Source organism: Frankia sp. R43, from assembly GCF_001306465.1.
In the GTDB taxonomy this organism is placed as follows: domain Bacteria; phylum Actinomycetota; class Actinomycetes; order Frankiales; family Frankiaceae; genus Parafrankia; species Parafrankia irregularis.
In genome coordinates, this window is sequence record NZ_LFCW01000011.1 from 173,015 (window position 1) to 287,410 (window position 114,396).

General features: G+C 70.1%; 105 protein-coding genes and 1 pseudogene (1 of these 106 running past the window's edge). 57 read left to right on the plus strand and 49 right to left on the minus strand.

Going from position 1 to position 114,396, the window contains the following annotated elements; translation table 11 throughout:
• Nucleotides 1–134: 134 nt before the first annotated feature.
• The 3 genes and pseudogenes from ACG83_RS36535 to ACG83_RS45620 all read left to right on the plus strand — a co-directional run bounded on the left by ACG83_RS36535 (nt 135) and on the right by ACG83_RS45620 (nt 3,517).
• Nucleotides 135–716, plus strand: coding sequence for an NADPH-dependent FMN reductase (locus ACG83_RS36535; RefSeq protein ID WP_054570814.1), 582 nt, complete (start codon nt 135–137; stop codon nt 714–716).
• A 13-nt stretch (nt 717–729) separates the two neighbouring features.
• A pseudogene (locus ACG83_RS48210) lies at nt 730–942 on the plus strand (hypothetical protein); the annotation flags it as partial.
• 127 nt (nt 943–1,069) lie between these two features.
• Nucleotides 1,070–3,517: a protein kinase gene (locus tag ACG83_RS45620; RefSeq protein ID WP_161934836.1), complete on the plus strand. Its 2,448-nt coding sequence runs from the start codon at nt 1,070–1,072 to the stop codon at nt 3,515–3,517.
• 107 nt (nt 3,518–3,624) lie between these two features.
• Here ACG83_RS45620 and ACG83_RS36550 read toward each other — a convergent pair whose 3' ends face one another.
• Nucleotides 3,625–5,076 carry an alkaline phosphatase PhoX gene (locus ACG83_RS36550; protein WP_054570817.1) on the minus strand — a complete coding sequence of 484 codons (1,452 nt, stop codon included), beginning with the start codon at nt 5,074–5,076 and terminating at the stop codon, nt 3,625–3,627.
• 266 nt (nt 5,077–5,342) lie between these two features.
• Entirely contained in the window at nt 5,343–5,924 is a 582-nt protein-coding gene (locus ACG83_RS36555; RefSeq protein WP_054570818.1) for a TetR/AcrR family transcriptional regulator, read from the minus strand.
• Between the two features lie 115 nt (nt 5,925–6,039).
• Between ACG83_RS36555 and ACG83_RS36560 the strand changes: the two genes are divergently transcribed.
• Entirely contained in the window at nt 6,040–7,536 is a 1,497-nt protein-coding gene (locus tag ACG83_RS36560) for an MDR family MFS transporter (protein WP_054570819.1), read from the plus strand.
• Nucleotides 7,537–7,623: 87 nt separating this feature from the next.
• Here ACG83_RS36560 and ACG83_RS36565 read toward each other — a convergent pair whose 3' ends face one another.
• The 10 genes from ACG83_RS36565 to mftA all read right to left on the minus strand — a co-directional run bounded on the left by ACG83_RS36565 (nt 7,624) and on the right by mftA (nt 15,842).
• Nucleotides 7,624–8,457: an SAM-dependent methyltransferase gene (locus ACG83_RS36565; RefSeq protein ID WP_054570820.1), complete on the minus strand. Its 834-nt coding sequence runs from the start codon at nt 8,455–8,457 to the stop codon at nt 7,624–7,626.
• Between the two features lie 105 nt (nt 8,458–8,562).
• Nucleotides 8,563–9,153, minus strand: a complete 591-nt coding sequence (gene mftR / locus ACG83_RS36570) for a mycofactocin system transcriptional regulator (RefSeq protein WP_198955492.1) — start codon at nt 9,151–9,153, stop codon at nt 8,563–8,565.
• A 136-nt stretch (nt 9,154–9,289) separates the two neighbouring features.
• Nucleotides 9,290–9,412, minus strand: a complete 123-nt coding sequence (locus tag ACG83_RS47680) for a hypothetical protein (RefSeq protein WP_255354819.1) — start codon at nt 9,410–9,412, stop codon at nt 9,290–9,292.
• A 188-nt stretch (nt 9,413–9,600) separates the two neighbouring features.
• Nucleotides 9,601–11,079, minus strand: a complete 1,479-nt coding sequence (mftF, locus tag ACG83_RS36575; protein WP_083473872.1) for a mycofactocin biosynthesis glycosyltransferase MftF — start codon at nt 11,077–11,079, stop codon at nt 9,601–9,603.
• Nucleotides 11,076–11,924, minus strand: a complete 849-nt coding sequence (locus ACG83_RS36580) for a mycofactocin-coupled SDR family oxidoreductase (RefSeq protein WP_054570821.1) — start codon at nt 11,922–11,924, stop codon at nt 11,076–11,078. The genes mftF and ACG83_RS36580 overlap by 4 nt, the downstream gene beginning before the upstream one ends.
• The gene (mftE, locus tag ACG83_RS36585) at nt 11,921–12,787 is read right to left on the minus strand and encodes a mycofactocin biosynthesis peptidyl-dipeptidase MftE (RefSeq protein ID WP_235498413.1); all 867 of its coding nucleotides are present in this window, start codon (nt 12,785–12,787) and stop codon (nt 11,921–11,923) included. Before mftE ends, ACG83_RS36580 begins: the two co-directional genes overlap by 4 nt.
• Complete coding sequence (gene mftD, locus ACG83_RS36590; RefSeq protein WP_054570822.1) at nt 12,784–14,049, minus strand: pre-mycofactocin synthase MftD; 1,266 nt, start codon at nt 14,047–14,049, stop codon at nt 12,784–12,786. Before mftD ends, mftE begins: the two co-directional genes overlap by 4 nt.
• Before the next feature lie 38 nt (nt 14,050–14,087).
• Nucleotides 14,088–15,347 carry a mycofactocin radical SAM maturase gene (gene mftC / locus ACG83_RS36595; RefSeq protein WP_369812943.1) on the minus strand — a complete coding sequence of 420 codons (1,260 nt, stop codon included), beginning with the start codon at nt 15,345–15,347 and terminating at the stop codon, nt 14,088–14,090.
• On the minus strand, nt 15,344–15,688 hold the full coding sequence (mftB, locus tag ACG83_RS36600; protein ID WP_235498414.1) for a mycofactocin biosynthesis chaperone MftB: 345 nt from the start codon (nt 15,686–15,688) through the stop codon (nt 15,344–15,346). The genes mftC and mftB overlap by 4 nt, the downstream gene beginning before the upstream one ends.
• Nucleotides 15,678–15,842, minus strand: coding sequence for a mycofactocin precursor MftA (gene mftA / locus ACG83_RS46290; protein ID WP_063793256.1), 165 nt, complete (start codon nt 15,840–15,842; stop codon nt 15,678–15,680). The genes mftB and mftA overlap by 11 nt, the downstream gene beginning before the upstream one ends.
• Before the next feature lie 215 nt (nt 15,843–16,057).
• Between mftA and ACG83_RS36605 the strand changes: the two genes are divergently transcribed.
• From ACG83_RS36605 to ACG83_RS36620, 4 genes are read left to right on the plus strand one after another with little or no spacing between them, the layout of a single operon-like run.
• Nucleotides 16,058–18,436 (plus strand): xanthine dehydrogenase family protein molybdopterin-binding subunit, encoded by a 2,379-nt coding sequence (locus ACG83_RS36605; protein ID WP_054570823.1) that lies wholly within the window; start codon nt 16,058–16,060, stop codon nt 18,434–18,436.
• A complete protein-coding gene (locus ACG83_RS47260) occupies nt 18,433–19,305 on the plus strand; it encodes a xanthine dehydrogenase family protein subunit M (RefSeq protein ID WP_054570824.1) in 873 nt (290 codons plus the stop codon). The genes ACG83_RS36605 and ACG83_RS47260 overlap by 4 nt, the downstream gene beginning before the upstream one ends.
• Nucleotides 19,298–19,801, plus strand: coding sequence for a (2Fe-2S)-binding protein (locus ACG83_RS36615; protein WP_054570825.1), 504 nt, complete (start codon nt 19,298–19,300; stop codon nt 19,799–19,801). Before ACG83_RS47260 ends, ACG83_RS36615 begins: the two co-directional genes overlap by 8 nt.
• Nucleotides 19,798–20,622, plus strand: coding sequence for an SRPBCC family protein (locus ACG83_RS36620; RefSeq protein ID WP_054570826.1), 825 nt, complete (start codon nt 19,798–19,800; stop codon nt 20,620–20,622). The genes ACG83_RS36615 and ACG83_RS36620 overlap by 4 nt, the downstream gene beginning before the upstream one ends.
• A gap of 120 nt (nt 20,623–20,742) precedes the next feature.
• On the opposite strand, the gene ACG83_RS36625 is transcribed toward ACG83_RS36620, so the two are convergent.
• Nucleotides 20,743–21,189 (minus strand): nuclear transport factor 2 family protein, encoded by a 447-nt coding sequence (locus ACG83_RS36625; RefSeq protein ID WP_054570827.1) that lies wholly within the window; start codon nt 21,187–21,189, stop codon nt 20,743–20,745.
• 194 nt (nt 21,190–21,383) lie between these two features.
• The gene (locus ACG83_RS36630) at nt 21,384–21,731 is read right to left on the minus strand and encodes a VOC family protein (protein WP_054570828.1); all 348 of its coding nucleotides are present in this window, start codon (nt 21,729–21,731) and stop codon (nt 21,384–21,386) included.
• Between the two features lie 203 nt (nt 21,732–21,934).
• On the opposite strand from ACG83_RS36630, the gene ACG83_RS36635 reads away from it, so the two are divergent.
• The 5 genes from ACG83_RS36635 to mdoC all read left to right on the plus strand — a co-directional run bounded on the left by ACG83_RS36635 (nt 21,935) and on the right by mdoC (nt 27,025).
• Entirely contained in the window at nt 21,935–22,732 is a 798-nt protein-coding gene (locus tag ACG83_RS36635) for an enoyl-CoA hydratase/isomerase family protein (protein ID WP_054570829.1), read from the plus strand.
• 64 nt (nt 22,733–22,796) lie between these two features.
• Nucleotides 22,797–23,612: an SDR family NAD(P)-dependent oxidoreductase gene (locus ACG83_RS36640; RefSeq protein WP_054570830.1), complete on the plus strand. Its 816-nt coding sequence runs from the start codon at nt 22,797–22,799 to the stop codon at nt 23,610–23,612.
• 25 nt (nt 23,613–23,637) lie between these two features.
• Nucleotides 23,638–24,711: an alpha/beta fold hydrolase gene (locus ACG83_RS36645; protein ID WP_054570831.1), complete on the plus strand. Its 1,074-nt coding sequence runs from the start codon at nt 23,638–23,640 to the stop codon at nt 24,709–24,711.
• Nucleotides 24,712–24,760: 49 nt separating this feature from the next.
• Entirely contained in the window at nt 24,761–25,387 is a 627-nt protein-coding gene (locus ACG83_RS36650; RefSeq protein ID WP_054570832.1) for a DUF4231 domain-containing protein, read from the plus strand.
• 399 nt (nt 25,388–25,786) lie between these two features.
• Nucleotides 25,787–27,025, plus strand: coding sequence for a glucans biosynthesis protein MdoC (gene mdoC, locus ACG83_RS36655; RefSeq protein WP_054570833.1), 1,239 nt, complete (start codon nt 25,787–25,789; stop codon nt 27,023–27,025).
• A gap of 12 nt (nt 27,026–27,037) precedes the next feature.
• Here mdoC and ACG83_RS36660 read toward each other — a convergent pair whose 3' ends face one another.
• The 16 genes from ACG83_RS36660 to mpaB form a co-directional block, all read right to left on the minus strand.
• Complete coding sequence (locus ACG83_RS36660) at nt 27,038–27,709, minus strand: GPP34 family phosphoprotein (protein ID WP_076825812.1); 672 nt, start codon at nt 27,707–27,709, stop codon at nt 27,038–27,040.
• Nucleotides 27,710–27,800: 91 nt separating this feature from the next.
• On the minus strand, nt 27,801–29,021 hold the full coding sequence (locus ACG83_RS36665; RefSeq protein WP_063793319.1) for a glycosyltransferase family 2 protein: 1,221 nt from the start codon (nt 29,019–29,021) through the stop codon (nt 27,801–27,803).
• Between the two features lie 16 nt (nt 29,022–29,037).
• The gene (gene mpaP / locus ACG83_RS36670) at nt 29,038–30,903 is read right to left on the minus strand and encodes a daptide biosynthesis intramembrane metalloprotease (protein WP_054570836.1); all 1,866 of its coding nucleotides are present in this window, start codon (nt 30,901–30,903) and stop codon (nt 29,038–29,040) included.
• A gap of 51 nt (nt 30,904–30,954) precedes the next feature.
• Nucleotides 30,955–31,698 (minus strand): ABC transporter permease, encoded by a 744-nt coding sequence (locus ACG83_RS36675; protein ID WP_054570837.1) that lies wholly within the window; start codon nt 31,696–31,698, stop codon nt 30,955–30,957.
• Nucleotides 31,676–32,437: an ABC transporter ATP-binding protein gene (locus ACG83_RS36680; protein WP_054570838.1), complete on the minus strand. Its 762-nt coding sequence runs from the start codon at nt 32,435–32,437 to the stop codon at nt 31,676–31,678. Before ACG83_RS36680 ends, ACG83_RS36675 begins: the two co-directional genes overlap by 23 nt.
• Nucleotides 32,434–32,664, minus strand: coding sequence for a hypothetical protein (locus ACG83_RS36685; RefSeq protein ID WP_054570839.1), 231 nt, complete (start codon nt 32,662–32,664; stop codon nt 32,434–32,436). The genes ACG83_RS36680 and ACG83_RS36685 overlap by 4 nt, the downstream gene beginning before the upstream one ends.
• A 134-nt stretch (nt 32,665–32,798) precedes the next feature.
• Nucleotides 32,799–32,954, minus strand: coding sequence for a daptide-type RiPP (locus ACG83_RS45625; protein WP_158230738.1), 156 nt, complete (start codon nt 32,952–32,954; stop codon nt 32,799–32,801).
• A 124-nt stretch (nt 32,955–33,078) separates the two neighbouring features.
• Nucleotides 33,079–33,261 carry a hypothetical protein gene (locus ACG83_RS36690; RefSeq protein ID WP_054570840.1) on the minus strand — a complete coding sequence of 61 codons (183 nt, stop codon included), beginning with the start codon at nt 33,259–33,261 and terminating at the stop codon, nt 33,079–33,081.
• Between the two features lie 46 nt (nt 33,262–33,307).
• Nucleotides 33,308–33,487 carry a daptide-type RiPP gene (locus tag ACG83_RS36695; protein WP_054570841.1) on the minus strand — a complete coding sequence of 60 codons (180 nt, stop codon included), beginning with the start codon at nt 33,485–33,487 and terminating at the stop codon, nt 33,308–33,310.
• A 53-nt stretch (nt 33,488–33,540) separates the two neighbouring features.
• Nucleotides 33,541–33,696 carry a daptide-type RiPP gene (locus ACG83_RS46295; protein WP_165615525.1) on the minus strand — a complete coding sequence of 52 codons (156 nt, stop codon included), beginning with the start codon at nt 33,694–33,696 and terminating at the stop codon, nt 33,541–33,543.
• Between the two features lie 178 nt (nt 33,697–33,874).
• Nucleotides 33,875–35,050: a transposase gene (locus ACG83_RS36700; protein WP_054570842.1), complete on the minus strand. Its 1,176-nt coding sequence runs from the start codon at nt 35,048–35,050 to the stop codon at nt 33,875–33,877.
• An 84-nt stretch (nt 35,051–35,134) separates the two neighbouring features.
• The gene (locus tag ACG83_RS36705; RefSeq protein ID WP_054570843.1) at nt 35,135–36,457 is read right to left on the minus strand and encodes a YcaO-like family protein; all 1,323 of its coding nucleotides are present in this window, start codon (nt 36,455–36,457) and stop codon (nt 35,135–35,137) included.
• Complete coding sequence (locus ACG83_RS36710; RefSeq protein ID WP_054570844.1) at nt 36,454–37,842, minus strand: iron-containing alcohol dehydrogenase; 1,389 nt, start codon at nt 37,840–37,842, stop codon at nt 36,454–36,456. Before ACG83_RS36710 ends, ACG83_RS36705 begins: the two co-directional genes overlap by 4 nt.
• Nucleotides 37,839–39,206 (minus strand): daptide-type RiPP biosynthesis aminotransferase, encoded by a 1,368-nt coding sequence (gene mpaD / locus ACG83_RS36715; RefSeq protein WP_083473875.1) that lies wholly within the window; start codon nt 39,204–39,206, stop codon nt 37,839–37,841. Before mpaD ends, ACG83_RS36710 begins: the two co-directional genes overlap by 4 nt.
• A complete protein-coding gene (gene mpaM, locus ACG83_RS36720) occupies nt 39,203–40,165 on the minus strand; it encodes a daptide-type RiPP biosynthesis methyltransferase (protein ID WP_054570845.1) in 963 nt (320 codons plus the stop codon). Before mpaM ends, mpaD begins: the two co-directional genes overlap by 4 nt.
• On the minus strand, nt 40,162–42,408 hold the full coding sequence (gene mpaB / locus ACG83_RS45630; RefSeq protein WP_161934837.1) for a daptide biosynthesis RiPP recognition protein: 2,247 nt from the start codon (nt 42,406–42,408) through the stop codon (nt 40,162–40,164). The genes mpaM and mpaB overlap by 4 nt, the downstream gene beginning before the upstream one ends.
• A gap of 364 nt (nt 42,409–42,772) precedes the next feature.
• Here mpaB and ACG83_RS36730 point away from each other — a divergent pair, with 364 nt between their 5' ends.
• The 3 genes from ACG83_RS36730 (at nt 42,773) to ACG83_RS36740 (ending at nt 46,005) form a co-directional block, all read left to right on the plus strand.
• Nucleotides 42,773–43,420 carry a response regulator transcription factor gene (locus ACG83_RS36730; protein ID WP_152991620.1) on the plus strand — a complete coding sequence of 216 codons (648 nt, stop codon included), beginning with the start codon at nt 42,773–42,775 and terminating at the stop codon, nt 43,418–43,420.
• A gap of 186 nt (nt 43,421–43,606) precedes the next feature.
• The gene (gene nhaA, locus ACG83_RS36735) at nt 43,607–44,980 is read left to right on the plus strand and encodes a Na+/H+ antiporter NhaA (RefSeq protein ID WP_083473876.1); all 1,374 of its coding nucleotides are present in this window, start codon (nt 43,607–43,609) and stop codon (nt 44,978–44,980) included.
• A 254-nt stretch (nt 44,981–45,234) separates the two neighbouring features.
• On the plus strand, nt 45,235–46,005 hold the full coding sequence (locus tag ACG83_RS36740; RefSeq protein WP_054570996.1) for an SDR family NAD(P)-dependent oxidoreductase: 771 nt from the start codon (nt 45,235–45,237) through the stop codon (nt 46,003–46,005).
• Nucleotides 46,006–46,032: 27 nt separating this feature from the next.
• Here ACG83_RS36740 and ACG83_RS36745 read toward each other — a convergent pair whose 3' ends face one another.
• The 3 genes from ACG83_RS36745 to ACG83_RS36755 form a co-directional block, all read right to left on the minus strand.
• On the minus strand, nt 46,033–46,695 hold the full coding sequence (locus ACG83_RS36745) for a ComF family protein (RefSeq protein ID WP_054570849.1): 663 nt from the start codon (nt 46,693–46,695) through the stop codon (nt 46,033–46,035).
• 159 nt (nt 46,696–46,854) lie between these two features.
• Nucleotides 46,855–47,835 carry a DNA-processing protein DprA gene (locus tag ACG83_RS36750; RefSeq protein WP_198955486.1) on the minus strand — a complete coding sequence of 327 codons (981 nt, stop codon included), beginning with the start codon at nt 47,833–47,835 and terminating at the stop codon, nt 46,855–46,857.
• A 289-nt stretch (nt 47,836–48,124) separates the two neighbouring features.
• Complete coding sequence (locus tag ACG83_RS36755) at nt 48,125–48,901, minus strand: enoyl-CoA hydratase/isomerase family protein (protein ID WP_054570850.1); 777 nt, start codon at nt 48,899–48,901, stop codon at nt 48,125–48,127.
• Between the two features lie 394 nt (nt 48,902–49,295).
• Between ACG83_RS36755 and ACG83_RS36760 the strand changes: the two genes are divergently transcribed.
• Both ACG83_RS36760 and ACG83_RS36765 read left to right on the plus strand, forming a co-directional pair.
• Nucleotides 49,296–51,095, plus strand: a complete 1,800-nt coding sequence (locus tag ACG83_RS36760) for a protein kinase (RefSeq protein WP_054570851.1) — start codon at nt 49,296–49,298, stop codon at nt 51,093–51,095.
• A gap of 387 nt (nt 51,096–51,482) precedes the next feature.
• On the plus strand, nt 51,483–52,688 hold the full coding sequence (locus tag ACG83_RS36765; RefSeq protein ID WP_369812944.1) for an amidohydrolase family protein: 1,206 nt from the start codon (nt 51,483–51,485) through the stop codon (nt 52,686–52,688).
• A gap of 146 nt (nt 52,689–52,834) precedes the next feature.
• Here ACG83_RS36765 and ACG83_RS36770 read toward each other — a convergent pair whose 3' ends face one another.
• From ACG83_RS36770 to ACG83_RS36790, 5 genes are all read right to left on the minus strand, one after another.
• Nucleotides 52,835–53,587, minus strand: coding sequence for an SDR family NAD(P)-dependent oxidoreductase (locus tag ACG83_RS36770; RefSeq protein ID WP_054570853.1), 753 nt, complete (start codon nt 53,585–53,587; stop codon nt 52,835–52,837).
• A gap of 112 nt (nt 53,588–53,699) precedes the next feature.
• Nucleotides 53,700–54,533: a TauD/TfdA family dioxygenase gene (locus tag ACG83_RS36775; protein WP_054570854.1), complete on the minus strand. Its 834-nt coding sequence runs from the start codon at nt 54,531–54,533 to the stop codon at nt 53,700–53,702.
• A gap of 14 nt (nt 54,534–54,547) precedes the next feature.
• On the minus strand, nt 54,548–54,928 hold the full coding sequence (locus ACG83_RS36780) for a hypothetical protein (RefSeq protein WP_054570855.1): 381 nt from the start codon (nt 54,926–54,928) through the stop codon (nt 54,548–54,550).
• A gap of 14 nt (nt 54,929–54,942) precedes the next feature.
• Nucleotides 54,943–56,238 (minus strand): aromatic ring-hydroxylating dioxygenase subunit alpha, encoded by a 1,296-nt coding sequence (locus ACG83_RS36785; RefSeq protein ID WP_054570998.1) that lies wholly within the window; start codon nt 56,236–56,238, stop codon nt 54,943–54,945.
• 46 nt (nt 56,239–56,284) lie between these two features.
• Entirely contained in the window at nt 56,285–57,475 is a 1,191-nt protein-coding gene (locus ACG83_RS36790; protein ID WP_054570856.1) for a CaiB/BaiF CoA-transferase family protein, read from the minus strand.
• Between the two features lie 228 nt (nt 57,476–57,703).
• Between ACG83_RS36790 and ACG83_RS36795 the strand changes: the two genes are divergently transcribed.
• Nucleotides 57,704–58,681 (plus strand): TIGR03621 family F420-dependent LLM class oxidoreductase, encoded by a 978-nt coding sequence (locus tag ACG83_RS36795; RefSeq protein WP_054570857.1) that lies wholly within the window; start codon nt 57,704–57,706, stop codon nt 58,679–58,681.
• A gap of 71 nt (nt 58,682–58,752) precedes the next feature.
• Here ACG83_RS36795 and ACG83_RS36800 read toward each other — a convergent pair whose 3' ends face one another.
• Nucleotides 58,753–59,523: an SDR family NAD(P)-dependent oxidoreductase gene (locus tag ACG83_RS36800; RefSeq protein ID WP_198955487.1), complete on the minus strand. Its 771-nt coding sequence runs from the start codon at nt 59,521–59,523 to the stop codon at nt 58,753–58,755.
• Nucleotides 59,524–59,735: 212 nt separating this feature from the next.
• Nucleotides 59,736–60,614 carry a CoA ester lyase gene (locus tag ACG83_RS36805; RefSeq protein ID WP_076825969.1) on the minus strand — a complete coding sequence of 293 codons (879 nt, stop codon included), beginning with the start codon at nt 60,612–60,614 and terminating at the stop codon, nt 59,736–59,738.
• Between the two features lie 713 nt (nt 60,615–61,327).
• Between ACG83_RS36805 and ACG83_RS36810 the strand changes: the two genes are divergently transcribed.
• Nucleotides 61,328–62,785 (plus strand): aldehyde dehydrogenase, encoded by a 1,458-nt coding sequence (locus ACG83_RS36810; protein WP_054570859.1) that lies wholly within the window; start codon nt 61,328–61,330, stop codon nt 62,783–62,785.
• Nucleotides 62,786–63,026: 241 nt separating this feature from the next.
• Here ACG83_RS36810 and ACG83_RS43255 read toward each other — a convergent pair whose 3' ends face one another.
• From ACG83_RS43255 to ACG83_RS36830, 4 genes are all read right to left on the minus strand, one after another.
• Nucleotides 63,027–63,389 carry a hypothetical protein gene (locus ACG83_RS43255; protein WP_006541685.1) on the minus strand — a complete coding sequence of 121 codons (363 nt, stop codon included), beginning with the start codon at nt 63,387–63,389 and terminating at the stop codon, nt 63,027–63,029.
• A gap of 578 nt (nt 63,390–63,967) precedes the next feature.
• On the minus strand, nt 63,968–65,359 hold the full coding sequence (locus ACG83_RS36820; RefSeq protein ID WP_054570861.1) for a glutamate decarboxylase: 1,392 nt from the start codon (nt 65,357–65,359) through the stop codon (nt 63,968–63,970).
• 107 nt (nt 65,360–65,466) lie between these two features.
• A complete protein-coding gene (locus ACG83_RS36825) occupies nt 65,467–66,639 on the minus strand; it encodes a PP2C family protein-serine/threonine phosphatase (RefSeq protein WP_054570862.1) in 1,173 nt (390 codons plus the stop codon).
• A 108-nt stretch (nt 66,640–66,747) separates the two neighbouring features.
• Entirely contained in the window at nt 66,748–68,202 is a 1,455-nt protein-coding gene (locus ACG83_RS36830; RefSeq protein ID WP_054570863.1) for an amidase, read from the minus strand.
• A gap of 547 nt (nt 68,203–68,749) precedes the next feature.
• Between ACG83_RS36830 and ACG83_RS36835 the strand changes: the two genes are divergently transcribed.
• From ACG83_RS36835 to ACG83_RS36850, 4 genes are all read left to right on the plus strand, one after another.
• Nucleotides 68,750–69,160 (plus strand): hypothetical protein, encoded by a 411-nt coding sequence (locus tag ACG83_RS36835; RefSeq protein WP_198955488.1) that lies wholly within the window; start codon nt 68,750–68,752, stop codon nt 69,158–69,160.
• Nucleotides 69,161–69,324: 164 nt separating this feature from the next.
• A complete protein-coding gene (locus tag ACG83_RS36840) occupies nt 69,325–69,630 on the plus strand; it encodes a GlsB/YeaQ/YmgE family stress response membrane protein (protein ID WP_054570865.1) in 306 nt (101 codons plus the stop codon).
• Between the two features lie 549 nt (nt 69,631–70,179).
• Complete coding sequence (locus ACG83_RS36845; protein WP_235498416.1) at nt 70,180–70,740, plus strand: GNAT family N-acetyltransferase; 561 nt, start codon at nt 70,180–70,182, stop codon at nt 70,738–70,740.
• A 232-nt stretch (nt 70,741–70,972) separates the two neighbouring features.
• Nucleotides 70,973–71,758, plus strand: coding sequence for an SCO2525 family SAM-dependent methyltransferase (locus tag ACG83_RS36850; RefSeq protein WP_054570867.1), 786 nt, complete (start codon nt 70,973–70,975; stop codon nt 71,756–71,758).
• A 31-nt stretch (nt 71,759–71,789) separates the two neighbouring features.
• On the opposite strand, the gene ACG83_RS36855 is transcribed toward ACG83_RS36850, so the two are convergent.
• Complete coding sequence (locus ACG83_RS36855) at nt 71,790–72,722, minus strand: DUF6879 family protein (protein WP_054570868.1); 933 nt, start codon at nt 72,720–72,722, stop codon at nt 71,790–71,792.
• Between the two features lie 1,036 nt (nt 72,723–73,758).
• Here ACG83_RS36855 and ACG83_RS36860 point away from each other — a divergent pair.
• From ACG83_RS36860 to ACG83_RS36880, 5 genes are read left to right on the plus strand one after another with little or no spacing between them, the layout of a single operon-like run.
• Nucleotides 73,759–75,597 carry an SCO2524 family protein gene (locus tag ACG83_RS36860; RefSeq protein ID WP_054570869.1) on the plus strand — a complete coding sequence of 613 codons (1,839 nt, stop codon included), beginning with the start codon at nt 73,759–73,761 and terminating at the stop codon, nt 75,595–75,597.
• Between the two features lie 13 nt (nt 75,598–75,610).
• Nucleotides 75,611–76,531, plus strand: coding sequence for an SCO2523 family variant P-loop protein (locus ACG83_RS36865; RefSeq protein WP_054571000.1), 921 nt, complete (start codon nt 75,611–75,613; stop codon nt 76,529–76,531).
• 4 nt (nt 76,532–76,535) lie between these two features.
• Entirely contained in the window at nt 76,536–77,537 is a 1,002-nt protein-coding gene (locus tag ACG83_RS36870) for an SCO2522 family protein (protein WP_083473879.1), read from the plus strand.
• Nucleotides 77,537–78,619: an SCO2521 family protein gene (locus ACG83_RS36875; RefSeq protein ID WP_083473880.1), complete on the plus strand. Its 1,083-nt coding sequence runs from the start codon at nt 77,537–77,539 to the stop codon at nt 78,617–78,619. Before ACG83_RS36870 ends, ACG83_RS36875 begins: the two co-directional genes overlap by 1 nt.
• A 20-nt stretch (nt 78,620–78,639) precedes the next feature.
• Nucleotides 78,640–79,719 carry a hypothetical protein gene (locus ACG83_RS36880; protein ID WP_235498417.1) on the plus strand — a complete coding sequence of 360 codons (1,080 nt, stop codon included), beginning with the start codon at nt 78,640–78,642 and terminating at the stop codon, nt 79,717–79,719.
• A 135-nt stretch (nt 79,720–79,854) separates the two neighbouring features.
• On the opposite strand, the gene ACG83_RS36885 is transcribed toward ACG83_RS36880, so the two are convergent.
• Both ACG83_RS36885 and ACG83_RS36890 read right to left on the minus strand, forming a co-directional pair.
• Entirely contained in the window at nt 79,855–80,439 is a 585-nt protein-coding gene (locus tag ACG83_RS36885; RefSeq protein ID WP_054570872.1) for a GNAT family N-acetyltransferase, read from the minus strand.
• 269 nt (nt 80,440–80,708) lie between these two features.
• Entirely contained in the window at nt 80,709–81,056 is a 348-nt protein-coding gene (locus ACG83_RS36890) for a metallopeptidase family protein (protein ID WP_054570873.1), read from the minus strand.
• 194 nt (nt 81,057–81,250) lie between these two features.
• On the opposite strand from ACG83_RS36890, the gene ACG83_RS36895 reads away from it, so the two are divergent.
• The 4 genes from ACG83_RS36895 (at nt 81,251) to ACG83_RS36910 (ending at nt 86,458) form a co-directional block, all read left to right on the plus strand.
• On the plus strand, nt 81,251–82,297 hold the full coding sequence (locus ACG83_RS36895) for an NUDIX domain-containing protein (protein WP_054570874.1): 1,047 nt from the start codon (nt 81,251–81,253) through the stop codon (nt 82,295–82,297).
• Nucleotides 82,294–83,706 (plus strand): hypothetical protein, encoded by a 1,413-nt coding sequence (locus ACG83_RS36900; protein ID WP_054570875.1) that lies wholly within the window; start codon nt 82,294–82,296, stop codon nt 83,704–83,706. Before ACG83_RS36895 ends, ACG83_RS36900 begins: the two co-directional genes overlap by 4 nt.
• A gap of 143 nt (nt 83,707–83,849) precedes the next feature.
• Nucleotides 83,850–84,869 carry a hypothetical protein gene (locus tag ACG83_RS36905; RefSeq protein ID WP_054570876.1) on the plus strand — a complete coding sequence of 340 codons (1,020 nt, stop codon included), beginning with the start codon at nt 83,850–83,852 and terminating at the stop codon, nt 84,867–84,869.
• Nucleotides 84,870–84,886: 17 nt separating this feature from the next.
• Complete coding sequence (locus ACG83_RS36910) at nt 84,887–86,458, plus strand: adenylosuccinate synthetase (protein WP_235498418.1); 1,572 nt, start codon at nt 84,887–84,889, stop codon at nt 86,456–86,458.
• Here the strand turns inward: ACG83_RS36910 and ACG83_RS36915 are convergent.
• Nucleotides 86,418–86,855 (minus strand): hypothetical protein, encoded by a 438-nt coding sequence (locus tag ACG83_RS36915; RefSeq protein WP_054570877.1) that lies wholly within the window; start codon nt 86,853–86,855, stop codon nt 86,418–86,420. The genes ACG83_RS36910 and ACG83_RS36915 overlap by 41 nt on opposite strands.
• A 916-nt stretch (nt 86,856–87,771) precedes the next feature.
• Here ACG83_RS36915 and nifH point away from each other — a divergent pair.
• From nifH to ACG83_RS37035, 24 genes are all read left to right on the plus strand, one after another.
• Nucleotides 87,772–88,641, plus strand: a complete 870-nt coding sequence (gene nifH / locus ACG83_RS36920) for a nitrogenase iron protein (protein WP_054570878.1) — start codon at nt 87,772–87,774, stop codon at nt 88,639–88,641.
• Nucleotides 88,642–88,693: 52 nt separating this feature from the next.
• The gene (gene nifD, locus ACG83_RS36925) at nt 88,694–90,154 is read left to right on the plus strand and encodes a nitrogenase molybdenum-iron protein alpha chain (protein ID WP_054570879.1); all 1,461 of its coding nucleotides are present in this window, start codon (nt 88,694–88,696) and stop codon (nt 90,152–90,154) included.
• A 166-nt stretch (nt 90,155–90,320) separates the two neighbouring features.
• Nucleotides 90,321–91,880, plus strand: coding sequence for a nitrogenase molybdenum-iron protein subunit beta (nifK, locus tag ACG83_RS36930; protein ID WP_054570880.1), 1,560 nt, complete (start codon nt 90,321–90,323; stop codon nt 91,878–91,880).
• 342 nt (nt 91,881–92,222) lie between these two features.
• The gene (gene nifE, locus ACG83_RS36935; RefSeq protein ID WP_054570881.1) at nt 92,223–93,608 is read left to right on the plus strand and encodes a nitrogenase iron-molybdenum cofactor biosynthesis protein NifE; all 1,386 of its coding nucleotides are present in this window, start codon (nt 92,223–92,225) and stop codon (nt 93,606–93,608) included.
• On the plus strand, nt 93,608–95,182 hold the full coding sequence (gene nifN, locus ACG83_RS36940; protein WP_054570882.1) for a nitrogenase iron-molybdenum cofactor biosynthesis protein NifN: 1,575 nt from the start codon (nt 93,608–93,610) through the stop codon (nt 95,180–95,182). The genes nifE and nifN overlap by 1 nt, the downstream gene beginning before the upstream one ends.
• A complete protein-coding gene (gene nifX / locus ACG83_RS36945; RefSeq protein WP_054570883.1) occupies nt 95,176–95,637 on the plus strand; it encodes a nitrogen fixation protein NifX in 462 nt (153 codons plus the stop codon). The genes nifN and nifX overlap by 7 nt, the downstream gene beginning before the upstream one ends.
• On the plus strand, nt 95,634–96,101 hold the full coding sequence (locus tag ACG83_RS36950) for a NifX-associated nitrogen fixation protein (protein WP_006540883.1): 468 nt from the start codon (nt 95,634–95,636) through the stop codon (nt 96,099–96,101). The genes nifX and ACG83_RS36950 overlap by 4 nt, the downstream gene beginning before the upstream one ends.
• Nucleotides 96,091–96,318, plus strand: coding sequence for a CCE_0567 family metalloprotein (locus ACG83_RS36955; RefSeq protein ID WP_006540882.1), 228 nt, complete (start codon nt 96,091–96,093; stop codon nt 96,316–96,318). The genes ACG83_RS36950 and ACG83_RS36955 overlap by 11 nt, the downstream gene beginning before the upstream one ends.
• Nucleotides 96,315–96,701: a nitrogenase-stabilizing/protective protein NifW gene (gene nifW, locus ACG83_RS36960; RefSeq protein WP_054570884.1), complete on the plus strand. Its 387-nt coding sequence runs from the start codon at nt 96,315–96,317 to the stop codon at nt 96,699–96,701. The genes ACG83_RS36955 and nifW overlap by 4 nt, the downstream gene beginning before the upstream one ends.
• The gene (locus ACG83_RS36965; protein ID WP_054570885.1) at nt 96,701–97,069 is read left to right on the plus strand and encodes a nitrogen fixation protein NifZ; all 369 of its coding nucleotides are present in this window, start codon (nt 96,701–96,703) and stop codon (nt 97,067–97,069) included. Before nifW ends, ACG83_RS36965 begins: the two co-directional genes overlap by 1 nt.
• On the plus strand, nt 97,066–99,045 hold the full coding sequence (nifB, locus tag ACG83_RS36970; RefSeq protein WP_054570886.1) for a nitrogenase cofactor biosynthesis protein NifB: 1,980 nt from the start codon (nt 97,066–97,068) through the stop codon (nt 99,043–99,045). The genes ACG83_RS36965 and nifB overlap by 4 nt, the downstream gene beginning before the upstream one ends.
• Nucleotides 99,042–99,662 (plus strand): iron-sulfur cluster assembly accessory protein, encoded by a 621-nt coding sequence (locus ACG83_RS36975; protein WP_054570887.1) that lies wholly within the window; start codon nt 99,042–99,044, stop codon nt 99,660–99,662. The genes nifB and ACG83_RS36975 overlap by 4 nt, the downstream gene beginning before the upstream one ends.
• Before the next feature lie 64 nt (nt 99,663–99,726).
• Entirely contained in the window at nt 99,727–100,668 is a 942-nt protein-coding gene (locus tag ACG83_RS36980; protein WP_235498419.1) for a HesA/MoeB/ThiF family protein, read from the plus strand.
• Nucleotides 100,665–101,918 carry a cysteine desulfurase family protein gene (locus ACG83_RS36985; protein ID WP_054570888.1) on the plus strand — a complete coding sequence of 418 codons (1,254 nt, stop codon included), beginning with the start codon at nt 100,665–100,667 and terminating at the stop codon, nt 101,916–101,918. Before ACG83_RS36980 ends, ACG83_RS36985 begins: the two co-directional genes overlap by 4 nt.
• Nucleotides 101,872–103,860, plus strand: a complete 1,989-nt coding sequence (locus tag ACG83_RS36990; RefSeq protein WP_054570889.1) for a 2-oxoacid:acceptor oxidoreductase subunit alpha — start codon at nt 101,872–101,874, stop codon at nt 103,858–103,860. Before ACG83_RS36985 ends, ACG83_RS36990 begins: the two co-directional genes overlap by 47 nt.
• Nucleotides 103,857–104,888 carry a 2-oxoacid:ferredoxin oxidoreductase subunit beta gene (locus ACG83_RS36995; protein WP_054570890.1) on the plus strand — a complete coding sequence of 344 codons (1,032 nt, stop codon included), beginning with the start codon at nt 103,857–103,859 and terminating at the stop codon, nt 104,886–104,888. The genes ACG83_RS36990 and ACG83_RS36995 overlap by 4 nt, the downstream gene beginning before the upstream one ends.
• A gap of 198 nt (nt 104,889–105,086) precedes the next feature.
• Nucleotides 105,087–105,428, plus strand: coding sequence for a ferredoxin (gene fdxA / locus ACG83_RS37000; protein WP_054570891.1), 342 nt, complete (start codon nt 105,087–105,089; stop codon nt 105,426–105,428).
• A 799-nt stretch (nt 105,429–106,227) separates the two neighbouring features.
• Entirely contained in the window at nt 106,228–107,160 is a 933-nt protein-coding gene (locus ACG83_RS37005; RefSeq protein WP_054570892.1) for a phosphopantetheine-binding protein, read from the plus strand.
• Nucleotides 107,161–107,232: 72 nt separating this feature from the next.
• The gene (locus ACG83_RS37010) at nt 107,233–108,966 is read left to right on the plus strand and encodes a long-chain-fatty-acid--CoA ligase (RefSeq protein WP_063793320.1); all 1,734 of its coding nucleotides are present in this window, start codon (nt 107,233–107,235) and stop codon (nt 108,964–108,966) included.
• A complete protein-coding gene (locus ACG83_RS37015; protein ID WP_054570893.1) occupies nt 108,963–109,469 on the plus strand; it encodes a nuclear transport factor 2 family protein in 507 nt (168 codons plus the stop codon). The genes ACG83_RS37010 and ACG83_RS37015 overlap by 4 nt, the downstream gene beginning before the upstream one ends.
• Nucleotides 109,470–109,621: 152 nt before the next feature.
• Nucleotides 109,622–110,098: a hypothetical protein gene (locus ACG83_RS37020; protein WP_054570894.1), complete on the plus strand. Its 477-nt coding sequence runs from the start codon at nt 109,622–109,624 to the stop codon at nt 110,096–110,098.
• A gap of 266 nt (nt 110,099–110,364) precedes the next feature.
• The gene (locus ACG83_RS37025) at nt 110,365–111,045 is read left to right on the plus strand and encodes an ABC transporter ATP-binding protein (RefSeq protein ID WP_198955489.1); all 681 of its coding nucleotides are present in this window, start codon (nt 110,365–110,367) and stop codon (nt 111,043–111,045) included.
• A 43-nt stretch (nt 111,046–111,088) separates the two neighbouring features.
• Nucleotides 111,089–112,342 (plus strand): hypothetical protein, encoded by a 1,254-nt coding sequence (locus tag ACG83_RS37030; protein ID WP_161934838.1) that lies wholly within the window; start codon nt 111,089–111,091, stop codon nt 112,340–112,342.
• Nucleotides 112,335–113,003 (plus strand): hypothetical protein, encoded by a 669-nt coding sequence (locus ACG83_RS37035; RefSeq protein WP_054570897.1) that lies wholly within the window; start codon nt 112,335–112,337, stop codon nt 113,001–113,003. The genes ACG83_RS37030 and ACG83_RS37035 overlap by 8 nt, the downstream gene beginning before the upstream one ends.
• A 10-nt stretch (nt 113,004–113,013) precedes the next feature.
• Here ACG83_RS37035 and ACG83_RS37040 read toward each other — a convergent pair whose 3' ends face one another.
• Nucleotides 113,014–114,396, minus strand: the 3' portion of a protein-coding gene (locus tag ACG83_RS37040; protein WP_369812945.1) for a glycoside hydrolase family 26 protein. The gene runs 108 nt beyond the window's last position; 1,383 of the gene's 1,491 nt are visible here — the last part of the coding sequence; its start codon lies beyond the right edge, outside the window — the gene reads right to left on this strand; it ends in the stop codon at nt 113,014–113,016.

Genomic DNA, 114,396 nt, shown 5'->3' on the forward strand with positions numbered 1-114,396 from the left:
CACTTGACATCCTGTAAAGTTCCGCGTGAGTGTGGGGTTCGCCTCGCGAGGTGAGGGCTGTCGGCGGGAATGGGCGGCCTTCCCGGTTCGGTTGAGCCTTCAACAGAACAGCCTCGTCCAGAGCGGAGACCCCCATGTCCAAGCCCCTCCTGCAGATCATCATCGCGAGCACCCGCCCGACCCGAGCCGGTGCGGCGGTGGGGGCGTGGATCGCCGACGCCGCACGGGCGCAGGGTGGCTTCGACGTCGAGGTCGTCGACCTTGTCGACGTCGATCTGCCGATCTTCAACGAGCCGAACCACCCGATGACCGGGAACTACGTACACGAACACACGAAGCGGTGGAGCGCCACGATCTCCCGCGCACAGGCGTTCGTGATCGTGACCCCGGAGTACAACCACAGCTTCCCCGGCTCGCTGAAGAACGCGCTGGACTACCTCAGCCGCGAATGGCGCTACAAGGCCGTCGGCCTGGTCTCCTACGGTGGGGTTTCGGCGGGCCTGCGCGCGGTCACGCAGCTCAAGCCGGTCCTCGCCGCGCTGCGCATGGTGCCGGTGACCGACGCCGTCTCGGTGCCGTTCCTCGGCCAGCGCCTGGACGAGTCCGGCGCCTTCCGCAGCGACGAGCTGATCGACGCGTCCGCCAAGAAGATGCTCGACGAACTGGTGACAGTGGGCACCGCGCTCATCCCGTTGCAGACGCCCGCGGGCGACTGACCGCCCGCCCTGCGACGTGAACGGGTCGGGAATCTCCCTCGGCCACCCGCTCGCCGCCACCCGCTCGCCGCCACCCGCTCGCCGCCACCGGCTCGCCGCCACCGGCGGGCGGATCCCCGCCGCCCTGCCGCGTGAAATGCACCGCCGGGACGCCCGCTACGCCCTGGAGACCTTGTGCATCCGCGGCGGACCGGGGATGGCGGCGGTTTCCGAACTGGTCCGCTGATCGATCGAATGATCGTCGAATAGTCGTCAGAAAGGTGACCGGCCTGTAGCGATTTGTGGCCAGCTGTATAGGCTGATCCAACTATGGCGGGGCGGCAGGAAGCACTGCACGGCATCGGATGCCCACGGTGATCTTCGATCGCGAGTGGGTGGAACGAGCACTGCCCGCCTATCGGGTGGGCGAGCAGCTGGGCTCGGGGTCGTTCGGTGTGGTGCTGGCCGGTGGGCACCGCTGGCTGGATCGCCGGGTCGCGATCAAGGTGATGGCCGGCGACGGGGCGGCGCGCGCCGCGAGCGGGTTCGCCGAGGAGGCGAAGGCCCTCGAGAAGCTGAAACACCCGCATGTGCTTCATGTGCACGACTATGTCGAGGCCGAGGGCCTCTGCCTGGTGGTGATGGAGCTGATGGCCGGCGGCACGCTGGCTGATCGGCTGCTCGGTATGACCCCGGAACAGGCGTGCGGGGTCGGGCTGGCTGTCGCGGCGGCGCTGGAGCATGCGCACACCCACAAGATGCTGCACCGCGACATCAAGCCCGAGAACATTCTTTTCGGCGCCGACGGCACGCCCGTCGTCGGCGATTTCGGCCTGGTGAAGATGTTCGAGGGCTCCGCGGCGACCGCGAGCGGATCGGGCACTCCGCTGTACATGGCGCCGGAGCAGATCCAGGGCGGCCGGCTCGGGCCGGGTGTCGACCTGTACGCGCTCGGCGTGGTGCTCTACCAGCTGCTGGTCGGGGCGCCGCCGTTCGGTCGCGACCGGCAGTCGGTGCCGGCGGTGATGTTCCAGCACCTGACGCAGCCGCCGCCGCCGATGACCGGTGTGGCGGCCCCGTTGGCCGACGTCGTGTTGCGTGCCCTGGCGAAGTCACCCGCCGACCGGCACCGGGATGCGGCGGCCTTCGCCCTCGACCTCGCGCGGGCCGCGACCAGGGTGTTCGGGCCAGGCTGGGCCGCCCGGACAGGGTTGTCGTTACATCTGCAGGACGCCGTCCGGCGATTCGCCCTCCATCCCCTCGATCTCTTCGATTCCGTGGGTACCAGGCCCGGCACGGTCACCGACGCGGGTACCGACGACCGGACCGGGGCGGAGCGGCCCAGCTGGGACTTCTTCGTCTCGTACGCCAGGGCCGATCGTGCCTGGGCGGAATGGACAGCCGGGCAGCTGGTCGCCGCCGGCCATCGGGTGCTGCTGCAGGCCTGGGACGAAACGCCGGTCCCGTACTGGAGCACCGGCATATTCGAGGGCACCGTGTACGCCGCCCACACGTTGGCGCTCCTCTCCCCGGCCTATCTGGAAACGGTGCTCGGGCAGCCTGAATGGAACGCCGCCTCGGGTTCCGACGGGGCTCGGTTCGCCCGCACTCTGATACTGGTACGCATCGCGGACTGCCCCTGGCCCGACCTGCCTGCCGGCGGTCGCCACGTCGATCTCACCGGGACGTCCGCCGACGAGACCCGGCGCATCCTGCTCGACCAGCTCGACACGGCTCGGAGCGGGTCCGCGAGCGTCGTGGCCAGCGCGGAGATCGACACTGCTCCCATGCCCGTCGGCGCAGCGGCGATCAACTCGTTGATACCGCCCCAGCGGCATCCCGCGGACGCCGTCCCGAGCGCTCCGCCGGTGACAGTGTCCAGGCCGGTCGCCGAGCCCGAGCTCCAACCCGAGCCCCAGGCCCAGCCCGAGCCCCAGGCCCAGCCCGAGCCCCAGGCCCAGCCCGAGCCCCAGGCCCAGCCCGAGCCCCAGGTCCAGCCCGAGCCCGAGGCCGAGCCCCAATCCAAACCCGAGCCCGCACCTGCGGCCGACCTGGACACACCCGGGCCGGTGTCCCGGCGCGAGCGGCAGCGTGCGCGCAGGCGCAGGTCGCGGCGCCGAACCGCACGGCTGGCCACGGTCTGTGGTGTCATCCTGGCCGTCCTGGCGGTGTCGGTCGGGGCCGTCATGTCCGGAAACCTCTTCGGCGGCACGCACGGGGACTCGGGCGATATGACGGGCTCCCAGGGACGGGACGACCTGGTGAAGGTGACCCCGGTGCCTTCGTCGCCCACCACCTCCGTCACGCCCACCGGGAGCCCCACGCCGACCGCGGTGATCTCGGCGGCCGGCTCGACGGCTCCGGTCGCTCCGACGACCTCGCCCGCCAGCCGGCCGACGGACCCGGTCACCACCACCAGGCCTCCTGCCGTGGCGAGGACGACAGCTCCTCCCGGCAACTCGGCCCAGGCCGCCCCGGCGGGCCCAGGCAGCGGCGACAAGTACCAGGAAGGCTCGCAGGTGAGTGTCTCCGGCTGCACGGGCTGGCTGAACTTCGAGGGCGTGCTCTATGGAAAGCTCTCCGCCGGCGCGGGGTCATGTGTCGCCGACGTCATCGTGAACGGTGAGACGAACACCAGTTCCTCTACCAAGAGGCTCGAAGCGTCGAACTACGCCACCGCGAACTCCAAGCCGGGCAGTTTTCTCGTCTTCGGCTACTACCAGTACTCGGAGCGGATCTGCGTCTGGAACGCGGTGGATCCGGGTGGCAAACGGTGCTCGCTCACGTTCGTGGACACCCAGGGAAAGGTCTCGCGGAGGTGACCATCGGGCCTCGCACCATGACATACGCAAACGGGCCGGCCTGAGGGAGCTCAGGCCGGCCCGTCGCCAGCAGTGCTGTCAGTGCTCAGCGAGCGCCGATCGGATGGTCAGCGGTGGTCGCCGCGGGGGTCGTGGTAGTCGCGGTCGTCGCAGCCGTCCCAGGGCCCGGTGATGGCGAGCACGTAGCCGGGGGTCTGGATGTTGGCGAAGAGGATCTTCTTGTCCTCGCTGAAGTTCGGGCCGGTGAACTCGCTCTCGTTGAGCTCGTTGCGCGCCAGCGCGTAGGCCGTGCCCTTCTTGGTGACACCGATCAGGTGGCTGACGCCCTCGCCGTCCTCGGCCAGGATGAGGCCGCCGTAAGGCGACACAGTGATGTTGTCCGGGCCGTCGAAGTCGACGTCCTGGGTCGGGTCCAGGTTCAGACCGAAGATCACCTTGAGGGTGATGGTCTCGTTGTTCGGGTTGTAGAACCAGACCTGGCCGTCGTGCTCCTTGGGGCTGCCGTCGCTCACCCGGGCGTAGCTGCAGACGAAGTACACGCCGCCGTCACCCCACCAGGTGCCCTCCAGCTTGCGGCTGTTGGTGACCTGGTCGGTGGTGAACTGCTTGCGGATGGAGACCGTGGCCGCGCTGCGGTCGGGGACGTCCACCCAGCTGACCTTGTACCTGGTGCCGACCGTGGTCGCCTCGGAGAGGTCGACGATGTGCTGCGACCCGTTGCTGGCGCTCAGCGCCTGCAGGGAGCCGGCGGTGTCGCCGCCCGCGCTCAGCGCGAGCGCACGCAGCGCGCCCTTGCCGGCGCGGAACCTCTTCGGCGGCGTCCAGCGGTAGAACAGGCCGTGCGGGCTGCTGGCGTCCTCGGTGAGGAAGATCTCGGCGGTCTTCGGGTCGACGGAGACGGCCTCGTGGGCGAAGCGGCCGAGGAACTTCAGCGGCACCGGGTTCTTGTTCGCGGCCTGGTCCACCGGGTCGACCTCGAAGACGTGCCCGTGGTCGTACTTGTAGGTGGCGTTGGCCTTCTGCTCGGTCTCCTCACAGGTCAGCCAGGTGCCCCACGGGGTGTAGCCGCCGGCGCAGTTGGTGAGGGTACCGGCCAGGCTGACGTACTCGCGGACCCGGTTGCCCTTCCGGTCGACCACGATGTTGGTGGTCCCGCCGGGGGCGCCCGGGTCGTAGGTGTAGTCCGCGATGTGCGGCACCGGGTTGGCCGCCGCGCCGCTGAGCTCGTGGTTGTTGACCAGCACCGAGCCGCCGTTGCGGGTGGGGAAGGAGGCGGTGCCGTCCGGGGCGCCCGGGGTCGGCTCGCCCGACTCGAGCGTCGTCACACCGGTCTGGGCGATGATCTTGTAGGAGAAGCCCTTGGGTAGCGCGAGCAGGCCCGCCGGGTCGGCGATGACGGCGCCGTAGCCGGTCGCGGAGCGGGATGTGGCCTGCGCGGCGGTGCCGGCGAGGACGTCCATGCTGCCGGCGGCAACCAGGCCGAGGCCGCCCACCGCGCCGGTGCGCATCAGGTTACGGCGGGAAATGGAAGAAGTCACCGGCGTGCCTCCATGGATCATTATTAACTGGGACGCCATGACATTGTCGGGTCGACCTGACACCTCGTTTGTCGGTATATGGCCGCCCGGCCAACAGCTGGGAAACGGTTGCTACGTGCGTGCAGGTTGGGCCCCCGGTCACCGGCCGGGACGCGTCTGTTGGGTGCGGGCATTCCCGGGCCGGAAAAAGCCGTGCACGTCGAGTCCCCGCAATGAATACCGAGCGTTGCCGATTCGGGTGTCGAATCCACAGAAAAGACTTCTGCTTGTGTTTGGTAAGCCTAAGTTTAGTTTGAGGCCTGTCGGACGAGCGGCAGGAAGATCGTATCGACGATCTCGGTGAGGGCGTCCTCGGGCACCGGCGCGAGAGTCATCAGGGCCTCGTGGCGCAGGAGGTCGAACGGAAGCGATTTCACCCGGTCGGGCAGCGGGCTGGGGCCGATCTCGCCCCGCTGGGCGGCGCGGGCGAACAGGGCGTCGAACCCGTCCTTGCGGTCCCCTTTCAGGACGCGGCGCAGGTCCGCGGGGCTGGTGCCGGTCTCCCGGTAGTAGTCGGCCAGGTGGACGCTCACCAGGGTGATGAGCTGGATCCGGGTGGCGTTGACCTGCCGCATGAGCGTGAGGATGTCGTCGCGCAGGCTGCCGGTGTCGGGGACGGTGATCTCGTCCCGTTCGAGGGCGCGGATGATCGTGGCGCGGACGAGCTCGTGCCGGTCGGGCCAGCGGCGGTAGAGGACGGGTCGGCTGGTTCCGGCGCGCTGGACGACGGCATCCATCGTGAAGCTGGCATAGCCGTGCTCGGTCAGCTCCGCCCAGGCCGCGTCGAGCAGTGCTGCCTCCAGTGCGGCCCCGCGGCGACGCTCCGTCATCTTCCCTTCGGCCCCTGTTCTACCCGTTCCGCCTTAGACACGCTTGCGTATCTTAGCGAGGGCGCCTACGATCGCCTCTGGTAAGAAACGTCGATGTATCTTAGGTGGTCGTTCATTGAGTACCTCCGACGGGACCGCAACCGCTGCGCAGCAGGGCCACGTCGACCCCGACCGTATCGACCCGGCGGTGTGGCGCATGGCGATCACCGTCATCGTGGGTGCGCTCGCCGTCATCTTCGACACGACGATCGTCAGTGTCGCCATCAATGATCTCACTCGCGAGCTGGACACCTCGCTCTCCACCATCCAGTGGGTGAGCACCGGCTATCTGCTGGCCATGTTCGTCACGATCCCGGTCGCCGGGTGGGCGCAGTCCGTACTCGGCGGCAAGCGGCTGTGGATCGCCGCCCTCGGAATCTTCCTGCTCGGTTCGGTCCTGTGCGCGGCCGCGTGGGATGTGCACAGCCTCATCGTGTTCCGCGTCGTCCAGGGCATCGGTGGCGGGATCATGATGCCGCTCATGATCACATTGATCATGCAGGCGGCGCGGGGAAGCAGCATAGGCAAGGTCATGGCGACGATCTCGCTGCCGGCCGCCCTCGGGCCCATCCTCGGTCCGGTCCTGGGCGGCGTCATCCTGCATGTCGGCGACTGGCGCTGGATGTTCCTGGTCAACATCCCCTTCTGTGTCGTCGGTGCCTGGCTCGCGGCCCGGAACCTGCCCGACGACCGGCCGCGGGGCGCCGCCCGGGCCCGCCTCGACGTCGTCGGCCTGCTGCTGGTCTCGCCGGGCGTCGCCGCCGTCATCTTCGGTCTCTCCCGGGTCGAGGGAGACGCGGGTTTCGCCAGCGTGGAGGTCCTGCTGCCGCTGATCGTCGGCCTCGCCCTCACAGCGGTGTTCGTGGGCTGGGCGCTGGCGCGCTCCACGGCCGCGCTGGTCGACCTGCGCCTGTTCCGTCACCGCCCGCTGGCGTCATCCGCCGCCGTCGGCTTCGTCCTCGGCGGGGCCCTCTACGGCTCCATGCTGCTGCTCCCGCTGTTCTGGCAGCAGGCCCGCGGTGAGGATGCCCTCGGGGCGGGGCTGCTGCTGATCCCGCAGGGAGTCGGCACGCTGTTCTCCCGGAACCTCGCGGGCAGGTACACCGACCGGTACGGGCCCCGCTGGGTCGCGCTGACCGGGTTCACCCTCGCCTGCGTGGCCACCCTGCCGTTCGCGTTCGTCACGGCCGGCACGGGCGACGTGCCGCTGCTGGCCGCGCTCTTCGTCCGTGGCCTCGGCCTCGGCGCCGCCACCATTCCCCTGGCCGGTGCCGCCTTCATCGGCCTCGCCCATGCGGAGATCCCGCACGCCAGTGTCATCACCCGAGTCGGCCAGCAGATCGGCGGCTCCCTGGGTACCGCGGTCCTTGCCGTGGTCCTCCAGCACACGGCCGGGGGAGCTCACACCCCCGAGGCCGTCGCCGACGCCTTCGGCGAGGCCTTCTGGTGGTCGATCGCCTTCACCGCCGTCGCCGTCCCGCTCTGCCTGCTGCTGCCCGGCCGCCCCGCCGCACCGTTCGTTCCCGAGACGGCCGACGTCGACGCTGACGCGGAAGTCGCCGCGCCGGCGTAGGGGAAGCCGCTGTGTCGGCGTAGGGGAAGTCCCTGCGCCGGCACAGAGCGGGAAGCCGTTGCGCCGGCACAGGGCAGACGAGCGCTTTCAGGGTTTGCGGGCCACACCTGCGAACAGCCAGTCGGTGCGCGGGCTGTCGTCGTCCCCAGGGTTCCACTGCCACGGCCGGACAATTCCGGGTTCGACCAGGTCGAGGCCGGAGAAGAAACCCTCAATGGCGGCTCGCGGCCGGAAGATTATTGGCGACGTCGCGTTCTCGTAGGCTGCCTCCGTCCGGGCCACGCCCTCGGCCGGCGGCCCGTCCGTCGTCAGGTGCGAAAGTGTCAGGAAGGATCCGGCGGGAACCGCGCTCATGAACTCGGCGAGCAGCTCACGGGGCCGCTCGCCGTCCTGGATGAAGTGGAACAGGGCCACCGAGAGAACGGCGACGGGCCGGGAGAAATCGATGAGGGCGCCCGCGTCCGGATGGTCGAGGATCGACCGGGGCTCGCGTGCGTCCGCGGTGATAATTGTTGTCGTCTTGTTCGTCGCGAGCAGCGCGCGACCGTGCGCCAGGACGATCGGGTCGTTGTCCACATAGACCACCCGGGCATCCGGGTTCACCTGCTGGGCGATCTCATGCACGTTCCCCTGCGTCGGCAGGCCGGTCCCGATGTCGAGGAACTGGTCTATACCGGCGTTCGCGAGCCAGCGGGTCGCCCGCTGCAGGAAACGGCGGTTCTCCCAGACGATGTCGAACGTCATCGTCTTGCCCAGGGCGCTGTCGACGGCGGCGGCGGCCGTCCGGTCGACCTCGAAGTTGTCCTTGCCCCCGAGGAAGAAGTCGTACATGCGGGCCGGGGTCGGCCGGTCCGTCCGAAGATCGGCGCCGGGGTCACCGCCGTCGCTCTCGGACACCGCTGATTTGAAGTTCCAGCCCATCAGCCCGCCTCGCCAGCTGTCTCGTCGAATCCGGCGACCTCGACGACGCCGGCGAATGTGCATTCCGGAGCGTATCGCCCTGGATGTCGCCTCGACCCACCCGGACTACCCGAGGTAGGTCCGCAGCGCGCCCAGTGCCTCGTCGAGGATCTCCTCAATCGTGCGCTGCTCGTCGTCCAGCCACTGCTCATAGGCGGAGACCGCGATTGCCAGGGCCACATGGCCGACCGTGCGCGGCAACAGGTCCTCAGCCGTCAGCCCGTGGCGTTCGGCGGCATAGGAGGCGATGACCCGGCGCCACTGCCGGTACTTCAGCGCCGAATGGGCCATCAGCGTCGGAGTTCTCAGCAGCAGGGTCATCCGTTGCCGGTGCTGGGCCACGGCCGCCGCGTCGACATGGTTGAACGCGAGCACCGCCCGGTGCACCGCCTCGTGGACGGGAATGTCCGTCGGCATGGCGGCGAGGGTCTTCTGCAGCCCGACCAGGCTCTCGTCGAACTGCCCCCAGGGGATGTCGTTCTTGGACGGGTAGTACCGCAGCAGCGTCCGGCGCCCGACCCCGGCCGCCGCGGCGATCGCGTCCAGGGTGGTGGCATCGAAGCCGTGCTCGGTGAACACCGCGAAGGCGGCCCGCTCGATCGAGGCGTGATCAGTGACGGGCGGGCGCCCTTTCGGCCGGCGGGCCGGGGCGTCCAGCGCGCCTGGGCTGTCCAGCGTGCCTGGGCTGTCCGGGGTTTCTGGGGTGTCCGGGGTTTCTGGGGTGTCCGGGGTGCTCACCGAAGCGCGCCACTCGAGGAGTTGAGGATTTTGGTCGTTCCCGCGGCCAAAATCGTCAGATCTTGCCAAGCAGCAACTCCAGCCGCGCCGGCGGCTCGAAGCCGAGACTCGAGGAGCTGAGGATCTCGGTTGTTCCCGCGACCACAATCCGCAGGTCTTGCTCGGTGGCAGCGGTCACGCTCGCGAGGATCGAGCGCGGCGATGGCGCTGCCGCCAGCGCGGCGCGCCCGTGGGGTGCCAGCGGGCGTGGCGGAGCCCTGCCGAGTGCCCAGGAACAGGGCGAGGTCCGCGCGCATGACCCGATTCTTCCCTACCGGAGAACCGCGATCGTGCGCGCGACCCGGGCGGATGGGTGGGGCCAGGCCTTCAGCGCGTGGCAGGCTGGCCGGGCTTCGCTGGTCGGCCTGGCTGGCCTGGTCGGGCTGGGAGCAGCGGTCGAAGGGTCCGGCCGCGCAGCGCGCCGGCCCAAAGCCCGGTGCCGTAGGCGAGGTCGTCGAGGCGGCGGGCGAGCAGGAACCTGGCCGGATCAAGCCGTGGGGCGCACCGGCGGTAGTCGACCATCCCGTCCACGACCGCGGCGGCCAGCACGGCGCGGCGCAGGCGGCGGGAGACCAGGCAGCCGGCCAGGCTCAACGGCCACCAGTGGCGCAGCAGCAGGCCGCTGGTCTGGCTCGCGTTCGCGGCCAGTCCGTGGCGGGCGACACCAGGCGAGATCCCCGCGCGGGCGAGGCGCACGGACTGCGCGGTGAGGATGCCCGCCGCGGCGGGCAGCGACCATCGTCGCTGGGCGAGCAGAGCGACGGCGACGCCCGCGCTCCACGGCGCGAAGACCGCCGGTGCCACCGCGTCGTCGTGCCGGCTGGCGAGGACGGTCGCCCCGGTGCCGTAGAACGCCTTGCGGCCCAGCCAGGCGGTGAGACCGGCACGATGATCGTGCCGGGCGGTGACGGCGGGCTCGTGCCGCACCTGCCAGCCGGCGGCGGCCAGCCGCCAGACCAGGTCGACGTCCTCGGCGACCCGCTGGCCGTCGGCGAAGGTGAAACCGGCGCCGAGCGCGGCGACCCGGGCCATCAGGCACGCCGCGGGCACCCAGCCGACCGCGGAGCGAGGATGCACCAGGGCGGCCACGGGGCCCATGTCGAGTGAGGAGCGGGCATCCTCGTAGCGCCCGATCCAGTTCGTGCCGCCCGGCTCGGCCAGCCCGAGGATGCGCGGTGCCACGGCGGCGACCCGGGGCTGGTGGAAGTGGCGGGCCAGCAGGGCGAGCGCCGCCGGCTCGACGACGACATCCGAGTCGATGAAGACGACCAGCGGTGTGGTCACCTGCGCGAGCCCGGCGTTGCGGGCCGTTGCCGGGCCGCGGTTGGCTGGCAGGGCGACGAGCTTCGCGCCATGCCGGTCGGCGACCCGGGCAATGGCCGACGGGTCAGCTGAGCAGTCGTCGACGACGATCATCCGAAGCCGGCCGGCGAGGCCGGACAGCAGCAGGTCGAGTGGCCCGGGCCGGTCGCGGACCGGGACGACCACCGTGACCGCGGACAGCTCGGCCGGTGGCAGCTCGTCGAGCACCGGGTTCGCCACGCCGCTGGCGAGCAGCCGGTCGGCGAGCTGCGCGGACGTCGCGTCGACCACCCGCAGCCGGCGTCCGTCCAGGTAGCGCGCCGCGCGTTCGTTGAGCCGAAGCAGCCGCATCGGCGCACCGCCGACGAGCACCCGCCCGCCCTCGGAGACCCGGACGCACTCACCGATCTCGACGACGAGCCCCAGCCCGACACCGGGATCCAGGCCGACGCCGCTGCCGACGCCGCTGCCGGTGCCGGTGCCGATGCCGATGCCGGTGCTCATCCGCGGAAACCGCCTTCGGCGCTGACGACGGAGCCGGTCAGCACCCCGCCGGCGACCGAGCAGCAGAAGGCGATGGTCTCGGCGATCTCGCCGGGGTCGATCAGCCGGCCGGTGAGCTGCCCGGAGGCGAAGGACTCGACGTCGTCCAGGTCGTACAGCGCCGCGGTGGCGGCCAGCATCGCGGTGCGGGTCGAACCGGGTGAGACCGCCACCGCCGTGACGCCCGTACCGACGAGGTCGGCGGCGAGGCCGCGGACGAGGCCGATGACGGCGTGCTTGGCCATGCTGTAACCGGCCAGGTGGAACAGCCCGCGGGTGCCGGCGGCGGAGGCGACGGCGGTGAAACGGCAACCGCCCGGGTCCGGCCCGGCCAGCATGTGCGGCACGCAGGCGGCGGCGGTGTTCCACACCCCCAGGACGTCGACATCCCACAGGGTCTGCACGTGCGCGGCCGGGGTCTCCCACAGCGGCTGGCCGCCGACCATCACGGCGGCGGCGGCGACCGCCGCGTCGAGGCGGCCGAAACGCTCGACGGCCGTGGCCGCCGCCGCGTCGAGGGCGGCGCGGTCACGCACGTCGGCGAGCACGGTGTGGATCTGGTCGGGGTGCTCGGCGCGTACCGCCGCCAGCTGCTCGCGGCTCGCCAGCGGGTAGTCGACCCCGGGCAGGTCCGTGGCGGTGTCGCCGGCGCCGCTGTCGACCGCGACGAGCCGGTAGCCGCGCCGGCACAGGGCCCGGACGGTCGCGGCGCCGATTCCGCGGCCGGCGCCGGTGACCAGCGCGACCCGCCCGGCGTCGGGTGGTCCGGAGTCGACCCGCCCGGTGTCGGGCCGGTCGCCGCTCACGGCTGACGCTCCGCGGTCAGCCGAGGACGCAGCCGGCCGTGCTGGTCCGGTTCGCCGTGGTCGATGAGGGCGGACACGTTCTCGATGATTGCCCGCAGCAGTTCCTCGCCGGCCCGGGCGCTGGCCGCGGTCGGGTCCCCGAGCACGCCGGACGGCGCGACGGCCGCCACCCCGCCGGCGACGATGGCGGGCATCAGCTCGGCGAGCGGGGCGGTGTTGCCGGCCTGGGCCAGGCACATCCGCACCTGTTCCGGCGCCAGGTGCAGCATGAGGGACGTCTCGGTGAACCCGGCATGTGAATCGGTCGCCGCGTCACGGCCGACGTCGTCGTGCCCGGCGCTGTCGTGCCCAGGTCTGTCGTGCCCGGCGTTACCGCGGCTGGCGCTGTCGCGACCGGCACCGCTGGCGAGCCAGGCCACGTCGTGGCCCTCGTGGCGCAGCTGGGTGACGGCCTCGGTGAGTCCGCGCAGGTTGCCGCCGTGCGCGTTGACGAACACGATCCGTCCGCTCCAGTCCCGCATGGAGCGGACCAGCTCGACCAGCAGCAGCCGCAGCGCCTGTGTGCCGATGGACATCGTGCCCGGAAACCCCTGGTGCTCCCCGCTGGCCGTGTAGATGACGGGCGGGGCGACCAGCACCGGCACGGCGGCGTCGTGCCGGCCAAGGCGCTGGTGCTGGCGCTGGCGCAGGTGCTCGGCCGCACCCTCGGCCACCGCCACCGCGATCGTGGTGTCGGTGGTCAACGGCAGGTGCGGCCCGTGCTGTTCGCAGGAGCCCACCGGGATCAGCACCAGCGGCGCCGGCGGCACGGCGGGCCATGCCCGCGCCGCCAGCGCCACCGACGCTCCCGACGGCACCGTCACTGCGCCGGCACCGACACCGGCTCCGGCTCTGGCGCGGGCACCGACTCCGCCGCGGGCGCCGACTCCGGCGACGGCGTCGGCGCGGGTACGACGACGCCGAGCGTGCGGGAGAAGCCGCTGGGGATCAGGACGTCGTCCGGGGTCAGGTCGTGGATGGACGTGTGGCCGAGCGCGAGCAGCGCCGAGTCGATCCCGTTGCGCAGCACGTCCAGGACGTTCTCCACGCCGGCCTGCCCGTTCGCGGCCAGGGCCCACAGGTAGGCGCGGCCGATCATGACGGCCCGTGCGCCGAGCGCCAGGGCCTTCACGACGTCCCCGCCGCGGCGGATGCCGCTGTCCATCACCACTTCGATGTCGCCGCCGACGGCCTCGACGACCGCGCGCAGGGCACGGATCGGGGCCGGGGTGCTGTCGAGGTTGTTGCCGCCGTGGTTGGAGACGGAGATCGCGCTGACGCCGGCGTCGCGGGCACGCAGGGCGTCGTCCACCCGGCTGACGCCCTTGAGCATGAACGGCCCGTCCCACTGTTGGCGCAGCCAGGCGATGTCGTCCCAGCTCGGCGGGGGTGTCTGCATCCATTCGCCGTAGGCGCCGAAGAAGGTGGGCACCGGCTGGCCGGGTTCGGCCAGGTTCGGCACGGACAGGTCGGGGAGCTTGCCGGTGCGCAGGTAGCTCGCCAGCCAGGCCGGCCGGGACAGGCCCTGCGGCGCCATCTTCACCATGGTCAACAGGTCGAGCCGTTCGGGGATCCAGGGGCTGCCCCAGTCGCGGCTGTGCGAGAACGACCAGTCGAGGGTCACGATGAGGCCGACCGCGCCGCCTTCTCGGGCGCGTTCGAGCCGGCGGACCATCGACTCCCGGGTGCCCATCCAGTAGATCTGGAAGAACGTGCGCGGGTTGGCGGCGACGACTTCCGACAGCGGCTTGCTGGCGAACGAGCTCAGGCCCATCGCGGTGCCGCGGGCCGCGGCGGCCCGGGCGACGGCGACCTCCCCGTCGGGGTGGACGGCCTGGACACCGGTCGGGGAGATGATGACCGGCAGCGAGATCTCCTGGCCGAGGACGGTCGTCGCCAGCTCACGCTTTTCCTTCAGCCCGGCCACGTGCGGGGCGAAACCGAGCTCGTCGAACGCGCCGGTGTTGTCGCGGTAGGTCACACCGGCTTCCGAACCGGCCAGCAGTGCGCTGTACACCGATTTCGGGAGCCGGCGCTGCGCGCGCCGCTGCGCTTCGGCGACTGATTCGAACCAAGTGTTACCCATGCTCCACCTTCTTGCCGCTTCAATATTTCGCCGGTGCTTCAGCGCGCCGGGGTGAATCCCGCCAGCGGGTTCTCGGCGCACGCGGAGACCGGCGGGGCCGCCGGAGTCGCCAGGGTGGCCGCGTCCGGCCGGGTGCCGAGCTGGAGCAGTACCGGCTCGCGCCGTCCGGCGGGTTCCCGCCGGTGCGAGTGGTCGAGGCTCAGCGCCGGGACGGTCCGCTGCGGGTCGGCCAGCGCGGCCTGCCCGTAGCCCTGGACGCATTCGGGGTCCGGCCCGTCCAGGGGCAGGCCGGTGAAGAACTTCGCCGCCATGCAGCCGCCGCGGCACACGTCGTAGTGCTGGCACGCCGAACACGCCCCGCCGCCCTGCGGTTCGCGCAGCCGGCCGAACAGCTCACTGGTTCGCCACACCTGGGCGAAACCGCCGTCGGTGACGATGTTCCCGGCACGGAACGTCTCGTGGATCGTGAACGGGCAGGCGTAGACGTCGCCGACCGGGTCGATGAGGCAGACCACTCGCCCCGCCCCGCACAGGTTCAGCCCGGGCAGCTTCTCGCCGAAGCCGGCGAGGTGGAAGAAGGAGTCGCCGGTGAGCACCTTCTCGCCGGCCCGCACCAGCCATTCGTAGAGGTCACGCTGCTGGTCGTGGGTGGGATGGAGCTCGTCCCACACGTCCGCGCCGCGCCCCGACGGGCGCAGCCGGGTGAGCCGCAGGGTCGCGCCGTGGTCGTCCGCGATGCGCTTGAACTCGTCGAGCTGGTTCACGTTGTGCCGGGTGACGACAACCGAGATCTTCGCGTCCCGGAAACCGGCGGTGGTCAGGTTGTCCAGCGCCCGCAGCGCCATCGCGAACGAGCCCTCGCCGCGGACCTGGTCGTTCACCGCCGCGGTGGCGCCGTCGAGGGAGACCTGGACATCCACGTAGTCGGTCGAGGCCAGGTAGCGGGCCCGAGCGGCGTCGATCCGCACGCCGTTGGTGGAGAACTTCACCCCGACCTGGTGGTTGACGGCGTATTCGAGCAGATGCCAGAAGTCGGGGCGCACGGTCGGCTCGCCGCCGCCGACGTTGACGTAGAAGACCTGCATCGCCTGCAGCTCGTCGATGATCGACTCGCACTGCTCGGTGCTGAGCTCCCGCGGGTCACGCCGGCCGGACGCCGACAGGCAGTGCACGCAGGACAGGTTGCAGGCGTACGTCAGTTCCCAGGTCAGGCAGATCGGTGCGGCCAGGCCACGTTCGAACCGCGCCACCAGCGGCATCGCCCGCTCGGTGTCGGCGGGCTCGGTCAGGATGGTCAACTGGCTTCTCCCTCTGGCTCACGTGGCTCACGGGGACGGATCACGTCGGCGTTGGCCAGCCCGCGCAGCGCGGCCGCGAACGACGGCCACTGCTCGGCGGGGACACCGGCTCGGCGCAGAGCGGTGCGGGCGTCGGGCGCGTCGCCCAGGCCTCGCACCACCTCGACCAGCTCCCTGCGCTTCAGGAAGATCAGACGGCGGTTGCCGAAGTGGTACGCGAGCGCCCCGAACGACTCGGGGCGCAGCGCAACGGACCGGGACAGCTCCCAGGCCGCGTCGAGGGTCTGGTCCTCGATGGCGCGGTCCTTGAGAGCGCGGTCCTTGAGGGTGTCAGTAGACACCGCACATCCCGTCGATCGAGACCTCCTCGATCAGGGTGTCCTCGACCAGTGGTGCCTCGGTGCCGTGGTGGATCTGCGCGGCGGGGCCGGTGGGGGCGGCGGGGCCGGTGGTGCCGACCTGCTCAGCCTCGACCTGGGTGCTGGGCCTGCGCATGGTGCCTCCTCGTGTCAGGTACCGGCGGTCACGTACCGGCCGGCAGCCGGCGCGCTCGGTGGTGTGCGGTCACATTAATGGCACCTGTGGCTAAAATAAAGCCCCATGAGGCCACCGCCCGGGTTGTTACCGCCGTTACCCGTCCTGTCCGCCCTGCCCGCCCTGCTGGCGCTGCTCGCCGACAGGGCCGCGCCCCCGAGCCGTCGGGAGAGCCGATGAATGGCTCCCAGCAGGCGACGGACTCAGACCGCTACGCCGGCAGGCGGGTGAAACGGGTCGAGGACGCACGGCTTCTCACCGGGCGGGGCACCTTCGTCGACGACGTGGTGCGTCCCGGCATGCTGCACGTCAACTTCGTGCGCAGCCCGGTCGCCCGGGCCCGGATCACCGGCATCGACATCTCCGAGGCACTCGCCCTCGACGGCGTGCACGCGGTCCTCACCGCCGCCGACATCAACCCCCACGTCCACGAGCAGTGGTTCAGCCTGGAAGGCCGCCACGCGCCGGACACGCCCCGCCCGCCGCTGGCCGAGGGCGAGGTGCGCCACGTCGGTGACCCGGTGGCGATGATCATCGCGCAGGACCGCTACATCGCCGAGGACGCCGCCGAGCTGGTGATCGTCGACTACGACCAGCTGCCGCCGGTGGTCGACTACGCCACCGCGTTCGATTCGTCCGAGCTGGTCCACGAGGCGTACCCCGGAAACCTCGTCGGCCAGATCGGTGGCCGGCCGATGGCCGACCTCGCGCCCACCTTCGACAACGCCCCGCACGTGGTCAGCGAGACATACCACCAGCAGGCCTACTGCGCGATGCCGATGGAGACCCGCGGCATCGTCACCGAATGGTCGCCGTCCGACGGGACGATGACGATCTGGACGGCGACGCAGTCCCCGCACGAGGTGCGCGGGTTCTGCGCCCGCCTGCTCGCGATCCCCGAGCACTCGGTGCGGGTCGTCATGCGCGACACCGGCGGCGGCTTCGGGCAGAAGGTGCTGCCGCTGCGCGAGGACATGTGCATGATGATCGCGGCGACGAAGGTGCCCGCCGCGCTGAAGTGGATCGAGGACAGGCAGGAGCACCTGCTCGCCGCCGGCCAGGCCCGCCACGAGCACGGCGAGGCGCGGATGGCCTTCGACGACGACGGCCGCATCCTCGCCGCCACCATCGACCACGTGCAGGACGCCGGCGCCTACCCGTCACCCAACCCGGTGGGCAGCGGCATCGCGGTCGGGCTGATCTTCCCCGGGCCGTACCGCATACCCGAGGGGACGTTCAACTCCCGGTTCGCTTTCTCCAACACCAGCGGGCGGGTCGCCTACCGCGGCCCGTGGCAGTTCGAGTCGGTGGCCCGTGAGTGCCTCCTCGACGTCGCCGCCCGCCAGATCGGCATCGACCCCGTCGAGCTGCGCCGCAAGAACATGCTGCGCCGCGACGAGCTGCCGACCGCGAACTGCAACGGCATGCCCTACAGCGACATCACGCCGCTGGAGACGTTCGAGCAGGCACTGGAGATCCTCGACTACGACGCGTTCCGCCGCGAGCAGGAGCAGGCGCGGGCCGCCGGGCGCTACCTCGGCGTCGGCACCTGCACCTACGTGGAGCCGACCGCGGGCGCGAGCGCGCTGTACGGCACCGAGGGCGCGACGATCCGGGTCGAGCCGTCCGGCAAGGTCAACGTGTACGTGGCCGGCGGCTCGTGCGGCAACAGCCTGGAGACCACGGTCATCCAGCTCACCGCCGACGCCCTCGGCGTCGACATCGCGGACGTCAGCAGCATCCAGGGCGACACCGCCGTCACCCCGTTCGGCGGCGGCACGGGCGGCAGCCGCTCCGGCCCGATGACCGCCGGCGCGGTCAACCAGACCGCCACCGAGCTGCGCGGACGGATCCTGGCCCTGGCCGCCCACCTGCTCGGCGGCGTCCCGGTCGACGAGGTCGAGTTCACCCGCGGCGTCGCCACGGTGAAGGGCAGCCCCGAGAAGCAGGTGACCCTGGCGGAGATCGCCGAGACCGCCTACTTCAAGTCCGGCTCGCTGCCCGCGGAGCTGTCCGTCGGCCTGGAGGTCAGTGGACGGTTCCGGGCCCAGCACCTCATGCTGTGGGCCAACGCGACGCACGTGTGCACCTGCGAGGTCGACATCGTCACCGGCGAGGTGAAGCTGCTGCGCTACATCGTCAGTGAGGACTGCGGGCCTATGATCAACCCGAACGTCGTGGAGGGCCAGATCTTCGGCGGCACCGTCCAGGGCATCGGTGGCGCGCTCTACGAGGAGCTCGCCTACGACGACGCCGGCAACCCCGTCACCACCACGTTCATGGACTACCTGCTGCCGACCGCGGCGGAGGTGCCCACGATCGAGCTCGGCCACGTCGAGACACCCAGCATCGGCCCCGGCGGCTACAAGGGCGTCGGTGAGGGTGGCGCCATCGGGGCCCCACCCGCGGTGATCAACGCGGTCGCCGACGCGCTCGCGCCGTTCGGAGTGCGCATCTCCCGGCTGCCGCTGACCCCGTCGACGATCGTCGACCTGCTGGAGGAAGCGGCCCAGCGCGGCGCGGCCGGCGCGGTGCGGACGGCGGTGGCGGGATGAAGCCGGCGACGTTCGAATACCACGCGCCGACCAGCGCCGAGGAAGCCGTCGAACTGCTCGCCGACCTGGACGACGCGAAGGCCCTCGCCGGCGGCCAGAGCCTGGTGCCGATGCTGGCCCTGCGGCTGGCGGTCTTCGAGAACCTCGTCGACCTGCGCCGCGTCGACGAGCTGCGCGGCATCGAGACGCGCGACGGATCGGTGTGGATCGGTGCCGGCACCACCCAGGCGACCATCGGGCGCTCCGAGTCGATCGGCCTCAACGTGCCGCTGCTCGCCCGGGCCACCCCGCTGATCGGCCACCTCCAGATCCGCAGCCGCGGGACCATCGGCGGCTCCATCGCCCATGCCGACGCCTCCGCCGAATACCCGGCGGTCGCGCTCGCCCTGGACGTCGAGCTCGACGCACTGTCACCCCGCGGGCGCCGCACCATCCCCGCCGCCGAGTTCTTCACCGGCACGTGGAGCACCGAGCTGGAGGACGACGAGCTGCTCACCGGCATCACCTTCCCGGTCTGGCAGGGCCGTGCCGGGTTCGCCGTCGAGGAGTTCGCCCGTCGTCACGGCGACTTCGCGATGGCCGGTGCCTGCGTCGCCGTCGGTGTCGGCTCGGATGGGCGGATCGACCGGTGCGCCATCTCCCTGTTCGGCCTGGGCCCGTGCGCCCGCCGGGCGACGGAGGTGGAGTCCGAGCTGCTCGGCACGTCACCCGCCGACAGCGACGCCGACGAGATCGGGCGGACCGCCATGGCCGGCCTCGACTCGGTTCCCACCGACCTGCACGGGTCGGCCAGCTATCGCAAGCGCGTGGGCGCGGCCATGGTGGCCCGGGCCTGGCAGCGGGCCTTACAGGAGGCGGTCGGTGACTGACGTCGACATCCAGGTACGGGTCAACGGGATCGCGCGGCGGGCCAGTGTGCCGCCGCGGCTCATCCTCGCCGACTTCCTGCGGGTCAACTGCGGGCTGACCGGTACCCATCTGGGCTGCGAGCACGGTGTCTGCGGGGCCTGCTCGGTGCTCCTCGACGGTGAGGCCGTCCGCGCCTGTCTGATCTTCGCCGTGCAGGCCGACGGCGCCGAGATCACGACCGTGGAGGGGCTGGCGGAGCCCGACGGCGAGCTGTCCGTCGTCCAGGCCGCCTTCCGTGATCACCACGGCCTCCAGTGCGGGTTCTGCACACCGGGATTCGTCGTCTCGGTGACGGCCTTCCTCGAGGAGAACCCGAAGCCCACCGACGACGAGATCCGGGACGCGCTGTCCGGGAACCTCTGCCGCTGCACCGGTTACCAGGGAATCATCAACGCCGTCCGGGCCGCGGCGGAAGCCCTGGCCGAAGGCGCCGGCTCTGCGAAGGAATCCGAATGAAACTGGAGAACACGCTCAGCATTCCCGTGCCGGCGGACGAGGCCTGGCGGGTGCTGCTGGACGTCGAACGGATCACGCCGTGCGTCCCCGGTGCGGTGCTCACGTCCAAGGACGGCGACAGCTACCAGGGCAAGATCAAGGTCAAGGTGGGCCCGGTCGGCCTGACCTACAACGGCACGATCAAGTTCGTCACCCAGGACGAGGTCGCCAAGGTCGCGGTGCTCGAAGCCAGCGGCCGGGAGCTGCGCGGGAACGGAACCGCCAAGGCGCTGGTCACCTGCCGGCTGGTGGACTCCGGTGACTCGTCCACCAACGTCGAGGTCGAGACCGACCTGGACATCACCGGAAAGCCCGCGCAGTTCGGCCGCGGGGTGCTCGCCGAGGTCGCCGGAACCCTGGTCGGAAAGTTCGCGACGAACCTCGCCAACGAGCTGACCGCGACCCCCGCCGAAGCGCCGGCCGCGCCGGCCGAAACACCTGCCGTGCCAGCCGCGCCGGCCGCGGCGAACGGTTCCGCGGAACCGGCCGCGGCGCCACCCGCCGTGCCGCAGGCGGCATCTGCGGCGCCGGCGGCATCCGCGCCATCCGAGGCGCCGATGGCCGAGCCTCTCGACCTGCTGGCCACGGCGGGAGCCGGGCTGTTCACCAAGCTCACGCCGCTGCTCATCCGTCTCGCGCCGCTCGCGCGCTACCTCCCGCTCGCGCGTTCCGCGGCGGCGCCGGCCGGGGCGTTGCTGCTGGTCGTCGCCCTGGCGCGGCGTAAGCCACGCCCCATCGTGGTCAACGTGGTCCTTCCGCCCGGCCCGGGCACCAGGCGCTGACCGCAGGCACGCAGCCAGGACAGCCCCGGATGCTCTCGGCGGCCGGTTCCGCGGAACCGGCCGCCGACCGGCTCCAGCTGTCCGGGCTACTGGCGCAGCTGGGTTACTGGCGCAGCTGGGTTACTGGTGCAGCTGGGCTGCCCCGGGCGCGGCCTCGAACCAGACGTTCTCCTCGACCAGGCGCCGGCTCTTCCAGCCCTCGTCGGTGCGCACCATCTCGTGGTTGTAGAAGCCGCCGCAGTAGGACAGACCGGTCGTCCCCGGCAGGCGCATGGGGTTGAAGAACATCGCCAGCACCTTCGCGGTGTCGCCGGCGAGCTCGATCTCGATGTTGGTGATGTAGTGCTGCGTCATCGGGATCATGCCGATGCCGTTCGTCAGCCAGGCCTCCATCTCGTCGCGTGAGCCGAAGCTGGTGTCCGACGAGCTGGCTGCCCGGTAATCAATGAATGCGTCCTCGGTGAAAACCGTCCGCCACAGATCCCAGTCCTTGGTGTCGACGCCCCGCGCGTACCGGGCCAGCACCTCGTGAATTTCGATCTTGTCGGCCAGCTCCTGTAAGCCCATGCGGTTCCTTCCTCGAAAATCTTCGTTCACGGGTGGCGCCTGGCGTGGTCGATGAGTAACATACGCTCGCACAGCCCGCCGCGGATCGCGCGAACGAATGCAGACCGGATGCGGGCATGCGGGTAATACCGGCACGCGGAAGCCGGTATTAACGGCGGAACGTCAGTTGTCTTACCACGGCCGGATGCGCGTAATCAACCTGCAATCCGCAGCTCCCAGCGGTTGGCAGCCGGGTCGGCGCAGAACAGCACGGTCAGGCCGTCTCGGCCGGTGGTCCGGTAGCTGATGCCGGCGGCGCGTAGCCGCGACTCGACCTCGGTATCGATCTCCACGGCGGTGTGTGCCCTGGCTGCGGGCCGATGGTCCGGGTCGGTACTGAGATGGATCTGGCTGGCGTCGTCCGCCTCGTACCAGCGGGCGACGCCGACCAGGTCGGCGGGCACGTCGATCCGGCGGTAACCGAGGATGTCGACGAGGAACGCGCCTTCGGCGTCCTCAAGACCGGGCGGAACGCCGAGGTTGGCGTGGTGGAATCGTGGCATGCCCCAACGCTGGCATCAGCTGCGGCCGAGTTCCAGTGGCTGGCGTCGGACGTTACGGTCGGCGTACAGTTCCCACCCGGTAGGACGGGCCCACACTGACGGCCTGAATCCGGGAGGAATCCGAGTGGCGGAACCACTTAGTCCTGCCCGGTCGAAATGTCAATGACCGGAATTCGGAGAATAGGCAAGGCGGAGGAGCTGGGATGGCGGACGATCTGGGAGCGGCTGGCCTGCGTTTCGAGCGGGAGGGCGTCATCGGCTGGTGCATCATCGACCGGCCGGCGGCCCGGAACGCGCTCACCCCGGCCATGTACTACGGCATCAAGCGGGCCGTCCGCCTGGTCAACACGGATCCCGAGCTGTCCGCGCTGATCATCACCGGCACCGGCGACGTGTTCGCGCCGGGAGGTGACCTCGGAGGCAGGTCCGAGCCCGGAGACTCCTACCCCACCGACCTCAGGAGCGAGGACATCCTGCCGTTCCTCACGGTCCGGGACAGTCGGGCGCCCGTCGTCTCCGCGGTCAACGGCATCTGCCAGGCCGGTGGCCTGCTGATCGCGATGATGTCCGACATCGCGGTCGCCAGTGACCGCGCCGTCTTCCGGGTGCCCGAACTGCTGCGCGGTATCCCCGACGCCACCTACGCCGCCGTGCTGCCCGCGCACGTCGGGCTTGCCATGGCCCGTGATCTGCTGCTGTCCGCCCGCCGCTTCGACGCGGCCGAGGCGCAGCGCCTGGGTGTCATCAGCCGGGTCGTCCCGCACGACCAGTTGCGTGAGGCCGCGCTGCAGGCCGCGGGTGAGATCCTGCAGACCGCTCCGGAGGCCCGGATGCACGTCAAGCGCATGCTCAACGAGCGCTACGGTCTCATCGACTACCAGACGATGAGCTGGTCGCTGGAGAACTCGCCGGAACCGCGCGAGGGGATGCGCGCCTTCATGGAGAAGCGCGCGCCCGCCTGGATTCCGGCGGAGTTCGCGAACGGCGGCGGCCGGCGATGACGCCACCTGTCCGGCGATGACGCCAACTGGATGACGCCAGCTGTCTGAGCCACGGAGGCCTGTGATGGAGACCGGACTGGGCGGGCGCACGGTGGTCGTCACCGGCGGGAACGCCAACATCGGGCGGGCGGTGGCGCTGGCCTTCGCCGCTGAGAGCTGCAACGTCGTCATCGTGGGCCGGGACGAGAAGCAGGGCCGCCAGGTCTGCGAGGACCTGGCCGGCCAGGGGGCCCGGGGCGTGCTGTGGCAGGCCGTGGACGTCACGGACCGAGCCCAGGTCGCGGCGATGGCCGCTGCCGTGCACGCCCGGTTCGGCCCGGTGGACGTCCTCGTGAACAACGTCGGCGGCAACGTCGGCATGGACGCGTTCGTCGACTCCGACCCGGACACCTGGGAACGCGACATCGCGCTCAACTTCACCAGCACACTGAACTGCTCCCATGCTCTCCTGCCCCGGATGATCGAACAGGGCCGTGGGCGGATCATCAACATCGGGTCGACATCCGGAATAGTCGGCGACCCGCTGCTCGCCGTCTATTCGGCGATGAAGGGTGCGGTACACACCTTCACAAAGGTGTTGGCCAAGGAGGTCGGGCGGCACGGCATCACCGTGAACGCCGTCGCGCCCTACGGCACGGTTCCGCAGGATTTCCAGAAGGAGGTCAGCGCCGGCAGCCGCTGGCATCCACAGGGCGTCTTCGCGCGGCTGGCCGCGACCCGGGCCGAGGAGTTCCACTCGATCGGCCGCCGGACCGTGCTGACCCGCCAGACCGCCTACCCCGCCGAGATCGGCGCCGCCGCCGTCTACCTCGCCTCCGACGGCGCCGCCTTCGTGACCGGCCAGGTGCTCTGCGTGGACGGCGGAACGCAGATCGCCTGACGTCTCAGCGACAGTAGGGAAACCAGTGCAGGAATCAGGGTCATTACCGCCGTTGTGCCCGGTCGAACTGGCCGTCGATGTGCCCGCACCGGAGGGAACGTGGCAGATCGCGGCAAGCGTCCATCTGCCGGCGGGGGAGCCGGCTTCGGCAGGCCCGCAGCCCGTTCTCGTCGCGCTGCCCGGCGGCGGATACAACCGGCGCTATTTCGACCTGCCGGCCGCCGGATTCAGCCAGGCGGAACACCATTGTCGGCGGGGCACCGTCGTCGTGGCGATCGACCATCTCGGGGTCGGTGACAGTACCGTTCCACCGCCGGCGGTCACCACCCTGGCGACGCTTGCCGCCGTGAACCACACCGTCGTCACCGACCTGCTGGCCCGGCTGCGGGACGGCACCGTCGCGCCGGGCGTCCCGCCGCTGGAGGTCTCCGCCGTGATCGGTGCCGGCCAGTCGCTCGGCGGCCACGTGCTCGCCGCGATGCAGGCCGACCACCGCACCTTCGACGGGGTGGCGATGCTCGGCAGCAGCATGTCCGCCACCACCATGCCCGTCCGCCCGGGCACCCCCGAAGTCGAGATCCCGGCGGGAACGCCCGACGCGGACGCGGCCCTGCTTGTGCTGGCGAACACCGACTGGCCCTGGGTCTTCCACTGGCAGGACAGTCCTGACAGCCCTGACAGCCCTGACAGCGCTGGCACCGCCGGTGGCCCGGGCGCCAACCCGCCGGCCACGCCGTGGGACCGGGCCTCCCTGATCGCCGCGGACCTGGCAGGAGGCCTCCCCGCACGGCGGACCGCCCCACCGTGGGGCAGCCTCACCGCCCCGGGATTCGGCTTCGAGTCGATGCTGCCCGGGGTGGTGAGCGCCCAGATCGCGTGCATCGACGTCCCTGTTCTGCTCGCGACCGGTGAGCGGGACGTCTGCCGCCCGCTCACCGTGGAGCTCGCCGGCTTCGTCGCGGCCACCGATCTCGCGGGTTTCGTCGTGCCCAGGATGGCGCACATGCACAACTTCGCGGAAACCCGCAGCCTGCTGTGGGAACGTCTCGACGCTTTCATCGCCCACGTGGCCCGGGCCGCAACCCGATCCGCGGGCTGAACGAGGGCTCCCGATCGGTCGGGAATGGCCCCTTTGGGAGGATCGGCCCATGCGCGCGCGCCCGGCCTCGGATACGTCGACTTCGGCATCGAAGGCGCCGGCTTCGGCATCGAAGGGGCCGGCTTCGGCCTCGGAGGCGCCGGCTTCGGCATCGAAGGGGCCGGCTTCGGAAGCGCCGGTCTCGGAGGCGCCCGTTCCTGTTCCGGCTCCTGCGCCGGTTCCCGATCCGCCGGGTGCGGCGTGGGCGCAGGCCGTTGCCAGCTGCCGCGGGATCGTCGACGCCGAGGTCCGTCCGCTGCGCGACCGGTATCGGCGGCGAGCGAGCCGGCACCAGCTCCTCTACCGTCTCAGCGGGCTGGCCACGCTGTTGCTGGCGGTCAGCCTGCCGCTGCTCGCCGGCTTGCGGTTCGACCACCGTGATGTGGCCCTGTCCGTCGTTGGCGTCTCCGTGGCGGTGCTCACCGGGCTGCGCGAGTTCTACCGGTGGGACGAGGTGGGATCCCGACTGCGGCGGACCGAGAACGCGCTCTCCGACGCGCTCCTGCGCTGGGAACTGGCGGTCAGTGACGGGGTCCCGGCCGCCGACCCCGCGCAGGGCCCGCGTGCCTGCTACACGGCGACGGAGGAGCTTCTCACCGCGGTTCGCGCGATCCGGGACGCCCAGGCCGCCGCGTAGCGGAACCGCCGGCCGCCGCCGGTCGAGGACCCGGGGTTTCTGGCTGGGCACCTGAGTGCGGTGGCCTGGTTGGCGAGTCGCAAGAGCGGAGGATTCTGGTCGTTCCGACGACCGAAATCCTTCCTTTTCGCGGTTTGCCAGGTGGTTGTACGCTCGCTGCCCTGGCTCCGCCGTGCGAGCTGCGGCCGCGGGCCGCGGGACTGCCTTCCTGGAATCTCTCCGGTCTTTCGGCCTGACGGTCGGGCGACCTTCTTCTCGCGGTGTTGTTTCTCATCGGTGGCGGGTGCCGGCTGATGCGTAGCATTTCGCCGGTACCCGCGCCTGCGATTTCGGTGCGTGGGTGCTTGGCTGCGCGGAAATGGCATCGGTCCCGGGCGAGACGGTGAGAGGAAAATACCTGTGGCGGAGCCGGTGGGTAAGCCCGTCGAAGGTGAGCGCTACCACGATCTCGACGCGCTGCGTGGGGTCCTCATGCTGGTGGGCGTCTTCGTCCACGTCTCGACCCTGGGGGTCGACCCGGTTTTCGACTTCATCGCCCGGGCCTCCGGTCTTTTCCGGATGGAGACCTTCTTCGTGGTCTCCGGATTTCTCTCCACGATGCTTGTCGCGAAATACGGAGCGACTCGTGCCGTGCGCCGCAGGCTCGTCGCGGTCGGGGTCCCGCTGCTGGCCACCCAGCTGGTGTTCAACCCGCCGACGCTGTGGATGAGCAGTGTCTTCCACAGCGGTCACGAGATGTCCTTCGCCGAGTTCCTGCGTATCGGTTCCGGGGAGGCGCTCGCCGGCCGGCTCAACTGGTACCTGCATCTGTGGTTCCTGTTGGTGCTGGTCGGGTATGTGCTGCTCACCCCCGCCGCGGTGCGTGCGGTGAGGGCGGCGACCACGACCCGGGCCTACCAGCTGGCCACCGCGGGGCGGCTGCGCGCCATGACGGCGATAACGTTGGCGGTGCTGGCGCTCATGGCCGCCGGGCGGGCCTGCTGGAGCGGCGCCCTCGAGCCCGTTCTCGGCTCGGGATTCCATGCCGACCTGCTCCGCCGCGTCCTGGAGTTCCTGCCGTTCTTCCTGCTCGGGGTGCTGCTTCACCTGGACCGCGCCCGGCTGCTGCCGCTCTTCAGCCGACCCGCGCCGGTGGTGCTTGTGGTGTATGCGCTGCTTCTCGCGGTCTCCTGGGGCCGGTGGGTGAGCGTGCTGTCGGCGGGCACCGGCCGTGCTCTGGTCGAGACGTTGTTCGCGCTGCCGGTGATAGCCACGCTCTTCGCCGTGGCCAACCGTTTCGGGTCCCGACCGCGACCCGTCTTCCAGTACCTTTCGGATGCGTCCTACACGGTGTATCTTCTGCACTTCTTCTGGATCTTCGCCTTCGCGCGGCTGCTGGGAATGGACCCGAGTCTCGGGTTCGCGCAGATGGCGGTGCTCGTCGTGGCGACGTACGCGGCCACCTTCGCCTGCCACCATTTCGTCGTGCGGCGTTCCGTGTTGCTGCGCGGGATCCTCAACGGGAGATCGATACGTGGCTCAGCTGGCGCGCGCGAGACGCAGGGCGGCGCCGTGACGTCGATCGACCTGCCTGGGCGGCCGGCCGACACCGCGGGTCGCCCGGCCGCCCAGATCGAGCGTGTTTCTTCGGCTCGCTGACAGAGCCCCGGCTCAGCCGGCCGCGGCGCCACCGGCGACTGAAGCTGCCAGCGCCGCGAGCAGGGTCTGCCGGGCGGCAGCCACCGCCGCCTCCAGCGCGCGGGTGAAAGCGGTGCTGTCAGCGGCCGCGGTGGCCAGCCGCGCGGCGTCGGCCTGGCCTTCGGCGGGGACCAGGCGATCGAGCAGGCCGAAGGGGTGCGCGATCGCCAGCAGTGCGGAATCGGCCGGCGACGGCGCGGTCCGCGAGGCCAGCACGGCCTGCAGCCGCTGCCGGAGGGCCTGCCCGGGCGCGGGTTCGCTGACGGGGTGGAGGGTCACCTGGAACACCAGGGCGACCCGTTCCTTCTTCTCGGTCAGGACGCCGCGTTCGACGAGCTGACGGGCCACCTGCTCCCACAGCGGGGACAGCTCCGTGGCGATGACGGGGAGCAGGTCATCCAGCTTGGCCGGGGCGCCCGTGCTCACGGCCGCGGCGTGTGCAGAGCGCAGCAGCGGGCTGTCGGGCACCTCCGACGTGCCGGCGCCCAACGCCAGCGTCTCGTCGTCGAACCGTAGGCTGCCGGCCTCCAGCAGGTCGGCGACGAGGGACGCGGCAAGGCCCACGTCGACTCCGACACCGGCGACGTCCTTCCCGCTCTCGTCCAGCGCGAGGAGCAGGAACTTCTCGGCCATGGTGATGTCCATGGCCGACATCATCGCGGCTTCCTGCCGTCCTGACAAAGCAGGCCGTTCCCCCCGGAATGTCAGCTGAAATACACCTGCTTTTGTTTCTCGGTTACCTCCGGTTTTTGTCGGACGATGTAAGGAGCCCGGACTTTCCGGCGGTGGTGTTTCCGGCGGCGCGGAGAAGCCGGCTGGCCAGGCCGAGCTGGCGTTCCTGGCGGTGCCGTAGGACCTCCCGCACCCGCTCGGCATGCTCCGGCGTGCCGCACCAGAGCGGAAGGCCGATGACCGCGCCGCCGCCCTGGTCTGCCGGCTGCCTGCTGACGACCAGGTCCGGCCAGGGCGGAGCGGTCTGGTCCACCGGCCCGAGGGCCTGCTCGACCAGCTCGGTGACCGCGGCGGGGCTGACCGGCTCGCCGGCCTGGCCTCGCTCGGCCCGGCCTGGTCCGGCCCGGCCTCGTCCGGCCTGCAGCGGCCAGCGCAGCTCACCGGTCGCGGCGAGGTCGCGGTACCAGGCGATCTGGTCGGCGCGGGCGCTGTCCCGCATCGCCGCGGCCGACCCCGCCGCACGCAGGGCCGCGACGGCTCGGGCGGCGCTTCGGAGGTCGGGAAAGTGCCCCAGCGGGTGGTGATGTCGCCGCGGCACCCGGGTACGTCGGCTGGGGCCGCCGTCCTCGAGCACGACGGTGCGGGCGTCCACGGTGGCGAAGCGCGCTCCGGTGTCGGCGAGGCGTAGCCAGAGGTCCCAGTCCTCCAGGCCGCAGTCCAGCTGGCGCCAGCCACCCACCGCCTCGGTCAGGCCGGCCCGGTGCGCCACCCGGGACGGCTCGAAGAACGGCGAGACGATCTGCAGCTCCGGGTGCCAGAGCAGATCCAACAGCCCGGTGGCCGAGGTGCGGGTGCCGTCCGGGCCGACCCGGACGGCACCCGTGGCCGCGACATCGGCACCGGCACCGGCACCGGCTCCGGCTCGGGCGCCCGAGCCGGTGCCGGAGCTGCCGTGGTGCAGGGCGTCGACCAGGACCGCCAGATGGTCGGGCAGCCAGGTGTCGTCGTGGTCCAGGTAGGCGATGACGTCACCCCGGGCCTGCGTCAGCCCGATCTCCCGGACCGGTGCCGGGTGGCCCTGGCGGGACGTCCGCAGCAGGCGTACCCGGGGATCCACGGCTGCGTATCCGGTGACGATCTCGTCCGTGTCGTCGCTGGAACCGTCCGAGACGACCAGGAGCTCCCAGTCGGGGTAGGTCTGCGCCCGCACCGAGCGCAGCGTCGGCAGGATCCGGCTGGACCGGTTGTAGGTCGGGCAGATCACCGACACTGCGGGCCTGGGCATCGGGGCAGATCCCGGGTCAGCCGATGATCGATCGAACGGCGGGCGCGACGTAGGTGTCGATCAGCCAGCCACCGACGCTCACCCGGTCCAGATGGATGTCGGCCAGACCGGAGTCCTGGAGCCGGTCGGTGCCCTGCTCGAGGCGCACCCCGTCCAGCTGCTGGAAGGTCGCGCTGATGGTCTCGGGCCCGCCGCGAACCGGGATCGCGGTGCCCATGGGGGCGAACCGGGAGCCGGTGTCCACCGCCACGCCGCTGGTGGTGGCGCCCGCGATGACGCTGCCGGCCAGCAGGCCCGTCCGCAACAGGTCGACCCGGTGGCCGGCGTCGGTGGCGGCGGGGTCGGTTCCGTCCGGCAGCACCAGCAGCACCCGGCCGTCGGCGACGAGGTAGCCGGCGCGCACGGTGCGGGGCACCTCGACGAGCAGCGCGGCGGCCGCGCAGAGCGTGACGATCAGGACCGACACCACCGAGATCCGCGCGATCCCGGCCCCGTTCTCCCTGGCCTCGACGAGCAGCTTCCACCCGGCGCGAAGTCCCAGGACGATCACCGCGGTGATCAGGGCGAGACCGCCGGCCGCGCCGACGGGGCCCAGCGTCACCAGCGCGCCCAGCCACGACTGGGCCGCCAGCCCGACCAGGTAGACGGGGAAGAGGATGCAGCAGAAGCCGAACAGCGAGCTCCACCACAGCCGGGGCAGCTCCCGGCGGTACCGCCCGCCGAACAGGAACCGCGCGGCGGCCCGCCGGGCGTCGGCCATCGACTTCTTCCGCAGGTGCGGGATGTCGAGATGCGACATCAGCGCGATGTATCCGTCGAACTTGACGAACGGGGTGAGGTTGAAGACGCCGTAGACGTAGCAGGCCAGGGCCAGGCCCACGACCGCGTCGTGGATGTCGCCCGCGGGCAGTGCCAGGCTGACGAGCGCGGCCACGCCGGCGCACACCCACTGCACGGCGACACCTGCCAGCGCGGTGGCGACCCGGTAGCGGTTGTGGCGCAGCCGCCAGCCGTCGGAGATGTCGCAGAAGAACGCAGGCGTCAGATAGAACAACATCACCCCGAGCCGGCGCGGCCGTCCGCCGAGCGCCGTCAGGACGGCGGCGTGCCCCAGCTCGTGGATGCCCGTGACGACCAGCAGGCCACCGAGCACGATGCCGTACTCGCCCAGCCCGAGCGGGTGGCTGACCACCCGCGTCAGCGACCCGCCCTGCCAGGCCAGCGCTCCCAGCCCGGCGACCGTGATCGCGAGGTAGATCCCCCGGGCGACGGGTGACATCAGCCGGCGCAGCGCCGGGCGGAACCGCCCCAGCACCCGGCTCGGGTCGACGAGGGTGAGCTGGATCGACAGCGGCGGCTGGTAGCTCACCCGCCGCGGCAGCCGGGGCCGTCGGGGCAGCCATCGACGCCGGCGTCGCTCCCGCCCCGCGCCGTCCGTGCCGTCCGCACCGGCGGCCGCCGCCTCGGCCGCCGCCAGGTCGGCCGCGTCCACGACCAGGCCGGTCCGAACGAACGCCCGCAGGGTCCGCTCCACCAGCGCGGCGGTCCACGGCGCTCCGAGCACCACGACGAGACCGTCGACATCCCGCTCGCCGTCCAGGGCGGAGAGCAGGGCCGCCGCGTCGGCGCCGACCCGGATGTAGCGGTGCGGCCCGATCTGCGCCACCCAGACGTCCGTGACGTCGACCGGCGGATGCAGGCACGCCTCGGCGGCCAGCACCGGGAGCCGCGGCACCGGGTCGGCCACGGCGACCTGCGTGCTCTTCGGCGCCGGCACCGGTGCCGACGCCGGTGCCGGTGCCGGCGCCGCGGGTTCCTGGTCGGTGGTGGGGGGAGTGGGAGGCGTGGTGGTCGTAACGGACGTGGCGGTCGTAACGGACATGGTCGTTCGTCCCCTTGTCGGTCTTGCGGGGAGAGCCAGGAGGTCGTGCGGTCAGGTGACGTCGCGTCGATGCAGCAGGCGCTCGGCGGCGACACCGGCCACCGCGAGCCAGCCGCAGAACAGGGCGACACCCCACGGCATCGCGAGCACGTCGGTCGCGGTGTCCCGGTAGATGGAGGCCTGGGCGCCACCTGGCAGGAAGCGGGCGAAGTCCGGCACCCAGGCGCTCAGCGCGCTCTCCACGACCAGCGTCCAGACCAGCGTGATGATCACTGCGGGGACCTGCTGGCGGATGACCCAGCCCAGGAACGTCCCCCAGGGGGCGGACAGGGTCGAGACGAGCACCAGCCCGAGGCAGATGAGCCAGGTCTCGCGGTCGAGCACGAGGTCGTCCCCGCGCGCGCCCATCGCGATCCACCCGGTGAGCAGGCCGGTCGCGGCCCCGGCGAGGCCGAAGACGAGACCGCCGAGCAGGCTCACGGTCGCCTTGGCGGCGAGGACGTCCCGGCGCGTGCGGGTGAGCAGCAGCGACCTGCTGATGGTTCCCGTCCGGTACTCCCCGGTGACCATGAGCACGCCGAACAGGGCGGCGAACAGCAGGTTCGCGAAGCCGAGCCGGACGACGTCGTGCGAGCCGGCGGCGAGGGTCGTCCGGCCGGCGGCGATGTCGTCGTGGACGACGCTGGACGTCCCGAGCATGGACAGGGCGTCGAGCATGACCGCGGTGAGCAGGAGCGCGGGCAGCAGCCAGCCGCTGCGTGCCTTCAGCAGCTCACTGCGGATCTGTCTGCGCATTGCTTCCCTCCCCGGACGCGCCGACGCCGGCCAACGCGGGTTTCGTGAGCAGGTCGAAGAACCTTTCCTCCAGCCGGGTTCCGTCGCTCACGAGGCTGCTGAGCTCACCGACGAAGAGAACGCCACGATTGATGATCACAATGTCGTCGACGGTGTTCTCCAGCTCGGCGAGCATGTGGCTGGAGAGCAGGACGGTGCGCCCGGCCGCGGCCTGGTCACGCAGGAAGGTGCGCAGCCAGCGGACACCCTCGGGGTCGAGCCCGTTGGTCGGCTCGTCCAGGACGAGCAGGTCCGGGTCCCCGAGCAGGGCCGTGGCCAGGCCGAGGCGCTGGCGCATGCCGGTGGACCAGCCGCGCAGCCGGCGGTTCGCGGCGTCGGCCACGCCCGTCAGCTCCAGGACCTCGTCGACCCGGCTGTCGGGCAGCCCGATGGCCCGGGCGTAGACCGTCAGGTGCCGGCGCCCGGAATGCGCCGGGTTGATGCCGACGCCGTCCATGCTGACGCCGACGCGGCGAGCCGGGTCGGTGAGGGCGGAGTAGGGGCCGCCGAAGACGGTGGCGCTTCCCGAGGTGGGACGGACCAGGCCGAGCAGGCCGCGCAGCGAGGTGCTCTTGCCCGCGCCGTTCGGCCCGACGAGGCCCACGACGCGGCCGGCCGCAACCTCGAAGCTGAGGTCCTTGACGGCCACCGTCTCACCGAAGGCCTTGGTGAAGGCGTCGAAACGCACGACGGGTGTCACGACCCGCCACCGCTTCGATGGCTCACCGCCTGGCCGATGAGAACGCCCATGCCGGTGATCAGGGCGAGCATCGCCACGACGCTGACGATTCCCAGCGCGGAGGTCGCGGTGTTCGAGCCCTGCGGGGTGAGCATGGCGATGACGGCGACGAGGAGACCCATCCCGCTCACCAGCGCGGCCAGGGCCTGCGGCCGGCTGGCCGCGGAGAGGGCGAATATCCGACTCATCAGTGTTCTCCTCACCCGGGTGCAAAGGTGCGAAGGCGCACGGGTGCACGGGCAGAAGCCGGACCCGGCCTGATCGGGTCGGATCGAGCCAGACCAGAGCAGGCCGGGTTGGTCAGATCAGATTGCCGGTCGGCTCAGGTCAGCACGAGGGCGATCCCGCCGCCCACGACCGCCACCGTGATGGCGCCGGCCTCGGCACCAACCCAGAACGCGCGCCAGTCGAAGGGGGCGTCCAGAGCCTCGAGCTCGTCGACACCCAGCTCCAGCAGGTCACTGTCGAGAGTGTTCATGTTTCACCTCCAGACGGAATGGACAGGTCCTGATAACGGCGGTACCAAGGTGGTACGGAAGCGGGCGGCTACCATCCGCCCGCTTCCGTCCGCCTTTTCAGGTGGAGCCGAGGGTCCCGGTCGATCAGGTGATCGCGATGCCGATGCCGATACCGGCGCCGGCAGCGCCGGCCACCGCGACACCGACCCGGAATCCCTGCCAGAAGGCACCCCAGTCGAAGAGGGCCTCAAGGGACTCCAGCTCCTCGACGTCCAGCGACAGCGACGGGGTGTCGGTCCCGGGCCCGGTCAGAACGGACGCGAGCATCTCTCACCTCCTTTGCTGTTCACCGGTCGTATGAGGAAGGCCGACATCAGGTGATGGCGATGCCGATGCCGACACCGGCCGCACCGACGCCGACGACGGCGACACCGGCGCGGAAGCCCGACCAGAAGGCGTCCCAGTTGAACGGGGCCTCGAGCGACTCGAGCTCCTCGATGTCCAGCGAGAGCAGCTTCGTGTCGAACGGGCGCTCAGCGGTGAGAACAGACATGTTTGCACCTCCTTTCCGTTGTTGGGAGCGAACGGCCTGGTGCCGGACGCGGATCAGGTGATGGCGACGCCGATGGCGATGCCGCCGTAGAGGGCGGCGCCGCCGACAACCGCGCCGGCACCGAAGCCGACCACGTAGTGCCACCAGGCCGGAGCCTCGAGGTTCTCCAGCTCCTCAACAGCCAGGTCGAGGGAAGGAACGAACTCCATGAATTTCACCTCCGCGTAGATTGAGCCTCGTCGTCAGGCTCACTGTTTTTTACAGAGAGGTTTTCAGTTGCGCTGTGCGCTTCTGTTTCCCTGTGTCTCCAATAGTAGGAGGTCTGCTTTTCTCTGTCAGTGAACCGGCGGTGAACTCGCGCGTTCCGGTGCCGCCGTTATCTGCGGGTTATCGCCGGGCCGCGCTTTCCGCGGAAAACCGCACTTCGCCCCAGCCGGAACCGGTCGCGACGGGCGAGATGGCGACGGGCGAGATGGCGACGGGCGAGCCGGTGGCCGCGGCGGCCAGCATGGCGAGGGTCATGTGCCGGTACCACCCGGTCCAGCTTCGGACCCGGTAGCTGTCCAGCCCGACCGTCGCCCTGGCCCGCCGGACGCCGTCGCGCACCGCGCCGGTGCGGCGCGCGGCGTCGACCAGCTCGTTGAGGGACGTGCCCCGCGGCACGTGGCAGGCGTAGAAGAGCGGCTCCGACTGCGGCCGGCGCCGCAGCAACAGGCGATGATCCCAGCGGCCGCCGCGGGACGGGCGGACCCGTATCTGAGCCCACGCCTCGCCACCTCGCTGACTGTCGGCGGCGGCGAGCGCCGCCGCGGTGACGCGCCGGCCGATGGTCGTCCCGATGGTCGTGCCAGGACCGATCCGGGCCACGAACGCCACGTCGTTGCGGGCGAGCCAGGCCCGCAGCCGGTCGTCCGCGCCGAGCGCGGGCCCCAACAGGATCCAGCGCACCGGCAGCCGTCGGGTGGCCCGCGCCACCAGCTCCGCGGCCAGCTCCCGCGAGCCGCCCTGCTCCTGGTCGTCCGGGACTCCGGCGGAGCGGCGCAGCCTGCGGTCGGTGTCCCAGGGGCTTGGCAGGCACAGCTCCCGGTCCACCAGGATCGAGCGCTCGCCGGTGGCGTACGCGGCGAACACCGCGACCTGGCAGCTCTCGACCCGTCCGGACTCGGCGAGGTAGCGGGGGGCCGCGCCGGCGAAGCGCGGCCCCCGGCCGGGCAGCACCACCTCGTCGACGACCAGCGCGGCCGCGGCGTGGACGTGCCGCTGGCGCACGTAGCCGAGCAGGTCGTCGCGGACGAGGTCGGCATCCCAGCCGGCGGCTGTCAGCAGCCGCTGCATACCGTCGGGGCTGCTCTCCCCGGCCGCGGCGGCGAGGGCCTGGCCGTGTCTCGCGCCGTCGACTGAGACCAGCCCGCGCAGGTAGGCGAGGGCTCGCCGGCGCGGCTCCGGCCGGCCGAACCGATGCGCGACCCGGGCATGCAGAAGATCCAGCTCGTCCGCTGTCTCCTGCGGCTGCACCAGGTCGTCGACGCTCGACCAGGGATCAAGGATGGCTTCCGTGGTCAACCAGCACACCTCCAACAGGCTCAGGCCGTGGCGGTGGCCGGCCGGGCGGCAGGCCGCGGCCAGTCCGCCCGGCTTCGAGGGATGTCAGATCAGGGGATGCGGAAACGGGTGGATGGTGCGGTCGGGGACCCCGCCGGGGACAGCCAGGCGGTCCGGCGCGTCGTCGATCCGGGCGCGCAGCCAGGTGAACTCGTGCCGCTCATCCATGCGCAGGGCGTGCAGACCGACCGGTATGACCTTCACCGCGTTCCAGCCCATCGCACGGATCGGCGCCGGCAGCCGGTCGGTCAGGTCCACCACGGTCGGCCGTCCCCCGTCCTGGGCGAGATCGTCCACCAGGTCGGCGATGGACGCCGCCGCGGCGTCCGACGACTCCTGAGGCCTCCGCTCGCGCCGGCCATCGAGGAAGCTCGCCGTCCACTGCTCCACCGCGTCGACCGCCTCGGTAGTCGTCCACAGGCGGGCCCGGTCGAGATCGGAGCGGACCGGCGGGAGTGACGCGGCCAGGTCCTCGCGGTCCTCGCGGTACCAGCCGCAGACTCCGCGCAGCACCTCGCGGACCTGGAAGGTCTCCCGGAACGCACCCAGCGCCGCTTCGGCGCGGCAGGCCGAGGCCCGGGAACCGACGGCGGCCAGCGGCCGGTGGGAGCGGCGGTCGACGAGTACCGAGATGACGCACTCGACGCCGCGCAGCGCGGTCGGGACCGCGCCGAAGGACACCGAGAGGCCCAGTTCGTCGGCGACGTGCGCGAGCCGGCCGAGCTCCCGGACCGCCGCCGGCCGGGTCGTCGTCGCGTTCACCAGGTCGGCCAGCTCGACCCGCTCCAGCCGCAGCTGGGCCGCCCACGCGATCATGACGGCATCCCGCTCGACGATCTCGTGCAGGGCGTTGCGCAGGGCCATCTCGGCGCCCGCGCCGGAGGCGGCGCCCGACGGGGTGGGGTCGAACCAGCGCAGGGAGGCCGGGTCTGCGGCCGGGTAGTCCACCAGAGCCGTCGGGACGGCCACCGGTTCGCCACTGACCAGGTCCTGGCCGGTCATCCAGCGCAGGGCCGCGGGGTCCGCGTCCGGCGAGCCGAGGGCGACCCGCGGGTCGGCGAACGGCAGCGGCCGTCCCTCGGCCTGGCCTGTCTCGGTGGACTGGTCCGGCCCCGGTACCGGGCGCAGCGCGAACCGTTCCACGGCCTCGCCGGCACCGCGTAGCAGCGCGTCCCCGGGACCTGTCCCGGCCGCGCCGACCAGGTGCAGGGGGTAGTCCCCGGATTCGAGGCCACGGTGCCCGGCCCCGTCCAGACCGCCGATGTCGACGGCCACGGTCCACAGCGGCTGGCCCGTCGCCGGGGGAATCATCGTGGTGCTGCGGGCGATGCCCGCGGCGCGTTCGAGGGTCGCCCGTGCGTCGATCACGCCATCGCTCCTTGCTGACTCCGGTCCGGGTGGTGCCGTAGCGACTGCCGCAGTAGTTCACGGATCTCGGCGCCGCTGATGCCGGCGAGCGGCGGGAGCCCACCCCCGAAGGCGTTCGTCACCTGGCGGGCGATCACCTCCACGACCGGGTCGCCGGGGGTCGGGCACGGTGGAACGCCCCAGCCGGCGGCCAGCCGCCGCAGGCCGTCCCCGGCGTCGTCGCCGAGCGGGGCCGAGCTCGCGGCGCGCACGGCGCCCCACACCACGGCCAGGCGGTCGGGGTGGCCGAATCGGCGGTCGCCCTCGGCGACGCGCGCCCACACCCCGGCGGCGGCCGGCACCGTCGCCACCATCTTGCTGACCCCGAGCACGCTCGAGACCTCGTTGGCGAGGTACCAGGCGCGCCCGCCGAACGGGTCACGCCCGGACAGCGCCCAGCTGGCGTGGGTGTAGGCCGAGAGCTCGGCGGCCAGCAGCCGCTGCGCCGCCGTGGGCTCGACGGTCACGGCGAGCTGATCGCCGAGACGGACCAGCTCGGCGATGAGGGCCAGCCCGGCGGCGTCACCGACCGCACGCGGCAGCTGGCTGCCCACCAGCGGGCCCGTCAGGCGCATCAGCGCCTCCAGGACCCCTTCGATGAGCATGAGGCGGGGCAGGCCGCCGGTCGCCTCGGGATCGAGGACCGCGATCTCGGCCCGCAGGCCCGTGCAGACGGCCAGCCGATGCCGGCCCTGGACGTCCACACAAGCCACCGCACTGATCTCGGAGCCGGTGCCGACAGTGGTCGGCACCAGGACACGCAGCGGGAGCGAAGCCGAAGGCGCGGACGAAGCGGGCGGCATGGACGAAGCGGGCGGCGGGGACGAAGCGGGCGGCGGGGACGAAGCGGGCGGCGGGGACGAAGCGGGTGGCGGGGACGGAGATCGAGGCGAAGGCGGGGCCGGGGGCCGGGGCGGGAACGGGAGGGCGACGGCGCCGGCGCGGCCGGTGCGCAGCCGGGTGAGGGCGGTACCGTCGGCCAGCGCGAGCCAGCCGAGCTTGACCAGGTCGAGCAGGCTGCCGCCACCGACGGCCACGACCGTGTCGAGCCGTCCGGCCGCTGCCTCGTCGCGCAGCCAGGCGGCCATGGCCGCCACCTCGGCCAGGCCGGAGCGGCGCGGCTCGACCGCGATCATGCTGATGCCGGGATGCTCCCGGAGCAGCCCGGTCACGGCCGGGCACGCGGCGACACCGACGTCGACCACGAGCCCGACGGCCCGTCCGGCCTGGCGCTGCTCGTCGACGACCCGCATCAGCGCGCCCGGCCCGGCCACCACCCGGGTCGGGCAGCTCCACTGCCACCCCGGGGCGGCCGGCGCGGCGTCGCCCGGTGCCACAGTGATCATCTCGCCACCATGACGCCCGGTGTGGCGTGCCCGGAGCGACGGGCCGCGCGGAGCTGGTCGACCCGGCCGGTCCAGACGGCGGTCAGTCCCCGCTCCACGCAGTCCAGCAGCTCGGCGAGATCGTCGTCCGTGTAGATCAGCGGCGGCACGAGCTGGATGCCGGCCGGCCCCGGGTGGACGGCCGCACCCGCCAGCCGGATCGCCTCCAGCGCGGCGACGACGTCGTCCGGCGTGTAGGGCTCGCCGTCCGGGCGGACCAGGCTGAGATGACGGAAACAGCCCCGGCCGCGGTGCGCGACGGCGGCCGGGTGCCGGTCCACCAGCTCGGCCAGCCCGGCACCGAGCCGCTCGCCGAGGGCCGCGCCGCGGGCGACCACGTCGTGCTGGCGCATCTGAGCGACGGTCGCGGTGATCGCTGCGCAGGTCGGCGGGGTGCCGGCGTTCGTCTCGCCGTGCGCCAGCACCGCGTCCGCCTCGTCGAAGGCCGCCCGGATCTCGTGCGACACCACGACCGCCGAGCCCGCGCAGGTCCCGTTGGTCAGTCCCTTGGACAGGACCATCACATCGGGGGTCGCCGGCCAGGCCTGCGAGGCGAACCACCTGCCGGTGCGGCCGAACCCGGTCGCCACCTCGTCCGCGACCAGCAGGAAACCGTACTGTTCCCGCAGCGCGATCAGCTCGGCGAGGAAGTCGTCCGGGAGCTCGTGGGCTCCGGTGCCCAGCACCGGCTCGACGACGACCGCGCCGATCTGCGCGCCCGCGCCGGTCACCAGCCGGCGCAGCGCGGCGGGGTCGGTATGCCCGACATGCCGGACGAACCTGCGGTCGACCAGGTAGAGGTCCTGAGCGAGATCCTCACCGGTCAGCGCGGAGCTTCCGTAGGTCAGCCCGTGGTAGCTGTCACGCAGCCCGACGACCAGGCGGCGGCCCGGCTGGCCCCGCAACGCCCAGTAATGCCGGACGATCTTCATCATCGCGTCGTTGGCAGCGCTGCCGGACGTCGAGAACAGCACCCGGCCGAAGGTGTCCGCCCCGCAGAGCTCCACCAGCGTCCGCGCCGCCTCCAGTGCCCACGGGTGGGTGCGGCGGAACAGCGTCAGGTAGGACGCGTCGAGCATCGCGCGGTGCACGGCGTCGGCCACGGCCTGGTTCCCGTAGCCGATGTTGACGTTCCACAGCCCACTGCTGGCGCACAGGGCGTCCACCCCGTCCGCGAAGCGCAGCCGCACCCCGCTGGCGCCCAGCACCCGGGCGCTGGACGAATCGAACCGGCTGGGTGGGGACAGCAGCTGCCACAGTGGTTCGACGTCGCCGTCGACGGGCTGGTCGACGACCGGGCCGAGGTCGAGTGTTCCCGAGGTCATGACCGTGCTCCGTCCTGGTCCTGGTCCGGGTCCGGGGAGGGGACGCACCGCAGCAGAAGGGTCGAGCGGTCAGGCTCGCGACCGCCGGCGATCTGCTCACGGCCGGCGACGGTCAGGCCGGCGGCGGCGAGCTCGCGTTCGAGATCGGCGACGTCCAGGAGGCGTACCTCGCTGGTGAACAGGCGATGGTCGACGGTGCCGGCCGGATCGACCTCGGAACGGAACGCGCTGATCAGGCGCTGTTGCCCCGGGCCGTCGATCCACTCGACGAGGACCACCATCGACCCGCCGGGCCCGTCGCCCGCGGGCACGGTCAGCACATGGGTGTTCTCGCGGACCGGCTGGGCCAGCATCTGGCCGCGGCGCATCTGGAGGGTGCTGAACAGGAACATTCCGGTCGGCGTGAGGTGCCGCCGGACCGCGCCGAACATGGCGGCCCGCCCGGCCGCGTCCAGCAGCGACACCGAGGTGGCGCCGAGCACGACGGCGTCGAAGCGACGTCCCAGGTCGAACCGGCTCATGTCGCCCTCGACCAGGGTGAGCGGACCGGCACCCTGCCCCGCCGCCGCGGCCTTCGCGCCGAGCAGGCGCAGCATCATCGGGGACTTCTCCAGCGCGACCACCTCGTGGCCGTGGCGCAGCAGCGGCAGGGTCAGCCGGCCGGAACCGGCGGCCAGCTCGAGCACCGAGCGCCGGGTGCCGCCCAGCGCCGACAGCAGTTCGGTGATCTCCTGCTGGTCCTCGCCCCCGAGGAGGTCGTAGAGGACCGAACCCCGCTCCGAGTAGATGTCCTCGACCGCGAGCGCGTCGCCGAACATCCGGATGAGGGCGCCGGCGGTACCAGGCCGGTCGGATCCCGCTCGGTCGGATCCCGCTCGGTCGGGCCCCGGTCCGGTGGCCTGGGTGGCGAGTTCGGTGGCCGTCACCGCGGTTGCCTCGACGGCGGCTTCGGCGCTCACCGGGATGCGCCAGGCGCGGCGGTGGCGACGACGGCGACGGCGTCCCTGGCCGCGGACCGTGCGGCGATGCCGGCGAGGTCGACGCCCGAGCGCGCGAACGTGGCGATGAGTGTGGCGAAACCACTGCGTACCGTGTCGGCGGACGCCCTGGTGTGGCCGCATGCCAGCTCGACCGCACGCTCGCCGGAGCCGACGACCAGCAGGATCTCGACCATCGCGGCCGCGGCCGGGCTGATCCGGAAGACCCGCAGGTCGCCCGCCGTCACGAGCAGCGCCGCGGAGCGGTCGCCCACGATCAGCGGCGCGTTCGGCGCGTCGACGTCCGCCAGCTCGCCGGCGAGCGCCTCGACCAGCCGGCCACCGAAACCGGAGACGGTCGGCCTTTTGATCCCTTCGCGCTGGGCCCGCCGCAGCGCGTCGATGCTCCACAGGAACCGTGACAGCCAGGGCCGAACCTGGCGGGCCTGGCTCGACACCTCGGCCGGGACGACCTCGGCCAGACACGGATCGTCCGCGGGGACCCCGTCGAGGATCTCAGCGTGGCCGGAGAAGGCGTGCTCCAGCGCCTGGAAGCCCGCGGTGGTCAGGTGACCGAAGATCGCGCCGCCGGGAGCCGGGCGAACCGTCCCGTCGGCGGCGACGAACAGACGGCGGCCCAGTCGGCCCGCGCACGGGTGCAGCGTTCCGAGCGCGCAGCTGTCCGCGAGCTGGACCAGCGGGTGCAGCAGGTGTTCCGGGAAGTCGCCGCGGCTGCGGGCCGCGTCCGCGTCCTCGAGGAACACCGAGTAGTCGATCTCGGAGGTGATGCGCAGCAGGGTGGGCCCGACGAGCGACAGGTAGGCGCCGGACGCGTAGTCGAAGGTCTGCAGGAAGAAGTCGTCGCCGATGAGGAGGTCGTCACCGGGTTCGGTGGCGGAGCCGGCGTAGCGGACGAGCGAGCCCACGACCGCGGCCGGTACCGGCGTGCCCGGATCGGCCGGAGTGAACACCAGGGTCTGGAAGTCGGCCAGGCCGGTGTCGGGATCGGTGACGGCGGTGAGATGCTCGGCTGAGGCGAGCACGATCTCCTCCGGCCCGCTGCCCGGCCCGGTGCCCGCCCCGGCCGCCGGGTCGGCCGTAGGGGCGGCCGCCGGGGCGGGACGCTCGTCACCGTCGACCGGTGCCCGGCCGCCGGTGGCCCACCGCCCGAGCCGGCCGCTGATCGCCTGGATGTGCTCGGCGCTGCCGGGCTCGTCCAGCAGCAGGCCCGGCGCCAGGGTCAGGAGCTCGCCTGACATCAGGCCGTCCTCGGTCGTCCCCGCGCGCAGCGTGACCCGCTGGCCGCCCGCCTTCGCGGCGACACGCTGGACGTCTCCCGGGCCGAGCGCACGCAGATCCAGCTCCAGAGCGATGTGGCGGCCGAGGGCCAGCAGCCCGATCGCCTGAGCCGCCCCGCTGATTCCGGTGACCCGGATCTGGACGATGCCGGCGGCCTCGGTGAGCTCGGCGACGGCGCGGACGCCGGCCTCGTCGATCAGTGTGGCCGCCAGCGTCGCCGACCAGCAGGGTGTCGCCGTTCCGTCGGCGATGGCGGCGAGGCCGGCCAGCGAGGCGAAGGAGACCAGCCGGCGCCGGACGTCCTCGACCGATCCGGACAGGCCGTGCAGGGGAACCGGCGAGGACGGCATCTCCTCCTGCGACCGCAGCCACGACAGCTCGGCCGCCAGCAGAGTGGCCGGTCGGTCCGCGAACGTGCCGTCCGCGTTCTCGGCCACCAGCGAGATGCCGACCTGGGTGACCTCGTGCGCCGGTGAGACGCCGTCGAGGTACGGACTGCGGTCGAGGTCATCGGCCTGCCACGGCACCGAGAGCCGCGCCAGCAGGCCGGCCAGCGCCCCCGGACCAGCATCGTCCGGCTCATCCGCTGGTCGGCCGCCGTCGGCCACGCCCGCGGCCACCCCGTCAGCGGCCGTCGCCACCGTGGCTCGCCACCCTCGACCGCAGTAGGCGTCGTCGCATCCGCAACGGTCGATCCAAATGATCTCGCCATTTGTCGGTCGGGCCGGAACCGTGGATTCCGTCGGTGTTTCCGTGCCGACCGACGGTGGGTTGTCCAGGCCGTCGGAGTCCTGCGCGACCAACGCACGCAGGTGCGGCAGTGAACAGGCCGACTCAGCTGTGTCGACCACATAGCCACGGCTCGCCAGAGCGGCGTGCACGAGACGAAGCGGCCAGCTGGGCCGGGTTCCGAGGATCTCGGTCACCTGGCCACTGCTGTGTTTCCGCAAGTCGAGGAGGGTGAAGCGGCGCAACTGAACACCTCCGGTGTGTGGCTGTCGTCGCGGCAGGGAACGCACGCGAGCGTAACTATGGCCATCTATTACCGTCGGTGTCTGTCCTCCCCGGTGTCCCCAAAAAAGGCGACACGGGGCGGGCTGGGTGTTCATCGTCCGTTTACGGTCTGTAGCTCGTCAGTAAATATCGTCTCGTTACTCTCGGCAGCCGGCCTACCGAAAAGGAGATATCGTGGTAGATCATGTCTGCCCGTCATCCCTGAGGATCGGAGTCGTTGGTGACCGCCCACTCTTCGGGTGGGCGGTCCAGCAACTTCTGATTCGTGAGCCGGACATGACCGAAGCTCTTCTTGCCAAAAGCGGCGATGATCTACAAAAAATGTTACGGGCCGCGGGCGACGTCGACCTCGACATCGTCATCCTCGACTTCGGCGCCGGTTCGGCCTCGCCGGTCGAGGCGGTTCGCGATGTCAGGTCAATCGGCCGCGTACTCGCCGTTTCGGAGTCGCTGGACGGCGAAAAGGCGTTTTCTCTGCTGAAAGCCGGTGCCTGCGGCTATATATCGAGCAGTGCGCCCTGCTCGACCTTTGCGGTCGCGGTGCGGGCGGTCGCGATGGATGGATTCTATCTGCCGTCCCCGCTTGCGGAGGCGTTTTTCGCGGATCGGGCGCTCGATGCGCCGGCTGCGGACACTGTCCGTCCACGGCTGTCCGAGCGGGAGGAGCAGGTGCTTGGATTGATTGCGGAAGGGCTGACGCATGGCCAGATCGCCACGAGACTGGGTGTTGCGGTAACCACGGTCAACACCTATGTGCGGCGTACCCGGGCCAAACTGGCGCTGGGGAACAAGGCGGAACTGGTCCGGGTCGCCCTGGAGCGGCAGCTGAGCCCGGTGGCGATGCAGGGCCCGGTCGCGGTCAGTCCGCTGGCCAGGCCGGACGCCACTGAGCTGGCGAGATCATGGTCTGGTGCCGCCTGGTAGGGCCCATGTAGGGTCGACGGAGGTGCGCCGGGAAGTCTGGTCGGCAGTTCAGTGCGTTGTGCCCGAAGTCGTGCGGGCCCGGGGTCGTCTCCGCGGCCGCGCGGGGCCGTTGGCGATCGGAGTTTCCTGATCGTTCTCTGCGGTCCGGGCATGAGTGCGCTCCGTACCGACCGAGAAGAGCTGCCGATGCCCGATCCGTCCCGCCGTGAGTCGCGTGGAAGTGCCGGATCCCAGCCGTCCGAGCCTCAGCCGTCCGACTCTCAGCCGTCCCGGTCACGGTTGCTGGGCCTGCCGAGCTGGCCGCAGGCTCAGCACGTCGCGGGCATCCTGCGCGACGAGACGGTCGGCGGCATCCTGCTGCTGGCCGGTGCCCTGATCGCGCTGACCTGGGCGAACTCGCCCTGGCGGGAGTCGTACCACTCGCTGGTCGAGACCAGCGTCGGGCCCGGTTCGCTGCACCTGCATCTGAGCCTCGAGCAGTGGGCGGCGGACGGACTGCTGGCGATCTTCTTCTTCGTGGTGGGGCTGGAGCTCAAGCGGGAGTTCCTGCTGGGGGACCTGAGGTCGGTGAGCCGGGCGGTGCTGCCCGTCGTCGCCGCGGTCGGTGGGATGGTGACCCCCGTCCTGATCTACCTGCTGGTCAACACGGTGAGCGCGGACGGATCATCCACCGGCTGGGCGGTGCCCACCGCGACGGACATCGCGTTTGCCGTGGCCGTGCTGGCGATCATCGGCGCGCACCTGCCGGCGGCGCTGCGGTCCTTCCTGCTCACGCTGGCGGTGGTCGACGACCTGCTGGCGATCGCGATCATCGCGCTGTTCTTCACCGATCATCTGAGCCCCGGCCCGGCGCTGGCCTCACTGGCTCTCATCGTCGTGTTCGGGCTGCTGGTGAACCGTTCGGTCCCGCGGTGGTGGCTGCTGGTGCCGCTCGCGGTCGCCGCGTGGGCCTTCATGCACGCCTCGGGGATCCACGCGACCATCGCCGGAGTGCTCCTGGGCTTCACCGTCCCGGCTCGCCCCGGCCCCGGGGAGCAGGTGGGGAGGTCGGAGCGCTTCGAACACTTCTGGCGCCCCGTCTCGGCGGGCGTGGCCGTGCCGCTCTTCGCGCTGATGGCTGCCGGTGTCTCCCTGCTCCAAGGCGGCATCGGCGGGGCGTTCACCGATCCGATCGCCATCGGGGTGGCGCTTGGCCTGCTGCTGGGAAAGCCGATCGGGGTGCTGGGGTCGACCTGGCTGCTGGCCCGGTTCACCCGGGCTGAGCTGGATTCGGAGCTTTCCTGGTGGGACGTGTTCGGCGTCGCGCTGCTCGCAGGAGTCGGCTTCACCGTCTGCCTGCTGCTCGGTGAGCTCGCGTTCGACGACGACGCGGGGCAGGCGAATCACGTCAAGATTGCGATCTTCGTCGGCTCGGTGGCCGCGGCGATGTTCGCCACGATCGTGCTGCGCGCACGCAACCGGGTCTACCGCCGGCTGGCCGCCGAGGAGACGGTCGACCTCGACGCCGACGGCATTCCCGACATCTACCAGACCTCCGAGGCTGACCAGCGGGGCCGGTGACCGGCCTGTCTGCGGCCGTCGCCGCTTCGGGCCGCCGCCTGTCTGCGGCCGTCGCCGCTTCGGGCCGCCGCCTGTCTGCGGCCGTCGCCGCTTCGGGCCGCCGCCTGTCTGCGGCCGCCGCCTGTTTCGGGCCGGCGCCTGTTTCGGGCCGCCTGCCCGGGCACCTGCTCCGCCGCCTGCTCCGATGTTTGTCGCTAAGACAGGTGCCTGCCAGGGGTGAGGTAGGCGAGACTCGCATGGTGACCGAAAACAAGATGAGTGGACCTAGTCAGATGTTAGATCTTTCCGGTCGGGTGGCTGTCGTCACCGGTGGCAGCAGGGGAATCGGCCGGGCGGTCGCCGAGGGCTTCGCCGCGGCCGGCGCGGACGTCGTCGTCGCGAGCCGAAAGCTCGACGCCTGCAAGGCCGCGGCGGCCGAGATCGAGGCGGCAACCGGGCGACGTGCCCTCCCCGTCGCCTGCCACGTCGGCCGGTGGGAAGACTGCGACAGCCTCGTCGACACGGTCTACGCCGAGTTCGGTCGCTGCGACGTGCTCGTCAACAACGCCGGAATGTCGCCCGTGTACGACGACCTGGCCTCGGTCAGCCAGGCGCTGTACGACAAGGTGCACGCCGTCAACGCGGGTGGGCCGTTCCGGCTGAGCGCCCTGATCGGCACCCGCATGGCGGCCGGCGACGGCGGCTCGATCATCAACGTGACGACGGCCGGCTCGCTACGGCCGAACCCGAGCGACCTGCCTTACGCGATGGCGAAGGCAGCCCTCAACGCGCTGACCCTCGGCCTGGCCGGGGCCTGGGCGCCCAAGGTGCGGGCGAATCTGGTCCTGCCCGGGGCGTTCGACACCGACATCACCAACGCCTGGGGCCCGGACGCCAAGCGCCTCGCCGCCGAGATGAATCCGATGAAGCGGATCGGTGTGCCCGGCGACATGGTCGGGGTCTGCCTCTTCCTCGCGAGCGACGCCGCCGGCTACGTCAACGGGGCTCAGATCCTCGTCGACGGCGGCCTGTTCCGGACGCTCTGAACCAGCCGGCGGAACGCGGACGCGCCGTCAGGTGAAAAGGTCCGGGGCTCCGGCTGTGTCTGTCGCCCCGGCCGGATCTCCGGCCGGGGCGCTCCAGGGCTGCCGTGACAGTGCCACCTGGGACACCTTGGCGGCTCCCGCGTTCCGCAGCGCTCGAGCGACCTCGTTGAGCGTGTTGCCGCTGGTGAAGACGTCGTCGTAGACAAGGATGCGCCGACCCGCGACCAGAGCCGGGTCGGGTACCCGCAGCGCCGCGCGCAGCGCCGCGGCAGCCACCTGCCGGCCCGCCGCGTTGCGCTGCCGGCGCATCTTCGGGGTGGCGTACATCCGGATCACCAGGGGTGGGTCGAGGTGAAAGGGCAGTTTCCCCGAATGATCATGGCCGATGGCCTGTTGGATCACAAAGCGAGTCATGTCCTGCTGCGGTGCGGCGCCCGGCTCCGCGAAGGTCGGGCTGGGGATGATGCAGTCGTGCGGGTCCGCAGCGAAGTTCTCGAGCAGGTAACCCACAAGTACACGCGCGAAGATAATCCCCCAGGCCCACCTGTCGTGGTCCTTCCAGCGGAGTATCGCCTCCTCCAGTGCCCCTGTCTTCATGGCGATCGCGTGGGAGCGGTCGAACATCCGGTCTGTCGAGTTGCACAGGGTGTTGAGGCAGCGCTGCCCGACCAGCCGTTGAGAACAGATCACGCAGCAACTCGTGCCCGGTACGACGAAGCTCTGAGCTGCGCATTCATAGCAGAACTGCACGGTCCCGGTCTCACGTAGCGGACAGTGCCCGCACTTTCCGAATCCCGGAGGAGTCGGCAGCCCGATACCGCTGGGCGTCGCCATCGCAGGCGGTGACGGTCAGGAGGAGAACTCTATGGCCAACTGCTCACGCCGCTCGTCCGCGGCCTGTATGCGGTCGATCGGCAGGAGCCCCTCAAGCACGTCATCCACAGTGTCCACGACCCGTGCGCCTCGATTCTCCACGTAGCCACGTGCCCACTCGTGGGAATCTACCAGACTACGCAACAGGAACACACGCTTTCCATGCTCCAGAGCAAAGCGCGCCTGCATCTTTGCTCCGGAGGTACTCGACGCCTCGATCACAACAGTGCCCTGCGTGATGCCTGACATCGTGACGTTCCGACGCGGGAATCCGAACTTTGTCGGTGGGGAGTCCGGCCAGAACTGCGAGACGACCGCCCCGTGCTCGGCGATCGTCTCGCAAAGCTGGGAGTTCTGTCTGGGGTAGGATCGAAGAATCCCGGTCCCGACGACGGCAATAGTTCGTCCGCTGGCTTCCAGGGTTGCAGTATGTGCGGCGGTATCAATGCCGAGTGCCATCCCGGAAACCACGGTGACATCGTTCTCGACCAGCAGTCGGGCCATTCTTGAGGCCCGGAACATTCCATCGCGTGACGCTTCTCTCGTCCCGACGACCGCAACGCTTCGGATGTCCTCGGCGAGCAGTGAGCCGCGGACGAACAGAAAAGGCGGCAGATTGAAGACGAGACGGAGGTTCATCGGGTACGAGTCATCGACGACTGTGTGGAGTGTCGCGCCGACCGCGGCCGCCTGGTCCGCGGCCTCGCGGGTCTGAGCCATGAGCGAGTCGACCTTGTCCAGGCCAGCGCGGAGGTTCGGCAGCGATCTGGCCGCGTCGCGGGTGGCCTCGGTGAACTCGCCTGCGTACAGGCGGTCCAGGCCGCCGGGGCGTTGCGCCTCGCGGGCGATCAGGTGCCAACCGACGCCGTCAATGCGGCACAGCGTGAGCAGACGTATCTGCTCATCGCTGATCATGGCGATCGTCCCCAGTTTGTGGTCCGTGTCGAAGCTTCTCAAGCAAGCTAGCGCACCGTATCGAAGTACGCATGGCCTATCAGGGCCAACGTGAGGCGAGTTGCGCCTCGGTGGTGAGCTGCTGGCTTGCGGATTCACCGAGGTTGCTGTGGTGTGGATGCCTTACCGCCACCTGGTTGTCCCCCGGTGGGGCGTGTCGTTATCCGCATGCCGTTACTAGTACAAAAGTACTAGTAACCCTCCCTGAATTCTCCCTGGTCATGATTCCGTCACGGGTGGCCGGCTGCTGGCGGCTCCGGCGTCGACCTGGCCGGGGCCGCCAGCGCCCCGGTCAGCCCTTGGCGGCGTTCTTGGCGGAGAGCCTCGCGACGATGGCGGCGAAGTCGTCGGTCTGGAAGGACTGCTCCTCGGCGGTGTTCGCGTAGTCGAGGCTGGCGAGCACGGCACGTTCCTGGTGGATGTTGAGCAGACGCTTGGTGGCCTCCACCGCCTGCCGCGGCAGCTCGGCGATGCGCTTCGCGCAGGCCAGCGCCTCGGCCAGCGGGTCGGCGGCGATGTGGTTGGCCAGCCCCATCTGGATGGCACGCTCGGCCGAGATGCGCGCGCCGGTGAAGGCGTACTCCTTGGCCAGGTGCAGGCTGGTGTTCAGCGGCCAGGTGAGCGGGCCGCCGTCGGCGGCCACCAGCCCGACCTGGATGTGCGGGTCGGCGAGGAAGGCCTTCTCGCCGATGTAGACGATGTCGCTGAGGGCGACCAGGCTGCATCCGAGGCCGACCGCGGGGCCGTTCACCGCGGCGACGACGGGGACCCGGCACCGCACCATGTTGAGGACGATGTCACGGCCGTGCGCGATCGACTTGGCGCGCAGCTCCCGGTCCTGGAACAGCTCGTTGAGGTAGGTGAAGTCGCCGCCCGCGGAGAAGGCCCGGCCGCTGCCGGTGAGCACGGCGGCCCGGACCTCGCGGTCCTCGTTCAGCTGTGGCCAGAGCTTCGCGAGCCCGGTGTGCAGGGCGTCGTTGACGGCGTTGAGCTCGTCGGGTCGGTTCAGAGTGATGATCCGCAGCGACCCGTCGGCGCGGACTTCGATCTCCTCCGGCATGTCGTACACGTCATACGTCCAATCCGCTGGTCCGGGTTGCGATGGTGTCGGTGGCCGGCCCCGGTGCGTGGCCCCCGACGATGCCCACCGGACGTCGCGGCGTCACCGTGACGATCCGGAACCGTATCTTCTCGTCCCCAACGCTTGCAAACTACATTCTCATTGACTGCGAATCAACTTCTGCTCTCCGAGAATGATGTTGGTTGCTCTCGGTGTCGCCCGGCTGCGGCCGGGGTGCCCCGTTGTGACGGTCGAATGCCGGCTGACCTGGACGGATACGAATTTCTCGCCAGGTGGCCCGGATAGCCTCGACTGTGTTGTCCAGGCATCGGCTCCCGTGTCCTGGACGACTGTTAAGATCCCGTTCGACCTGCATATTGTATTTTCCTCGGTATCGGGACGCATGCACTACGGGGAGACGATGATCAATACGCCATCGGGTGCGCCCATGGGTGAGCCAGGCAGGCCGGAGTCCGCGCCAGGCACCGTTTTCTCGCCGCTGGCCCCACAGGATCCCCGGGTGGTCGGCGGATACCTGATCCGGGCACGGATCGGCGAGGGTGGGATGGGGGCGGTATTTCTTTCCTACACCCCTGGCGGGCGGCCGGTGGCGCTCAAGGTGGCCCGGCCGGAGTTCGCTGCCGATCCGGAGTTCCGGCGCCGATTCAGGACAGAAGTCGCTATTGCGCAGCGGGTGCAGGGCCTCTACACCGCCCCCGTCATCGACGCGGACCCTGAAGCCCCACAGCCCTGGCTGGCCACGGCCTACGTTGCGGCGCCTTCGCTGGCTGTGACGGTCGGGCGCCAGGGCGCGTTGCCGGTGGAGACCGTCCTTGTTCTGATCGCCGGTGTGGCCGAGGCATTGCAATCGATTCATGCGGCCGAAATCATTCACCGTGACCTCAAGCCGGGGAATGTCATCCTGGCCGCGGACGGCCCCCGCGTCATCGACTTCGGCATTTCCCGGGCGACCGAGTCCTCCTCGGGTGCGATCACACAGACCGGGGTACGGGTCGGTACACCTGCCTTCATGTCTCCGGAACAGGTCCAGGGAGCAGCCCTCGGCCCGGCCGTGGACATTTTCGCCCTGGGTTCCACCGCCTACTACGCGGTCACCGGCGAGCTGCCGTTCGGGGCCGATGCCGCGGTCTTCAACCGCATCGAGAAACACCCGCCGGCCTGGGATCGCTGCCCGGACCAGATCCGCGGGCTCCTGGAAGCCTGTGTGGACAAGGATCCGGCGCGCCGGCCCACCCCGGCAGTGCTGATCGACCTGTGTCGGGAGGCCTCCACCGACGAGCGGCTGCGTATCGGTGAGGGCTGGCTACCGGCCACCGTGGTCGCGGATCTCACCCAGTACAGCCTCACCCCACCGCCTCCACCACCGCTGCCATCGGGCGGCACCGTCGGCCACGTTCCAACCGGCCCCATTCCGCCGGCTTCGTCGCCGTGGGGCCCGCCGTCGGCGCCCCCAACTGCTGGATCTCCATCCGCCGGGTCTCCGCGTGGGAAACAGCTGGCCTGGGCGGTCGGTGGTCTGTGCGCGGCAGCGCTCCTCCTGGCAGTCGTGTTCACGGCGCTGAACAACGACTCGCCAGACAAGGGGGCCACCGGTGACGGCCTGACGCCCCAGACCGTGAGCGCCAACGAGTCCACGTTCTCCAGCGAACCCACGTCTTCCAGCGAGCCCACGGCGACTCGTGGCAGCAGCCCGTCGCCGGAGAAGAGTGCAGATCCCGCTTCCCAGGGCGTCGATCGTTACCTTTCCGAGTTCACGGCGCTGGAGAGCGCCGGAGCGGTGGAGACCGGCGCCGTGGCGGTGAACGGCCAGCAGCGGACGCGTAGCATTCTCATCCGGGCCGTGGGTGACAAGTATGCCGCAAACTACCGCGTCGGGAAGGTCGACTACGATCTCGGGCGTCATTTCCAGAAATTCCAGGCGGTCGTCGGGCTTGCGGATGACGCTCGTAGCACCGCGGTGTACCAGGTCAGTATCTACGGAGACAACCAACGGCTGGCCGATCATACGATCCGGCTCGGTGAATCCATCCCGATCGACATCGATGTAAGGGGAATCCTGCGACTCCGTCTCGAGATCACTCATACCGACGGAGACTCCGGTGAGGGGTACTCCAGGTATGACTCGCGGGTGGTTTTTGGGGAGGCGAAGGTGGTCGGCTCCGCGGACGAGGTTCCCAGCTGAACCGTCACGTCACCTGAACCGTCACGTCACCTGAACCGTCAGGTCATCGGAGCCGGGAGTCATGGGCCGTTGGCTGCGGACGGGGGCTCGGCTTGGCACGCGGCACGCGCGGGACCGAGCTTCCGGGTGGCGGTGCGCCTCCGCCTCGCTCGACCGAGGCGAGAGGGCAGGAGGTCCGGCGGGCATCGGGTCTGCACTTCGTCGTGCCCGTGCTGCGGTGCCCGTGCCGCCGGGGCGCGGCGCGGTGCCGACCGCTGGCGCGTGGCGGCCTCGCCGTGTAGTCAGGATATGGGTGTTTATCGCGAACGGTCGGCCTGCGCCGACCGTCTTCGGCCTGCCCCGGCCAATCTCCGCGACCGACTACCCACGTCTACGGACCGACTACCCATGGGAGGGCGCCGCGTGGCCCGCTCAGATATTCCGGTGTTCGACGCCGATAATCACCTCTACGAGACGCGTGAGGCGTTGACGAAATTCCTGCCCGACCGGTACAAGGGTGCGGTCGACTATGTCGAGGTCCGTGGCCGCACGAAGATCATGGTTCGTGGCCAGGTCAGTGAGTACATCCCGAACCCGACCTTCGACGTCGTGGCCCGGCCCGGTGCGCAGGAGGACTACTACCGGAAGGGAAACCCCGGCGGGCTGTCCCGGCGGGAGATTTTCGGCAAGCCGGTCAAGTGCATCGACGCCTGGCGAGAGCCGGCCTCTCGGCTCCAGCTGCTCGACGAGCAGGGGATCGAGCGCACCCTGATGTTCCCGACGCTGGCGAGCCTCATCGAGGAGCGCATGCGCGACGACCCGGATCTGGTGCACGCCGTCATCCACTCCCTGAACGAGTGGCTGTACGAGACCTGGCAGTTCAACTACGAGGGCCTGGACCGCATCTTCACCACTCCGGTGATCACCCTGCCGATCGTGGACAGGGCGATCGAGGAGCTGGAGTGGGTGCTGGAGCGCGGCGCGCGCGCCGTTCTCATCCGGCCGGCGCCGGTCCCCGGCCTGCGCGGCCCGCGCTCGTTCGGCCTGCCGGAGTTCGACCCGTTCTGGGAGCGGGTCCAGGAGTCCGGAATCCTGGTCGCGATGCACTCGTCCGACAGCGGCTACTCGCGGTACCAGAGCGAGTGGATGGGTTCGAGCACCGAGATGCTGCCCTTCCAGCCGAACACGTTCCGCATGCTGCAGTCCTGGCGGCCGATCGAGGACGCGGTCTCGGCGCTGGTCTGCCACGGTGCGCTCTCCCGCTTCCCGGGCCTCAAGGTCGCGGTCATCGAGAACGGGATGAGCTGGGTCGCCCCGCTGCTCACCGCGATGAAGGCGCTCTACAAGAAGATGCCGCAGGACTTCCTGGAGAACCCGGTCGAGGTCGTGAAGCGGAACATCTACGTGAGCCCGTTCTGGGAGGATGACCTCGGCGAGCTCGCGCAGCTGCTGGGCGAGGACAACGTCCTGTTCGGCTCGGACTATCCGCACCCGGAGGGCCTCGCCAACCCGGTGAGCTACATCGACGAGCTGTCCCACCTGCCCGAGGAGCTCGTCCGCAAGATCATGGGTGGCAACCTCGCCCAGCTCATGGGCGTCGGCGTGCCGGCCTGACGAGCCCGGCCGGGCCCGGCGCCGCATCGGTGAGTGCGGCGCCGGGCCGCGGTGCTGACCGCAGTGCCGACCGCGGCGGTGCTTGACCGCGGCGCCGGGCCGCGGTGCTGACCGCGGTGCCGGCTCTGGTGCTGACGGCGGTTCGCTCAGGTGTTGCGGCCGCCGTTGACGCCGATGACCTGCCCGGTGATGTAGCCGGCCTCCTCGGAGATGAGGAAGGACGCGGCCGCGGCGATGTCCTCGGGCTTGCCGGGGCGCCGGACGGGGGTGAGGTCGGCGTGCTTGTCGACGCTTCCGCCGAGCAGGCCGCGCTCCTCGGACGCCCGCAGCATCGGGGTGTCGACGAAGCCCGGCGGGATCGTGTTGACGGTGATCCCCTTCGGCCCGAGCTCGAGGGCGAGCGACTTGGTCATACCGATCAGGCCGGCCTTGGTCGACACGTAGTGCACCATGTACTGCTGCCCGGACTGGGCGCTGGACGACGAGATGTTGACGATCCGCCCCCAGCCCGCCTCGATCATGTCCGGCACGGCGTTCTGGGTGCAGTAGAGCGGCCCGCTGAGGTTCACCGCGATGATCCGGTCCCAGACCGGATCGGTGATCTTCAGGAACTCCTTGAAACCGGTGATCCCGGCGTTGTTGACGAGGACCAGGATGGGGCCGTAGGTGTTCCGCACCTTTTCGAGCGCGGCGTCGACCTTCGCGCGGTCGGAGACGTCGACAGCGAACGCGGTGGCCTCGCCGCCCTTCTGGCGGGCCTCCTCGGCCACGACCTGGGCGGCCTCCTCGTTGAGGTCGAGTACGGCGGTCGCGAAGCCGTCCTCGGCCAGCCGGAGGCTGATGGCGCGCCCGATGCCCGAGCCACCCCCGGTGACGACTGCCGTGCGTCGTTCGGTCACTGTGCCGAACCTCCCTGTGGTAGCTGGTTGCTACGTCGCTGTGATCCCTCGAGGGTGCGAGAGCGAGTGAACCACCAGGCGGTTGACGCGCTCTCGCACCATGCGAACAGCATTACGCGACGGGCTCCTCGCCGGCCAGTGATGCACGGTGCATCAGTCTGGAGGACGTCGGTCCGTAGGGCAGGGCTCGGTGCAGCATCCCGGTGTTGTCCCAGATCACCAGATCGCCCTGGGTCCAGCGGTGCCGGAGGACGAACTGCGGCTGGGTCGCCCAGTCCAGCAGGCGGTCGAGCAGCGCCCGGCTCTCGTCCGCGGGCAGGCCGACGACCTCGCCCGCCGTCGACCCGACCAGCAGCGACTTACGCCCGTTGCGGCGGGTCCACACCACCGGCTGCTCCCGGGTCGGGTTGCGGTCCCAGGCCGCCCGTTCCTCGGGCGAGGGGTCGGGGTTGGCCACGAGCTGGGAGGCGGTGAAGCTGTGCAGGGCACGCACACCCTCCAGCCGCGCCTTCTCCTCGTCGGGCAGGGCCTCGTACGCGGCGTAGGTGTTGGCGAACTCGGTGTCGCCCTCCGTGCTCCCCGAGATCTGGCGTGCCGTGAGCAGGGTGGCCTTGTCCGGCACCTCGCCGGTGGTTCCGTCGATGTGCCAGTAGAACGTGGCCTCGCGGTACGCCGCCAGTTTGCTCTGCGACGCGTCGCGGGTGATCCGCTGGATCTCCTTGAGCTGATGGCCGCCCATCGGCAGCGGCAGGACGTTTCCGAGCAGCCGGCCGAAGGCGACCAGGCTCTCGTCGTCGATGTCGGCCTCCCGGAAGACGACGACGCCGCTGTCCTCCAGGGCCGCGAGGGCGTCCGCGGCGACGCCCTTGTCGACGAGCTGGGTGCCCGTCAGCCCGCTGAACTCCGTCCCCGTGTTCGGGGTGATCTTCCTTGTGGTGACGCCCATCGCGGTTCGCCTTCTCAGAGGGCCGGTTCGACGGCGGTGTCGAAGTACGCGGCGCCCGAGTCCGGGATCCGCGGCTGCTTGAAGATGTTGACCGGGTAGGACGTCATGATCATCGAGTAGAGCAGGTGCAGCAGGCGGGTGTCCTGGTCGGACAGCGCGTGCACGTCGCGGGTGTCGAGGTACGCGATCGCGTCCTCGGCGAGCGGGGCGACCGCGTCGTAGAACGCCTGCAGCTCGTCGATGGTCTTGGAGAGCCGCTTCTGGTAGCGCTCCTCCCGGGTGGCCAGCGCCCAGTCGGCGACCCAGGGCTCCAGGGCGTTGAACCGCTCCGGCAGCGAGACGTCCCCGGCCGCGTTCCCGGTTGCGGTGCCGGATTCGTCCACGGTGGTGGTCATGGCGGCGGGCCCCTCTACTTCTCGCTGCCGGCCTGGTGCGCCGCGACGGCGTCCCGGACGACCTTGTGGAACTGGCGGATCATCAGCTCCATGTCGGACAGGTGGAAGGTCTGCAGCGCCCGGTTGTTGAGCTGCGACCAGGTCGCCTCCACCGTGTTCGTGTCCTGCATCGCGAACTCGACGGTGCTGTCGACGACGAGCTCCTGCGCGAGCCGCTCGGAGGCGGTCTTCGGCTCGGGGAAGTAGATGTCGACCTCGTAGGCGTGGGTGCCGACCGTCTCCGGGATGTACTGGTAGGTGATGTAGTAGCCGCGGCCCCAGAGCTGGATCGACAGGTTCGGGAACAGCCAGTACTGGTCGTTGCTCCAGGCGCGGATCCCGCCCGGGTTGCGGTTGCCGGCCAGGTGGCCGAGGTCCTCGCGGACGTCGTCCGGGCCGAACAGACCGGCGCGGAACAGCCGGTAGGCCCAGTTCATGTCGCGGGCGGCGGGGCCGACCGAGCCGTCCTTCTTCTTCAGGACGGGCGGGCCGGGCACCGAGGTCAGCATGTGCGGGGTGAACAGGTCGTAGTGGTAGGAGTCCATCGGCGGGACGAGCTTCTCCGCCTCGGCCACGTTGGTGTTCAGGAACCGGCCGTGGACGTAGGCGGGGTGGTACCACTCCAGCAGCGCGTCGATGCCGATCTTCCAGTTGCCCTTGACCTTGGTCCGGAAGGACCAGTGGTTGGTGAACTTCTCGAACGGCCAGCTCTCCAGCTCGGAGACGAGCTTCTCGCCGAGGAACTCGCGCAGCGGCGGGGCGTCGGCGCTGAAGTTCACGAAGATGAACCCGGCGAAGACCTCGCAGCGCAGCGGCGGCATGGCGAGCTGGTCGTCGGGCAGCGACTCGAAGAACTCGTTGCGCTTGGTGACGTAGGTGCACTTGCCGTCGAGGCCGTAGCGCCAGCCGTGGTACTTGCAGGCGAACTGCCGGGCGGTGCCCTGGGTCTCGTTACCCGGGTGCTCCTGCCAGACGACCTTGTTCCCGCGGTGCGCGCAGATGTTGTGCAGCGCGTACACCTGCCCGTCGGTGTGCCGGGTGATCACGATGGAGCCGAGGCCGACCAGCTCGCGGGTGAAGAACGTGCCGTTGCGGGGCAGCTGCTCCACCCGGCCGACCTTCAGCCAGGTCCGCTTGAAGATCGCCTCCCGCTCGGCCTGGAAGAACTCCTCGGAGATCGAGTCCTCGTAGTCGACCGGACCGGTGTCGAGATCCGGGTAACCCGGCGTGTACTTCCCACGACCGGTCGCCAGCCGTTCCTGGATGGCCATCGGCTTCATCCCCTTTCACGGAATCGATTTCGTGCACTTCGCTGGCTCAGATCACCCCGTCGGCGCGCAGCTGGGTGATCTCCTCCGGGCGCCGTTGCAGCAGTTCGGTGAGTACGGCGTCGGTGTGCGCCCCGAGCTCGGGCCCGAGCCAGCGGATCTCGCCCGGGGTGTCGGAGAGCGCGGGAATGACACCGGGCACGGCGAGTGGTCCGATTCGGGACTCCTCGACGGTGATGGTCTGCCGGTGCCGGTACTGCGGGTCGTCGAAGATGTCGGCGATGGAGTAGAGCTGCCCGGCCGGGACCTGGGCCTGGCGGCAGCGGGCCAGCACCTCGTCGCAGGGCAGCGAGCCGACCCATTCGCCCACCAGGGAGTTGACCAGGCCGCGGGCGGCGAGCCGGTTCGCCTTCGGGCCGAGCTGGTCGGCGTCGGCCAGCTCCGGGCGCTCCATGGCCCGGGCCAGCCGGGCGAACATGTCGTCGTTGGAGCAGGCGATCGCGATCCAGCGATCGTCCTTGGTCCGGTAGTGGCTGTGCGGCAGGACGTTCACGGTGTCAGCGCCCATCCGTTGCCGGACGAAGCCGAGCTGCTGGTAGGCCGGCGCGATCTCGTCGAGCGCGCGGAAGACCGACTCGTACAGGGCCAGGTCCACCACCTGGCCCTTCCCGGTGCTCTCCCGTGCCCGCAGCGCCATCAGCACACCGATGACCCCGTACAGCCCGGTCATGTAGTCGGCGAGGGAGGTGGAGCCGGGGGTCACCGGGGGCCCGTCCGGCTCGCCGGCGAGGTAGGCGAGGCCGGAGAAGGCGTGCGCGATCCGGGCGAAGCCGGGAAGGTCCCGGTTCGGCCCCGACTGCCCGTAGGCCGAGACCCGCAGCAGCACCGCCCGTGGGTTCAGCTCGGCGATCTGCTCCGGGCCGAGCCCCCAGCGCTCCATGACACCGGGCCGGAAGTTCTCGATCACCACGTCCACCGTCGCGATGAGCTCGCGGAGGATCTCGAGGCCGCGCGGGTCGGCGAGGTTGAGGGTGACCGACTGCTTGTTGCGGCTCTCGCTGAGCCAGACCAGGGTGTCGCCGCAGTCCGTGTCGGTGCCGAACCGGCGCAGGTTGTCACCGGTGCCGGGGCGCTCGACCTTGATGACGTCGGCGCCGAACTCGCCCAGCACCGTCGCGCAGAACGGCCCGGCGAGGTAGGTGCCCAGATCGAGAACTCTGACGCCCTGCAGTGCGTGCATGCTGCTCAGCTCCCGGTGTGCCCGCGGTTGGACAGTGCGCCGATTCCCAGCTCAGCCGGGAGTTCTCGTCCCACGATCCACTGGGCGGCGGCACCTGCCCCTGACCCCTTGACCATGGGCCCGTCCTCTCGGAAGGTGGATGAGAACGACGATCTAGCTGACCGGAAACGACGCTACCACGAGATGTGAGGTCGTCCTATAGTCGGACGCGCATGTTATTCTCCGGCCGTGACGAACGAGCGACCCTTCCGCTTCGCGGTCCAGGCCACGAAGGCGAAGTCGGCGACCGAGTGGCGTGACCTGGCCCGCCGGGTCGAAGACCTCGGGTTCTCCACCCTGTTTCTCGCCGACCACTACCTGGGCCCGGGGCCGGCGCAGCGGGAGGCCAGGTGGCCACCGCAGTACCTCGCTCCCATCGCGGCCATGGCCACCGCGGCCGCGGTGACGACGACGCTGCGCGTGGGCTGTCGGGTCTTCTGCGTCGACTACCACGTGCCCGCCGTCCTCGCGAAGGAGGCGGCGACGATCGACCTGCTCTCCGACGGGCGTCTCGAGTTCGGTATCGGTGCTGGCTGGAGCGAGCCCGAGTACCAGGCCATGGGCGTGGCCTTCGACGCGCCGGGACGCCGGATCAGCAAGCTCGCCGAGGCGATCTCCTTGTTCAAGGCGCACTGGTCCGGAGAGGACATCGATGAGAAGGGCGAGTTCGTCAACGTCTCCGGCTACGTGGGGCTGCCGCGACCGGTGCAGCGCCCGCACCCACCGATCATGGTCGGCGGCGGCCGCCGGCGGGTGCTCTCCCTCGCCGGGCAGGTGGCCGACATCGTCAGCATCTCCAACGTGCCGTTCGTCCCGGTGAACTCAGACGGCCTGACGCCCGCCGAGGAGGCGGTGCGCCGGGTCGGCTACGTGCGGGACGCCGCCGGGGAGCGCTTCGGTGGCCTCGACATCGAGAGCTCGCCGTTCTTCACCCGGGTGACCAAGGACGCCGAGGAGGCAGTGGAGGCCGTCGGCCGGGTCGCGGCCACGATGAAGGTGGACGCGGGCGGCCTGATGCGGCATCCGAACGTGCTGGTGGGGTCCTCCGACGAGATCGTCGAGCGGCTGCAGGAACGCCGCGAGGCGTTCGGGGTGAACTACGTCAGCATCCAGCAGTCGGAGATCGAAAGCTTCGCCTCCGTCGTCGAGCGGCTGACCGGCAGGTGACGGTGACCGCCGCGGGGCGCGGCACCGGTGGTCCGGGTGGCCGCACGGAGCGAGCGGCCACCCGGGCGAGGTCAGCGGGCGACGTAACCGCCGTCGACCGGGATCGCCGTACCGGTGATGAACGACGCCTCGTCGCTGGCGAGGAACAGTGCGGCCGCGGCCAGTTCCTGTGGCCGGCCCCAGCGCCGCATCGGCTGGGGGAGCTTGCTGCCGTCGGGCGGCGCGGAGTCATCGGAGGCGTTGGCGAGGCCGGTCCAGGTCATGCCGGGGCAGATGGCGTTGACCCTGATGTTGCTCTCGGCGTAGTCCAGGGCGGCGGACTTGGTGAGCTGGATGACCCCGCCCTTCGCGGCGGAATATCCGGCCTTCCCCTTCCACCCGACGAGCCCGGCGGCTGACGCCGTGTTGATGACCGAGCCGCCGCCATGGCGCAGCATCGCGGCGATCCCGTATTTCATGCCCAGGAAGACACCCTTGAGGTTGACCGCGACCAGAATGTCGAAGGTCTCTTCCTCGATTTCGGCGAGCGGCTTGGGTGGACCACCGAAGCCGGCGTTGTTGAAGAGCACGTCAAGTCGGCCGAACTCGCGCTCGGCGGTATCGATCATGTGCTTTGCTTCGGCGGCCACGGAGACGTCGGCGCGCACCGCGACCGCACCGTCACCAATGGCCGCGGCGGTAGCGTCCTCACGGCCGCTGATATCCGCGCAGACGACCCTGGCGCCGGCCTGTGCGAAAAGCAGTGCAGTGGCCCGGCCGATACCGGAGCCGGCGCCGGTCACCACCGCGACCTTCCCGTCGAGACGGCGCACTGCCAAAGAATCGGGAATCTGCTCGACCATGCCGACAGTTTACACATAATGCGTGCGGAGTGAAGATGCGGAGATAGTAATCATGAGAGCTTCGTAGGTCGTTCAGGAAAAGTCCCCGTCAAGCCGGCAGGATGAATCGCTGCGGCTGGCGGGATTTCGTCGTGCGCATTTTCGGCGCGCCGGCCCCGCCACTGGCGGTGGGGCCGGCGCCAACCGTCACCACTGCCAGTGGTCAGGCCGGGTCAGGCGCCGGCGAGGGAGGCCTTGTACAGCGTGTTCGCGGCGAGGCGCATGTGCGCGGCGTCGACGAGGCGGCCGTCGCGCCCGATCGCTCCGACCCCTTCGGCCTCGGACGCCCGGTAGACGGCCACCGCCTCGTGCGCCTCGGCGACCTCCTGCGCGGTCGGGGCGAACACCTCGTTGGCAACGGAGATCTGGGCGGGGTGGATCGCCCACTTTCCGTCGAACCCCAGCAGGCTCGCATGCGTGGCGGAGCGCCGGTAGCCCTCGATGTCCTGGTACGCCGGGTAGGGCGCGTCGATCGCGTCGATGCCCGCTCCGCGCGCCGCGGCAAGCACCTGAACCCGCGCGAAATGCCAGAAATCTCCCGGATAATCCCCTACCGGATCGAAGTTTCCGTCCACCCGGGCCCGCAACGAGGCGGAGAGGTCACCCGCTCCGAAGATGATCGCTTCCAGGCGGGTGCTGGCCCGGGCGATCTCGGCGGCGTTCGCCAGGCCCTCAGCCTCCTCGATGAGGACCTCCAGCGCGATCCGCCGGGTGAGCCCGAGCTTGTGCTCCAGCTGCGTGAGCAGGACGTCGACCCACCAGACATCCCGCGCGGACCGGGCCTTGGGCACGATGATCACATCGAGCGCCTCGCGTGCGCCGGTGACGATCTCGATGATGTCGTCATGGCACCAGGGCGTGTCCAGGCCGTTCACCCTGACGGCGCGAACGGTCCGCCCCCACTCCAGACCCGTGAGCGCGGCTACGGCGATGCCCCGGGCCGCCTCCTTCGCCGCTGGCGCGCAGGCGTCCTCCAGGTCGAGAAAAACCAGGTCGGCGTTAGAGGCCGCGGCTTTCTCGCACATTTTTGCGCTGCTGGCCGGAGTGGCCAGCTCGGACCGGCGGGCGCGTGGCCGGCCGGCGTCGGTGGCCACCGTGGCCGGATCCGCCGAGGCCGGGGATTCGGGCACGTCTGGTGCGGGCAAAACTGCCTCCCTGTTCCTGCTCCGGCCGGGATTCCCGGCCAGATGACGACAAATTCCGCGGCTGCTTCGGTGATCTCCCGAACGAGCCGGGAAGGCCCGTCCGAATCAGCTCGCGGGAAGGGGCTCGAAAGAGCTGTGATCCCATCGCGGTGCTTCATTGATGTTGTAGATCTGATCCGATTTCGATCCCGGGGATCGTTCGGCATCGACTTCCGGTGTCGTGCTGTGCTGGTGGGTGGGTCGGCTGGGGCGGTGTCGGCGGACCGCCCACTGATCACCCTCGGTGGGAAGGCATGCGATCGGCGTGGGAGCGCCCACGGCCGCGCGGCTGGTTTTCTCTGGGTGGATCACTTTCCCATGGAGTGGGAGGGAGTTGGATTCGGTTGTTCGACTTTGTCTGCAACGTTAGTGTTGTCGCATGGCAACTGCAACCGTGCGCGGCTGCGCGGCTGCGCGGCTGCGCGGCGGGCGGGTGGGCCGCGGCGCGATGCGGCGCGGTGCCGTGCGACGCGATGCGGTGCGGTGCCGAGGGCGCGGTGGGATGCCGGGATCGTCGGCATGTCCGGAGATGTTGCTCATCAATGACTGACCACTACTGCGGGCCGTGTCCGGAGGGACTCATGCAGGAGCAAGAACATCTGTTCATCGGGGGCGAGTGGGTCGCGCCGGCGGGCACGGGCGCGGGCGTGATCGAGGTCGTCTCGCCGCACACCGAGCAGGTCATCGCCCGCATCGCGGCGGCCGGCAACGCGGACGTCGACCGGGCGGTGGCCGCGGCGCGCCTCGCCTTCGACGAAGGCCCCTGGCCGCGTCTCGACCCGGCGGAGCGCGCCGAGGTCGTCCGGCGGCTGGCCGGTCTGGTGAAGCCGCGCCGCAAGGAGCTCGCCGAGCTGATCAGCGCCGAGATGGGTGCGCCGATCTCGTTCGCGAAGCTGTCCCATGTGGCACTGCCCTGGATGATGATGGGCGCGTTCGCCGACATCGCGGTGAACCTGGCGTGGGAGGAGCCGCGCAAGGGCTTCTACGGGCAGGACATCATCGTCCGCAAGGAGCCGATCGGCGTCGTCGCCGCCATCGTCCCGTGGAACATGCCGTTGTTCCTGACCGTCGGGAAGCTGGTGCCGGCGCTGCTCGCCGGGTGCTCGGTGGTGCTGAAGCCGTCCCCGGAGACGCCGCTGGACGCCTACGTGCTGGCAGACCTGCTCACCGAGGCGGGGCTGCCGCCGGGGGTCGTCAGCGTGCTGCCCGGCGACCGGGACCTGGGCGAGTACCTCGTGTCACATCCGGGCGTGGACAAGGTGTCGTTCACCGGGTCGACGGCGGCCGGCCGCCTGGTCGCCGCGTCGTGCGGGTCGAACCTCAAGCGGGTCAGCCTGGAGCTCGGCGGCAAGTCCGCGGCCGTGGTGCTCGACGACGCAGACCCGGCCGCGGTGGCGGCAGGGGTGGAGATCGCCGGGCTGATGAACAGCGGGCAGGCGTGCGTCGCCCAGACCCGGATCCTCGTCCCCCGGTCGCGGTACAGCGAGTACCTCGACGCGCTGGTCTCGATGGTCGAGTCGCTGCCGGTCGGTGATCCGTCCGACCCGGCGACGAAGGTCGGCCCGATGGTCGCCCAGCGTCAGCAGGAGCGGGTGCGCGGCTACATCGAGGAGGGCCAGAAGGAAGGTGCCCGGCTGGTCACCGGCGGCAGCGATCTGCCGGCCGGTGTCGAGAGCGGCTGGTACGTGCGTCCGACCGTCTTCGCCGACGTCGACAGCGGCATGCGGGTCGCCAGGGAGGAGATCTTCGGCCCGGTCCTGACGGTGCTGCCGTACGGCGACGACGCCGAGGCGGTACGCATCGCGGACGCCACCGAGTACGGGCTGTCCGGCTCGGTGTGGACGTCCGACATCGAGCGCGGGCTCGCGGTGGCACGAAAGGTCCGCAGCGGCACCTTCGGCGTCAACCAGGCCTACAGCATGGACCCGAACGCGCCGTTTGGTGGGGTCAAGGCCAGCGGGATCGGGCGTGAGCTGGGCCGTGAGGGCATCGAGGGCTACCTCGACGTGAAGTCGATCTCGGTGGCCCCGGCATCCTGAACGTCGTCGGCTGGACCGGTCACCGGGAACCGACCGGGTTCCGCCTGCCTCGGGGCCGTTGACGCGGCCCCCGGGCAGGCGCTGGAACCCAGTCCGTGGGTGGGCGCGAGCGTGTCGCGTGACCGGTCGCGACGACACCGCGTCCTGTGCCCTGCGTCCGCTCGCGGGCGAGCGGCGCGGTTATGGGGGAGCTCGGCGTTACCGGGAAGGCCGGCGTTGCCGGGAGCTCAGCAGTAGGAGGTCACAGCTGGTTGTGACCTGGCTGGCTGGGGCCGGAGCGATCACAGCCCGGCGCGGCGGGCGCGGCGGGGCTGGACGACGGGTCGACGGCGACCCAGCGACGAGCGTGGGAGAGGGCGGCACCGCTGTCCTGCAGCCTGCGCAGTCCGGCGGTCACCTCGGCGGCCGGGAGGCCGAGGTCGAGGGCGAGGACGCGCGCGCGTACCGGTCGGTCGGCCCGGGCCAGGGCGTCGCGGACGGCGATGAGGGTTCGGTCGGCACGGCTCACCTTGTCCCGGTGCCGGCGCTGAGGCTGGCGCGGGACGTCACCGGCTAACCGGCTCTTCGCCTGCACCGCGGCCGTGGGAGAGGTCACAGAATGCATTGCATCACCTTTCTCGATTTCGCTTAACTTCAACAATGCCTACTTTTGCGGCTGTCGTCATGGTGAGGTTCGCCGCGTTACGCTAAGTGTTTGCCAGAATACAGCCCGCCGAATGGTGTGTTCGCTGTAACAGGACGGGCTGTTCGGTGCCCGCCGGTCGGGTGACCCGTGCTACGTTGCCCGGCCGGTCCGTTGGTGCCACCGTGCCGACCGGCAGGTGTAATCCTGCCGATCGGCAGGTACAAACGGGCGCACCGGCCACCGGCCTCGTGGGCCCCTGACCCGCGCAATCGCCCGGCGCCGCGGCGGCGGACCGGCCGGCGGCCAGCCGAACAGCCATGTTTTTCTTGGGTTTTCATGTTCATTCTATGAAGAATTTCTCAGTTGCTGTGACACGTGGTCGCCGTCCCGATTACGACACTTCCTCCGATCGTCCGGGGCTCACCGGAGCGAAACATTCCGTGCCGCCCGGCTGGTCCGGTGGTCGTCTGGGGTGTTGTCCTGATCGTGTCTCCCTCCTCCTTCGGTGTGGGCCGGATCATGGCTGTGAGCTGGGCCTAGGCGCCCGTGAACGAGCACTAGTGATGGAACGAAGCCTGGTCCGCGGCGGACCACGCCGGCCGGGAGGCCTGGCCGCTCAGCCGGCCGACCGCCCGCTGAAGGTCCTCGACCAGCAGGTGCGCCAACTCGCGGCTGAAGTCCGCGCGGATCACGATCCGCAGCACGGCCAGGTCCGTCAGATCGGCGGGGAACCGGTAGGCGGGCACCAGCCAGCCCCGGGTCCGCAACGCCTCGGACACGTCGAAGACGCTGAAATCCGTGCCAGCCCTCGTCGTGAAGGCGAACGCGGGGATCCCGGAGCCGTCCGAGACAAGCTCGAACGGCCCCAGCTTGGCGACCTCGTCCGCAAGCCATCGCGCATTGTCACGGCACGTGCGGGCGGTGAGCTGATAGCCGGCGTGGCCGAGCCGCAACATCGAGTAGTACTGCGCTACCACCTGTGACCCTGGTCGGGAGAAGTTCAGGGCGAACGTCGGCATCGTGCCGCCGAGATAGTCGACGTCGAACACCAGTTCGGCTGGAAGGTGCTCGGTGTCGCGCCACACAACCCAGCCGACGCTCGGATACACGAGCCCGTACTTGTGGCCTGAGGTGTTGATGGACACGACCCGCCGCAGCCGGAAGTCCCAGTGCAGGTCCGGGTCGCAGAACGGCGCGACGAACCCGCCGGAGGCGGCGTCGACGTGCACCGGGACGTCCGGGCCGCCGGTCTCGGCCAGGTGGTCCAGCGCCCGGGCGATCTGCTCCACGGGCTCGTAGGTCCCGTCGAAGGTCGAGCCCAGTACGGCCACCACCCCGATCGTGTTCTCGTCGCAGCGGGCGACCGCTTCGTCCGGTGTCAGATGGGTGCGCCCAGGCGCGAGCGGGACCAGCCGGGGCTCGACATCCCAGTAACGGGCGAACTTCTCCCAACAGACCTGCACGTTCGCACCCATGACGATGTTCGGGGCCGGTGCGTCGCGCGGGCTCCGGGCGCCACGCCACCGGCGCAGCATGGCGAGCCCGGCCAGCATGCAGGCTTCGGACGAGCCCGTGGTCGAACAGCCGATCGTGTCGGCGGCGTCCGGGGCGTGCCACAGCCTGGCCAGGATGTTCACGCAGCGTGCCTCCAGCTCGGCCGTCTGCGGGTACTCATCCTTGTCGATCATGTTCTTCGCCGCGCATTCCGCCATCAACCGGTCGGCGTGCTCGTCCATCCAGGTGGTGACGAAGGTCGCGAGGTTGAGGCGGGCGTTCCCGTCGAGCATCAGCTCGTCGCGCACGACCTGGTAGGCCGTCGCCGCCGGCATCGACGAGCGGGGCAGCCGGAACCGGGGAACCGTGGTGTCGGCGTCCGGGACCGCCAGGTGTGGGGGTATCGCGACGGTCTGGTCGCCGTGCCCGCCTTTCGCCCGACCATGCAGGGCCATCGGACGTCCCTCCCTCCCGCCGTCACCGGTGTCGCCAAGAGTCTGCGACCCAGCAATCGATTACGCCAGGTGACGTACCGAGCGGGGAGGGTGGTAGTCGTGGGCCCTCAGCGGGCGTCGGCCAGCGGGATGTCCGCTTGGGCACCGGTCTGGCCGCTCTGGCCGGTCGAGGCGGGCTGGCCGGTCGAGGCGGGCTGGCCGGTCGAAGCGGCCGAGCGGCTCCGGGGCTGCGGCGGGGCCGTTGCCAGCCGCTCGACCAGCAGCAGCGCCAGATCGTCGTGCAGGTTGCCACCGACATGGCTGGTGAGCGCGGCGGTGAGCTGATCGAGGGCGGCGCTCGGCGACACCTCCCGGAGCAGGTCGACGTGCCGGTCCAGCGGGAAGAAGGCGCGGTCGCCGTCACGCGCCTCGATCAGGCCGTCGGTGAACAGCAGCAGCCGGTCACCGATCTCCCAGTCCGTGACCGTCGTCGCGAACTGCTCACCGAGCCCGAGCGGCGGGCCGGACGGACAGGTCAGCGTGGTCGTGGTCGTGGTGCCGACGAGCAGCGGCGGATGATGACCCGCCGAGCACAGGCTGAGCTGGCCGTCCGGATGGATGTCGACCAGCAGCGCGGTCACGAAGTCCTCCGGATCCGCCTCGCGGCTCACCGACCGTGCGCAGGCGGCCGCGACCTGCCCCTGGTCGAGCCAGGTGACCGCGGCCTCGCGGAAGGCGCCGAGCACCACCGTCGCGAGCCGGACGGCGGGCAGCCCCTTGCCCCGCACGTCGCCGATGATGAGGCGGATCGTGTGCGGCGTCGCCACGACTTCGTAGAGGTCGCCACCGACCGATGCCTCCGCGGCCGCGGAGAGGTACCGGGCGGCGAAGCCGGCACCGTGCAGCGTCTTCGGCACGTCCGGCAGCAGGGCCCGTTGAGCGACCTCCGCGACCGCCCGGACCTGCTGCAGCTCGGAGCTCCGGCGGATCCGGTGGGCCGAGATGTACACCGCGACGGCCACCTGGGCGGCGACCAGCACACACGCCGCGATGTGCTGGCCGCTGCCGAAACGGTGATCCCACACCCCGGAGACCACCGCCACGACCTCGCAGCACAGGCCCAGACCCAGCGTCACCAGGGGTGGACAGGTCACGGCCGCGACCAGCGCGCCGATACCGAAATAACCGGTCGTGGACAGATCCGTGGCCGCACCGACGGCGATCCCGGCGGCGAGGACCAGCAGAGCGGCGGTGAGCGGGTCGGTGTAGGCCCTGACCCGGTGAACCACGCTGGTGAGCATGCGCCATTGTCCCGGGCCGACGGCGTCTGTCAGCCGGAGACCTCCATTTTCGCCGGTGACAGGGGCTGGCAGGCCATCCCGGGCTCGCCGCTGTCGGGCTCGGGGGCGTCAGGCGGGTGCCGAGGTCTCCAGCCGCCCCGGCCGGCGGGTGTACCACCGTTCGACGTCCTCCAGCTCCGCGGCGAGCGAGATCAGCGGGCCCTCGCCGCCGGCCGGTCCCATCAGCTGCGCACCGACCGGAAGGCCGGCCGCGGTCAGCCCCGCCGGGACGTTGATCGCCGGCCAGCCGAGGACGTTCCACGGCCAGGTGTAGGGAGCCGCGGCGATGATGGCCTGATCGGTCTCCCAGCTCGTCGGGCGGTTGAGCTCGCCGACCCGAGGTGGCGGCACCGCGGTCGTCGGAGCCAGCAGGACGTCCACCTGGCGGAAGACACGGCCGATGTACGCCCGGGCCGGAGCCTCGACCACCCTGGTCAGACCGAGCAGCGGCCGCAGCGCCCGCCCGTTGCGCGCGTTCGTCAGCGTCCTCGGGTCGAGCAGGCCGGGATCCGGAACCCGGCAGGACCAGTCCCGGATGCCATCCATCGACCGGGGGAGGAAGAGGAGACCGAGCAGCCCGTACGGCGGATCGAGCGGCACCACCTCATGCCCGAGCCGGGCGAGCACCTCGGCGAGACGTTCCACCGCGGAGCGGACAGCCGGATCAAGCGTGGCCGGCATCCCGCTGTACGGAATCCGCAACGACAGCCCGATCCGCAGCCGTGGCGGCGGGCGTTCGGCCGACCGCACGAACGACTCCATCGGTGGGGCGGTCCGGTCCCGGTCCACGGGGAGGCTGCCGGCCAGCAGATCCAGCAGCAGGGCGCCGTCGGCGACGGTCCGGGTCAGCGGACCGAAGGTGGTCAACCCGTTGAACTGCTCGGTCACCGGTGCGCTGGAGATCCGTCCGCGCTGGGGCTTGATGCCGACGAGGTGGGTCCAGGCGGCGGGGATGCGGACCGAGCCGGCCCCGTCGGAGCCGATCGCGGCGGGCACCAGCCCGGCGGCGACCGCCGCGGCCGCCCCACCCGAGGACCCACCGGGCGAGTAGTCGAGGTTCCAGGGGTTGCGGGTGCTGCCGAACGCGGCCCCCTCGGTGAACGGCCACTGTCCGAACTCGGGGGTGTTCGTCTTCCCCACGATGATCGCTCCACTGGCGCGCAGCCGGTGGACCATCTCGCAGTCCTCGGTCGCGGGCGGGAAGTCACCGGCGGCGCCGAACGCGGTCGGAAGCCCGGCGATGTCGGTGTCGTCCTTGATGGCGATCGGAACGCCCAGCAGCGGCAGCCGCTCGCCGGCGTCGAGCCGCCGGTCGGCCTGGGCGGCCTCTCGCAGCGCCTCGTCCGCGCGCAGGACCCGGAAGGAGTTGAGGGTGGAAGCCGTCGCCTGGATGCGTTCCAGGCTGGCCGCTACGAGCTCCTGCGAGCTCATCGTCCCGGCCGCGAGCTGCGCGGCGAGTTCCCGCAGGCCGTAGAGGCCGTCGGGTTGGCCATCGTCAGCCCACACAGCAGCGGTATCCGACATCAGGCACCTCCTTGGCGCGGCAAGCGCGGCGGGAGCCGTGAAGGGAACGCTAGACGACTCCGCCCCGCCGCCGCGCTCCGTTGCCGGACATGAGACATACGAGCCAGCGCGCGCGGTGCCACCTGCCATCCACCGGCCGCCACCCACCGGCTGCCGGCCGCCGCCGTCCGCGGCCGTGGCCGGGGCCGGGGCGGCATGGATGAGCTGAGGATCGTCGTCGCGCCAGCGACCACCAGCTCGGGTCCTGTCCGGCAGGAACGTCAGACTCGGTGGCGGCGTGCACGGACCGTGGCGTGGGGTTCCCGTCACTGTCCTGCGAAACGGTGGGTTATGCCGAAATTCCATGGGTAGTCGGGAAGGAAAGATGCGTGTGGCAGCCGGCGGATCCCCATCGGCTCACCGCGCGCGAGATGCGCGATCTATCGAGGAGGACCGCGAGATGAAAGAGGGCGCCAATACCGGAGCCAGCACGGCGCCGGATACCGGCGGTGCCGCTTCCGTGGAAGCGGCCGAACGCCCCCTGGACACTGCCGCGACGGACAGCGGTGTGAGCGCCACCGACATTCGCCGGAAGTTCAACGACATGACCACCGGCCTCGCCCCGCATGTGGTTTCGGCCACAGAGAAGACGCGGGACGTCGCGGAGCGGGCGGCGGGTGCGGTCCGGGAGAAGGTTGCCCAGAACCCGACCGTCGCGACCGCGACGGAACGGACCGTCGAGGCGAAGGACAAGGCTCTCAGTACTGTGCGGGACCAGCTCGACCAGCATCCGCAGGCGGCGGCAGCTGTCGAGCGGACCGCTGTGACCAGCGGGAAGGCCGCTCGAACCGTGGGCGAGCAGGCGCGGCGCCGTCCTCGCGCCACCGGCGGGGTGGCCTTCGGTGTGGCGGTGCTGCTGCTCCTCCGGCGGACCGTGCACCGCCGGGGGGCGGCACGGTCCGCCCGCTCCGGCGACTGACCTCGCCCGATCACCCGCCGCTTTGTCCGGCGTCCGCGGAAACCGGGTAAAGCTGCCGGATCGCGAGTTTTCAAGAGAAAAACGTTTGTGTCGGAACCGCTCGGGAACAAGGATCTCAGCCGAACTTCGAAGGCAAAAACATCCTGGTAAGGGAGAGCTCGCTGATGGTCACCTTCCTCGTCATCATGGTCCTGCTCGGTCTCGTCGCCGGCGCGGTTGCCCGTCTGGTTCTCCCGGGCCGGGACCCGATCGGAATTCTCGGTACGATTGGCGTCGGAATCGTCGGTTCCTTCGTCGGCGGCTTTCTCGGCTATGTTCTCTTCGGTAAGGATCTCGGTGAGGGCGCCCTGCAGCCGTCGGGCGTCATCGGCTCGATCATCGGAGCCATCATCGTGCTCGCCCTGTGGCGTTCCTTCAGCGGCCGTGGCATCTCCCGGGCCCCGCACAGCCGCCGGTACGCCCGCCGCTAGTCGGGCGTGAGCCGGCGTTGCCCGGCTCTCGAGTTGCCCGGCACTCGAACCACATGGACAGGCGGACCGGTGCCGGGCGGAGCGAGCCGCGTGGAGACACTGCCTTCGGTGCTGCCGCTGTGGCAGGCAGCCGTTTCCGCCGGACCGGCACCACGGCACGGTAGGTCGTATCGGCGGACGGAGCAGGTCGGCGCGCAGCGAGCGGCCGGCTGCAAGGCCGCCGAAGGGTGGGCCATGGTCGGCCGATCCTCTTCGGTCCTCTTCAGGGCGGGTGAGAATCCGCGCTCGTCGGCAGCCCCTTGTCGTCGGCAGCGGAGCCCGAGGATACCTGCATGTTTCCTTGAGTTGACGATTCGGTCTCGGTAAAGGGACTTCGTGCGGCATCCTGTCTGTATGGCTCCGTGCCGCTTCCGAGCCAGTCTCGTTCCCTTCGGTCGAGCTGACTCGGTGCGGCGCGGGACTACGCCAATTGGCGAACTTGCGCCGCCATCCAGGCCGACGCTCGCCCCGGCTCGCCCTGGTCTGTCCTGGCGTGTGCTCCGGTGGCGCGTGGTCGCCGGCGACGATGTGAAGCGGTCGCGGGAAGGCCCAGAGGAGGATCTATTCGCGATGGTCAAACTGCGCGGAGCCCTGCTGTCAGATCTGCCGGAACTCGCCAAGCTCGATCAGGACATTTTCATCGGTTTGGCATACCCGTACTTCGTGCTTCGTCAGATCTTCGACGTTCACGGGGAGGAGATTCTCGTAGCGGACGACGGTGGGAAATTGTTGGGATATTCGCTTGCGGTACGGTCGAGCGCGAACTCCAAAAACGACCTGGCGCACTATCTCGCGCTCGGTGTGCGGGCCGAGGTCCGAGGTAGGGGGCTTGGCCGGCGACTTGCGGAGGAGACCCTGACGGGGCTGAAAAAGGGCGGCGTGCGGTCGGTGCGACTTGCGGTGGACGCGGCGAACACGCCGGCCGTGAAGCTGTATCTTTCTCTCGGATTCACGCCGGTCGGCTACGAGCGAGAATATTACGGTGAGAAGCAGCCGCGCATAGTACTGGATCTCAACCTCCTCGCATCGCGCACCTCGGAACGCCGGCTCTCCGAGCTGGCCCGAGAATAGAATCCGGCGATGCGGTACCGGGCCGACCCCTCTGCCGTCGCGATGGCCTCAAAACGGATAGTGTACGGAAGACGCAATTTGATAACGATTTATCAACTGTTGCGGACTGATGGGAGGGTCGGATGTGGGCTGCGCCCCCGGTCCCTCGCGGCCACGGAAATCCGTATGGCTACACTGGGGGCCACATGATGTGCTGCGAGGAAGCCGTGCGCGGGCCGGGCAGGAGTTAGGTATGCAGCTGGAGCGGGAGAAGGATTCCGTCAGGAACGCCGATCTCGAGTGGGATGACTTCGATCCGGAATCCTATCGTAACGACAACTATCGGATGTTGCGGGAAGATGACCAGATCATCCTGGAGCGGGTGAGGGACTTCTTCGCGAGGGCGGCGGGGGAACCCGCCGACCGCTCGCTGCGGGGCCTGGACATGGGTACCGGCAGCAATCTGTATCCCGCGCTCGCGATGTTGCCCTGGTGTAAGCAGATCTCGCTCATCGACTATTCGGCGAATAATGTCTCCTGGCTGCGACAGGAGATCGTCTCGTACAGTCCGGAGTGGAACCAGTTCTGGGACGTCCTGCGCCAGAATCCTGTGTACGGTTCTGTCGCGGACCCTCGCCGAGAACTGGCGGAGCGCGCTGTGGTCTGGCAGGGAAGTGTGTTCGACCTGCCAGGGCGGCAGTGGGACATCGGGACGATGTTCTTCGTCGCGTGCTCGATATCGCAGAGCCCGGATGAGTTCCAGCGAGCTTCCGAGCGGTTTTTGGGCGCCCTCGTGCCGGGGGCGCCCTTCGCGATGGCCTACATGGAGAAGTCAAGCGGATACACGGTCGGCGGCATCCGTTTCCCGGCGGTCTCGTTGGACCTGTCCGAGATTCTGGACAGCCTCGAGGGCAGAGCCAGCGGCGTTACGGCGGATCGGATCGTCGTCGAGAAGATGCTGCGTGAGGGCTACGACGCGATGGTCATCGTCATGGGCCACGCGGCCGCGGACACAGGGGGGCTTCCGGCCGAGACCTGAGGTTGCGGCGAGTCCGGCCCGGCACTGCTCGCTACGAGGCGAGATCGCTGAGATCTGGCGTGGTCGCCAGCTCCCAGAGGCGGGAGAACTGATCCGAACGCTCCTCCACGTGATCCCGCCGCGATCGGAGTGTGGTGCTGAGACCGTCAACGCCCGTTGATGTCTCATAGCTGACCTCGTCGTCGAAGAGAATAAAGTCGTCCATCCCGGCCTGCTGGACGTTGAGAACGCGGACCTCGATGCCGTGCTGGCTGTGGAGGTGGCAGATTTGCAGAAGCTCGCGCGCAGCTATCGCGCGTGTCCCCTGGAGGACGAAGATCCGGCGGACTGAAACCTGGCGCTGGACCGCCTTCTGCTGCTCCTTGAGGTAGCTCTTGCCGAGCTGGGTGAACCAGAAGCCCCTGTTGAAGGTCCTTGGTCCGCCGCCGTCCACCACCGCGGTACTGATGGCACGAATCTGGGACTTCGCGCAACGGGTGAGCTCCAGCAGCCAGTCACGATCCTCGCCGGGGTAGGCGGCGACGCCGTTGCCGAGTCCGACCAGGAGCTCGATAAGGGCACGTGTCTCCTCCAGGGCGAGACGTCCGACGATCGGTGAGGGGATCGTCAGGTTGGTGTTGGTCACGCGAGCAAGCAACGTCGAGATAGGGCGTTCCGGCGCCCCGATGCTGCCTTCCAGCTCTTCCACGATCTCGGTGAGCCGGACCGCTTGATCAACCCGGTCCAACCGTTCGTCCACACCTCGCCGGAGCTCCTGCATCTGGCTCGAAAGATCGTCCACCAGGCTCTTCTGCTGATCCGCGAAGTCGACAAGCGCCTGTATGACGAACACGACACCGGCGAAGAAGAAGGCGATCTGTACGGAGTCCGTGGCCGAGGCTCTGGAGAGCTTGGCGATCCCGAGTGAGATTCCGCCGCTAAGTGCCGATATGAGAATCCTGCGCAAGATGGGACGCGTGGTCACGGTGCTCCTTCCATGGCTGGGTACCCGCTCTCAACCCGGCCTGCCTGTCGAGGCATGGCTGAGGGAGTCCCGGGGTGCGAGAGGACCGCGGGCGGTCTTCGGCCGTGAGATGTGGCCTTGGACGAGACCGAGATCGAGGCCACGACCGTTCCGTCCCCGGAGCGGATCTTCCTCCGTCTTTCGGATGGTTCTCCAGCTGTGACCGCCCAGGACGGGTTCAGCGGCTCAACGCGGCCAGGTTCAGCTGGTCGGTCATGCAGGATCCCCTGCTGACGCACTGGTTCTTGGCGCACGCCAAGGACAGGTGCGTGGGGGCACGGGCAGCCGGGAAGCGGCCGGTGGTATTGCCGGAGCAAGAGAAAGTTCGAGTTCGTCCTGCCGCATCACTCCCCATGCACCCAGGATGCACCAGAAAAGGATGGGAAGCACGGAAACTTTTGAGTGCTTTCCGTTGCGGAGGCTCGGCAGCGGTCGGTCACCGATGGGTTGCCGACACCTTGGCGACACCGCCGGGGAGGTCGACGACCCAGCTAACCCGACTTCGACGACGACAAATGTCGCTCTGCAGGCTGGGAGGCCACTTCACGGGCACGGCGGAAGGCCTTGACGGAACACGGCCGGAGTCGCTGCAGCCCGGCAGGGTGGACCACGGATGACCCATATGATCTGCTCGGAAGACGACCCGAGCGGTCGGTCGGATACCCGACAGGCCGGCAAACCGCCGGGACGGCGCCAACCACCGTTGATATCCGGACCCGAGGGGGGGATACTCGGTGATCGCGTAGGCTCGGTCTCACGAGGACGGTGCGCCTGGACCGGTCCGCGCGCCCTGGACCCGAAGTGACAACAGCAGCTGTGTCAATCCAACAACCGCATCCCACCAAGCGACTGGAGGGCGGATCTGACAACCGGATATGCCGACAGTCGCCGAGTCAGGATCCGGCCGGCCCACGACTCGGAGCGGGTGAGCTGTTCCGCTCCCTCGACGCCATGAGGCAATGGCCGATCCGCATTGCAGACCAAGGGGGTCTCGGGATTGGAAGTTCGACCGCGTCAGCTCCTTCTCGAAATGTGGAAGGCGGCTGCCGAGTACTCGTATGAGCGCGGCACGTGGAGATTCGGTGGTCGGGCGGAGGAGAACTCCACGAGCGATGCCGAGCAGCTGCTCTGCCTCATGTACCCGGCCTACCAGATGGGTGGGATGGGCTTCGCCAGGCCAGACGAGACGGCAAAGGACGTGTGTGTCGCGCTCGACAAGCTCGGCGACGCACGCCAGGTACCGCAGGTCCTGGCGAGGGCCCTCGCGGAGTACCTGGAGCGGTATACAGACAAGAACGGAGCGCCTCTCTTCTCCGGGGGCTCCTATCTGCAAGCCCTGAGTTCAGGCGAGAAACTGTCCCCGGAACAGCTCAACATCGAGATCGTGGACTCGTTCTCGATGTCCATCACGCTCTCGCTCGCGATACTTGGATTCGTGAAGGAATTTCGGCCCGCAGTACGCCGGAACAGCCTTCTGGACGAATTGAAGGCGCTGGAGGCCGCAGCGTCCCACCGGCTGACGGCCTCGATGATCGGTATTCTGCGCAGCTTCACGGTGCGATCGTTCTCGGCCGACTCCGAGGAAGGTCGTATCCTGCGCGACCTGGTGAACACCGATGAAAGCCCGCAGGACAGGATCCTGGAATCTCTCCGCGATGCCCTCGTCCCGACCAGGACCGCGCTCCGCGAGCTCAGGATGGGTGTGGAGTTCGCGGCGGCCGACCTGGTCGAGGATGACAGCCTGCTGTTCGAGTGCGGTTGGTCCTGGGGAATCGTCCGGGATGCTCCTACGGTCGAGCCGGCGTTGTCCTCGGTCAATCAGGCCAAAGGGGTGGCCGAGGCGAGACCATCGCTGTATTTCACGCTTGTCGCCCTCGACGGCATCGCCGACCTCTTCTCGGAACGGACCCGCAGGCTAGGTCTCATCACTCCGGAGCAGGAGGGTCTTGTCGGCGCGCTCGAACTCCGTCAGAACCTGACCCAGAACTACTGGTCCACGATCGCACGCCTCGGTGGGAGTCGCTGGGCGGTGGAGGAGATCCCCTGGCGGGGAGCCAGGACCGCCGGCCAGGAAGGTCCCGAGACCGACTACCACACCCTGTTGATCACCTCCATCACGGTCGAGGCGCTCGCCTCCGAGCGTGCTCGAGATGTGGAGATCGCGCGGATTGCGTCGATTCTCGAGGAACTGGCGGTCCGGGGTCGTGTCACCCGGCGTGCGCGGCTGCAGGAACCGGCGATCGCACTGCACTCCCCAGGCGTCCGGATCGATCTGGTCGGAGCCGACAGCCTCGGGCCGCCGATGGTGTGGTCCGCGCTGGACTTCTCGACCGCGTTGCTCAAGCGGGTTGCCCGGACTGCCAGCATCACCCGGGACAGCGCCCTGCGGGACAGGTTGCTCACGCTGGCTGACGACATCTGGTCGCGGCACCTGCACCGCCGCCAGATCACCGACGGCCCGGGTGCGATGCTCTGGGACGATATCTCGTCGATGTTCCGGCTGACCGCGTCGGACATGGAGCCGTCGTGGTATTTCACCGAGCGGGTGATGGAGTCGCTGGTGGCCGTAGCGGCGGTCTCCGGGACGCGGCCCTACAGCGGACGGCTTGCCGACCTGGCCTTGGACATGCTGGCCGAGGCAGATCATCTGCATGCAACCGAACTTCTGCGGGAGTCACCGACGGCAGCTCTGCCGGCCCGCACCCAGTTGTACGGGATCGGATCAAGCCTGCGTCGTGCCCGGGACCTGAGGGAACAGCAGCCCGCCACGGCGGTCGCCATCCTCCAGAAAGCACTGCGCGATCTTGAGGCGCTCGCTCTCGCGCGGCGCGGTTGATCGGGAGATCGGCGTGATTATCTTCGCGACCTCGGACAAGGGCGGGACCGGTCGCTCGGTCACGAGCTGCAATGTCGCCTATCGGCGTGCCGTCCAGGGCAGCGATGTCTGCTATCTGGATTTCGATTTCGGCTCACCCACGGCCGGGGCGATCCTCGGGGTCGAGGAGGCGGGCCAGGGCACATCGAGTGGACGAGGGCTGCACGCCTACCTCGCGGGGCGGGCGGCCGAAACCGAGCAGATCGATGTTTGGGCGCAGTCGAATCTGGGCGGACGGTGGTCGAAGCCTCTCGGCGCCGGCCGTTTCACCTTGCTGCCCGGTGACATCGGCGGCGGCGAGTTTCCTGTGACCAAGGAGATGATCGACCGCTGTGGTGATCTCTTCCTGCGGCTCGACGAGGAGTTCGAGCTGACACTTGTGGACCTGAGCTCTGGAAGGTCCTATGCCACCGAGATGGTCCTGAGGGCCACCGCCGACCCCGTGATCGCGGAGAAGACCGCGCGCTGGCTGGTGTTCCATCGATGGACTCGGCAGCACATCGTCGCGGCCGCGAGTCTGGTCTACGGACCGCAGGGCATACTCGACACCGGTACCAGCTTCGGGCACCAGCGAGGGCTGCTTGAGGACAGCATCCGGTTCGTACGCACGGCCGTGCTTGAGCCTGATTCGTCCCAGCTCTCCGGTCTGCGGCCGGAACAGTCGGTGTGGCTGCAGGCATTCAACACCGACCTGCAGAAGCTCGCCGGGCAGCTGCGCCTGGGCAGCAGCCTGATGCTGGGCGCGGTTCCACTCGACCCGGTGCTCCAATGGCGCGAGCAGATCATCGTCGAGGACGACATCTCGACCACCCGGATCGCGAATGAGGAGACCGGGCGGGCGTTCGAGGAACTCGCCAAACGGCTGACCGATGACGCGCTGTGGGAAGGTCTGTGACGGCATGCGTCCGGAGCCTGCCAAACCGCCGATGGAGCCCGCTCGTGCGGTTTTCCGGGAGACAAGCGCGTCCGAGCGTACGGTCGAGGTGCCGTTCGCGCACCTGTCGGTGGAACTGGGGCACTTCTACCCGGAGGATTTCCGCGGGGGGCCCGCAGCCCTGGCCGACCAGTTCCGCCGAATCGCACCCTGGGCGGAGCGGTCACGGCTGGCCGCGCTGAGCGGTTTCAGCGGTGCCGGTCTCCGGGTCAGCACCTGCCTGCTCGTGGACGACTATTCGGAGCGGCAGGCGCTGCCGTCGCCGGCCACGGTGATTCCAGACCTGCTCGCGGCGGCTGCGGCCAACGACCTGGTCATCGACTACATCGCGCGGGAATCCGCCTGCGCGGACGAGGGCCGGGTGTCGCTGGCACCCGTGGTGGAGAAGGCCTTGGTCCCGGATCCGTCATATGGCACGAACGGTTCGCGTCCGTCGGTGCACGAAAGCGGCTGGCTGTGCAACGGACTGCGTTCGCAGGGAACCTCTGGTGGCCCTGCGATGGGCGCTCCCGCGCGCTGGAACCCACCCGCTGAGAATGCTTCCCGCCGACACTCCATCTTCCTCGACGTCGAGCTCAGAGATGACGACGACGACGGCCGGCAGCGCTGGTCCTGTTCCTTCCTCGCGGCCGTGTGGCAACTGTTGCGGCTCGGTCTCGTGCGAGTGCAGGGTGAGAACGTGGTCCACCCTGCGACAGTTGACCTGGAGAATCTGCCAGACCGGTGGAGCGAAGTTCCGGACATCGTTCGCACGTCATCCACGGCGGCGCCGTTCTGTGCGTACCGCACCTTTTCGGCACTTGCGTCGACGTATGTTCCGGTCGAGCATGCGGTGCGGGTCATCCTGGGCCAGGTCGGTGTCGACCCGCACGCATTGGGATCTTCAATTCGTAGGGCACGGGCCGAGGGGATCGACCTGGCGGCGGAGCCGGTTGACCGGATCTCCTACCTCTTTCTCGGCCGCTGATGCCAAAAGCTGCGGGGGCGACCCGCACCCGCGGCCTGCCGGCCCAGCAGGCCCAGGGACGGTCGGGCGAACTGGACGTGCTGGTCGGCGAGGTTCGAACCACCCTTTTACAGAACTCGCACCAGGTCAATGCGGACACCGTGGCGCGACTGCTCGACCTCGACCCGGGCGGCCGGGTGCGCACCGCGAGCCGGCCTTATTCCCACGCGATATCCCCAGATCTCCGGACTGGCGTGCACTGCCCGCTGGTCACCGGTTCCGGTGCCGCGGCGGACGGCATCGGAACGGTGCTCGCGCGGGCCTCGCTGACCGGCGGGACTATTCTGCAGGCCTCGGCCCGTGCGCATCTCGTCCGCGCGACCTCTGAACGGAGGCTGCCGTGGTCCCATTACATCGCGGATCCAGGGGTCATCGAGGTAAGCGGGCGCAGCGGTGGTCAGGATCTGGTGTCAGGTTTCCTCGGGGATATGGCCGGGGCGCCCATCCGTGACCGCAGCCACGCCGCTCTGGACCTGGGCTCGGTGGGAAGTCGGCTTCTCGACAGGATTCAACGGATGCCGTACATCGATCGGTCGCCCATGCTTCGCGCGCGCCGAACGAGGCTGCGTTTCGCTGTGATCTGGCAGCCGCCGGATGAGGCCGTTCCGGAGCGGCCCGCACCGGATATCGAGTTCGTGGTTCACGACGAATCGCTGCGGACCCTGTGCCTTTATCTGCCACCGACAACCCACGACCTCGCCGATATCGTTGCCGCCTGTGAGAACCTCGCTCTGCACGATTGGCTGCTGTCAACCGTCGCCGCGCTGGTCGAGAACAGCCGCATAGGTGCGGACCCGGCGTCGGCCGTAGTGGCCCGTATCCGCCCCACGATCGACCATCTTCTTCATCTGTGGATGCCAGCTGCGGGAGTCGCGCAGAATCTTTCCGAGATATGGGCGGCACTCGAGCACAGCCCAGGATTCTCCAGACAGTGGGCGAGCCTGTGCGGGCAGATCCAGAACCAGCTTCTGCTCGCGATACTTGAGGGCCCACGGGCAGTGGGCCCCGGCGGCCCACAACTGTCGGGTGGCCGGCCCGGGTAGGCGCCCGGCCGGACTTCGCCGTGCCGGAGGGGTTTCATAAGGAGCAGTATGCCGAACGGAGAAAAATGTTTGTCACCGGCACTTCCGCGGTCATGAGAATGGTCGCGGTGGCTTTCGCTGCCGGTGGTATGACCTTCCTCGTCGGCGCGTTACTCGACGGCGACCTGACCTGGACGACGATGCTCTCCGCGTTCATCGCGGGCGTTGTTCTCATCGTGCAGCATCAGGTCGCGCTGGAAAAGGTCGTCGAGAACCATGTGCATGCGCAGTCCGACAAGCTTGTCGCGATCAGGAAGGATGTCGATCGCAATCTTGACGATACCAGGCGGGCGGTCTCCCGGGAGCTCGAGACAATAAACCACGGTGCCCGGCTGCTGGAGCAGCTGGAGAACTCGGCTGTGGAGACGGCGGTGGAGGTAGAGCGGTCCGTCAGCGGGCTGGCTGACCGGCTGGCCAGGTTCAACCCGCCGAACCCCGTACTCGGGCGGCTCGTCGCTGACGAGATCCGTGGGCTGCACGAGCTGCTGCGCGGTTTGGAAGGAGGGTCGGTCACCTTTCCGGGTGAGGATCGTGACTGGCTTCTCGCGCTCACCAGATCTGCTCGCGGCAGCATCTTGGCGACCAACGCGACGAATGTCGGCGGCGGGCGTCGCAATTTCAGCGATGGTTTCTGGAGCAGTGAGCTGGGCCGGGCCTACCTAATGGCGCAGCGGGAGGCGGTGAACCGCGGCGTCGAGGTGCGCAGGGTCTTCATCCTGAATTCCGAGAGGATCCTGCGTAACGGCGACTTTCTCAGGATTCGGGAAGAGCAGGAGAAAGCCGGGATAAAGGTGCACAGCGTGGTGGTCCCGGGTGGCGGCCACGCCGGGAGTGCGGTGGCCGGCTGGCGCAAGATCTTCCGCGACTTCATCCTCTTCGACGAAAGTGTCTGCTACGAGGCCGAAGCCGGCGCGCTGCAGGGAGCCGGCATCATCAGCACCAGACTCTGGTTCGACCGGACTCGGATCGATGATCGGAAGGCCTTGTTCGACGAGATCTGGCAGGAGGCCGCCGCGGCCGAGACCGCCGCTGGCGGAACGGCTGGTACCTGCCCGGGCTGAACAGCCGATAACATGATCTTCGGGCGGTCACACACCGTCGACTGTCGATCCCAGCCGACGTGATTTCTGGGACGGTCGAGATCCTCAGTGCTTGGGGCCCTGAGCTTCGGTCCTCCGCCCATGGGTGGCTGAGGGTCAGGGTGCCTGCCGCGGCAGCGGCAGGAAACGGTGCATCACGTACAGGTCGACCTCGCCCTGCCAGGGATGGTCGAAGGCCGCTGGCAGGGTGCCGACCATGCGGAAGGACAACGAGCGCCACAGGGCGACCAGCTGGGTGTTGGCCGCGACGACCGCGTTTACCTGCATCGCTCGGTAGCCGAGGTCGACCGCATAGTCGATCATCCCTTCGCCGGCGGCGCGCCCGACCGCCCGTGCGGCAGCTGCCCGCGCGGCTGCCGGGCCGTAGCCGCCGGGGCCGAACGCCCCGCCGCCGAGGTTCACCAGGGTCGGATCGATCAGTAGCTGAGCCAGCACCACGTGGCTGCCGAGATCCGGCTGGGCGGGAACGAGCAGTGCGGTGGCGACCACCCGGGTCGAGGCTGGGCCGTCGTCGACCTCCATCACCAGAACCCGTGCGGGCTCGGGCAGCATCCACAGCCTGCGTGCGCGGGCCTCGTCGGTGCCGGGATCCCAGGTGCACGTCTCACCTTCGGCGACAACGGCGTGCCAGACCGGCCAGATCGCCGGCCAGTCGTCCTCCGTTGCCCGACGTGTCCGCACATGCCGATCCTGCCTGCCAACGCCCGGATACGTGGGCTCAGTGTTGCGTCATGGGCGCCTGTTGGATGGGGAATCTCGTGTACCCGGCCACACCGGGAAGCCGGCCTCGGTGCTGGCGGGGGTGCAGGCTCTCTTCGCGCCGGTGAGATTCGCCATGTCGTGGCCGGTCGCGCGGCGCACACTGCTGGGCTGGCCGCGGCGCTGGTCGGGAGGCCGGGTGCGAGGCCCGTCGCGAAGCCGAATGCGCGGTCGTTCGGCCCGATGCGGGGTCAGCCCCAGCCGAGCTCGTGCAGGCGGGCGTCGTCGATGCCGAAATGGTGCGCGATCTCGTGGACGACCGTGATCCGGACCTCGCGTACGACCTCGTCCTCCGAGTCGCTCATGGCGCAGATCGGCATCCGATAGATGGTGATCCGGTCCGGGAGAACGCCGCTGTACCAGTCACCGCGCTCGGTCAACGGCACGCCCTCGTACCGGCCGAGCAGGCCTGGGCCCTCCGGGGACTCGTCCTCGACGAGGACGGCCACGTTGCGCATCTGCCGTCCCAGCTCGGGGGGCAGGCTGTCGAGCGCGGCGACGACCAGGGCCTCGAACCGTTCGGGGCTGATGGTGACCATGGGGCCATCCTGCTGCCCGCCTCCGATTCTGGTCGCCCCTGCCGGCTCGGTGTCGCCCGCTGGACAGGGCCGGGTGCGACTGCCGGGGTTGCCCTGACTGATCCCGCTGGTTATTCTCAAGTTCAGAAAATCTCGATACGAGAATAACTGGCCGAGCCTCCTGGCTGGCCGGTCAGGAGCAAGGGTGGTGAACCATGCCTGCGGGCGATCACATGCCGGCACGTTCAGCTCGGGGTGGCGACTACGACCCCCGGACCTACGATCCGCGGGCCTTTGACCCCGTGGCGGTCACGGTGGATGTAGTCGCCCTGACTCTGCGCGATGGTCGGCTTCATGTGCTGCTCGTGCGCCGCGGGGAGGCGCCCTTCGCCGGCCGGTGGGCCCTGCCGGGAGGGTTCGTCCGGCCGCGCCCGGGCGTGGAAGGGCCTGCGGGCGAGGAGGACCTGCCCGAAGCGGCCGCCCGTGAGCTGGCCGAGGAGACCGGGCTGGCCGCTGTCGACCCGCTGGCCGCTCCTGACTCGCTGACCGCGGCCGACCCGCTGGCCGCTACCGACCCGCTGTCGCCGCTGTCGCCGCTGTCGCCGCAGTCTCCGCGGCGGGTGCACCTCGAGCAGCTCGGCACGTATGGCACTCCTGGGCGTGATCCGCGTATGCGGGTCATCTCCGTCGCCTACCTGGCCTTCGCGCCGGACCTGCCGGACCCGACCGCCGGTGGTGACGCGGCCGCCGCGGCCTGGGCGCCGTTGTCGACAGTGTCGGGCGGCCTTTCGTTCGACACCTCGGGGCGTGCCGATCTGGGGTTCGACGCCGTCTGCCTGGATGACCTGGCGTTCGACCACGGGCGCATCCTGGCCGACGGGATCGAGCGAGCCCGCTCGAAGATCGAGTACACGCCGTTGGCGACAGCGTTCGTGGGGGAGCAGTTCACGATCTCCGAGCTGCGTGAGGTCTACACGATCGTGTGGGGGCGAGCTCCGCACGCGGCCAACTTCCATCGCAAGCTCCTGTCGGTTCCCGGGTTCCTGGAGGACACCGGGACCACGACGGAACGCGGGGGCAACCGAGGTGGCCGCCGGGCTCGGCTGTACCGGGCTGGTCCCGCGACGCTCCTGTATCCGGCGCTGCTGCGGCCGTCCGGCGCGGAGCCGGGAGAGCCCGTCCTCGACGCCGTTACAGGGGGCGGCGTCGAGGACGGTGCGCTGGATGGTGCCCTGGATGGCGCCCGGGATGGTGCGCGGTGACGCCCGAGCCGGGCCCGTCCGGGCTCGACGGGGCGTTGGGCCTGCTGTTCGACGTCCCGCCGGAACCCGGTTGGCCTGATCTCGTCAGGGTGTTCGGGCCTACCCCGGGCATCGCCGGATACCGCAGGCTCGCTCGCCTCGTGCACCCGGACCGGGCGCCGGCGGCGAGGTCCGGGGTCGCGACCGCCGCGTTCGTCCGGCTTGGTGACCTGTGGCTTCGCTACCAGAGTCTGCAGCCGCCGCAGGTGACCGACCGCGGGGCGGCTGGCGGTGCCGCCTACGCCGCCTCCGCCGGCCCGACCACCGATTCCGTAGACGCCGATTTCGCGGACGTCGAGCCGGTGGACGTCGAGCCGGGGGATATCGAGGAGACGGTCATCCGGACGAGACGTCACCTCCACACGATTCGGGTCGTCCCGCGGCGGACCGCGGTCGCCAAGGCCGCCGGGGCCGCCGGGGCCGCCGGTGGGCGGCCGGATGGTGGGGTCATCGAGGGTGATGTGGCTCTGTTGTACCCGGCCGAATGCCGGGAGACGGCGAGTGGGACGACCCGCACGGGGTTCCTCAAGGTTCCGCGGTCCGCTGCGGACAACGACCTCATGGAGCGTGAGGCCGCCGCTCTCACCCGGCTGGCCCGAGCCGGGGACCGGCGGTTCGCCGCCTACGCGCCGCGCCTGGTCGAGTCGTTCCTGCACACTCCGGCGACCGGCGGCGGGCAGTGTTCCGCGCCACGGCGCCGGGTCAACGTCCTGGAGCGGCTCGACGGTTTCCAACCGCTCACCCGGGTCCACGCGGCCTACCCCCAGGGGGTCGACCCGCGGGACGCGGCCTGGATGTGGCGTCGGCTGCTGGTGGCTCTCGGCTACGCCCACCGCGCCGGGGTGCTGCACGGCGCGGTCGTGCCCGATCATGTGCTCATCCATCCCGAGAAGCACGGGCTGGTGCTCGTCGACTGGTGCTACAGCGTCATCCGGGACCCCGAAACCGCTCCGGCAGTCGGCCGGGCCGCAGGTTCGGCGGCTGGCTCGGCGGCTGGCTCGGCGGCCGGTCCGGGGGCTGGTTCGGCGGCCGACCCGGACAACGGCCCGGCTGCCGGCGCGGCGGATCTCGCGGCGCGGGTGCCGGCCGTCGTGCCGCGTTTCGCACCGATGTACCCGCCGGAGGTGGCCGCGCGCCGCCGTCCGGACGAGGCCACCGACATCTACCTCGCCACCCGCTGCATGACGTACCTGATCGGCCCGGGCCTGCCCGCGCAGCTGCGCGCCTTCGCCCGCGGCTGCACCCTGCCGGCCGCGGCGCGCCGTCCGCATGACGCCTGGCGGCTGCTCACCGAGCTGGACGACGTGCTGGAGCGGCTGTACGGCCCGCGGCGTTTCCGGCCGTTCCATCTGCCCGCCGCGGACGGATGACGTCCCGGACCGACCACCGACCACCGACCACCAGCCACCAGCCACGACCACGACCACCGACCGCTCAGGCCGGCCGCGCAGGCGGGCCACGACCACCAGACCTGCAGAAGTACCACTCGTTCGAGATCCGGAGGCGGAGAGAAATGGGCAGTGGATCCTGGTCAACCAACGTGTACGAGGCGGCGGCGGGCTACCGGGCCCGCAGCGGGGCGAGCGCGTTCCAGTACAGCGACTCGCTGCGGGCGAGCAGGCCCCGCCAGTCCTGGAAGGCGCACCCCGACCTGGACCCCTGGCGGGTCGGGCTGCGGGAGAGCCGGGACAACGACGAGCACCCCGAGAGCCTGGCGATCTCCGTCCTGTTCGATGTGACCGGGTCGATGGGCCAGGTGCCGCGCACCCTGCAGACCCGGCTGCCCGAGCTGTTCGGGCTGCTGCTGCGCAAGGGCTACGTCCAGCACCCGCAGATCCTCTTCGGCGGCATCGGTGACGCGAGCTGTGACCGGGTCCCGCTGCAGGTCGGCCAGTTCGAGTCGGACAACCGGATGGACGACCAGCTCGGCGCCATGCTGCTGGAAGGCGGGGGCGGCGGGCAGCTGCACGAGTCGTACGAGCTGGCGCTGTACTTCATGGCCAGGCACACCGCGACGGACTGTTTCGACCGGCGCGGCCGGCGTGGGTACCTGTTCATCGTCGGTGACGAGCTGCCCTACAGCCGGGTGGTTCAGAGCCAGGTCGCCGCGGTCATCGGCGACCGGCTGACGGAACGCCTGTCAGTCGAGCGCATCCTCGCCGAGGTGGAGCGCCGCTACCACGTCTACTTCATCATTCCCGCCGGGACGTCCCACGCGGGTGACAGCGAGGTGCTCGGAACCTGGCGGGCGCTGCTCGGTGAGCGGGTGCTGGAGCTCGACGACCTCGACGCGGTCTGCGAGACGATCGCCGTGACGATCGGCCTGGGTGAGGCGGCGATCGACCTGGACGAGGGGCTCGACGACCTGCGGGACGTCGGTTCGGCCGCGGCGGTGCCGAGTGTCGGCCGCGCGCTGGAGCGGTACTCGCGTGAGGTGGCCGTCCGCGGTTCGCGGTCCGCGGTCGTCCGTGGCTCGGGTGCGCTCGACCGACGGATCGCCGGTGCCGGCAGCCGCGGCATCGTGCGCCTGTAGAGGCCGGGGAACGAGCTGTGAACCGTCTCGTGAATCGCGATCGTGATCGCGATGATGATCGCGATCACGTCATCGTCATCGATCTGGGCTTCGGTGATGCCGGGAAGGGGACGGTGGTCGACTGGCTGTGTGCCGCCCGGGCCGGCGCGGGCGGTGCGGGCGGTGTGGGTCGTGCGGGTGGTGCGGGTGGGCGGGCACCGACGGTGGTGCGGTTCAACGGCGGGGCGCAGGCCGCCCACAACGTCGTCACCGACGACGGCCGGCATCACACGTTCGCCCAGTTCGGCGCCGGTTCGTTCACCCCGGGCTGCGCCACCCACCTGGCCCGCACGATGCTCGTCGACCCGTTCGCACTGGTGGCGGAGGCCACCCACCTGGAGTCGGTCGGCGTGCCCGATCCCTTCGCCAGGCTGACGGTGGACGGCGAGGCCCTGCTCACCACCCCGTACCACGCGATCGCGAACCGGGTCCGTGAGCTGGCCCGGGGCGCCGGGCGGCACGGCTCGTGCGGGATGGGCATCGGGGAGACGGTGTCCTACGCGCTGGCCCGGCCGGCCGTGGCGCCGCGGGTCGCCGACTGCCGCAGCCCGTCGCGCCTGCGCGCCCGGCTGCGTGAGCTGCACGACTGGCTGCGCGCCGAACTCGCCGCACTCACCGCATCAACCGAGTTCGCCGCATCAACCGAGTTCGCCGCACCAACCGAGCTCGCCGCACCCGTCGGGCTGGGCGGGGCTGGCTCCGGCGGGCAGACAGGGGCTGCTCGGCTCACGGCGGTGCCGGCGGTGGAGGAGATACCGGAGGTGGAGGACTGCGTGGCGGTGCTCACCGCCTTCGGCCAGCTGACGCGGATCGTCGACAGCTCCTGGCTGCGGGTGCTGTGCGACCGTGGGCCGGTCGTGTTCGAGGGGGCGCAGGGCGTCCTGCTCGACGAGTGGCATGGCTTCCACCCGTTCACGACCTGGTCGACGACGACCGCGCGCAACGCCGAGGAGCTGCTGGCCGAGGTGGGCCGGGGCGGGACGGCCCGGCGCCTCGGAGTCGTGCGTGCCTACACGACCCGCCATGGGCCGGGGCCGCTGGTGACCGAGGACGCGGAGCTGACCGCCGCGTTGCCGGACGTCCACAACGGGACCGGCCGGTGGCAGGGGGCGTTCCGGGTGGGTCACTTCGACGCGGTCGCGCACCGGTACGCGGTCGAGGCCGCCGGCGGTGTGGACGCGCTCGCGCTCACGCACCTGGACGTGGTCGAGCGGCTGCCGCCGGGGCTGGGGCTGCGGGTCTGCGACGCCTACCGGATCGACGGGGCGACGGTCAGCCGGCTGGCGCCGGGGCCTCCCGGCGATCTGGAGCGGCAGGGGGCGCTGACCCGCAGGCTTGCGCGCGCCGAGCCGGTGCTCGGCGCGCGCCCCGACGTCGATGCCTGGCCCGATCTGGTGACCGAGCTGTTGGAGGCGCCGGTGACGCTGCTCTCACGCGGCCCGCGCGCCGCGGACAAGCAGATCACCGGACAAACAGGTCACCTGCTGCCGAGCAGGTCACCGGACAGACTCAGTGCAGGGGCCCCATGCAGTCCTTGCACCGCTCGCTGAGGATGGACAGGAGCTCGACCGCCTTGATCGAGGCGTCCCGCACCTTGGCGAGGTCCTGTGAGGAGTTCAGCCGCAGCAGCGCGGCCTCCGCGCCGTCGGTGGCGCCTTCGCTGAGCGCTTCGACGATCTCCGCCGCCGGGGTGCCGTACTGGTACAACAGCACCTGCTTGTCCTGATAGGACGGCAGCTCGGCGGGGAGATGGCCGAGGCCGACTCCGGCGAGTTTCCGGCTGAGTATCTGTCGTACATTGGTGCCGAGCCGGCCATAGCCGCCGATCTCGCGCAGGACTGCCATGTCGATGCGATAGACACCGTTGTTGCCGACGACCGCGGTGCGCAGGTCTTCCCATGAGATGGGCGAGCCGGACCAGGCGTCGACGGCCTGAGCTTCCGTCACTTCCTACCGTCCTGGCTTTCGGTACCGCTGCGGATGGGCACGAGCTGTCGAGTCGTTCAACCTGCCGAGCCGTTCAACCTGTCGAGTCGTCCTGTCTGTCGAGTCGGCCGCGTCTGCCGAGATTGCCTGCCGAGCTGTTTGCGGGTGCGCACGCGCGCTTTTTTCCGCGTGTGCGCGAGGCAACGCTACCCGGCCCACCGGACCTGGTCCAGAACGGCCCGGTGGGTGCGGTTTCCGAGACGTAAATCCCGCCACGCCCCTCGGCCGGGCTGGTTCGGCGGAGGGTGCCGCGAAGGGGGTCGTGGCCCACGGTATCCGCATCGGGGACGATATTCATCCGCGAACACGGCGGAAATCTCGGGTATAGTTCCGCAGGCACGGATGTGAGCTGTTCGGGTTGGCGCAGATGCGGCGGTAGGCGAAAGTCTTCGGTCGGTAATCCTGTGTTTCACGTCATACCTGGGCAGGTATATCCGGTGCGGTCACCAGCGAGGATACTTCCGATTAACGAGGCGCTGATCGGGTCGAAACCGGGCCAGGCACCGAGCGGGGGGCCCCGCCGGGACCCGTGCCGCGGCTTCTGCTAAGGCGCGTGCCAGCGCACGTGCAGGTCGCGGGGTCGGTAACAGCCGGCAGGAAAAGTTTTTCCTCGGAATTTTCTTCCCGGATTTCCTCCCGGCTTTCCTGAAGGCCCAGTTCGCCGCTGTCCCGAGCGATTTCTTGTTAACGGGGCAGTTACCGACGTACATGCTTCCGAAATGAATGCCTCCTACGGTTCCTAGACATCGCGGCACGCCGGGTGGACGAGCTACCAGCGCCCATTCGGTTGCGGGGCCACGACCGCGACCGAATTCCGGCCCGCGGGACGCACTGTGCGAAACCGTGCATGCGTACCCAGGCTCCAGGAGGAGAAGCAATGCGCCAGATCGCGTTCTACGGCAAGGGTGGTATCGGCAAGTCCACCACCCAGCAGAACACCATGGCCGCCATGGCGGAGATGGGTCGCCGGGTCATGATCGTCGGCTGTGACCCCAAGGCCGACTCCACCCGCCTCATCCTGCACTCGAAGGCCCAGACCTCGGTCATCGAGCTCGCCGCCGAGAAGGGCTCGGTCGAGGACCTGGAGCTCGACGAGGTCCTCATCGAGGGCCAGTGGGGCATCAAGTGCGTCGAGTCCGGTGGCCCGGAGCCGGGTGTCGGCTGCGCCGGCCGTGGCGTCATCACCTCCATCACCTACCTGGAGGAGGCCGGCGCCTACGAGAACCTGGACTTCGTCACCTACGACGTCCTCGGTGACGTTGTGTGCGGTGGCTTCGCGATGCCGATCCGCCAGGGCAAGGCCCAGGAGATCTACATCGTGACCTCCGGCGAGATGATGGCGATGTACGCCGCGAACAACATCTCCCGAGGCATCCTCAAGTACGCCCACTCCGGTGGCGTCCGCCTCGGTGGCCTCATCTGCAACAGCCGTAAGACCGACCGCGAGGACGAGCTGATCATGGAGCTCGCCCGCCGTCTCAACACCCAGATGATCCACTTCATCCCGCGTAACAACGTCGTGCAGCACGCCGAGCTGCGCCGGATGACGGTCATCGAGTACGACCCCCAGAACAGCCAGGCCGACGAGTACCGCCAGCTGGCTCGGGCGATCGACGAGAACGACATGAAGAACATCCCCACCCCGATCAGCATGGACGAGCTCGAGGAGCTGCTGATCGAGTTCGGGATCATGGAGCAGGAAGACACCAGCATCGTCGGCCAGAGCAAGGCCGCCGCCTCCGCCTGACCTCCTCCGCCCACCACCGGCTTCAGTCACCGTCGAGGATGAGGTTCCGATCATGACGACGACGCCGACCCCGCCGCGGGCCGAGACCGAGGCGATGATCGCCGAAGTCCTGTCGCATTACCCCGCGAAGGCGGCCAAGTTCCGCGCCAAGCACATCAAGGCCAACGACCCCGAGGGGTCGAAGGAGTGCGAGGTCAAGTCCAACATCAAGTCCCGCCCCGGAGTCATGACGATCCGTGGCTGCGCCTACGCCGGTTCCAAGGGCGTGGTGTGGGGGCCGGTGAAGGACCTGGTCACCATCAGCCACGGCCCCGTCGGCTGTGGCCAGTACTCCTGGGCCACCCGTCGTAACTACGCCCGCGGCCCGTGGGGTGTCACCAACTTCGCCGCGATGCAGGTCACCACGGACTTCCAGGAGAAGGACATCGTCTTCGGCGGTGACCCCAAGCTGGCGCAGGTCTGTGACGAGATCAACGAGCTGTTCCCGCTGGCCAAGGGCATCTCGGTGCAGTCCGAGTGCCCGATCGGTCTGATCGGTGACGACATCGAGGCCACGTCCCGCGCGGCCTCCAAGAAGCTCGGCAAGCCGGTCATCCCGGTTCGTTGCGAGGGCTTCCGCGGTGTCTCCCAGTCGCTGGGCCACCACATCGCCAACGACGCCGTCCGTGACCACGTGCTGGGCACCGGTGGCGCGAACCACGTCTCCACCCCGTACGACGTCGCGCTCATCGGTGACTACAACATCGGTGGTGACGTCTGGGCCTCCCGCCGGATCCTCGAGGACATGGGCCTGCGCATCATCGCCCAGTGGTCCGGTGACGGCACGATCAACGAGATGGCCTCGACGCACCTGTCGAAGCTGAACCTGATCCACTGCTACCGGTCGATGAACTACATCTGCACCACCATGGAGGAGCGCTACGGCACTCCGTGGATGGAGTTCAACTTCTTCGGTCCGTCGAAGATCGTCAAGTCGATGCGCGCCATCGCGGAGAAGTTCGACGAGACGATCCAGGCCAAGACCGAGGCCGCGATCGCCCGGTACGAGAAGCAGTTCGAAGAGATCATCAAGGCCTTCCGGCCGCGGCTCGAGGGCAAGCGGGTCATGCTCGCCGTCGGTGGCCTGCGCCCCCGCCACACCATCGGCGCCTACGAGGACCTCGGCATGGAGGTCATCGGCACGGGCTACGAGTTCGCGCACAAGGACGACTACACCCGTACCTACGGGATGCTGAAGGAAGGCGTCGTCCTCTACGACGACCCGACCGCGTTCGAGATCGAAGAGTTCGCCAAGCACCTGAAGCCGGACCTCATGGGTGCGGGCGTCAAGGAGAAGTACGTCTTCCACAAGATGGGCATCCCCTTCCGCCAGATGCACTCCTGGGACTACTCCGGCCCGTACCACGGTGTCGACGGCTTCGCGGTCTTCGCCCGGGACATGGACATGGCCATCAACAGCCCGACCTGGGACCTGATGGAGACCCCGTGGTCGAAGTCCGGAGAAGTCTTCTGAGCGAGTAGCCCGGCTCCGCCGGCAACCACCGGCGACCACCGGTGATCACCGGTGGCTGCCGGCGGCCATCAGTGGGCCTTCTCCATCCCACGGGGCACGGCCAGGAACCGTGAGCCCGAGCTGGCGATGGAAAAGGCTCAAGTCACGGCAGAAAGGAGGAGGTCCGGTGACGACGACTCCCGAGACGAACAGTCACATCCCGCTGAAGGTCCTCGACCACACCGAGCTGTTCAAGGACGAGGTCTACACCAAGCAGTTCGAGACCAAGCGCGAGTTCGAGAACGGTGCGGACGACGCCGAGGTCAACCGGGTCCTGGAGTGGACCCGCACCTGGGAGTACCGCGAGAAGAACTTCGCCCGCGAGGCCCTGACCGTCAACCCGGCCAAGGCCTGCCAGCCGCTCGGTGCCGTGCTCGCGGCCATCGGCTTCGAGGGCACGCTGCCCATCGTGCACGGGTCGCAGGGCTGCGTCGCGTACTTCCGCAGCCACTTCGCGCGGCACTTCAAGGAGCCCGTCCCGGCGGCCTCCACCTCCATGACCGAGGACGCGGCGGTCTTCGGCGGGATCAACAACCTGGTCGAGTCGTTCGCGAACGCGACGGCGCTGTACAAGCCGAAGCACATCGCGGTCAGCACCACCTGCATGGCCGAGGTCATCGGCGAGGACCTCTTCGCCTACATCCGCACCGCGCGGGACCAGGAAGCCGTCACCAACGACTTCCCGGTGTCGTACGCCCACACCCCGAGCTTCGTGGGCTCGCACCTCAACGGCTACGACGTGATGGTCAAGGGCATCCTTGACATGGTCACCGAGCTGCCCGAGGCCAAGACGGCGCCGGAGACCGGCGGGAAGCCGCAGCTCAACGTCTTCCCCGGCTTCGAGACCTACCTCGGCAACCTGCGCGAGTACCGCCGGATGCTCGAGCTGCTGGGTGTCTCCCCGCTGATCCTGGGTGACCACTCCGACGCGCTCGACTCGCCGGCGAACGGGGAGTACGACCTCTACCCCGGTGGCACCAAGCTGGCGGACGCGGCGAAGGCCAAGCACAGCAAGGCCAGCGTCGTCCTGCAGGAATCCACCATGCGCCGGACGGCGGAGCTCGTCCGGGACAAGTGGAAGCAGGAGACGGTCCTTCTGGAGACCCCGATCGGCATCCGGGGCACCGACCAGTTCGTGAAGGAGATCGCGCGGCTCTCCGGTCAGCCGGTGCCGGCCGAGCTCACCCTCGAGCGCGGTCGTCTCGTCGACGCCCTCGCCGACTCGCACGCCTACCTGCACGGCAAGCGGGTCGCGATCGCCGGCGACCCGGACCTGGTCATCGCGCTGACCCGGTTCGTGCTGGAGTGCGGCATGGTGCCGGTGCACCTGGTCAGCACCAACGCGGACAGCAGCTTCAAGGCGCGCATGGAGAAGGTGCTCTCCGCGAGCAAGTTCGGCGACGCGGCCACCGTCTGGCCGGAGAAGGACCTGTGGCACCTGCGGTCGCTGGTCTTCACCGAGCCGGTCGACCTGCTCATCGGCAGCACCTACCTGAAGTACATCTCCCGCGAGGCGAACGTCCCCCTCGTCCGGGTCGGATTCCCGATCTTCGACCGTCACCACCTGCACCGCCAGGCGACGATCGGGTACACCGGCGGGCTGAACCTGCTCACCCAGCTGGTCAACACCATGCTGGACGAGCTCGACCGCTCCAGCCTGCCGCATAGCTTCGACGCCGTGCGCTAGGTCCCGTTCGGGGGATGCCTCCTGAGCATCGGCATCCCCCGAGCGGTACGCACGGCCTTCCCAGTGGTCGGCCGGCTGGCGGCCCCACCCCCCGCTCGGCCGGGGCCCCGCCCGTGGCGCCGGGACCGCGCCCCCCACGTCACGAGAGCCGGCGCCCCGCCCCTGCCGGGGCCGGCCCCCCGGCCGGCCGGCCACACCCCTCGACCCCCACTGCGCCACACCAACTCCACCGACAACCACTCCGCCGACAACCACTCCGGTTCAGAAGAACCGCTGGTCCATCGAACGGCCCCGCTCACCCAGCTCACCGAGGGCAACGCCCTCCCAAGCGGAGAGATCGCCATGGCCGCCACTGACCGCGCAACTCTCTTCACCGAACCGGCCTGTGACCACAACCGCGAGAAGTCCGCGAAGGAGCGCAAGGCCGGCTGCCCCAAGCCCGCTCCTGGGGGCACGAGCGGGGGATGCACCTTCGACGGTGCGATGATCACCCTGGTTCCGATCGTTGACAGCGCCCATGTCGTGCACGGCCCCATCGCCTGCGCCGGCAACTCCTGGGACGGGCGGGGAAGCCTGTCGTCAGGACCTGACCTCTACCGACGCGGCTTCACCAGCGACGTCGGCGAGCAGGATGTGATCTTCGGCGGCGAGCAGCGCCTGTTCGACACCATTCTCGAAGCCGTCGAGCGCCACCGCCCGCCAGCGGTGTTCGTCTACTCGACCTGCGTCACCGCCATGATCGGCGACGATCTCGACGCCGTGTGCGCTGCCGCCGCCACGCACACCGGTGTGCCGGTCATCCCGGTGCACGCGCCGGGATTCGTCGGCAACAAGAACCTCGGCAACAAGATCGCCGGTGACGCGCTGCTCGAGCACGTCATCGGCACGGTCGAGCCGGCCGACGTGAGCGAGTACGACGTCAACCTGGTCGGCGAGTACAACATCGCCGGCGAGCTGTGGGACGTCCTGCCCACGCTGTCCAAGCTGGGCCTGCGGGTGCGGGCCTGCATCAGCGGGGACGCGCGCTACGCCGACGTCGCCGCCGCGCACCGGGCCCGCGCGACGATGGTCGTCTGCTCCCGGGCCCTGCTGGGGCTGGCCCGCGGGCTGGACGAGCGTTACGACATCCCCTGGTTCGAGGGCAGCTTCTACGGCGTCCGGGCGATGAACGACACGCTGCGCCAGTTCGCCCGCCTGCTCGGCGGCGGCGCGCTCGCCGAACGCGCCGAGGAGCTGATCGAGCTCGAGCAGACCGCCGTCGACCTGGCCCTGGAGCCCTACCGGGAGCGGCTCGCCGGCAAGCGCGCCGTTCTCTACACCGGCGGGGTCAAGAGCTGGTCGATCGTCTCCGCGCTGCAGGACCTCGGCATCGAGGTCGTCGCGAACGGCATCACCAAGAGCTCCGACGGGGACGTCGAGAAGATCTCCGAGCTGCTCGGCCCGGATGCGAAGATCGTCTCCGAGGGCAGCCCGCGCGAGCTGCTGCGCATCGCGGACGAGACCCGCGCGGACATCCTGGTCGCCGGCGGCCGCAACATGTACACCGCGCTCAAGGGGCGGCTGCCCTTCCTGGACATCAACCAGGAGCGGCACATCCCCTACGCGGGCTACCGCGGCGCCGTCGAGCTCGCCCGCCGCCTCGACCTGGCCCTCACCAACCCGGTGTGGGAGCAGGTCCGTGCCCCCGCACCCTGGGACGTCGCCAGCACGCCGGCGGAGGTGGCGTGATGGCGCGGGTCGTCACGAGCAGCCGGCGGGCCGGCCTGGACCCGCTGAAGTTCAGCCAGCCCCTCGGCGGCGCCCTGGTCTTCCTCGGCCTCGCCAGCTCCATGCCGGTGATGCACGGCTCGAAGGGCTGCGCGTCGTTCGCCAAGGCGCTGCTCACCCGGCACTTCAACGAGCCCGTCCCGCTGCAGACCACCGGGATCACCGAGGTCACCGCGGTCATGGGCAGCGGTGAGGAGCTCGTGGTGCACCTGGACGCGATCCGCGCCAAGCAACGCCCAGAGATCATCGGGCTGCTGACCACCGGGGTCACCGAGGTCAGCGGCGAGGACGTCGGCGGCCAGATGCGCCAGTACATCGCGATGATGGAGCACACCACTCCCGAGGGCGCCCCGCTGATCGTGCGGGTGTCGACGCCTGACTTCGTCGGCGGCCTGTCGGACGGCTGGTCGGCCGCGCTGCGGGCGCTCGTCACGACGGTGCCGTTCGACGGGGCCGACCCCGACGGCCACGACCTTGACGGACCCGACCGTGACGGCCTCGAGTGTGGGAACACGGTCGCGGTGCTAGTCGGCCCGTCCCTGACCGCCGCGGACCTCGACGAGCTGAGCGCGCTGATCCGCTCGTTCGGGCTGAGCCCGGTCCTCGTCCCGGACCTGTCAGGCTCGCTGGACGGGCATCTCGCCCCGGCCTGGCAGCCGACGACGACCGGCGGGACGGACCTGACCCGGCTGCGCCGCCTCGACCGGGCGGGCCTGGTGATCACCGTCGGGGCGACCGCGGCCGCCGCCGGTGCCGACCTCGCCGGCCGCACCGACGCCGATCTCCTGCACTATGACCACCTCAGTGGCCTGCGGGCGGTGGACGGGCTGGTCAGCGACCTGATGGCCCGGTCCGGCCGCGGTCCGTCCTACGAGGTGCGCCGGGCCCGGGCCCGGCTCGCCGACGGTCTGCTCGACACCCACTTCTACCTGGGTGGCGCCCGGGTCGCGCTCGCGATGGAGCCCGAGGCGCTGGTCGCCGTCGGCTCGCTGCTGTGCGACGTCGGTGTCGAGATCGTGGCGGCAGTCTCCCCGACGGACGCCCCCGTGCTGGCCACCGCCCCGTGGGACGAGATCGTCATCGGCGACCTGGCCGACCTGGAGGAGCGGGCGGTCGAGGGCGGTGCGGAGCTGGTCATCGGGTCCAGCCACACCCGGGCGGTCGCCGACCGCATCGGCATCCCGCACCTGCCGGTCGGCTTCCCGATCTACGACCGGCTTGGCGCGGCCCTGCGCACCACCGCCGGGTACAGCGGCAGCCTGCGGCTCCTGGTGGACGCGGCGAACCGGCTGCTCGACCACCACCACCAGCACGCGGAGCACCCGCACGCGGAGCACCCGCAGGCAGAGCACCCGCTGACAGAGCCCCAGCACATCGAGCACCAGCACATCGAGCACCAGCACGCCGACCACCGCGCGGAACCGCACCGGGACCACCCGGGTCACCGCGCCGAGCGCAGCGACGTCGACGTCAGCCCGCACCCGATCGACCCGTTCGACGAGCTCGACGTTCTGTGCGAGGAGCCCTCATGTTGAAGATCGCCTTCGCGACCGGCGACGGAAGCGCCGTCGACCAGCACTTCGGCTGGTGCCGCCGGTTCGACGTCTACGAGGTCGGACCGCAGGGCTACCGACTGTACGAGACCCGTGAGCTCGGGCCGGCCGAGGAGGACGAGGAGGACAAGATCGCCTCTCGGCTGGCCGCCGTCACCGACTGCGCGATCCTCAACGTCTCCGACATCGGAGGGACCGCGGCCGCGAAGGTCATCAAGGCCCAGATCTACCCGATGAAGGTCGCCAAGGGCACCGCGATCGACGGCCTGCTCACCAAGTTCGTCGACGTGCTCGCCGGCAGCCCGCCGCCGTGGCTGCGCAAGATCCTGCGGGCGCACAGCCCCCAGGAAGCTCCCGCCTGGACGCCGGCCACGACCGGTTCGTCCGCCTCGGATTCGGCCACGTCGACCCCGACAACCATGGGAGGAACGGCATGACCGCATCGACATCCGCGGCGAACGGGAAGGTCGAGGGGTTCCTGAAGGACCTCGCAGACCAGCTCCGCGCCGGCGACACCTACGGCAAGCTCGACAAGTTCTCCGACGAGGCGATGCTCGCCCCGTTCGTCCTCACGAAGGAGCAGCGGCGCCAGATCTCGGTGGCCTGCGACATCGACGCGGTCATCGAGGCCCGGGTGCGCTCCTTCTACCAGGCGGTCGCCGCCGCGGTGGAGAAGGCGACCAGGGCCGAGACGACCACGGTGCTCGACCTGAACCACGAGGGGTTCGGCCGGGTCGTCATCTTCGCGGGACGGCTCGTGGTGCTCTCCGACGTCCTGCGGGACGCCCAGCGCTTCGGCTTCAACTCCCTGGAGGACCTCGCCGCCCGCGGCGAGGCCTTCGTGACCGCCGCCGCCAAGTACGTCGACCAGTACCGGGAGGCTGCCCGCGATGACTCCTGACACCAGCGCCGGCACCGACGTCGCCGCCATCCAGACCCGGCTGCGCAAGATGAACAGCAAGGCGTCCCAGCTCAAGCTCGACCTGCACGACCTCTCCGAGGAGCTGCCGCTCGGCTGGGAGGGCATCCTCGACGTCGCCCGCCGCACCTACGACGCCTACGCCGAGGTCGCGGTGCTGGAGAACGAGCTGCGCGCGGCGAAGGAGGCGGCGAAGTGAGCGCCGCCGGCCAGGTCGACGAGCAGCTCGCCGAGTTCCGGCGCTGCTCCACCGCCGAGCAGTACTTCGAGCTGCTCGACGTCGATTTCGACCCGCGGGTGGTGGCCGTCAACCGGCTGCACATCCTGCGCTACTTCGCGGGGGAGATCGCCGGCCTGCATGACGCGGCGGACGCCGCGCAGTCGCCGGAGGAGCTGCTGCGCCACTACCGCGAGGCCCTGATCCGCTCGTACGAGGCCTTCACCACGGCGACGGCGCTGGACCACCGGCTGTTCAAGGTCCTCAAGGACCGCGCGCCGGAGCCGGAGGCCTTCGTCCCGGTTTCCGAGATCACCATCGAGCGTTCCGCGACCGCGGGCCCGCAGGGGAAGGAGCAGAGCTGATGAGGTCGGCCTTCGACGTCGGCGATGTCGTCGCCACCACCAAGGCGCTGCGCCAGGACGGGACCTTCCCGGACCCGGACATCCCCACCGGCCAGATCCTGGTCGAGGAGGGCACCCGCGGCGAGGTCATCAATGTGGGCCTCTACCTGCAGGAACACATCGTCTACGCGGTCGCCTTCGAGAACGGACGCGTCGTCGGCGCCCTCGAGCGGGAGCTGGAGGCCGCGGGCCGCGAGTTCCGGCCCACCACGCCCGACCACGCCGACCACACCCAGGACGGGGACACCGTCCACGCCACGAGTTCCGCGGCTGACAGCAGCGTCGCCGTGACCAGCGGGACCACCGATGAGGAGGAGGGGCTGTCGTGACCAACGAGCCCGTCGCGCTCCCGGTGCTGTCCACCGCGCCGGCGGCGCCGACGTCCACCGCGCCGGCCGCCGCGGGTGGCTGCGCGTCGAAGAAGAGCTGCGGCAGCAGCGCTCCGGCGACCGACCCGGAGATCGCGGAGAAGATCGCGAACCACCCGTGCTACAGCTCCGAGGCGCACCAGTACTACGCCCGGATGCACGTGGCGGTGGCGCCCGGCTGCAACATCCAGTGCAACTACTGCAACCGCAAGTACGACTGCGCGAACGAGAGCCGGCCGGGCGTCACCAGCGACCTGCTCACCCCCGAGGACGCCCTCGCCAAGGTCAAGCTGGTCGCCAGCGAGATCAAGCAGATGAGCGTGCTGGGCATCGCCGGCCCGGGTGACCCGCTGGCCAACCCGAAGCGCACCTTCCGCACCCTGGAGCTGGTCGCCCGGGACTGCCCGGACATCAAGCTGTGCCTGTCGACGAACGGGCTCACCCTGCCCGACCACGTCGACCGCATCGCCGCCCTGAACGTCGACCACGTGACGATCACCATCAACATGATCGATCCGGAGGTCGGCGAGCGGATCTACCCCTGGGTCGCCTACAAGGGCAAGAAGTACACCGGCCGGGAGGCGTCGAAGATCCTCTCCGAGCGCCAGCTCGAGGGGCTCGCGATGCTCGCCGAGCGCAAGATCCTCGCCAAGGTCAACTCGGTGATGATCCCGGGGGTCAACGACGAGCACCTCGTCGAGGTCTCCCAGAAGGTGCACGAGCTCGGCGCCTTCCTGCACAACGTGATGCCGCTGGTTTCCGCGCCCGAGCACGGCACCGTCTTCGGCCTCTCCGGCCAGCGCGGCCCCACGGCGCAGGAGCTCAAGGCGCTGCAGGACCGCTGCGAGGGCGGCGCCGACATGAACATGATGCGGCACTGCCGGCAGTGCCGGGCCGACGCCGTCGGCCTGCTCGGCGAGGACCGCGGCGACGAGTTCAGCCCGGAGACGTACCAGGGCCGCGAGATCGCCTACGACCTCGAGGGTCGCCAGGCCGCGCACGCCCAGATCGAGCGGTGGCGTGAGGAGAACCGCGCCGAGCGCGAGACGCTGAGCATCACCGGCACCGGAAGCAAGCCGGAGGACACCGTCCTGGTCGCGGTGGCGACCAAGGGCAGCGGTGTGGTGAACCAGCATTTCGGGCACGCCACCGAGTTCTGGATCTACGAGGCCGGGCTCAACTGGGCCCGTCTCGTCCAGACCCGCGACGTGCAGCGCTACTGCGAAGGCGCGACCGAGTGCGGGGACGGGGCCTCGGTGCTCGACAAGACCATCGCGATGCTTTCGGACTGCGCCGCCGTGCTGTGCAGCAAGATCGGTCCCGGTCCGTATGACGCCCTCGAGGACGCCGGCATCGAACCGGTCGAGGTCTACGAACTGATCGAGAAGGCTGTCGCCACGACCGGCGCCCGGATCACGGCCCGGGCCGCCGCCGAGCAGGCGGCCGGCTCCGACGACGCCGGTACTTCCCCGACCGACGTCGTCGCCGAGCTGGACCTCGACGTGCTGGGGGGCGAGCTGGTCGACGTCGACCTGCTCGACCCGGACCTGATGGACGAGGACCCGTTCGAGTTCGCGGTCACCGTCCGCCCCGGTTCCTGCTCCGGCGGTGCCGGAAAGGGTGGAAAGGGCGGTGGCTGCTCGGGCGGACCACGTCACGCCGAGGCCGGCCCGGGCCAGGCCGTGTCCGGGCGGCTGACCGAGCCCGCTGGCGACGGAACCGGTCAGATCCGCCCGGACACGGGCTCTCCTACCGAGAGCGCCCGAGCCGAAAGCGCACGAACCGGCAGCCCCCGAACCGACAGCTCCCGCACAGCTGGCTCACGCAGTGTTGACGCCGGTGCCGACCGATCCCACTCGGTCGGTGCCCGCGCCGAAGGTCCCCATCTCGAAAGCGCCGCCTCCGACGGCGCCGACCTGGAGGTAGCCCGGTCATGACCCTCGCCCCGAGCACCATCGAACTGACCGAGCGCGCCAGGAAGCAGGTGCGAACCCTGATCGGCGGCAGCGCCGAGACCGCGGGCTTCGGGCTGCGGGTCGGGGTGAACCCGGGCGGTTGCTCCGGCTTCACCTACACCCTGGCCCTGGCGCCGGGCGCGGAGAGCGACGACATCGTCATTCACGAGGACGGCTTCGACGTGTTCGTCCACACGTCGATGATCGGCCACCTGCGGGGCCTGCTCGTCGACTACGTCGAGTCGCTGACCTCGTCCGGCTTCACCTTCACCAACCCGAACGCCACCAGCTCCTGCGGCTGCGGCAACAGCTTCGGCACCCCCGAGGAGCCCGAGCGGGCCGAGGCCGACGCGAAGCTGCGTGCGCAGGTCGAGGACGTCATGGCCGAGATCCGGCCGTTCCTGCAGGGCGACGGCGGCGACGTCCAGGTGGTCACCGTGCTCGCCGGCAACGGGCAGCCCGGCACGGCCGAGGTCCACATCCGCCTCGTCGGGGCGTGCAACGGCTGCTCCAGCGCCTCGGCGACGGTCACCGCGGTCATCGAGAAGCGGATCAAGGAGAGCCTGCCGGAGATCGGGCGCGTCGCGCTCGTTCCCTGACCCGCCTGACCCGCCTTACGACAGATCACCAGGCCGACCACACCACCGAGCAGAGGGAGCCTTCATGGACAACGACATGATCGTTACCTCGCGCGAACCTGAGCAGGCTTTCGCCCCAGTGGTTCCGACGGCCCCGACGGCCCCGGTGGCCCCGGTGGCGCCGGCTCGTCCGGCTCGTCCGGCCGATGTCGGCGGGGCCGCCGCGCGGGCGGAGAACGCGCCGCCGCAGCAGCGGACCGCCCGCCACGACCTGCCCGGCCTGTTCGACCGCCAGCTCGGCATCCCGGGCTTCGGGCCGCAGGCCCAGGAGCGACTGAGCCGGGCGACGGTGCTCGTGGCGGGAATCGGTGGTCTCGGTGGTGCGGCGGCGACGTACCTCGCCGCCGCCGGTGTCGGTCGGCTGGTCCTGGTCCATCCGGGCGTGCTGGAGGAACCCGACCTCAACCGGCAGACCCTCATGCGCCCCGAATGGATCGGTCGCTCCCGGGTGGCCTGCGCGGAGCAGACCCTGCGCGCGCACCACCCGGGAGTCGAGATCGTCGGCTTCGACCGTGAGCTGGCCGACCTGCCCGAGCTGGGCCAGCTCGTCGCCGCGGCGGATGTCGTCGTGGACGCCCGGCACAACTTCCCCGACCGGTACCGGCTCAACGACCTGTGCGTGGCGACCGGAACCCCGGCGGTCATCGCCGCGATGAACGCCACCGAGGGCAACGTGCTGGTCGTCGAGCCGGGGACACCCTGCCTGCGCTGCGTGTTCAGCGAGGGCGACCCCACCTGGGAACCGCTCGGGTTCACCGTGCTCGGTGCGGTGTCCGGCCTGGCGGGCTGCCTCGCGGCGATGGAGTCCATCAAGATCATCGCTCGGTTCGGTGAGCCCGCCAGCGGCCGGCTGCTCCAGTACGACCTGTGGGACATGGACTTCCGGTCGCTGCGGGTCCGGTCCGACCCGACCTGCCCAGCGTGCGCCCAGGCCCGGGTCCGGCGGCAGCCCGAGGAGCCGAGGTGATCTACCTCGACCACAACGCGACCACGCCGGTGGACCCGCGCGTGCTGGACGCGATGCTGCCGCTGCTCACCGAGCAGTTCGCCAACCCGGCGAGCAAGCACGGGCCGGGCCAGGAGGTGACCCGGATCGTCGAGCGGGCCCGCCGCGAGGTCGCCACGCTCGCCGGCGCGCGGGCCCGTGACGTGGTCTTCACCTCCGGCGCCACCGAGGCGGCCAACCTGGCCATCGGCGGGGCGCTCGCCGCCCTCACCGCCGCCGGTTCCGGCCGTCGCCGGGTGCTCGTCGGGGCGACCGAACACCCCGCGGTGCTCGGCGCCGCCGACGCCGCCGCGGCGGCATCGGCCGGTCCCGGTGCGGGCTCCGGCACCCTCGCCGAACGCATCGCCGTCCACCCGGACGGCACCATCGACGTCGACGACCTGCGCCGTCGGCTCGGGCCCGACGTCGCCCTCGTCGCCGTCATGGCGGCGAACAACGAGACCGGGGCCGTGAACGACCTGCGGCCCCTGGTCGAACCCGTGCACGCGGCCGGTGCGCTGCTGTTCAGTGACATCACCCAGGCCCTGGGCCGGATCCCGGTCAGCCTCGACCGGACCGGCGTCGATGTGGCCGTCGCGTCCGCGCACAAGCTGTACGGCCCCAAGGGCGTCGGTGCGCTGATCGCGTCGAAGGACGCCTGGGCACGCATCGCGCCGCAGACACACGGCGGAGGCCAGGAACGCGGCCGGCGTCCCGGCACCCTCAACACCGCCGGGATCGCCGGCTTCGGCGCGGCCGCCCGCCTCGCGGCCGCGTCGATGACCGACGACGGAAACCGCCAGCGTGCGCTGGTGGCGCTGCTGACCGAGCTGCTCGTCAAACGGCTCGGCCGGGGCGCCGTCGAACTGAACGGCCCGGTGCGGGCCAGGCTGCCGAACACGGTCAACCTGCGTTTCGTCGGCGCGGGCGCCGACGAGGTCCAGGCCTGCCTTCCGCACGTCGCGGTCTCGGCTGGATCGGCCTGCAGCGGCGGTGGGGACACCCCGTCGCACGTCCTGCTGGCCATGGGCCGGACCGCCACCGAGGCCCGGGAGAGCCTGCGCTTCAGCCTGGGCCGCGCCACGACCCCCGAGGAAATCCGCACCGTCGCGGACCAGGTGGCCCGCGCTGTCCAGCGCGTTCGCTCCCTTACCCAGAGCACCCCCATCCAAGACGAGGTTCGCGATGACAACCGAGCTCGAACAGCCCGACCCGCGGGTACGCCGGCTTAAGGGAGTCGTCATCCGGTTCGCCGGTGACTCCGGTGACGGCATGCAGCTCACCGGTGACCGCTTCGGTGCGCAGGCCGCGGAGGCCGGCAACGACGTGGCGACCCTGCCGGACTTCCCGGCCGAGATCCGGGCGCCAGCCGGCACCGTCGGCGGTGTCTCCAGCTACCAGCTGCACGTCGCCGACCACGACATCACCACCCCCGGTGACCAGCCCGACGTCCTCGTCGCCATGAACCCGGCGGCGCTGAAGGCCACCCTCAAGGACCTCCGCCCCGGTGGCGTGCTGGTCGTCGACTCCGGCGCGTTCAACGTGCGCGCCCTGGAGAAGGCCGGCTACGACTCCGACCCGCTGACCGACGGCTCACTGAGCAACTACATCGTCCACGCGGTCGACCTGACCGGGCTCGCCGTCGGCGCCACCGAAGGCCTCGGCCTCAAGCGCAAGGACGCCGCCCGGACGAAGAACATGTTCGCGCTCGGCCTGGTGTCCTGGATGTTCAACCAGCCGGTCGAGAGCACCGTCGCCTACCTGGAGAAGCGCTTCGCGAAGAAGCCGCCGGAGATCCTCGCCGGCAACCTCGCGTCGCTGCGGGCCGGGGTGGACTACGGCGACACCACCGAGGCGTTCGCCGTCTCCTACGAGGTCAAGCCCGCCCCGCTGCCCCCGGGCACCTACCGGCACATGCGCGGCAACCGGGCCATCGCGTTCGGCCTCGTCGCCGCCGCGCACCAGGCCGGCATGCCGCTGTTCCTCGGCGCCTACCCGATCACCCCCGCCACCGACGTCCTGCACGAGCTGAGCAAGCTCATCTCGCACGACGTCCGCTCGTACCAGGCGGAGGACGAGATCGCGGCGATCGGCGCGTCGATCGGTGGCGCGTTCGCCGGCATGCTCGCCGTTACCGTGACCTCCGGGCCGGGCATGGCGCTCAAGTCCGAGGCGATCGGCCTGGCGATCTCGCTGGAGCTGCCGCTGGTCATCGTCAACGTGCAGCGCGGTGGCCCGTCCACCGGCCTGCCGACCAAGACCGAACAGTCCGACCTGCTGCAGTCCCTGTACGGCCGGCACGGCGAGGCCCCGCTGCCCGTGCTCGCCGCGCAGAGCCCGGCCGACTGCTTCAACGCGGCCTTCGAGGCGGCGCAGATCGCCCTGGAGCGCCGGACCCCGGTCATCCTGCTGTCCGACTCCTACATCGCCAACGGCAGCGAGCCGTGGAAGGTGCCGGACGTCAGCGAGCTGCCCGACCTGGGCATCGAGTTCGCCACCGAGCCGAACGGCATCGGCAAGGACGGCAAGCCCGCGTTCCACCCGTACAAGCGTGACCCGCGCACCCTGGCCCGTCCGCTGGCCATCCCCGGCACCCCCGGTCTGGAGCACCGCATCGGTGGTCTGGAGAAGGCCGACGGCAGCGGCGAGATCTCGCACGACGCGGACAACCACGACCTGATGGTCCGCACCCGCCAGAACAAGGTCGACGGCATCGAGGTGCCGCCGCTGGAGGTCGACGACCCGTCCGGCCCGCCCGGATTCGGCTCCAAGCTGCTCGTCATCGGCTGGGGCTCCACCTACGGCCCGATCGGCGCGGCCTGCCGGCTCGTCCGCCAGCAGGGGCTCGCCATCGCCCAGGCCCACCTGCGCTACCTCAACCCGCTGCCGGCCAACCTCGCCTCCATCCTGGCCGCCTACGACACCGTGCTCGTCCCCGAGATGAACCTCGGGCAGCTCGGCGGGCTGCTGCGCATGCACTGCCAGATCGAGCCGGTCGGCTACACCCAGACCCGCGGCCTGCCCTTCCGCGCCGTGGAGCTGGCCGCGGTGTTCACCCGGCTCGTCAACGACCTCGAGGACGGCGCCGCGGCACTGTCCACCGAGGACATCAAGGCCATCGGCGGCACCGGCAAGGTCGGCCGCAGCGAGCTCGGATCGGAGAAGAACAAGTGACCAGCCCCGACGCGGTAGGCAAGCAGCTCACCGCCAAGGACTTCTCCGCGGGCGAGGCCCGCTGGTGCCCTGGCTGCGGTGACCACGCCATCCTCAACAACATGCGCAACCTGATGCCGACCCTCGGCATCCCGCGCGAGAACTTCGTGGTGATCTCCGGCATCGGATGCTCCTCCCGGCTGCCGTACTACCTCGACACCTACGGCATGCACTCGATCCACGGCCGCGCGCCGTCGATCGCGACCGGTGTCTCGATCAACCGGCCCGACCTGTCGGTGTGGGTCGTCACCGGTGACGGTGACGCGCTGTCGATCGGTGGCAACCACCTGATCCACGCGCTGCGCCGCAACGTCAACCTCAAGATCCTGCTGTTCAACAACCAGATCTACGGTCTGACCAAGGGCCAGTTCTCGCCGGCGACCAAGCCCGGCACGATCACCCCGTCCAGCCCGTTCGGCTCGCTCGACCACTCCTTCAACCCGCTGGCGCTGGCGCTCGGCGCGGAGGCGAGCTTCGTCGCCCGCACCGTCGACACCGACAAGAAGCACATGATGGAGATCCTCGCCGCGGCCGCCGCCCACGACGGCTCCGCGCTGGTCGAGATCCGGCAGAACTGCCCGACCTTCAACCACGGCGAGCGGGCCGTCACCGCCGACACGTCGGTGCCGACCCCGGCCGACGGCCCGATCCGTCTGGAGGCCGGCTCGCCGATCCTGTTCGGCGCCGACAGCCAGTGGGCGGTGCTGCGCGACGCCGAGACCGGCGACCTGAAGCTCGGCCGCTCGACGGAGAAGGGCGTCGTGGTGCACAACCCGCGCTCGACCAGCCCGACCTACGCCTACGCGCTGGCCCGGATCGCCGACACCGAGCCCGAGCTCGCGCCGATCGGCGTGTACCGCGCGGTCGAGCGGGCGAGCTTCGACAAGCAGTACCAGGACCGGCTCGCCGACGCCCGCGCAGGTGGCCGTGGCGACCTGCAGGACCTGCTCACCGGCAACGACTCCTGGACGGTCCCGGCCCGGTCCTGACCCGGTCCTGACCCGGTCCGGACCTCTCGACCTGACCCTCTCCCCGTAGCTGACAGGGCTGCCCTGACCGGTTGATCCGGCCAGGGCGGCTGGTCAGGCCAGGCTTTGTCAAACCCGGCCAGGGCGTTCTGAGCGAACCGCAGGCAACGAGATTCTCCCGGGCCCGACACGGTCCCGTCGACGGAAAGAAGAACTCCGATGCCCTACGTCGTCACGTCCCCCTGCATCGACGTCAAAGACGGCGCATGCCTCGACGAGTGCCCGGTCGACGCCATCTACGAGGGCGCCCGGAAGCTCTACATCAACCCCAACGAGTGCACCGAGTGCGGTGCCTGCGCCTCGGCCTGCCCGATCGGCGCCATCATGCTCGACCTCGAGGTGCCCAAGCCCGAACGGCCGTTCGTGAAGACCGACAAGGAGTTCTTCGCGAAGGCGCTGCCGGGCCGCGACGAGCCGCTCGGCGACCCGGGTGGTGCCAAGGCCGCCGGCAAGATCGGCGTCGACACCCCCTTCGTCGCCGAGTTCCAGGCCGCGGAGTAAGCGGCGCCCGCCCGTCCCCCGGGCGCACACCGCACCCCGGGGGCGTCCACCCGCAACGCGAACGGCCCATCCGTCACCGTCGACGGATGGGCCGTTCGCGTTGCGGCATCTCCGCTGGGCGGAATCTGCTCCGTGTACCGAACACCCTCTGTTAATAACGACCTTGAAACGCAGATTTCCGATGTCGTGGCACATCGCGCGCGGCGGGGCGTAACCACAGGTCACGGGGTGTCTCCGTGCGGAGATTCCAGGTGGATGGAAGTGCGCCCTCGGTGTACGCAAGGTAGTTGGTGCCATCGCCTGTGGCGGTATCACCTGATTCTGGTTGCCTGTCCGTATGCGGCATGCTACGGTCTGGCCAACACAATGGTTCCTTCGTGAGTCCGCTACGACGCTCTTCACGTCGTGTCTTGGGAGGCCTTTACGGGGAAGGCTCCGCCGTCGTCGACGGACGGTATGGATTGAAGGGTTGAAGGGTCCGCCCCGGTTTCCGTGGCGAGAGTGAGCCTTTGTGTCCTCGGCTCGGCTCGGCGGTATCCCGGCCCCCGGCCGGGAACGGAAACGGTTGCAGAGGTCTCCTGACGCCGCCTGACGGCCCAGGTCGGTGCTGGATATGCGCAGGTCTGACCTGGACTGGCCGCGGCTGCGGGATATGGCGGCTCAAATCTGGTGCAAGCACACCGGAACGCGTCGCAGACCATCGTTCCAGGTCGGCCTTCCCGGTTATACAAGAGGCGGCCATCCGTGGCTTGTGTCCGAACGGCCGTGTTTCTCGGTGGATCTTCTTATTCGAGGTGAAATGCTCAGTACGGACGTCTTCGAGGAGCTGGTCAGCCGCGTTGCTGGTGTCCAGCGGCAGGACGTGCGGTTCGAGGCCCGGTTGACCGACGATCTGGGACTGGACTCGTACGGGCTGCTGGAACTCTGCTCGGCGCTGGCGGATGTCGGCGTGGACGTCGGCGAGGAGGACTGGCTGGCCGCCGGGACCGTCGGTGATCTCTACACGCGGTGCTGTGCCGGTGGCCTCCCGGGCGCGGCGGAGGCCGGCCGGCTTCGCACCGGGGTGCCGCATCCTTCGCTGCCGCAGGCCGAGGCCCTGACGGGGCCCGGCGCGTCGGGCGGCTCGGACCGCTCGGCCGGCTCGGACGGCTCGGACGACGAGGTGCTGCCGCCGGAGCTGGCCGGACGGTACTTCCAGCTGACTCCGGTCCTCCCGTCGATGGCTCCTTTCCTGTACGAGCTTTCGATCGCGCCGGACGTCGGGTTCCGCTGGCGCTACCGGGGTGCCTTCCCGCCCTATGAGAAATTCGAGGCGGACCTCTGGCAGGGCATGCTGGCGCAGTTCCTGATCGTTTCGCGTGAAACTGGCGAGGCGGCCGGTCACGCTATCTGCTACAACCCTGACTTCGGCCTGGGAAACGCCTATGTCGGTGTCGCGATGACCGGCCGGTACCAGCGGTCCGGGATCGCCGCCGAACCGGTCGTCCTGTTTCTTCGCTACCTGTTCGACGTGTGGCCCTTCCGAAAGCTCTACTTCGAGCTGCCGGAGTTCAACTGCCGTCAGTTCGCGAGCGCGATCGGCAGCACACTGCACATCGAGGCACGCTTCCGGGATCACGACTACTACCGCGGGCGACGCTGGGACCGCGTCGTCCTCGCGGCCTACCGGCAGGACCTGTATCCGGCCGGATCGGCCGGTCGGGGTGAGGGGATCGACCTCTCGAGCGTGTAGCCGGATTCCGATTCGCTCGGCGCCGCGGCGGGTCTCCCCGCCGCCCGACCGTGGAGCACAGAAGGATTCTCGATGGTTTATCTGCTTGAACGGATGGAATCAGCCGCACGGAAGAACGGTGCCGTCACCTTCCTCTCGCCGTCGGGAGACGACGAGGTCGTCGGCTGGGGTGATCTGTACGCGGACGCCGTGAACCTGGCGGCAGTCCTGCAGACGGCGGGTATCGGCCCGGGCCGATCCGTGGTGATGCTGGCGCTGGCGTCACGGCCGGCGGTGACGGCGGCGATGGCGACCTGGCTGGCGGGCGGTGCCCTGACGATGGCACCCACGCCGACCCGGACGATGGACGAGGCCGCGTTCGTCGCCGAGACCGTGCGACGCATCGACCGGCTCGGTGGTAGTCCGCTGGTGCTGGTGGGGCCGCGGTTCGACCAGATCCTGCCCGGTCTCGCGACCGGCGGGTGGGACGTCCGAATGCTCGACGACGTCCACGCCGAGGTTCGTGGCAGTGACGGGCTTCCTGCCTATCTGCCGCCGTCACTCACCGATGACGACCCGGCGATCCTGCAACTGACCAGCGGGACAACGGCGAGTGCGAAGACAGTGCGGGTCAGTCACGGGAATCTCGCGGCCAATGTGGAGGCGATCAAGGCCAGGGACGAGCACGACCGCTTCCACGGGCGGATCCTGTCCTGGCTGCCGCTGTCCCACGACATGGGCCTGATCGGCACCCTGATCATCCCGATGACCTGCGGTGGCTGTGACCTGCTGCTGTCCTCGCCACTGGACTACCTGGCCCGCCCGGCGAGCTGGATGGCGCAGATCTCGGAGTATCGAGCCACGTCGACGGTCGGTCCGAACTCCGCCTACGCACTGGCTGCCAAGCTTCTGGCGACCGGACCGGCTCTGGACCTGTCTCAGCTGCGCGGGATCCTGACCGGCGGGGAGAGCGTCGACCTCGACGCGATGACCGCGTTCACCGCCGCCGCGCAGCGTCACGGCTTCAATCCGGCTCTGGTCGTGTCCGCCTATGGCATGGCCGAGACCGTTGTCGCCACGACGATGACGCCGCTCGGCCGTGGCCTGGCTTCCGACAGCGTGGACGCCGACCTGCTCCAGACCGATGGACGTGCCGTCCCGGTCGGGCCAGGCCACACCGGCAGGATCCGCCAGCTCGCCAGGCTCGGTGCTCCGGTCGACGGCCTGCGCCTGCGCATCTCGGACACCGAGACCGGGGCTGTTCTCACGGAACGGCTTGTCGGCGAGATCCAGGTCAGCGGCACCTCGCTGACCGCCGGCTACCACAACGATCCGGAGGCGACGGCCGCCTCACGAACCGCCGACGGCTGGCTGCGCACAGGCGACCTCGGCTACCTGGCCGACGGCGAGCTTGTCGTCACCGGACGGGCTAAGGATGTCATCATCCTCGCCGGCCGCAACATCTACCCGGAAGAGGTCGAGCGGGCCGCGGCCGGCGCCGAGGGCGTCCGCCCCGGCAACGTGGCCGCTTTTCCGTACGAGCGGCCGAACGCGCTGGGCTCCGAGGGGCTGGCCGTCGCCCTGGAAACCCGTTGGCCCAGCGAGCGTCATGCGCAGCTGCGGTCCGATGTCGCCGCACAGATACGTGCTGCCGTCGGGGTCTCGCCCAATGAGGTGCTGATCCTTCCGCCGGGGAGTCTCCCCAAGACGCCGTCCGGCAAGCTGCAACGCGCCGAGGCACGCCGTCTGCTCGGTATGGGCGGCAGCCCCGCTGAAACGACTTCTTCCAAGAACACTGTTCCGGGCACCGAGGCGGCGATGGCATGAGCGTTGGGCAGAACACGTCGGAGGCGGCACCGGTCGTCGGATACAACGAGGTCCAGGCCTGGAACCTGGACGGCGAGCCCACGGCGAAGTCCGACGCCGTCGTGCGGATTGTTGATGGCCTTCTCGCCGCCTGGCGGGAACCAGACCAGGACGAACGCACCCGACGGTTGGAAGGCTGCGTCGCCGGCACGGTCGTCTTCACGAACCCGGCCACCCGCGTCGAGGGGCCGGCTGGAATCAGCGCCCACATCGCTCAGGTTCGGGACCGACTTCCGGGCTACCTTCCGGTTCGGACGAGCGGCATCGACATCCATCACGACCACGCCCGCTTCGAATGGTCACTGCGGGACAGCGCCGGCAACGTGGGGCTGCGCGGTTTCGATATCCTCAAGTTCGACTCGGCGCCGGCGATCCTCGCCGTCACGAGTTTTTTCGGCCCGATTCCTCGAATCACCTACACCTACGGCTCGACCAACGGATCCAATGAAGGCCCGTCGGGATGAGACATCCTCGCGGTGCCGCCGCGGACGAATGGAACTCAAGGCCGTAGCCGACGCGCGGGATCGTCATGGGCCCGGGTATCGGAACCGGATAGCACAGTTCTCCACGCCGTCCGCAACGGACTGGCGACCTTCGCACATCAGTCAGGAGAAGAATGGATTTCCGTTGGTCACTCGCCGACTCCTACGACCGGGCGCCGAAGCCCGCTCGCCGGGAGCGCTCACGTAGTACCACGTTGACCGCCGCCGCGGTCGCGGCGGGGGTCGCGTCGATGCCCATCGCCGCCAACGCCGGTTCGTTCAGCACCTCCCTCAGCAACTTTCCCCAGGAGGGCCAGACGAGTCGTTTCGGTGTTGGCAACGGCTCCGCTCCGATACACCTGGAGCAGAGTGGCTGCAATCAGCAGCAGATCCAGAGCGATCTTCGTCGCGACATCAACCTCGCGCCCGACAGAAGCTATGGCGTCGTCAACTTCACCAACTGCGTCGACTACACGCAGGGGTACGCCTGGAGTAATTCTGACGGCGCGACCGGACAGTTCTTCTTTCAGTTCTGGTGGCCAGGTGCCAGTAACACCACTCTTACGACCAAGTCCACGAAGGCGTGGTGGGACTACTCGGCCAAGCCCTAGTGGATCAGGCGGATGCGTGGCCTCATGTGCTTCGCGTGGGCTTCGTGTGAGCTTCGCCCCTGACATCTGAATGACCTGGGCGGGCTGTTCGCCCGGTCGGCAGGGGTTGACGGTGGCAGGCCGGGCGAACACCGCCTGCCACCGTCTCTCGCCGGATCGCCGATGTCCATTGTGTGGTATATCCTGCGACAGCAACGGTCCTGCGCGAGGTTGGCGGGAAGGCTCCGACAGTGGGCGAACCCAATTTTCCTGAACCAGGTGTTGAGATGCTTCTGAGGAATATCGCCTTTCGTTATGGCCGGCGGGCTCCGGTGGTGGAGGGGCTTGACCTCGCGCTGGACGAGCGGCCGCTGGTGATGATCGGCCCGAACGGGGCCGGGAAGTCGACGGTGCTGCGGCTGATGGCCGGGCAGCTGCGGCCACGGTCAGGGCGGATCGAATACGCCGGCAAGATCGGGTTCGCGCCACAGTTCACGCCGGTGCTGCCGAACTTCACGGTCGAGCAGCAGGTGCGGTATGCGGGCTGGCTGTCGGGGCTGTCCCGCCGGGAGGCGGCCCGGTCCGCGGGCCCCGCGCTGGCGCGCGCGAACCTGGAGGCGTTGGCACGGCGCCCGGCCCGGCAGACGAGCGGCGGGGAGCGTGCCCGGCTGGGCATCGCCTGCGCGCTGGCGACCGACCCCGACCTGCTGCTGCTCGACGAGCCGACCGCGTCGCTGGACCCGCTGGCCCGCGAGTCGGTGTCCGAGGTGCTCACCGAGCTCGCGGGAGCGGGGACGAGGCTGGTCGTGACGTCCCATACGGCTACGGAGGTGCGGCCGCCGTTCGAGCGGCTGATCGTGCTCGACCATGGTGTCGTCCGGTTCGACGGCTCACTCGGCGAGTTCTTCGACAACGCGCACGACGACAGGGTCGTCGCGGCCTTTGCGCAGGCTCTTCGTGTCCACTGACCTCCCGGCGCTCGCAGCGTCGGTTTCACCGACCGGGAACGCGGTGCCGGGATCGACCCGAAGGCGAAGCGGGGCTTGGCCGTCGACGGATCGGTCCTGGTGGCGGGAGCCGGCGATTCTGCTGGCGCCGCTGGCGGCGTTCGCCGCCTGGCTCTACAGCCACAGTGACCCGGGGGTCGACTGGTACGTCCTCGGCCGGGCCCGATCCGCCAACGACGCGGTGATCGCGCTCGGGCCCTACGTCGCCGCGGTCGTCGCGTGGGAGATGGGGACGCTGCGCCGGGTCTGGGGGCGGCTGGCGGTGCGGCGCCCCTGGTGGCGGGTCCTCGCGGCCAGGATGGCGCTCCCGGTCACGATCGCCCTGCTCATCCTGGTGGCGATCTACGCGGTCATGCTCGCGGGTCTGCCCACCTTCGCGTCGCCGGGGTGGGGCATCCCGGCGCTGTCGGTGGCGAACGTGCTCGGCTGGGCGCTTTTCGGTGCGGCCCTCGGGCTCGTCCTCGGCCCCATCCTGTCGCTGCCGGCTGCTCTCATCGTGCCGTTCCTGGTCCTCGCGGTCCCGAGAAGCTGGGGGGACCCGCTGTGGGCCCGCCACGTGACCGGCCTGGTCGACGGTTGTTGTGATCCTTCCGGGGTCTACGACACCCGGGCTCTGACCGCGGGGCTAGCGTTCCTCACCGTGATCGATGTCGTCTCCCTCTGCGTGGCCGCTGTCCGGCTCGCGCCGGCCAGGTCGGGCCTGGGGCGTCCGGCGTTGGCGCTCGGCGTTGTCGTGGTGGCGATCGCTGGCGGGTTGTCCGCAGCCCAGGACGTCCGGCAGCTGGACGCTTCGGCGAGCGCCCCGCGCAACTCCGACGCTGTGCGGTGCTACGACGGGAACGTCTGCCTCTGGCCTGAGGAGACCTTCGCGCTCGACGCGAACGTCCAGGCCTGGAAACGGGTCCGCGCGGCGTGGATCGATCTCGGCCTGCCGGAGCCACCGGTGGCCATCGGCCCACGCAACAGCGGAATGCCACTGCCGATCACGGTCGCCTACCCCGGCGCGGCCGGTGACATCGAGAACGTCGAAATGGGCCTGGTCACAAGGCTGCCGGCCGCGATGCGTGGCTGCTTTTACCGGCAGTACGGCCTCCTCACCGGGGGGGACAATGATCCGGCGAGATTCGAGCTCCTGTCGTCGCTACTCAGGGCCCGGCTCGGTCGGCCGGTCGACGGTCCCGTTCCGGTGACCGCGGACCAGGCCTCCCAGGTCTGGTCGCAGACCCATCGATGTGAGGAAGGCCAAGCCGGTGGCTGATTACCTCCGGGCCCACCGCCTGGCCTCGACAGCTGGCCTGGCGGCGCTGCTCGCACTGGCGGGCTGGGCCTTCGCCTCGACCACGCTGCCCATCCCGCAGCTGCTCTCCGGCGGATCCCAGCCCGTCCTGTTCCAGCTGCTCCTGACAACCCTGGCCGCGCCGGTCGTCGTGGCGGCCTTCCCGGAGGAGACGCTTCGGCTGGAGAACGCGTCGCGTCGCCGGCTGTGGGTCTACGACGTCGTCACACTGGTCGCCGTCCTCGGCCCGGTCCTCCTGGTCTCGGCCGTCGCACCGCTGCTCGGCGACGGCACTCACACCGACGAGCTGGCCCGGAACACCGCCCTGTTCGTCGGCTTGGCCCTCGGCGTGTACGCGGCCTTCGGCCAGACGGCGGCGCTGGTCGTGCCGTGCGTCTACTTCCTGGCCGTCGCGACGGCGGGAGGCCTTCCCTACGGCGGCTATCGGTCCTGGGCTTTCCCCGCGGCGGATGCCAACCCGAGCAACTCCACCGTCGCCGCGGTCGTGTTGCTCGTCGGCCTGCTGGTCTTCGCGGTCCGCCAACGCCGCCCCGCCCGCCCGCGGTCCGGGAAGATGCGGGTTCCGATCACGCCGTCCGGAACGTCGGCCGTCGGCGCAGACGCGAGCCGGGCCAGCGGCTGACACGCAAGCCTCAGATCCCTCCGCCGGATGCGCTGGCGCCGAACAGCTCCAGGTACCTCTGCGCAGAGTTCGGGTGGAGCTGCGGGTTGAGCAGCGACGAGCGGACGTTGTTCGACTCGGCGGTGTTGAAGTAGGCCTCGTAGGCGAGAATGTCCCGGTTCTGGTCGAACAGGTCGTGCATCTTCTCGATGAACAGCGGGTTGTCGCCGCCGCCGTGGCGGTCCGCGCGGGCCAGCCCCCATTCGGGCACCGCGAACTTCTTCCCGTGCGCCCGCGCGAAGTTGATCACGGTGCACGTTCCGGACGGGACGTTGCACTGCTCGTCGAAAAGCTCCGCGGTGGTCGACGGCGGGTACGAGTCGTAGACGTCGCTGCTGACGATGTCCACGTAGTCATCGCCCGGATAGGCGGCCCAGACGTCGTCACCGTTGGTCATCCGGTCTCGGTGCGCGCTCACGTTGAAGTCGATCAGCACACCCGGGGCCGTGGACCGGATCGCCGTCACCGCGCGCTGGAAGCAGGTCTTCCAGGTCTCGGTGTTGCGCGGGTGCCACCAGAACCAGTTCCCGTTGTACTCCCAGCCGAGCCGCACGATCGCGTCCGGCCGCCCGTTACGGATCAGGGTCTGCCCGAACGCCGCCCAGTACTGGTCGTACTGGCCGTTCGCGCAGCTGCGTTCGTTCCCGGATTCGGGGAAGAGCGGCTGCGCGATGGAGACCTGCCCCGGGAAGACGCTCTTCGGGTAGTTCGAGAGCGGCCAGTCCGAGAACACGATGTGCTGCCAGTTGTTCCGGACGGTGAAGACCACGGCGATGTCGGACGCCCGCCCGGTCCAGCGGTCCCAGGCCCAGATGTCGAGCGGCGGGTTCGCGTTCGTGCCGGACGGCCAGCGGACACCGGGGGCGGCCGGTCCGTCCGAGGTCGGCTCCGGCTCGGTGGGTTCCGGGGCCGGTGGGGCGTCGGCCGTGCCGGTGGCCGGGCGCGGGCTGGGCGCGGCGGTGCCGGAGGTCCGCCGCTGATCGCCGGAGCCGGTGGCGAGGGCTATCAGGCCAAGCGCCCCCAGCAGCAGGACCAGCGCCGCGGCCACCGCACCGATGACAGTCCGGCGTCGCCGCCGCGGCGGACGTCCCTTCGCCGGCACGCTCCGATGGCTCCCACGCCGCCGGCCTCCCCCGGGCCTCGCGGGTTCCTCGCTGCCCGCGCCGCGGGCGGTGCCCTCGCCCGCTCCGTCGCCCGAGCCCGCGCCGCCGACAGCACCGCCTACCGCGCTGCCGGGGGTGCTTTCGGCCGTCTCTTCGGGCGCGTCGCCGCCGGTGTTCGCGGCCGTGCCTTCGGGCGCGTCGCCGCCGGTGTCCGCGGCCGTGCCTTCGGGCATGCCGTCGGCCGTGGGGAG

What these genes read in the sequence shown, in the direction of transcription:
- ACG83_RS36535 (WP_054570814.1), top strand. Translation starts at nt 135, where the DNA reads ATGTCCAAGCCCCTCCTGCAGATCATCATCGCGAGCACCCGCCCGACC.
- ACG83_RS36550 (WP_054570817.1), bottom strand. Translation starts at nt 5,076, where the DNA reads ATGATCCATGGAGGCACGCCGGTGACTTCTTCCATTTCCCGCCGTAAC.
- ACG83_RS36555 (WP_054570818.1), bottom strand. Translation starts at nt 5,924, where the DNA reads ATGACGGAGCGTCGCCGCGGGGCCGCACTGGAGGCAGCACTGCTCGAC.
- ACG83_RS36565 (WP_054570820.1), bottom strand. Translation starts at nt 8,457, where the DNA reads ATGGGCTGGAACTTCAAATCAGCGGTGTCCGAGAGCGACGGCGGTGAC.
- mftF (WP_083473872.1), bottom strand. Translation starts at nt 11,079, where the DNA reads ATGAGCACCGGCATCGGCATCGGCACCGGCACCGGCAGCGGCGTCGGC.
- mftD (WP_054570822.1), bottom strand. Translation starts at nt 14,049, where the DNA reads ATGGGTAACACTTGGTTCGAATCAGTCGCCGAAGCGCAGCGGCGCGCG.
- mftA (WP_063793256.1), bottom strand. Translation starts at nt 15,842, where the DNA reads ATGCGCAGGCCCAGCACCCAGGTCGAGGCTGAGCAGGTCGGCACCACC.
- ACG83_RS36605 (WP_054570823.1), top strand. Translation starts at nt 16,058, where the DNA reads ATGAATGGCTCCCAGCAGGCGACGGACTCAGACCGCTACGCCGGCAGG.
- ACG83_RS47260 (WP_054570824.1), top strand. Translation starts at nt 18,433, where the DNA reads ATGAAGCCGGCGACGTTCGAATACCACGCGCCGACCAGCGCCGAGGAA.
- ACG83_RS36620 (WP_054570826.1), top strand. Translation starts at nt 19,798, where the DNA reads ATGAAACTGGAGAACACGCTCAGCATTCCCGTGCCGGCGGACGAGGCC.
- ACG83_RS36625 (WP_054570827.1), bottom strand. Translation starts at nt 21,189, where the DNA reads ATGGGCTTACAGGAGCTGGCCGACAAGATCGAAATTCACGAGGTGCTG.
- ACG83_RS36630 (WP_054570828.1), bottom strand. Translation starts at nt 21,731, where the DNA reads ATGCCACGATTCCACCACGCCAACCTCGGCGTTCCGCCCGGTCTTGAG.
- ACG83_RS36635 (WP_054570829.1), top strand. Translation starts at nt 21,935, where the DNA reads ATGGCGGACGATCTGGGAGCGGCTGGCCTGCGTTTCGAGCGGGAGGGC.
- ACG83_RS36640 (WP_054570830.1), top strand. Translation starts at nt 22,797, where the DNA reads ATGGAGACCGGACTGGGCGGGCGCACGGTGGTCGTCACCGGCGGGAAC.
- ACG83_RS36650 (WP_054570832.1), top strand. Translation starts at nt 24,761, where the DNA reads ATGCGCGCGCGCCCGGCCTCGGATACGTCGACTTCGGCATCGAAGGCG.
- ACG83_RS36660 (WP_076825812.1), bottom strand. Translation starts at nt 27,709, where the DNA reads ATGGACATCACCATGGCCGAGAAGTTCCTGCTCCTCGCGCTGGACGAG.
- ACG83_RS36665 (WP_063793319.1), bottom strand. Translation starts at nt 29,021, where the DNA reads ATGCCCAGGCCCGCAGTGTCGGTGATCTGCCCGACCTACAACCGGTCC.
- mpaP (WP_054570836.1), bottom strand. Translation starts at nt 30,903, where the DNA reads ATGTCCGTTACGACCGCCACGTCCGTTACGACCACCACGCCTCCCACT.
- ACG83_RS36675 (WP_054570837.1), bottom strand. Translation starts at nt 31,698, where the DNA reads ATGCGCAGACAGATCCGCAGTGAGCTGCTGAAGGCACGCAGCGGCTGG.
- ACG83_RS36685 (WP_054570839.1), bottom strand. Translation starts at nt 32,664, where the DNA reads ATGAGTCGGATATTCGCCCTCTCCGCGGCCAGCCGGCCGCAGGCCCTG.
- ACG83_RS45625 (WP_158230738.1), bottom strand. Translation starts at nt 32,954, where the DNA reads ATGAACACTCTCGACAGTGACCTGCTGGAGCTGGGTGTCGACGAGCTC.
- ACG83_RS36690 (WP_054570840.1), bottom strand. Translation starts at nt 33,261, where the DNA reads ATGCTCGCGTCCGTTCTGACCGGGCCCGGGACCGACACCCCGTCGCTG.
- ACG83_RS36695 (WP_054570841.1), bottom strand. Translation starts at nt 33,487, where the DNA reads ATGTCTGTTCTCACCGCTGAGCGCCCGTTCGACACGAAGCTGCTCTCG.
- ACG83_RS46295 (WP_165615525.1), bottom strand. Translation starts at nt 33,696, where the DNA reads ATGGAGTTCGTTCCTTCCCTCGACCTGGCTGTTGAGGAGCTGGAGAAC.
- ACG83_RS36710 (WP_054570844.1), bottom strand. Translation starts at nt 37,842, where the DNA reads ATGATCACTGTGGCACCGGGCGACGCCGCGCCGGCCGCCCCGGGGTGG.
- mpaD (WP_083473875.1), bottom strand. Translation starts at nt 39,206, where the DNA reads ATGACCTCGGGAACACTCGACCTCGGCCCGGTCGTCGACCAGCCCGTC.
- ACG83_RS36730 (WP_152991620.1), top strand. Translation starts at nt 42,773, where the DNA reads ATGACCGAAGCTCTTCTTGCCAAAAGCGGCGATGATCTACAAAAAATG.
- nhaA (WP_083473876.1), top strand. Translation starts at nt 43,607, where the DNA reads ATGCCCGATCCGTCCCGCCGTGAGTCGCGTGGAAGTGCCGGATCCCAG.
- ACG83_RS36740 (WP_054570996.1), top strand. Translation starts at nt 45,235, where the DNA reads ATGAGTGGACCTAGTCAGATGTTAGATCTTTCCGGTCGGGTGGCTGTC.
- ACG83_RS36760 (WP_054570851.1), top strand. Translation starts at nt 49,296, where the DNA reads ATGCACTACGGGGAGACGATGATCAATACGCCATCGGGTGCGCCCATG.
- ACG83_RS36765 (WP_369812944.1), top strand. Translation starts at nt 51,483, where the DNA reads ATGGGAGGGCGCCGCGTGGCCCGCTCAGATATTCCGGTGTTCGACGCC.
- ACG83_RS36775 (WP_054570854.1), bottom strand. Translation starts at nt 54,533, where the DNA reads ATGGGCGTCACCACAAGGAAGATCACCCCGAACACGGGGACGGAGTTC.
- ACG83_RS36780 (WP_054570855.1), bottom strand. Translation starts at nt 54,928, where the DNA reads ATGACCACCACCGTGGACGAATCCGGCACCGCAACCGGGAACGCGGCC.
- ACG83_RS36785 (WP_054570998.1), bottom strand. Translation starts at nt 56,238, where the DNA reads ATGGCCATCCAGGAACGGCTGGCGACCGGTCGTGGGAAGTACACGCCG.
- ACG83_RS36790 (WP_054570856.1), bottom strand. Translation starts at nt 57,475, where the DNA reads ATGCACGCACTGCAGGGCGTCAGAGTTCTCGATCTGGGCACCTACCTC.
- ACG83_RS36800 (WP_198955487.1), bottom strand. Translation starts at nt 59,523, where the DNA reads ATGGTCGAGCAGATTCCCGATTCTTTGGCAGTGCGCCGTCTCGACGGG.
- ACG83_RS36810 (WP_054570859.1), top strand. Translation starts at nt 61,328, where the DNA reads ATGCAGGAGCAAGAACATCTGTTCATCGGGGGCGAGTGGGTCGCGCCG.
- ACG83_RS43255 (WP_006541685.1), bottom strand. Translation starts at nt 63,389, where the DNA reads ATGCATTCTGTGACCTCTCCCACGGCCGCGGTGCAGGCGAAGAGCCGG.
- ACG83_RS36820 (WP_054570861.1), bottom strand. Translation starts at nt 65,359, where the DNA reads ATGGCCCTGCATGGTCGGGCGAAAGGCGGGCACGGCGACCAGACCGTC.
- ACG83_RS36825 (WP_054570862.1), bottom strand. Translation starts at nt 66,639, where the DNA reads ATGCTCACCAGCGTGGTTCACCGGGTCAGGGCCTACACCGACCCGCTC.
- ACG83_RS36830 (WP_054570863.1), bottom strand. Translation starts at nt 68,202, where the DNA reads ATGTCGGATACCGCTGCTGTGTGGGCTGACGATGGCCAACCCGACGGC.
- ACG83_RS36840 (WP_054570865.1), top strand. Translation starts at nt 69,325, where the DNA reads ATGGTCACCTTCCTCGTCATCATGGTCCTGCTCGGTCTCGTCGCCGGC.
- ACG83_RS36850 (WP_054570867.1), top strand. Translation starts at nt 70,973, where the DNA reads ATGCAGCTGGAGCGGGAGAAGGATTCCGTCAGGAACGCCGATCTCGAG.
- ACG83_RS36870 (WP_083473879.1), top strand. Translation starts at nt 76,536, where the DNA reads ATGCGTCCGGAGCCTGCCAAACCGCCGATGGAGCCCGCTCGTGCGGTT.
- ACG83_RS36875 (WP_083473880.1), top strand. Translation starts at nt 77,537, where the DNA reads ATGCCAAAAGCTGCGGGGGCGACCCGCACCCGCGGCCTGCCGGCCCAG.
- ACG83_RS36890 (WP_054570873.1), bottom strand. Translation starts at nt 81,056, where the DNA reads ATGGTCACCATCAGCCCCGAACGGTTCGAGGCCCTGGTCGTCGCCGCG.
- ACG83_RS36895 (WP_054570874.1), top strand. Translation starts at nt 81,251, where the DNA reads ATGCCTGCGGGCGATCACATGCCGGCACGTTCAGCTCGGGGTGGCGAC.
- ACG83_RS36905 (WP_054570876.1), top strand. Translation starts at nt 83,850, where the DNA reads ATGGGCAGTGGATCCTGGTCAACCAACGTGTACGAGGCGGCGGCGGGC.
- nifH (WP_054570878.1), top strand. Translation starts at nt 87,772, where the DNA reads ATGCGCCAGATCGCGTTCTACGGCAAGGGTGGTATCGGCAAGTCCACC.
- nifD (WP_054570879.1), top strand. Translation starts at nt 88,694, where the DNA reads ATGACGACGACGCCGACCCCGCCGCGGGCCGAGACCGAGGCGATGATC.
- nifE (WP_054570881.1), top strand. Translation starts at nt 92,223, where the DNA reads ATGGCCGCCACTGACCGCGCAACTCTCTTCACCGAACCGGCCTGTGAC.
- nifN (WP_054570882.1), top strand. Translation starts at nt 93,608, where the DNA reads ATGGCGCGGGTCGTCACGAGCAGCCGGCGGGCCGGCCTGGACCCGCTG.
- nifX (WP_054570883.1), top strand. Translation starts at nt 95,176, where the DNA reads ATGTTGAAGATCGCCTTCGCGACCGGCGACGGAAGCGCCGTCGACCAG.
- ACG83_RS36950 (WP_006540883.1), top strand. Translation starts at nt 95,634, where the DNA reads ATGACCGCATCGACATCCGCGGCGAACGGGAAGGTCGAGGGGTTCCTG.
- ACG83_RS36955 (WP_006540882.1), top strand. Translation starts at nt 96,091, where the DNA reads ATGACTCCTGACACCAGCGCCGGCACCGACGTCGCCGCCATCCAGACC.
- ACG83_RS36965 (WP_054570885.1), top strand. Translation starts at nt 96,701, where the DNA reads ATGAGGTCGGCCTTCGACGTCGGCGATGTCGTCGCCACCACCAAGGCG.
- ACG83_RS36975 (WP_054570887.1), top strand. Translation starts at nt 99,042, where the DNA reads ATGACCCTCGCCCCGAGCACCATCGAACTGACCGAGCGCGCCAGGAAG.
- ACG83_RS36980 (WP_235498419.1), top strand. Translation starts at nt 99,727, where the DNA reads ATGGACAACGACATGATCGTTACCTCGCGCGAACCTGAGCAGGCTTTC.
- ACG83_RS36990 (WP_054570889.1), top strand. Translation starts at nt 101,872, where the DNA reads ATGACAACCGAGCTCGAACAGCCCGACCCGCGGGTACGCCGGCTTAAG.
- fdxA (WP_054570891.1), top strand. Translation starts at nt 105,087, where the DNA reads ATGCCCTACGTCGTCACGTCCCCCTGCATCGACGTCAAAGACGGCGCA.
- ACG83_RS37005 (WP_054570892.1), top strand. Translation starts at nt 106,228, where the DNA reads ATGCTCAGTACGGACGTCTTCGAGGAGCTGGTCAGCCGCGTTGCTGGT.
- ACG83_RS37010 (WP_063793320.1), top strand. Translation starts at nt 107,233, where the DNA reads ATGGTTTATCTGCTTGAACGGATGGAATCAGCCGCACGGAAGAACGGT.
- ACG83_RS37015 (WP_054570893.1), top strand. Translation starts at nt 108,963, where the DNA reads ATGAGCGTTGGGCAGAACACGTCGGAGGCGGCACCGGTCGTCGGATAC.
- ACG83_RS37020 (WP_054570894.1), top strand. Translation starts at nt 109,622, where the DNA reads ATGGATTTCCGTTGGTCACTCGCCGACTCCTACGACCGGGCGCCGAAG.
- ACG83_RS37025 (WP_198955489.1), top strand. Translation starts at nt 110,365, where the DNA reads ATGCTTCTGAGGAATATCGCCTTTCGTTATGGCCGGCGGGCTCCGGTG.